General features: G+C 39.5%; 97 protein-coding genes, 3 tRNA genes and 1 riboswitch (1 of these 101 running past the window's edge). Of the genes, 51 read left to right on the forward strand and 49 right to left on the reverse strand.

Features of this window, described 5'->3' with window-relative positions:
- Window positions 1-133: 133 nt before the first annotated feature.
- Window positions 134-334, reverse strand: coding sequence for a hypothetical protein (locus NLF99_RS08200; RefSeq protein WP_254527675.1), 201 nt, complete (start codon window positions 332-334; stop codon window positions 134-136).
- A 123-nt stretch (window positions 335-457) separates the two neighbouring features.
- Entirely contained in the window at window positions 458-2,347 is a 1,890-nt protein-coding gene (htpG, locus tag NLF99_RS08205; RefSeq protein WP_254527676.1) for a molecular chaperone HtpG, read from the reverse strand.
- A gap of 146 nt (window positions 2,348-2,493) precedes the next feature.
- Between htpG and NLF99_RS08210 the strand changes: the two genes are divergently transcribed.
- The 4 genes from NLF99_RS08210 to smc all read left to right on the forward strand — a co-directional run bounded on the left by NLF99_RS08210 (window position 2,494) and on the right by smc (window position 8,122).
- On the forward strand, window positions 2,494-3,057 hold the full coding sequence (locus NLF99_RS08210) for a suppressor of fused domain protein (RefSeq protein ID WP_254527677.1): 564 nt from the start codon (window positions 2,494-2,496) through the stop codon (window positions 3,055-3,057).
- Between the two features lie 145 nt (window positions 3,058-3,202).
- The gene (locus tag NLF99_RS08215; protein ID WP_185212606.1) at window positions 3,203-3,904 is read left to right on the forward strand and encodes a DUF4397 domain-containing protein; all 702 of its coding nucleotides are present in this window, start codon (window positions 3,203-3,205) and stop codon (window positions 3,902-3,904) included.
- A gap of 100 nt (window positions 3,905-4,004) precedes the next feature.
- The gene (locus NLF99_RS08220) at window positions 4,005-4,478 is read left to right on the forward strand and encodes a DUF6882 domain-containing protein (RefSeq protein ID WP_185216848.1); all 474 of its coding nucleotides are present in this window, start codon (window positions 4,005-4,007) and stop codon (window positions 4,476-4,478) included.
- Between the two features lie 98 nt (window positions 4,479-4,576).
- Window positions 4,577-8,122 carry a chromosome segregation protein SMC gene (gene smc / locus NLF99_RS08225; RefSeq protein ID WP_254527678.1) on the forward strand — a complete coding sequence of 1,182 codons (3,546 nt, stop codon included), beginning with the start codon at window positions 4,577-4,579 and terminating at the stop codon, window positions 8,120-8,122.
- Between the two features lie 221 nt (window positions 8,123-8,343).
- Here smc and NLF99_RS08230 read toward each other — a convergent pair whose 3' ends face one another.
- From NLF99_RS08230 to NLF99_RS08245, 4 genes are all read right to left on the reverse strand, one after another.
- Window positions 8,344-8,529: a hypothetical protein gene (locus NLF99_RS08230; RefSeq protein WP_185216852.1), complete on the reverse strand. Its 186-nt coding sequence runs from the start codon at window positions 8,527-8,529 to the stop codon at window positions 8,344-8,346.
- A 998-nt stretch (window positions 8,530-9,527) separates the two neighbouring features.
- Window positions 9,528-11,858, reverse strand: coding sequence for a prolyl oligopeptidase family serine peptidase (locus tag NLF99_RS08235; RefSeq protein WP_254527679.1), 2,331 nt, complete (start codon window positions 11,856-11,858; stop codon window positions 9,528-9,530).
- 152 nt (window positions 11,859-12,010) lie between these two features.
- Complete coding sequence (locus tag NLF99_RS08240) at window positions 12,011-15,409, reverse strand: DUF1080 domain-containing protein (protein ID WP_254527680.1); 3,399 nt, start codon at window positions 15,407-15,409, stop codon at window positions 12,011-12,013.
- Between the two features lie 11 nt (window positions 15,410-15,420).
- Window positions 15,421-16,689: a Gfo/Idh/MocA family oxidoreductase gene (locus NLF99_RS08245; RefSeq protein ID WP_254527681.1), complete on the reverse strand. Its 1,269-nt coding sequence runs from the start codon at window positions 16,687-16,689 to the stop codon at window positions 15,421-15,423.
- A gap of 512 nt (window positions 16,690-17,201) precedes the next feature.
- Here NLF99_RS08245 and NLF99_RS08250 point away from each other — a divergent pair.
- From NLF99_RS08250 to NLF99_RS08260, 3 genes are read left to right on the forward strand one after another with little or no spacing between them, the layout of a single operon-like run.
- Entirely contained in the window at window positions 17,202-18,770 is a 1,569-nt protein-coding gene (locus NLF99_RS08250; RefSeq protein ID WP_254527682.1) for a glycerol-3-phosphate dehydrogenase/oxidase, read from the forward strand.
- A 25-nt stretch (window positions 18,771-18,795) separates the two neighbouring features.
- A complete protein-coding gene (gene glpK, locus NLF99_RS08255) occupies window positions 18,796-20,289 on the forward strand; it encodes a glycerol kinase GlpK (protein WP_254527683.1) in 1,494 nt (497 codons plus the stop codon).
- 45 nt (window positions 20,290-20,334) lie between these two features.
- Complete coding sequence (locus tag NLF99_RS08260; RefSeq protein ID WP_254527684.1) at window positions 20,335-21,060, forward strand: MIP/aquaporin family protein; 726 nt, start codon at window positions 20,335-20,337, stop codon at window positions 21,058-21,060.
- 150 nt (window positions 21,061-21,210) lie between these two features.
- Here the strand turns inward: NLF99_RS08260 and NLF99_RS08265 are convergent, their stop codons facing one another.
- A complete protein-coding gene (locus tag NLF99_RS08265; protein WP_254527685.1) occupies window positions 21,211-22,065 on the reverse strand; it encodes a mechanosensitive ion channel family protein in 855 nt (284 codons plus the stop codon).
- Window positions 22,066-22,150: 85 nt separating this feature from the next.
- On the opposite strand from NLF99_RS08265, the gene NLF99_RS08270 reads away from it, so the two are divergent.
- The gene (locus tag NLF99_RS08270) at window positions 22,151-23,323 is read left to right on the forward strand and encodes a cysteine desulfurase family protein (protein WP_254527686.1); all 1,173 of its coding nucleotides are present in this window, start codon (window positions 22,151-22,153) and stop codon (window positions 23,321-23,323) included.
- Between the two features lie 74 nt (window positions 23,324-23,397).
- Window positions 23,398-23,724: an iron-sulfur cluster assembly accessory protein gene (locus NLF99_RS08275; RefSeq protein ID WP_185212618.1), complete on the forward strand. Its 327-nt coding sequence runs from the start codon at window positions 23,398-23,400 to the stop codon at window positions 23,722-23,724.
- 41 nt (window positions 23,725-23,765) lie between these two features.
- On the opposite strand, the gene NLF99_RS08280 is transcribed toward NLF99_RS08275, so the two are convergent.
- Genes NLF99_RS08280 through NLF99_RS08290 form a run of 3 tightly spaced genes read right to left on the reverse strand, consistent with a single transcriptional unit; the run spans window position 23,766 to window position 26,803 of the window.
- Window positions 23,766-24,827 (reverse strand): DUF3810 domain-containing protein, encoded by a 1,062-nt coding sequence (locus NLF99_RS08280; protein ID WP_254527687.1) that lies wholly within the window; start codon window positions 24,825-24,827, stop codon window positions 23,766-23,768.
- Window positions 24,828-24,829: 2 nt separating this feature from the next.
- Window positions 24,830-25,885 (reverse strand): nucleoid-associated protein, encoded by a 1,056-nt coding sequence (locus tag NLF99_RS08285; protein WP_254527688.1) that lies wholly within the window; start codon window positions 25,883-25,885, stop codon window positions 24,830-24,832.
- Window positions 25,886-25,891: 6 nt separating this feature from the next.
- A complete protein-coding gene (locus tag NLF99_RS08290; RefSeq protein WP_308214529.1) occupies window positions 25,892-26,803 on the reverse strand; it encodes a histone deacetylase in 912 nt (303 codons plus the stop codon).
- Between the two features lie 411 nt (window positions 26,804-27,214).
- Between NLF99_RS08290 and NLF99_RS08295 the strand changes: the two genes are divergently transcribed.
- Genes NLF99_RS08295 through NLF99_RS08305 form a run of 3 tightly spaced genes read left to right on the forward strand, consistent with a single transcriptional unit; the run spans window position 27,215 to window position 28,955 of the window.
- Window positions 27,215-27,541: a hypothetical protein gene (locus NLF99_RS08295; RefSeq protein ID WP_185212621.1), complete on the forward strand. Its 327-nt coding sequence runs from the start codon at window positions 27,215-27,217 to the stop codon at window positions 27,539-27,541.
- A gap of 40 nt (window positions 27,542-27,581) precedes the next feature.
- Complete coding sequence (locus NLF99_RS08300; RefSeq protein WP_254527689.1) at window positions 27,582-28,232, forward strand: TatD family hydrolase; 651 nt, start codon at window positions 27,582-27,584, stop codon at window positions 28,230-28,232.
- Between the two features lie 3 nt (window positions 28,233-28,235).
- Window positions 28,236-28,955, forward strand: a complete 720-nt coding sequence (locus tag NLF99_RS08305; protein ID WP_185212623.1) for a ThiF family adenylyltransferase — start codon at window positions 28,236-28,238, stop codon at window positions 28,953-28,955.
- A gap of 125 nt (window positions 28,956-29,080) precedes the next feature.
- Here the strand turns inward: NLF99_RS08305 and NLF99_RS08310 are convergent, their stop codons facing one another.
- The 7 genes from NLF99_RS08310 to NLF99_RS08340 all read right to left on the reverse strand — a co-directional run bounded on the left by NLF99_RS08310 (window position 29,081) and on the right by NLF99_RS08340 (window position 35,717).
- Window positions 29,081-30,352 (reverse strand): pitrilysin family protein, encoded by a 1,272-nt coding sequence (locus tag NLF99_RS08310; RefSeq protein ID WP_254527690.1) that lies wholly within the window; start codon window positions 30,350-30,352, stop codon window positions 29,081-29,083.
- A complete protein-coding gene (locus NLF99_RS08315; protein ID WP_254527691.1) occupies window positions 30,342-31,601 on the reverse strand; it encodes a pitrilysin family protein in 1,260 nt (419 codons plus the stop codon). The genes NLF99_RS08310 and NLF99_RS08315 overlap by 11 nt, the downstream gene beginning before the upstream one ends.
- Window positions 31,602-31,623: 22 nt before the next feature.
- Window positions 31,624-32,520 (reverse strand): oxygen-dependent coproporphyrinogen oxidase, encoded by an 897-nt coding sequence (hemF, locus tag NLF99_RS08320; RefSeq protein WP_185212626.1) that lies wholly within the window; start codon window positions 32,518-32,520, stop codon window positions 31,624-31,626.
- On the reverse strand, window positions 32,520-33,515 hold the full coding sequence (locus tag NLF99_RS08325) for an NAD(P)H-dependent glycerol-3-phosphate dehydrogenase (protein WP_262890807.1): 996 nt from the start codon (window positions 33,513-33,515) through the stop codon (window positions 32,520-32,522). Before NLF99_RS08325 ends, hemF begins: the two co-directional genes overlap by 1 nt.
- A gap of 191 nt (window positions 33,516-33,706) precedes the next feature.
- Window positions 33,707-34,168, reverse strand: a complete 462-nt coding sequence (locus NLF99_RS08330) for a GyrI-like domain-containing protein (protein WP_254527692.1) — start codon at window positions 34,166-34,168, stop codon at window positions 33,707-33,709.
- A gap of 68 nt (window positions 34,169-34,236) precedes the next feature.
- The gene (locus NLF99_RS08335) at window positions 34,237-35,175 is read right to left on the reverse strand and encodes an alpha/beta fold hydrolase (protein ID WP_254527693.1); all 939 of its coding nucleotides are present in this window, start codon (window positions 35,173-35,175) and stop codon (window positions 34,237-34,239) included.
- Window positions 35,176-35,264: 89 nt separating this feature from the next.
- The gene (locus NLF99_RS08340) at window positions 35,265-35,717 is read right to left on the reverse strand and encodes a GNAT family N-acetyltransferase (protein ID WP_254527694.1); all 453 of its coding nucleotides are present in this window, start codon (window positions 35,715-35,717) and stop codon (window positions 35,265-35,267) included.
- A gap of 480 nt (window positions 35,718-36,197) precedes the next feature.
- Here NLF99_RS08340 and NLF99_RS08345 point away from each other — a divergent pair, with 480 nt between their 5' ends.
- Complete coding sequence (locus NLF99_RS08345; RefSeq protein WP_254527695.1) at window positions 36,198-36,608, forward strand: hypothetical protein; 411 nt, start codon at window positions 36,198-36,200, stop codon at window positions 36,606-36,608.
- Window positions 36,609-36,668: 60 nt separating this feature from the next.
- Here NLF99_RS08345 and NLF99_RS08350 read toward each other — a convergent pair whose 3' ends face one another.
- Window positions 36,669-37,478, reverse strand: coding sequence for a hypothetical protein (locus tag NLF99_RS08350; RefSeq protein WP_254527696.1), 810 nt, complete (start codon window positions 37,476-37,478; stop codon window positions 36,669-36,671).
- Window positions 37,479-37,990: 512 nt separating this feature from the next.
- Between NLF99_RS08350 and NLF99_RS08355 the strand changes: the two genes are divergently transcribed.
- Together NLF99_RS08355 and NLF99_RS08360 are read left to right on the forward strand one after the other, a co-directional pair.
- Entirely contained in the window at window positions 37,991-38,269 is a 279-nt protein-coding gene (locus tag NLF99_RS08355) for a hypothetical protein (protein WP_254527697.1), read from the forward strand.
- Window positions 38,270-39,171: 902 nt separating this feature from the next.
- On the forward strand, window positions 39,172-39,984 hold the full coding sequence (locus tag NLF99_RS08360; RefSeq protein WP_254527699.1) for a hypothetical protein: 813 nt from the start codon (window positions 39,172-39,174) through the stop codon (window positions 39,982-39,984).
- An 887-nt stretch (window positions 39,985-40,871) separates the two neighbouring features.
- On the opposite strand, the gene NLF99_RS08365 is transcribed toward NLF99_RS08360, so the two are convergent.
- A tRNA-Ser gene (locus tag NLF99_RS08365) sits at window positions 40,872-40,956 on the reverse strand.
- A gap of 286 nt (window positions 40,957-41,242) precedes the next feature.
- Between NLF99_RS08365 and NLF99_RS08370 the strand changes: the two genes are divergently transcribed.
- The 10 genes from NLF99_RS08370 to NLF99_RS08415 all read left to right on the forward strand — a co-directional run bounded on the left by NLF99_RS08370 (window position 41,243) and on the right by NLF99_RS08415 (window position 49,583).
- A tRNA-Arg gene (locus NLF99_RS08370) sits at window positions 41,243-41,316 on the forward strand.
- 1,584 nt (window positions 41,317-42,900) lie between these two features.
- Window positions 42,901-43,608: a hypothetical protein gene (locus NLF99_RS08375; RefSeq protein ID WP_254527701.1), complete on the forward strand. Its 708-nt coding sequence runs from the start codon at window positions 42,901-42,903 to the stop codon at window positions 43,606-43,608.
- A gap of 12 nt (window positions 43,609-43,620) precedes the next feature.
- Entirely contained in the window at window positions 43,621-44,496 is an 876-nt protein-coding gene (locus NLF99_RS08380) for a nucleotidyltransferase domain-containing protein (protein ID WP_254527703.1), read from the forward strand.
- 69 nt (window positions 44,497-44,565) lie between these two features.
- The gene (locus NLF99_RS08385; protein WP_185218300.1) at window positions 44,566-45,267 is read left to right on the forward strand and encodes a VIT family protein; all 702 of its coding nucleotides are present in this window, start codon (window positions 44,566-44,568) and stop codon (window positions 45,265-45,267) included.
- 299 nt (window positions 45,268-45,566) lie between these two features.
- Complete coding sequence (locus NLF99_RS08390) at window positions 45,567-46,193, forward strand: Crp/Fnr family transcriptional regulator (protein WP_185213861.1); 627 nt, start codon at window positions 45,567-45,569, stop codon at window positions 46,191-46,193.
- Window positions 46,194-46,262: 69 nt separating this feature from the next.
- Window positions 46,263-46,478, forward strand: a complete 216-nt coding sequence (locus tag NLF99_RS08395; protein ID WP_185213860.1) for a DUF2892 domain-containing protein — start codon at window positions 46,263-46,265, stop codon at window positions 46,476-46,478.
- A 159-nt stretch (window positions 46,479-46,637) separates the two neighbouring features.
- Window positions 46,638-46,997, forward strand: coding sequence for a DUF4180 domain-containing protein (locus tag NLF99_RS08400; protein ID WP_185213859.1), 360 nt, complete (start codon window positions 46,638-46,640; stop codon window positions 46,995-46,997).
- Window positions 46,998-47,074: 77 nt separating this feature from the next.
- Window positions 47,075-47,485, forward strand: a complete 411-nt coding sequence (locus NLF99_RS08405) for a hypothetical protein (RefSeq protein WP_254527705.1) — start codon at window positions 47,075-47,077, stop codon at window positions 47,483-47,485.
- Window positions 47,486-47,817: 332 nt separating this feature from the next.
- Window positions 47,818-48,171, forward strand: a complete 354-nt coding sequence (locus NLF99_RS08410; RefSeq protein ID WP_185213857.1) for a hypothetical protein — start codon at window positions 47,818-47,820, stop codon at window positions 48,169-48,171.
- A gap of 968 nt (window positions 48,172-49,139) precedes the next feature.
- Window positions 49,140-49,583 (forward strand): nuclear transport factor 2 family protein, encoded by a 444-nt coding sequence (locus tag NLF99_RS08415; RefSeq protein WP_254527707.1) that lies wholly within the window; start codon window positions 49,140-49,142, stop codon window positions 49,581-49,583.
- A 57-nt stretch (window positions 49,584-49,640) separates the two neighbouring features.
- Here the strand turns inward: NLF99_RS08415 and NLF99_RS08420 are convergent, their stop codons facing one another.
- The 4 genes from NLF99_RS08420 to rpe all read right to left on the reverse strand — a co-directional run bounded on the left by NLF99_RS08420 (window position 49,641) and on the right by rpe (window position 55,237).
- A complete protein-coding gene (locus NLF99_RS08420; RefSeq protein ID WP_254527709.1) occupies window positions 49,641-50,111 on the reverse strand; it encodes a DinB family protein in 471 nt (156 codons plus the stop codon).
- Between the two features lie 140 nt (window positions 50,112-50,251).
- Window positions 50,252-51,988 carry a M14 family zinc carboxypeptidase gene (locus NLF99_RS08425; RefSeq protein ID WP_254527711.1) on the reverse strand — a complete coding sequence of 579 codons (1,737 nt, stop codon included), beginning with the start codon at window positions 51,986-51,988 and terminating at the stop codon, window positions 50,252-50,254.
- A gap of 163 nt (window positions 51,989-52,151) precedes the next feature.
- Window positions 52,152-54,413 (reverse strand): aconitate hydratase, encoded by a 2,262-nt coding sequence (locus NLF99_RS08430; protein ID WP_254527713.1) that lies wholly within the window; start codon window positions 54,411-54,413, stop codon window positions 52,152-52,154.
- A gap of 143 nt (window positions 54,414-54,556) precedes the next feature.
- On the reverse strand, window positions 54,557-55,237 hold the full coding sequence (rpe, locus tag NLF99_RS08435; RefSeq protein WP_185213852.1) for a ribulose-phosphate 3-epimerase: 681 nt from the start codon (window positions 55,235-55,237) through the stop codon (window positions 54,557-54,559).
- 215 nt (window positions 55,238-55,452) lie between these two features.
- Between rpe and NLF99_RS08440 the strand changes: the two genes are divergently transcribed.
- From NLF99_RS08440 to NLF99_RS08450, 3 genes are all read left to right on the forward strand, one after another.
- On the forward strand, window positions 55,453-57,585 hold the full coding sequence (locus NLF99_RS08440) for an HD family phosphohydrolase (RefSeq protein ID WP_185213851.1): 2,133 nt from the start codon (window positions 55,453-55,455) through the stop codon (window positions 57,583-57,585).
- 114 nt (window positions 57,586-57,699) lie between these two features.
- Window positions 57,700-57,786 (forward strand) — tRNA-Ser (locus NLF99_RS08445).
- A gap of 375 nt (window positions 57,787-58,161) precedes the next feature.
- Window positions 58,162-58,713, forward strand: coding sequence for a dihydrofolate reductase family protein (locus NLF99_RS08450; RefSeq protein ID WP_254527716.1), 552 nt, complete (start codon window positions 58,162-58,164; stop codon window positions 58,711-58,713).
- A 15-nt stretch (window positions 58,714-58,728) separates the two neighbouring features.
- Here NLF99_RS08450 and NLF99_RS08455 read toward each other — a convergent pair whose 3' ends face one another.
- From NLF99_RS08455 to NLF99_RS08500, 10 genes are all read right to left on the reverse strand, one after another.
- Window positions 58,729-59,121 carry a DUF5763 domain-containing protein gene (locus NLF99_RS08455; RefSeq protein ID WP_254527718.1) on the reverse strand — a complete coding sequence of 131 codons (393 nt, stop codon included), beginning with the start codon at window positions 59,119-59,121 and terminating at the stop codon, window positions 58,729-58,731.
- Between the two features lie 117 nt (window positions 59,122-59,238).
- Window positions 59,239-60,144 carry a fimbrillin family protein gene (locus tag NLF99_RS08460; RefSeq protein ID WP_254527720.1) on the reverse strand — a complete coding sequence of 302 codons (906 nt, stop codon included), beginning with the start codon at window positions 60,142-60,144 and terminating at the stop codon, window positions 59,239-59,241.
- A gap of 193 nt (window positions 60,145-60,337) precedes the next feature.
- Complete coding sequence (locus tag NLF99_RS08465; RefSeq protein WP_254527723.1) at window positions 60,338-61,246, reverse strand: fimbrillin family protein; 909 nt, start codon at window positions 61,244-61,246, stop codon at window positions 60,338-60,340.
- A 67-nt stretch (window positions 61,247-61,313) separates the two neighbouring features.
- Window positions 61,314-62,213 (reverse strand): fimbrillin family protein, encoded by a 900-nt coding sequence (locus tag NLF99_RS08470; RefSeq protein WP_254527725.1) that lies wholly within the window; start codon window positions 62,211-62,213, stop codon window positions 61,314-61,316.
- Between the two features lie 69 nt (window positions 62,214-62,282).
- Window positions 62,283-63,140 (reverse strand): FimB/Mfa2 family fimbrial subunit, encoded by an 858-nt coding sequence (locus tag NLF99_RS08475; RefSeq protein WP_254527726.1) that lies wholly within the window; start codon window positions 63,138-63,140, stop codon window positions 62,283-62,285.
- Between the two features lie 12 nt (window positions 63,141-63,152).
- The gene (locus NLF99_RS08480; protein ID WP_254527727.1) at window positions 63,153-63,770 is read right to left on the reverse strand and encodes a DUF3575 domain-containing protein; all 618 of its coding nucleotides are present in this window, start codon (window positions 63,768-63,770) and stop codon (window positions 63,153-63,155) included.
- Window positions 63,771-64,228: 458 nt separating this feature from the next.
- Window positions 64,229-65,326, reverse strand: a complete 1,098-nt coding sequence (locus tag NLF99_RS08485; RefSeq protein WP_254527728.1) for a hypothetical protein — start codon at window positions 65,324-65,326, stop codon at window positions 64,229-64,231.
- 211 nt (window positions 65,327-65,537) lie between these two features.
- On the reverse strand, window positions 65,538-66,491 hold the full coding sequence (locus NLF99_RS08490) for a DUF4407 domain-containing protein (protein ID WP_185213841.1): 954 nt from the start codon (window positions 66,489-66,491) through the stop codon (window positions 65,538-65,540).
- Window position 66,492: 1 nt separating this feature from the next.
- Window positions 66,493-67,047 (reverse strand): hypothetical protein, encoded by a 555-nt coding sequence (locus tag NLF99_RS08495; RefSeq protein WP_185213840.1) that lies wholly within the window; start codon window positions 67,045-67,047, stop codon window positions 66,493-66,495.
- Window positions 67,048-67,051: 4 nt separating this feature from the next.
- A complete protein-coding gene (locus NLF99_RS08500; RefSeq protein WP_185213839.1) occupies window positions 67,052-67,330 on the reverse strand; it encodes an HNH endonuclease in 279 nt (92 codons plus the stop codon).
- Between the two features lie 405 nt (window positions 67,331-67,735).
- Between NLF99_RS08500 and NLF99_RS08505 the strand changes: the two genes are divergently transcribed.
- From NLF99_RS08505 to NLF99_RS08515, 3 genes are all read left to right on the forward strand, one after another.
- Entirely contained in the window at window positions 67,736-68,548 is an 813-nt protein-coding gene (locus NLF99_RS08505; RefSeq protein WP_185213838.1) for a sterol desaturase family protein, read from the forward strand.
- A gap of 277 nt (window positions 68,549-68,825) precedes the next feature.
- Window positions 68,826-70,064, forward strand: coding sequence for an MFS transporter (locus NLF99_RS08510; RefSeq protein ID WP_254527729.1), 1,239 nt, complete (start codon window positions 68,826-68,828; stop codon window positions 70,062-70,064).
- Between the two features lie 64 nt (window positions 70,065-70,128).
- Window positions 70,129-70,629, forward strand: coding sequence for a YdeI/OmpD-associated family protein (locus NLF99_RS08515; RefSeq protein WP_254527730.1), 501 nt, complete (start codon window positions 70,129-70,131; stop codon window positions 70,627-70,629).
- Window positions 70,630-70,645: 16 nt separating this feature from the next.
- Here NLF99_RS08515 and NLF99_RS08520 read toward each other — a convergent pair whose 3' ends face one another.
- Window positions 70,646-70,864, reverse strand: coding sequence for a hypothetical protein (locus NLF99_RS08520; RefSeq protein ID WP_254527732.1), 219 nt, complete (start codon window positions 70,862-70,864; stop codon window positions 70,646-70,648).
- Between the two features lie 127 nt (window positions 70,865-70,991).
- On the opposite strand from NLF99_RS08520, the gene NLF99_RS08525 reads away from it, so the two are divergent.
- The 7 genes from NLF99_RS08525 to NLF99_RS08555 all read left to right on the forward strand — a co-directional run bounded on the left by NLF99_RS08525 (window position 70,992) and on the right by NLF99_RS08555 (window position 75,719).
- Entirely contained in the window at window positions 70,992-72,824 is a 1,833-nt protein-coding gene (locus tag NLF99_RS08525; protein WP_254527733.1) for an acyltransferase family protein, read from the forward strand.
- Between the two features lie 43 nt (window positions 72,825-72,867).
- Window positions 72,868-73,266, forward strand: coding sequence for an NUDIX domain-containing protein (locus NLF99_RS08530; protein ID WP_254527734.1), 399 nt, complete (start codon window positions 72,868-72,870; stop codon window positions 73,264-73,266).
- A 79-nt stretch (window positions 73,267-73,345) separates the two neighbouring features.
- Window positions 73,346-73,684, forward strand: a complete 339-nt coding sequence (locus tag NLF99_RS08535; protein ID WP_185213833.1) for a hypothetical protein — start codon at window positions 73,346-73,348, stop codon at window positions 73,682-73,684.
- A complete protein-coding gene (locus NLF99_RS08540) occupies window positions 73,677-74,237 on the forward strand; it encodes an RNA polymerase sigma factor (RefSeq protein WP_185213832.1) in 561 nt (186 codons plus the stop codon). The genes NLF99_RS08535 and NLF99_RS08540 overlap by 8 nt, the downstream gene beginning before the upstream one ends.
- On the forward strand, window positions 74,218-74,565 hold the full coding sequence (locus tag NLF99_RS08545) for a hypothetical protein (protein WP_254527736.1): 348 nt from the start codon (window positions 74,218-74,220) through the stop codon (window positions 74,563-74,565). The genes NLF99_RS08540 and NLF99_RS08545 overlap by 20 nt, the downstream gene beginning before the upstream one ends.
- 96 nt (window positions 74,566-74,661) lie before the next feature.
- Entirely contained in the window at window positions 74,662-75,165 is a 504-nt protein-coding gene (locus tag NLF99_RS08550; protein WP_214648504.1) for a GNAT family N-acetyltransferase, read from the forward strand.
- An 8-nt stretch (window positions 75,166-75,173) separates the two neighbouring features.
- Window positions 75,174-75,719, forward strand: coding sequence for an AAA family ATPase (locus NLF99_RS08555; RefSeq protein ID WP_185218319.1), 546 nt, complete (start codon window positions 75,174-75,176; stop codon window positions 75,717-75,719).
- 49 nt (window positions 75,720-75,768) lie between these two features.
- Here the strand turns inward: NLF99_RS08555 and NLF99_RS08560 are convergent, their stop codons facing one another.
- The 3 genes from NLF99_RS08560 to NLF99_RS08570 all read right to left on the reverse strand — a co-directional run bounded on the left by NLF99_RS08560 (window position 75,769) and on the right by NLF99_RS08570 (window position 81,608).
- The gene (locus NLF99_RS08560) at window positions 75,769-77,349 is read right to left on the reverse strand and encodes a RagB/SusD family nutrient uptake outer membrane protein (RefSeq protein ID WP_185213829.1); all 1,581 of its coding nucleotides are present in this window, start codon (window positions 77,347-77,349) and stop codon (window positions 75,769-75,771) included.
- A 17-nt stretch (window positions 77,350-77,366) separates the two neighbouring features.
- Window positions 77,367-80,495, reverse strand: coding sequence for a TonB-dependent receptor (locus NLF99_RS08565; RefSeq protein ID WP_185213828.1), 3,129 nt, complete (start codon window positions 80,493-80,495; stop codon window positions 77,367-77,369).
- A gap of 444 nt (window positions 80,496-80,939) precedes the next feature.
- Window positions 80,940-81,608: an NAD-dependent epimerase/dehydratase family protein gene (locus NLF99_RS08570; RefSeq protein ID WP_185218320.1), complete on the reverse strand. Its 669-nt coding sequence runs from the start codon at window positions 81,606-81,608 to the stop codon at window positions 80,940-80,942.
- A gap of 643 nt (window positions 81,609-82,251) precedes the next feature.
- Here NLF99_RS08570 and NLF99_RS08575 point away from each other — a divergent pair.
- Together NLF99_RS08575 and NLF99_RS08580 are read left to right on the forward strand one after the other, a co-directional pair.
- The gene (locus tag NLF99_RS08575; RefSeq protein WP_185218321.1) at window positions 82,252-83,187 is read left to right on the forward strand and encodes a hypothetical protein; all 936 of its coding nucleotides are present in this window, start codon (window positions 82,252-82,254) and stop codon (window positions 83,185-83,187) included.
- A 156-nt stretch (window positions 83,188-83,343) separates the two neighbouring features.
- A complete protein-coding gene (locus NLF99_RS08580; protein WP_185213824.1) occupies window positions 83,344-84,372 on the forward strand; it encodes a LacI family DNA-binding transcriptional regulator in 1,029 nt (342 codons plus the stop codon).
- Between the two features lie 46 nt (window positions 84,373-84,418).
- On the opposite strand, the gene NLF99_RS08585 is transcribed toward NLF99_RS08580, so the two are convergent.
- The 5 genes from NLF99_RS08585 to NLF99_RS08605 form a co-directional block, all read right to left on the reverse strand.
- A complete protein-coding gene (locus tag NLF99_RS08585) occupies window positions 84,419-84,889 on the reverse strand; it encodes a hypothetical protein (protein ID WP_254527738.1) in 471 nt (156 codons plus the stop codon).
- A gap of 131 nt (window positions 84,890-85,020) precedes the next feature.
- The gene (locus tag NLF99_RS08590) at window positions 85,021-86,469 is read right to left on the reverse strand and encodes a TolC family protein (protein WP_254527740.1); all 1,449 of its coding nucleotides are present in this window, start codon (window positions 86,467-86,469) and stop codon (window positions 85,021-85,023) included.
- Window positions 86,459-89,620 (reverse strand): efflux RND transporter permease subunit, encoded by a 3,162-nt coding sequence (locus NLF99_RS08595; RefSeq protein ID WP_254527741.1) that lies wholly within the window; start codon window positions 89,618-89,620, stop codon window positions 86,459-86,461. The genes NLF99_RS08590 and NLF99_RS08595 overlap by 11 nt, the downstream gene beginning before the upstream one ends.
- Before the next feature lie 25 nt (window positions 89,621-89,645).
- On the reverse strand, window positions 89,646-90,728 hold the full coding sequence (locus NLF99_RS08600) for an efflux RND transporter periplasmic adaptor subunit (RefSeq protein WP_254527742.1): 1,083 nt from the start codon (window positions 90,726-90,728) through the stop codon (window positions 89,646-89,648).
- A 172-nt stretch (window positions 90,729-90,900) separates the two neighbouring features.
- Window positions 90,901-91,305 carry a hypothetical protein gene (locus tag NLF99_RS08605; protein WP_185218326.1) on the reverse strand — a complete coding sequence of 135 codons (405 nt, stop codon included), beginning with the start codon at window positions 91,303-91,305 and terminating at the stop codon, window positions 90,901-90,903.
- Window positions 91,306-91,656: 351 nt separating this feature from the next.
- Here NLF99_RS08605 and NLF99_RS08610 point away from each other — a divergent pair, with 351 nt between their 5' ends.
- Window positions 91,657-92,184 carry a YceI family protein gene (locus NLF99_RS08610; protein ID WP_185218327.1) on the forward strand — a complete coding sequence of 176 codons (528 nt, stop codon included), beginning with the start codon at window positions 91,657-91,659 and terminating at the stop codon, window positions 92,182-92,184.
- A 164-nt stretch (window positions 92,185-92,348) separates the two neighbouring features.
- Here the strand turns inward: NLF99_RS08610 and NLF99_RS08615 are convergent, their stop codons facing one another.
- Window positions 92,349-96,212 carry a TIM-barrel domain-containing protein gene (locus NLF99_RS08615; protein ID WP_254527743.1) on the reverse strand — a complete coding sequence of 1,288 codons (3,864 nt, stop codon included), beginning with the start codon at window positions 96,210-96,212 and terminating at the stop codon, window positions 92,349-92,351.
- 308 nt (window positions 96,213-96,520) lie between these two features.
- Here NLF99_RS08615 and NLF99_RS08620 point away from each other — a divergent pair, with 308 nt between their 5' ends.
- The 8 genes from NLF99_RS08620 to NLF99_RS08655 all read left to right on the forward strand — a co-directional run bounded on the left by NLF99_RS08620 (window position 96,521) and on the right by NLF99_RS08655 (window position 105,830).
- Complete coding sequence (locus NLF99_RS08620; RefSeq protein WP_254527745.1) at window positions 96,521-99,856, forward strand: toll/interleukin-1 receptor domain-containing protein; 3,336 nt, start codon at window positions 96,521-96,523, stop codon at window positions 99,854-99,856.
- A gap of 3 nt (window positions 99,857-99,859) precedes the next feature.
- Complete coding sequence (locus NLF99_RS08625) at window positions 99,860-101,548, forward strand: NAD-binding protein (RefSeq protein WP_185218330.1); 1,689 nt, start codon at window positions 99,860-99,862, stop codon at window positions 101,546-101,548.
- A 47-nt stretch (window positions 101,549-101,595) separates the two neighbouring features.
- Window positions 101,596-101,688: riboswitch (TPP riboswitch) on the forward strand.
- Window positions 101,689-101,745: 57 nt separating this feature from the next.
- Window positions 101,746-102,555: a hydroxyethylthiazole kinase gene (thiM, locus tag NLF99_RS08630; RefSeq protein ID WP_254527746.1), complete on the forward strand. Its 810-nt coding sequence runs from the start codon at window positions 101,746-101,748 to the stop codon at window positions 102,553-102,555.
- Entirely contained in the window at window positions 102,539-103,171 is a 633-nt protein-coding gene (thiE, locus tag NLF99_RS08635) for a thiamine phosphate synthase (protein WP_302328324.1), read from the forward strand. The genes thiM and thiE overlap by 17 nt, the downstream gene beginning before the upstream one ends.
- Window positions 103,168-104,007 carry a bifunctional hydroxymethylpyrimidine kinase/phosphomethylpyrimidine kinase gene (gene thiD / locus NLF99_RS08640; RefSeq protein ID WP_254527749.1) on the forward strand — a complete coding sequence of 280 codons (840 nt, stop codon included), beginning with the start codon at window positions 103,168-103,170 and terminating at the stop codon, window positions 104,005-104,007. Before thiE ends, thiD begins: the two co-directional genes overlap by 4 nt.
- Complete coding sequence (tenA, locus tag NLF99_RS08645; protein ID WP_254527754.1) at window positions 103,994-104,647, forward strand: thiaminase II; 654 nt, start codon at window positions 103,994-103,996, stop codon at window positions 104,645-104,647. Before thiD ends, tenA begins: the two co-directional genes overlap by 14 nt.
- Window positions 104,648-104,804: 157 nt before the next feature.
- Window positions 104,805-105,218 carry a CBS domain-containing protein gene (locus NLF99_RS08650; protein ID WP_093097648.1) on the forward strand — a complete coding sequence of 138 codons (414 nt, stop codon included), beginning with the start codon at window positions 104,805-104,807 and terminating at the stop codon, window positions 105,216-105,218.
- 147 nt (window positions 105,219-105,365) lie between these two features.
- Complete coding sequence (locus tag NLF99_RS08655; RefSeq protein WP_254527755.1) at window positions 105,366-105,830, forward strand: copper resistance protein NlpE; 465 nt, start codon at window positions 105,366-105,368, stop codon at window positions 105,828-105,830.
- Between the two features lie 974 nt (window positions 105,831-106,804).
- Here the strand turns inward: NLF99_RS08655 and NLF99_RS08660 are convergent.
- Window positions 106,805-107,842, reverse strand: a complete 1,038-nt coding sequence (locus NLF99_RS08660; protein WP_185218335.1) for a quinone-dependent dihydroorotate dehydrogenase — start codon at window positions 107,840-107,842, stop codon at window positions 106,805-106,807.
- Window positions 107,843-107,894: 52 nt separating this feature from the next.
- On the opposite strand from NLF99_RS08660, the gene NLF99_RS08665 reads away from it, so the two are divergent.
- The gene (locus tag NLF99_RS08665) at window positions 107,895-109,805 is read left to right on the forward strand and encodes an ABC-F family ATP-binding cassette domain-containing protein (protein ID WP_185213872.1); all 1,911 of its coding nucleotides are present in this window, start codon (window positions 107,895-107,897) and stop codon (window positions 109,803-109,805) included.
- A 637-nt stretch (window positions 109,806-110,442) separates the two neighbouring features.
- Here NLF99_RS08665 and NLF99_RS08670 read toward each other — a convergent pair.
- Window positions 110,443-110,580, reverse strand: coding sequence for a hypothetical protein (locus NLF99_RS08670; protein WP_254527756.1), 138 nt, complete (start codon window positions 110,578-110,580; stop codon window positions 110,443-110,445).
- 128 nt (window positions 110,581-110,708) lie between these two features.
- Here NLF99_RS08670 and NLF99_RS08675 point away from each other — a divergent pair, with 128 nt between their 5' ends.
- Window positions 110,709-111,320, forward strand: a complete 612-nt coding sequence (locus NLF99_RS08675; protein WP_254527757.1) for a DUF4126 domain-containing protein — start codon at window positions 110,709-110,711, stop codon at window positions 111,318-111,320.
- On the opposite strand, the gene NLF99_RS08680 is transcribed toward NLF99_RS08675, so the two are convergent.
- The 4 genes from NLF99_RS08680 to NLF99_RS08695 form a co-directional block, all read right to left on the reverse strand.
- Window positions 111,301-112,275, reverse strand: coding sequence for a 1-acyl-sn-glycerol-3-phosphate acyltransferase (locus tag NLF99_RS08680; RefSeq protein ID WP_254527759.1), 975 nt, complete (start codon window positions 112,273-112,275; stop codon window positions 111,301-111,303). The two genes, NLF99_RS08675 and NLF99_RS08680, sit on opposite strands and share 20 nt — an antisense overlap.
- A 70-nt stretch (window positions 112,276-112,345) precedes the next feature.
- Window positions 112,346-114,130, reverse strand: coding sequence for an ABC transporter ATP-binding protein (locus tag NLF99_RS08685; RefSeq protein WP_254527761.1), 1,785 nt, complete (start codon window positions 114,128-114,130; stop codon window positions 112,346-112,348).
- A gap of 51 nt (window positions 114,131-114,181) precedes the next feature.
- Complete coding sequence (locus tag NLF99_RS08690; RefSeq protein WP_237219554.1) at window positions 114,182-115,141, reverse strand: polysaccharide deacetylase family protein; 960 nt, start codon at window positions 115,139-115,141, stop codon at window positions 114,182-114,184.
- 105 nt (window positions 115,142-115,246) lie between these two features.
- Window positions 115,247-115,343, reverse strand: partial view of a hypothetical protein gene (locus tag NLF99_RS08695; RefSeq protein ID WP_185213805.1) — the 3' portion only. Its footprint extends 392 nt past the window's final position; the window shows 97 of its 489 coding nt (coding positions 393-489); its start codon lies beyond the right edge, outside the window; it ends in the stop codon at window positions 115,247-115,249.

Consider the following 115,343-nt stretch of genomic DNA (forward strand, 5'->3'; position numbering starts at 1 on the left):
TCCGTATTTTGTCGTAGCATAAGATTAGGATTTATGTTGTTATTTTGGTTATATAAAAATATAAACAAATAATCTTATGCTATCTCTTTGTATTAGCACGTCCTAGATACAAACATAAGGCCTACAACACCTGCTACCTTTTTAGCGAAAAGATAGTTCTTTCCCATGATCTTGGTCCATCCTCGCATCCCTTCCATCCTGGTTCTATCCCATGATCTTGGTCCATCCTCCTATCCTTTTCATCCTGGTTCATCCCCTGATCTAGCTCCATCCTCTCATCCCTTCCATCCTGGTTCTTTCCCATGATCTTGGTCCATCCTCGCATCCCTTCCATCCTGGTTCAAAAAAAGCAACCCCTTCTGGGGTTGCTTTTTTATCTACATAAATATTTCCTGAAACATGAAATCATCCTCTTGAAACATCAGCAAAGTCTCAAATCTCACATCTCATATCTATTCTAAATCAAATCCACGCTTCTTTTTACAAAAGCTGTCAATTCAGCGCCAGTCAACAGACCTCTTGACAATAGAGCAAGATCAAATGCCTGTTTGGCTAGCTTTTCACCTTCTTCTTCGGAAGATTCAACAATGCGTTTCACTAATGGATGGTTTCCATTAACCGTTACCTTATAGTTATCAGGCAAAGTACCATAGAATCCCATACCACCACCAGTTTTCGCCATATCTTTCATACGACGCATAAACTCATCGATAGTTACGGCAACTGGGAGATCATTGGCATTCAAGGCATCCACCTCAACCTTCATATCCGGACGAGAGATCGCTTTCTCAAAAATTCCAGTTGCTTTCTTGCTCTCATCTTCAGTCAGAGTCTGTTCGATTTTCTCGTCTTTAGGAATCAATTTATCGATTACATCTGAGTCAACACGTTTCAACTGCACCTTCTCGCCGCCATGTTGCTCCACATAGCCTGCAAAATGCGTATCCAAAGGACCATTGAAATTCAGGACATCATATCCTTTTGCCAAGGCTGCTGCAATGTAGCCATCTTGCTGCGCTTTATCTTGGGTATACAGGTAAATAATGTTGCCATCTTTGTCTACTTGGATATCCTTAACCTTTTCGTAGTACTCCTTGAAGGTATAATATTCATTGTTCACATTCTGAAGCAAGCAGAAATCATTTGCTTTTTCAGCAAATTTCTCATCGCTCAACATACCGTATTTAATGAACAAACTGATATCAGACCATTTTTCCTCAAAACCTTTACGGTCTGATTTAAAGATCTCGTTCAATTTGTCCGCTACCTTTTTGGTGATATAGTTGTTGATCTTCTTCACATTGCTATCCGCCTGTAAGAATGATCTTGAAACGTTCAGAGGAATATCTGGAGAATCAATGACCCCTTGCAATAACATCAGGAATTCTGGAACGATATCTTTTACCTCATCGGTAATGAATACCTGTCTAGAATACAATTGGATCTTATTGCATTGGATTTCCAATTCGTTCTTGATTTTCGGAAAATATAGGATTCCGGTCAAATTAAATGGATAATCCACGTTTAGGTGAATCCAGAACAAAGGTTCATCCATAGAATGTGGATAAAGTTCATGGTAGAACTTCAAATAATCTTCATCAGTCAATTCTGATGGCGATTTTGTCCAAGCGGGATGCGTATTGTTGATAATATTGGGAACCTCTACGGTCTTGTATTTTGGTTTACCTTCTTCATCTTCACCATCAGGTTCAGATTCTGATTTCATTCCAAATTGGATTGGAACCGGCAAGAACTTACAATATTTATTAAGGATTTGTTGAATTCTTTGCTTTTGAAGGAATTCCAAAGACTCTTCATTGATATGTAAGATAACATCGGTTCCACGGGTTGTTCTGCTACCTGCAGAGATCTCATAGGAAGTAGATCCATCACAAACCCAATGTGCAGCCTCTGCTCCTTCTTGGTAAGACAAAGAGTCAATTTCAACCTGATCAGCAACCATGAATGCCGAGTAGAAACCAAGACCAAATCGACCAATGATTTCATTGGCATCGTTAGCTTCTTTAAATTTCTCCATGAATTCTGTAGCCCCTGAAAAGGCAATCTGGTTGATGTATTTCTTGATCTCCTCGGCAGTCATACCAATTCCGTTATCCGAAATGGTAATGGTCTTTGCTTCTTCATCAACTTTCACTTGTACCGTAAGGTCGCCCACTTCTCCATTATATTGACCTAATGAAGCTAATCTTTTGATCTTTTGGGAAGCATCGACCGCATTGGATACAAGCTCGCGTAAAAATATTTCGTTATCTGAGTATAAGAACTTCTTAATCACCGGAAATATATTCTCGGTATGAATTGAAATAGTACCCTTCTCTTCTTGCATATGTTTGTTAATTTATTTTTTTAAGATTTATATATTTCTGTAATCAACTTATATTCCAATGTTATTTTTAAGTCAAATTGACAGCTTGTGCTGAAATTTTTACACAATTGGCTATTTTTGACTGAAAAAACAGGTTAATTCTTCAGATGATATTTAAAAAACCAGATTTCCTTAAGTCTCCTTTGGAACATTTCCGCAGCCAATTGGAAGATACCCTACAAGCAAAAGCAGCTGTTTTTCGGGAGAAAAGCGTAAAGAAAAAACTTCCATTCGTCTATTCATTGGTTTTTCACAAAACTGAAGACAGCCCAATGACAACCTTCTCCTATGGTCTTTCATTCGCCAATCATCCAGATCAACACAATAAGGTTGAATTATGCCTGCAGATGGATTCTGAAGATATGACCTGGGCACATGTTGTTGGATATTTAACCAATCAGCTCCGTGGGGATTGCCCTTTCAATAGTGGCGAAATAATCCGACTGGGGCAAAAGGTCAGCCAAGAGTCTGACCTAAACGCTTTTGTGGTGATTCCTGTTCAAGATGGTATTCCCCAAAAAGTGAAGGATGGGAGGAAATCAACTGTACAACTGTTAGAATTGCTTCCTATTTATGAACAGGAAGTCTATAATATCCAAAAATTAGGATTGGATAATTTCATCAAGCAACTCGGAAAGTCCAAAACAGACCCTAAACGGAAACCATTATAAGGTCTTCCTTCTTTTAAATCCACTTTAACAAGCTTGAATCCAACAAAAAAAAGATTTTTCCCTAACACTGTAGCATATCTGTAAACATTACCGTTTTTTTATTGAACGTTCAAAAATTGAAATCAAAAAAGAATTTACTGAACAAATGAAAAAACATAGTCTTCTATTAGTCATTGCACTAAGTATATTAACATTAAGTAGTTGTCTAAAGGATAATGATGATTATCCAGATTTAAACTACCCTGCTGTTTCCCTTTTTAACTTCTATCCAAAAAGTTCGGGAATACTATACGCAGTCAATGGAAACCTTTTAAATCAGATAGATCCGCGTTACAAAGGTATCTCTATGTTCTTCGCTATCCCGGGAAACAAAAAGATACAGGTTGTAGATCGCTTAAATAATCAACCCATCATTGATACGACTTTCACATTTGCCGATTCAGTGGTATATAGTTGTATGGTCTATGGAACGGAAGAAAAACCTGAATTTATCAGGGTTCCAGATGTAGAATTGAAAAATGCAGGGACTAAAACCGGGGTTAGGTTCTTCCATTTGGCCAACCAAGTAGGCAAAGTAAATTTCAAGGTAGGCAGTCAGGAAATTGTCGGATCGACCAACCGTGTAAAGGAAAACCCTAACACTGTCGCCCAGACACAAATCTTTAGGGAGTCCACTACGGGAAAAACTGCTGTTACCGTTACTGATGAACAAGGAAAGGTAATTGCCAAAATTGATGAAATTAATTTGGAGAACAATAAACATTACAACTTCATGTTAATCGGAACGAAGGACAACAGTGAATTTCCTTTAGAGCTTGTATACAGCTTCTATAACATTACAGATTAACGACTTACAACAAGGCAGCTTTACAATACATCCATAAAAACGGAAAGGCCCAATGATTTGGGCTTTTCTTATTTTTAAGGTTTTGCTATATTTATGGCCTATGAGCCTTGAGAAACCCAAAATAGACGAATCTTTTCGTGTACTTCACGCTAAAGCGCATGAATATATTACGGATCAACAAGAAATTCTTGAAGAACAGCATGCCTTTGGCCAATTCTCCAGCTATACCGTAGATTGGGAAAATAATATCATCAGCTTTTCAAATGAGGACAATTCAAACTTAAATCTAGCGTTTCAGATTGTGGGTAGTATTGATCCTGAGAAATCGATTTGGACCTGGAGATGGGATAATCCAGAAATCTCTGAAGCTGAAAAGGAAGAATTGGATATCATCAAAAATTATGGTGAATTCTATGATTTTGGATACCTCAGCAACCCAAAACTGGAAATCGACACCCCTATCGCTTGGGCTTTGACCGCAATTTCCGGTTACCTCCGCATTTCCAAAGGAATCTTCAGGATTCAAAAAGACACTGAAGCCCATTTTGTATACTTTAAGGAAGTGTTAGCTTAACACCTTAAATTATAAGGAGTACCCTGACCATCATTAGGGTATTTCATTCATTGTTGAAATTCCTTAATTTCGCACACATTTTTTACTTATAAGAGCTAATGCAATTAACAAAATTAGAGATTAGAGGGTTTAAAAGTTTTGGTGACAAAGTAACAATCAACTTCAATGAAGGGGTAACAGCCATCGTTGGACCAAATGGTTGTGGCAAGTCTAATGTTGTTGATGCAATGCGCTGGGTACTAGGTGAACAGAGCACCAAGAACCTGCGTTCAGACAAAATGGAAAATATCATCTTTAACGGCACCAAAAACCGTAAAGCTGCTAATCTGGCTGAAGTTTCATTGACCTTTGACAATACCAAAAACATATTACCTACCGAGTTTGCAACTGTTACAATCACTAGAAAACTGTTCCGAACCGGTGAAAGTGAATATAGACTTAACGATGTAAAATGTAGATTAAAGGATATTACGGATCTTTTCCTGGATACGGGAATTGGTTCTGATACCTATTCGATCATTGAATTAAAGATGATCGATGAAATCATCGCCAATAAGGACAATTCCAGAAGAAACCTCTTTGAGGAAGCATCAGGGATCTCGAAATATAAAGTCCGCAAAAAACAGACCCTATCGAAACTAAAAGATACCGAATCCGATCTTTCCAGGGTTGACGACCTTTTGTTTGAAATCAACAAGAACTTAAAATCGCTCGAAAACCAAGCAAAAAAGGCGGAGAAATACTTCAAACTCAAGGATGAATATAAGGAAGCAAGCATTGGTTTAGCTTATTATAAACTTGAGGGTTTTCAAACAGATCTTGAAAGGATTACCGATCAGGAAGCCGAGCAACAGGAAAAACTGAGAAATGTGCTTTCCAAAATGGAGAGCAAGGAGAAAACCTTGCAAGAATCCAAAACGGATATCCTTGCCAAAGAACAGAACCTGTCTACCCAACAAAAGGCTACCCAGGAATATATCAATAAGATCAGGTCTTATGAATCTGAGAAAAAGATCAAAAATGCGCAATTGCAACATCTGCAGGAAAAGGAAACTCGTCTTAATAATGACCTGCAGATCGACAAACAGCAATTGAACCATGTGCAATATCAAATAAAGCGACTGAACGAGGAACTTTTTGAAGAACAGAACAGCTTAGATATCTTAAAGCAGGACCTAGATACTAATAAAATCGAGGTTGAAGAACTGCGAGCACAACAGTCCTCGGCGAAAACGAAGCTGGACGAATTCTCCAAAAATAGTCAGGCCCTACAAAGCCAAATCTATGCTTTGGAAAAGGAATTGGCAGTTTTAGGCATACAAAAGGAAGCTTTGGAACAAGAATCCTTGCGAACCAGTCATGATTCTGAATCAAAAGAACTGGAACTTCAACAGTTCAATCATGCAGTTGCCGAATTAGAAGAACGTGTAGGGATCCAACAAGATCAATTTGATGAGGCCTTACGGACGGAAGAGGAAATCCAAAGGCAGATTGCCCAATGTGAAACCAAGCTTAAAGAATCAGCAGATGACCTGAGTAGAAAAGCGCGGTCCGTAGATTCCAAACAGAACGAATATAACCTTACAAAATCTTTGGTAGATAATCTGGAAGGTTTCCCAGAGTCCATTAAGTTCCTAAGAAAACATGCTGGCTGGAAGAAAAACCCACCCTTGTTTTCTGATATCCTATTCTGTAAGGAAGATTACCGTGTGGCTGTTGAGAACTTCTTGGAGCCTATCATGAACCATTATGTGGTAGAGACCAAAGAGGATGCTGTACAGGCCATAAAACTGTTAAGTGATTCTTCAAGAGGAAGAGCCAACTTCTTTGTTTTAGAAGCAATTAACGAACAAAAACCCAATAACAGCGCTAAGGAAAACAATAAGGCCCTTATACCGGCCATGGACATTATTAAGGTTGACGAAAAATACCGAAACCTTTGTAATATCCTTTTACAAGATGTGTATTTAATTGACTCGGAAGCTGAAATTGACATCGATGCCAACCTACCAGCTGATAACATAGTCCTTCTTCAAAAAGAGGGAAAATACGCTAAAAACAAATTGGGAATCTCTGGTGGCTCGGTAGGTTTATTTGAAGGCAAACGTATCGGAAGAGCCAAGAATTTAGAAATCCTGGAAAAGGAAATCAAAGATCTGAACGAACAGATTGATATCATACAAGAAACCCAAGAGGCATTGAATAGTCAATTGGTCGGATTGAAAGGCAGTTCCCAAAAGGAATTCATCGACGAACAGCGAATACAATTGAACCGTCTGAACAATGAGCTGACTACCGTAAAGACAAAACAGGAGCAATATCAAACTTTCATCAATAGCAGCCAGAACAGAAAACAGGATATTGAGACCAAGGTTGCCAATATCATCGCTCAATTAGAGAAATCTGAACCTGAATTGGCTACATTCAAAGAAACGGCAACCGAAAACCAAACGGTATTAAGCCGTCTGGAGGATTCCTACCATGAACTGACCGAGATCCTGAACGAGAAATCAACTGTCTATAACCAGGAAAACATTAAGTTCCACCAACAGCAGAACAAAGTGAATACCCTGCAAAGGGATGTAGAATACAGGGAAACACAACGTGAGAACCTAGAAGATAGAATCGAGAAGTTCAGCATAGAATTTGAAACAGTCAAAAACGACCTGAAAGAAGCCTTGAGTTTTGTAGACAACAACGATACAGACCTGGGCTCAATGTACGAACAAAAGGAATTGCTTGAAAAAGGTTTGCAAGAAGTTGAAGAAAATTTCTTTAAATCCAGAAAGGTAATCAACGATCTAGAAGATGAAATCAATCAACTTCGCAAATCCAAGGATATATCTGACGCTTTGATATCTGAGTTGAAGGATAAGAAAACAACATTACAGATTGACTTGAATGCGCTTAAGGAAAGGCTTTCAGTTGAATTCAATATCGAGTTACAAGATTTATTGGAAGCGGAAATCCCAGAGGAAAGATTGGCTATGGCCGATCTAGAGACTTCCTGCAGAAAGCTTAAAAAGCAATTGGATGACTATGGAAGCATCAATCCAATGGCCAAGGAAGCATACGATGAAATGGATGAACGCCATGGTTTTATACAAAAGGAAAAAACAGATCTAATGGAAGCCAAAGCTTCCTTATTGAGCACGATCCAAGAGATTGATCAGTCTGCCAATGATAAATTCATGTACGCCTTTACCACCGTTCGTGAGAACTTCATCAAGGTATTCCGATCCCTGTTCAACGAGGAAGACTCCTGTGATATCGTATTAAGTGACCCAAACAATCCTTTGGAATCCGATATCGATATTGTAGCACGTCCTAAAGGGAAACGTCCTTTGTCGATCAACCAGCTTTCAGGTGGTGAGAAAACATTGACTTCCACTGCCCTATTGTTCTCTTTATATTTATTGAAACCGGCACCGTTCTGTATATTCGATGAGGTCGATGCTCCATTGGATGACACCAATATTGATAAGTTCAATAACATCATCCGCGAGTTCTCCAACCAATCCCAATTTATTGTGGTTTCCCATAATAAACGTACGATTGCCAGCACCGATATTATCTACGGTGTAACTATGGTGGAACAAGGTGTATCAAGAGTTGTAGCGGTAGATTTAAGAGACGTCGCCTAAAAGATTAATACCAAAATAAATATGGAATCCCCCTAAGAAAAGAAACTTAGGGGGATTTTTTTATCCTTTATTTTTTTAATCAAGTTCCAGAGCAGGCATTTTTAATTAGCCCTTTCCTTTTACCCATGTTCGAGGCATCTTCGGGAATGCTTCGGGAATACCTTTCTTAAAATATTGAACATTTGGCCAAAATTCGGAATATGTCTCGAATAAGGTAGGAATTACCTAGGTTTACGATTGATCCAATCCTTGGAAAACAAGAAGTAGATAGCATTGGTGCCTATCAATATGACCAAAGCAAAATAGCCAAGTGATTTATTGTCCTTGTTCGGCCCAAATAAGAAGTAGAACATGGTCGCCGCTGCCGTTAATGATATAATCAGCAACAGAAGTCGATTATAATTCATAACAAATTGGTTAATTGGTTAGTAACTCCCTGAAGATAAGAAGAAAATTTGAAGAAATGGTAAACAGCTGAATAACCCCCAACAGGAAATGTCATTAAATTAAGAAAAAAACAAAATTTAGATTCTTCGTTACTTTTGGAGCCCAACAGTAACCAAACCGACGAAGGAGCTCACGGACCCCAATTCTATTGTTACTTTTGGAGCCCAAAAGTAACCAAAAACCTTCGGTCCATTTAAGATGGCTTTTCGCACAATCATCCGCACATGAAAAGAATGCCTGGATGTCGAGGGTGGCGTTCTTCTAAATTCTCCCCTTCAATGGGAGAATTTCTTGATAGCATCCAAGGCCATTCCCATCGCACAGTGCATCGGCATTCTTTCCATTTTTCCGCCATTGGAAATGAGCCGGGGCTAAAGGGCTTCCTTCGGAAGGATAATGTATATTTATATGTTTTGAGAAACCCCTAAAGGGGGTGGCATCTTTGTAGAAATTAGATTCTTGGAAATGGCCAACCCACAGCGTGGGTGAAATATCTTTCTATACCTTTTCTGTGTCACCCTGAGGGCACCACCGAAGGGTCTCGGAACTATCCATACTTCACTTGAAATAGGTTTCTCATCTTACGATTTCGAAATGAAAAACCCTTCACAATAAAATTAAAAATAGATTCTTCGCTGCACTCTGAATCTCCCTCCAGAACATTTTGATTCTGAACGATGAGTGAAGAATCTGTACGGTTCTCCCCCATCATCCCCTTGTCATTCTCAATCGAAGATTGAGGACCTGTACGCCAATGCAATTATGGTTTGTATGGTACCGAGATCCTTTCTGCGTCAGGATGAAAGGTTGGCGGAAACCGAAGGTTAAGTTACTGGACACCAATACCCCACCCTTTGTATGGTTCCGAAAACCTTCGTTCCTCAGCCTGACACCGGTAAAAAACCAAGGAGGGGGCAAATTACTCTTGCCCCCTCCTTGGTTTTTATCAAACTGCTTTTTATTTCTTCAAGGTATTTTCAAACAACTTGAATATCCTTTTGTATTCATCGGTCCAACTGCTTGGTTGTACGAATCCATGGTCTTCGACTGGATAAACCGCTAAATCCCAATTTTCTTTTCCTAATTCTATCAAACGCTGGTTAAGCCTTACGATATCCTGGAATTGTACATTGACATCCACCATACCATGCAACATCAACAGATTGCCTTTTAATTTATCGGCAAAATAGATTGGTGAACTTCTCTTGAAAGCGATCGGATCCTCTACCGGTGTATTCAATATATTGGCGGTATAACCATGGTTATAATGTGCCCAATCTGTAACAGACCTTAGAGCCGCACCAGACTTGAATACCTCCGGTTCGGTAAATAGGCCCATCAAGGTAATGAAACCTCCGTATGAGCCTCCATATAGGCCTACATTAGCAGGGTTAACTCCGTAATGGTCTACCAAATACTTTACACCATCAACCTGATCGGTAAGATCCTTCCCTCCCATATGTCTGTAAATGCCTGTTCGGTGATTACGTCCATAACCGGAGCTCGCTGTATAATCAATATCAATTACAGTATAGCCATTGTCGGCTAACATGTTATTGAACATATATTCCCTGAAATACTGGCTCCACCAATAGTGTACATTCTGCAGATAACCTGCTCCATGTACAAATACTACCGCCGGTTTATTGGGGTGCGGATTCTTGGCTGGATAAACACGAGCATATACATCATCGCCATAGCGGTTTTGGAACTTAACCATATCAGGCTCGCGCCAAGCATAGCTATCAAATTCTGTGCTGGTCGATTTGGTAATCTGACTGGCATTCGCTTGGGCTTTGTTAATCTGTAAGTACAGTTCCCAAGGTTTGTTCATGGTAGAATGGCTAATCGCCAAATATTTTTCATCCGGTGAAAGCGTGACTTCATTACCACCCTTCATCGAGGTGATCTGTGATAAATTGCCTCCTTGAACAGGTAAGCTATAAAAATGGGTAATGCCGGGATGCTCTTTATTTCCCGAGATATAGAAGTTCTTTCCATCTTTTGACAATTGAACCGATTGCACCTCCCAGTTTCCTTCGGTCAATTGCTTTTTACTGTTGCTATTTAGATCGTAGCTGTACAGATGCGAGTATCCAGAGGCTTCACTATTGAAATAAAAGGTATGGTCATTCAACCATTTGACATCTCTTCCTATTCCAGGTCCAGATATCCAGGCATCATCATGCTGTCTATCCAATTGGGCCACACTTGCATCTTCCGGGTTTACCTTCAAGATCCAAAAATCCTTGTTGTCCTGAGCTTTTGCCGTGATTACCGCATATTTAGCATTAGGCGACCAAGAAGCTACACCCCAAGTGATTTGACGATCTTTATTTGCTTTTTGGAGCTCTGCTAGACGTTCTGGATAGTCAGATAAATAAGCTGGCAGATCTTTGATCCCCGGAATTTTGGTTGCCTTAACCTCCAAAGCGGTATCTTGTTTCACTTTATATACGTAGGCCTTAAACTGTGTAAGTTCATTTCCCACTTTAGTACGCATATTGAGGTCTTCCACATAACCAGAACGGGTGATGAAATCGGGAACAATGGTATTTCTATTTCCTTTGGCAGGATAGATCAAACGGTAAGTGATATATTGCCCATCGGGACTAATCGACAAACCGCCCAATAAAGCGTCACCAAGATATAATGCTTTTTTGTTCTCCTTCTTTTTCCGTTTATCCTTTAATCGATCCTCTTCCTTAAAGACCTCAAACAGCTGTTCTTGGTCTTTTTTCAGCCATTCCTCCTGATCGGACAGCTTTCGGTCGGATTTTGGAGCAGCACCGCGTTGAAAGTTTGTCAATTGACGAACTGTAGTATTGTTCAGGTCTAGGGAATATACATTTTCATTTCTCTGGAATACCAGTTCATCGTTCAACAAAAAGGATAACGGGTTTTCCCTTTCTACAGTTTCGGTAAGACGCTTGACCTGATCCTTGTTCTTAACATAAAGATCTCCTTCCCTTTCGAATACGGCAATGCTCTTGTCCTTATTAAAAATATATTGTGGAGCTTCATCCAGATTGGCAATGCTATCCGAACTTAACACATATTTCTTGGAGGCAATATCCAAGCGATAAACTTGGGCTTTATCCTTGCCTTCTGGATTCCAATCAAAATAGAGGAATCTACTGTTGTCAGACCAACGATAATTTGAGGGTGAAGTACCCATCCATTTAGGATCTCGCATGATCTTTTCGACCGTTAAAGGTGATAGCTGGGCAAAGCTGCTAGAAACAGCTCCAAGGACCAAACAAGAGATGATGAGGTTAATCTTATGCATGAATAATTGATTGTTGTTTTTACTATGGCAAGTATACGAGATTCGGGAGGAATATGCGGAACTGTCAGCTTTATTTTACGATAAAAAACTCGGGATAAAAAAAGGGACTATCCTAAATGGACAGTCCCTCTTTCATTCTATTAAAAATCTATTTACAATTTTTTCACTCTGATATTACGAAGGAAAACTTCGGTACCATGACCTAAGAAACCGATATGGCCAGTGCTATTGCTTAGACCTGGGTGACTCTTACCATCAGCTGGACCATTTTTGGTCGCCTGTTTCAGATCTCCATCTACAATAACTTTTCCATTAACGGTAATCTTGATCTTATCGCCTTGGATACGGATCTCTTCCGTATTCCATTCACCAACTGGGTTTAAGGCACCACGTTTAGCAGCAATAATTCCATAGACCGAACCATGGTATTGATAAGGTTTAAGATCTTTGTACACGTCAGCCCCATCATCTAAGATTTGGATTTCCATACCTTGATAGGCAGCATCGCCTTCTAATGGTGTACGGATTCCTACACCGTTGTTTGCTCCTGGCGTCAATTTAAACTCAAATCTATATACGAAATCGCCGTATTGATCTTTGGTATAAAGGTTCTTTCCAAATTTTGCATCTGGATTTGAACGGATATAGCCTTCCGGAGTGATCTCATAAGCTGAAGTACTCGTCCATTTATCAAGGTTAGTACCATCAAACAGCAATTCAAAACCTTCTTGTTTCTCTTGGTTGCTCAAAGTAGAGACTTCCTTACGAGGAATTTCCTTGATAAAGATATCACGGTACCATACTCTGGATCCATGAGCTTGCAGTTCGATCTGTTCCGTTGGGAAGATAGATTGATTACGGTCCCAATAGTTTTCCAATGGAACATTATCAACAACCAATTCGCCATTTAACCAAACGGATACATCTTCACCTACCATTTTGATCTTGAAGGTATTCCATTCGCCTAAAGCATTATCTGCAACTTTTATAGGGTCTTTGGCATTTTTAGCATTGTTATAAAGACCACCAGAACCTACTTGAGCACCTACCTCGGTACGAGAGATATCCCAAATCTGAACCTGTGGAGTTCCTCTCAGGTAAATACCAGCATCTGGTTCTTTACCATTAGGATCTAATTTCCAATCCACCAACATTTCAAAATCGCCATATTTCTTGATTGTAGCGATATTGTCACCATGTCCGCTGAATACAAGATCACCATCTTGCGCAGTCCAGCTTTCACGCATCTTTTTGTCAGCTTCCGCTTGTTTCTTCGCTAATTCAGCTTTCGACATGTTGGCACGTTTGATTGGATTTTCCACCAATCCTTGCCATCCAGTCAAATCTTTACCATTGAACATGGAAACAAAGCCTTCACCACTTGGCATTTCTGCTAGATGACGGACGATAGCTTCTTTCAGATAAGAACTTTCGCTTCCTGAAATTCTAGTTGCAGCATCATTTAAGATCTTGCGAACATCAGCTCCAATATAGTCCTTATGGTCCATAGCGATATTCATGGCTACGTTGGTTGCTGATCCCCCTAAATCTTTGTCAGACATGTACTGTGCAGCAAACATCAAGGCTTGGTAAGTACCAGTAGACTGAAGGTTTGACAACGCAGCTCTCTTTTGCTTTACGTCTTGCGCCAGTTCAAAAGCATCTTTTAACAATAAGGTTTTCTGTTCTGGATTGACGGTACTTGCATTCAATTGCTTGATCAAGCCATTGAAAATGGTATTGAATAGCGCTGGATCCTTTTCCGTTTTGGAAAGACGGATCAAAACAGGAAGAGATTCCGACTTTGACCAGTTTGCCAAGGCTTGGATAGATTCAGCTTTTAACGGTCCATTGCTCCCTACATAGTTTTCAACTGCTTTTAAGGCATCTGCACCACCTACACCTGCGAATATTGGGAAATATTTAGCTGCGGAAGGAGCCGCTGAACGCGATATATTAGCTGCCAGACGTTGGATTTTAGCATCCTTATCTGGGCTGGCATTGATTGCATCGATGGCTGCTTGCTGTGCGTATTTTAATTCTTCTCCAGAAGCATTGTCCATTAATTGGATGACTGCCTCTAGGTTATCGGGATTTACGGTATTGGACAAAGCTTTAAAAGCGGCCAATTTCACTGCAGCATCTGTTGAAGCTGTTAAGGGCAATACCGCAGCAGATGATGAAGGATTCGTTCTATGTGATAGGACATCCAATAAAGCCACTTGGGTTTTTGCATCAGCATTGGCTAAAGCTCCATTCACAACATCCATTGTTCCTTTATCTTTTGAGGATAAAAGTAATGTTTTGATAACGGCCAATTCCTTTTCAGAGGCATTTGGTATCTGTTTGATCAAGAAGTCTGAATTTGCTCCTTTGGTCAATACAGAAAGCGCATTTAAAGCTGCGATTTTTGCTTCTTCATCCTTCAATGCAGGAAAGCTTTTTTCAATAGCCTTAACTGAACCCGTTGCATCTTCGGTGGCCAAGAAGTTCAATAAGCTCTCTTGGGCATCGCCATCAAACTTTCTCAATGAACCAGCTAGTTTCACCAAGTCGCTCGCTTTCGCTTCATCAGCCAATAGGCCTAAAGCTACATTGCGAAGTAATTTATCTTCATTAGAGGCCAATTTGATCAATTGTTTCTTCTGCTTGGCTGGGTTGATTGCAGTCAATACCGAAATAGCTCCGGCTTGGATTGTTGGCGCTTTGAATGCCGTAGCATTTTTGTATAAGGTTGTAGCAAATCTGGTTGCTTCCGCATCCTTGTCTTTTTTAGCTAACCCTTCTGCATAGTCTACCGCTAGACTTGCCGCATTGGTCTTATCGTACTGATAGCTTTTTTCTTCTGCTTTTTTTAAGAAAAGCTCTGCGGAATTAGGACCAGCAATTTTACTCAATGCCGTTAAACCTGCAACTTGAAAATTATCTGAGGTATATTTTCCGATCAGTTCGATGATTTTCGCTTCCGCTTCGGTAGATTCCAGCTCACCAAGAGCCGTTACAATAGCAGTAGCTGTTTTTTCAGTCGCTGAGCTGTTTAAAGCAGCATTTAATGCGTTAGCAGCTTCAGGAGTATGGATAGCATTCAAAACGCGAGCGGCTTTTTCCGCTAAGTCTTCATCTGCCAAGTACGGAGCTACCTTTTCAATAGCATCGTTTTTAGCAAAGAATTTAAGCAGTTCAAATACGTATCCCTTGTTGTTTTTGTCGGTTAGTTTATCCAATGCCTCTAATAAGCCCTTTACATAGGTTGCACGTTGGCCTTCCATGTTGGGTTGCATCACAAAAAACGCATATGAATTAGTTGCATATTCTATTGGCGCATTATTTCCTCCTTGAGGTTTCAATCCTAGCAATAGCGCTGAAACATCCTCGGAAGTAAATCCTTCCAGTTCTTTCATTGCCATCAGGAACTTTGCTTGTTCTTCTGCAGGCTGTTGGGCTAATACATCGGCAATCTTGGTGGCAGTGGTGCGTCCAGTTGGTTGCTGTGCATAAGCGGCAACTTGTAAAAATAATAATGCGGCTATGGTGTTAAATACTTTTTTCATGTTTCGTAGGTTTAGAAAGACCAAGGGCCTCTCATCGGCTGGTGAATTAATCTGTTAGCTGCTTCATCATTGACAAATTCCTGTTTCGCGGAATCATAATGTAAAGTCCTGTTCAATCTAAGCGCTGCAAGCCCTAAGTTGATCAAGGTACAGGAGTAATAACCATTCTCTTCATTCAGTGCAAATTTCTGACGCGTACGAACTGCCTCTACGAAGTCGGTAACTTGAGGGGCTGGATCTGGATATTGGGCCAGCTTGCGTTCCAAGTCTGGAATATCCGAAACAAATCCTCTATATAGTTTTCCATTAGGCCCTTCTATGTACGCTTTTCCTTCTTCCGTGCCTTCACCGTCCAAGATAATTTGACAACCATCTGCGTAGGTATAGGTAATCTTTCTCCAAGTTCCTACCGCATCTGAATGTTGTTGTGGTGCATCAACTTCAATCTTAACTGGTGATTCATTGTCCTTTCCTAAGAAATATTGAACTGGGTCCATGTAATGTTGACCCATATCACCAAGGCCACCCCCATCATAATCCCAATAACCTCTAAAGGTCAAATGGGTACGGTGGGTGTTGTATGGTTTGTATGGTGCTGGACCTAACCACATATCATAGTCTAATTCTTTTGGAACCTGCTCCACCGGTAGGTTGGTTTTTCCTACCCAGTAGAATTTCCAGTCAAATCCTGTATGCTTGCTGATGGTCACTTTCAATGGCCATCCCAGCATACCTGTATCAACCAATTTCTTGATTTTCTTAACCGGTACATTCATGCCATAGAAATTGGCATCGAAACGGAACCATGTATTTAAACGGAAAATATTACCATGCTGTTTGACAGCTTCTTTCACTCTTTTACCTTCACCTATGGTTCTGGTCATTGGTTTTTCACACCAGATATCTTTTCCGGAGCGGGCAGCCTCGACCGCCATCAATCCGTGCCAGTGTGGTGGCGTAGCGATGTGGACAATATCTACTTCAGGATTTGAGATCAAATCACGGAAGTCATGGTGTTCTTTGACACCTCCACCCAGTGCTTTTTGTGCTAATGCTAAGTGGCGGGTATCCACATCACAGATAGCGACTGTCTTGGTACCGGCGTATTCAAAGTGTCCACGGCCCATGGAGCCGACACCGATTACCCCTTTTGTCAAGTGATCGCTGGGTGCTAGATAGCCTTTTCCAAGTACAAAACGAGGCACAATAGTAAATGCTGCTGCCCCAATCAACGATTTCTTGATAAAATCGCGCCTAGAAGTATTATTGTTTTCTTTCATAAAATTTATGATTCAACTGGATATAACAAACTCTTTCCTTGCTACGAACAGCTCCCACCCTCGGAAATTGATTCAGCAAAAAAGAAGATTATTGTATCATAAAAATTGTATAAATAGATTTAGTTTCACAAGTGTAGGAAAACTTTTCAGTTTTCGGTTATCACATTCAGTCATAACTTTATTAATTTAAGTCATATACTTTTATTTTTGGTCTGTAAGATTTAGTCAAACGTTTGCGTAAATGAATTATTACTAAGTGTCGTAGCGGTAGATGCGGCTCTTACTTTAAAACATTATTAAAGGTAATTTAAGATAATTAAATCATTGTTTTTATAAAATTCAAGATTTATTTATATTGGCTCAACATCAAAAATAAGAATAAAATTCTTTTAAAAAAGAAGGAGATATGCCTTTTTTTATGGATTATTAAAGGCGTTAATTTTATGTAAAGTCCTCAGCATGGATTTAATTTCTTCTTAAAAATTCTTACATTTAGCATAAAACACAATTACATGCTCGCTGGAATCAACAGATCAGATCAACTCAATAAACTAAAAGAATCAACCATTTGGGACTTGGTAGTCATCGGAGGCGGTGCTACCGGCTTAGGGACAGCAGTAGATGCTGCCAGTAGAGGTTTTAAAGTCCTATTGATCGAAAAATATGACTTCGCAAAAGGAACCTCCAGTAAGAGTACCAAATTGGTACATGGTGGTGTCCGTTACTTGGCAAATGGTGATATCAAATTAGTGATGGGTGCCTTGAGAGAAAGAGGCCTGATATTTAAGAATGCACCACACGTTTCATCCGTACAATCTTTTGTTATCCCTGTCTATTCGACTTTTAGCAAATTAAAATACTTAATTGGCCTGAAGCTCTATGATTGGCTTGCAGGCAGCCTACGCATCGGAAATTCGGAAGGCCTCTCCAAAGATGAGGTGGTTCAGAAACTCCCTCACATCAAGACAAAAAGCTTGAAAGGTGGGATTTTGTACTATGATGGTCAATTCGACGATGCCAGACTTGCCGTGAACTTGGGTCAGACAGCATTTGAACATGGCGCGACCGTTCTGAACTATATGGAAGCAATGGAGATCCACAAGAATGAGCAAGGAAAAGTCAATGGAATTACCGTAAGGGACACTGAAACAAACGAAACATATCGCATTCAAGCTAAGACGGTTATCAATGCTACCGGTGTATTTGTGGACGATATCCTGAAGATGGACTCCCCTAAGCATAAAAACTTGGTTCGTCCAAGTCAAGGTTCGCATATCGTGATTGACCAGAAGTTCCTCGATGGGATCGATGCATTGATGATTCCGGAGACTAGTGATGGACGTGTCCTCTTTGGTGTGCCTTGGCATGGGAAAGTCCTGCTCGGCACAACCGATATCCCTATCAAGGATCATATGATCGAACCAAGACCAATGGAAGATGAAATCAATTTTATTTTGGAAACCGCAGACAGCTATTTGAATCCTGCGCCAAAGCGTGAAGATATCCTAGCTATTTATGCCGGATTAAGGCCTTTGGCCGCTCCAAAAGACGATGATGAAAGCACAAAGGAAATTTCAAGGGACCATAAGCTTATCCACTCGGAATCTGACTTGATCACGATTACGGGAGGTAAATGGACAACCTACCGTAAAATGGCAGAAGACACCGTCAATATGGCCATTGAGATCGGGAAATTGAAAGATGTACCATGTAGGACCAAAAACCTAGCAATCCATGGTTCAACCCCAGATGTCTATCATGCGCATTGGAACCTTTATGGTAAAGATTATCAAGCGATACAGCAACTGATCCAAGAGGATGAATCCTTACGCGACCTGCTGGTGGATGGCTATGAATACAACGCCGCTGAAGTGGTTTGGGCTTGCCGTTACGAGATGGTCCGTAAGGTTGAAGATTTCCTTGCCAGACGTTGTCGCCTCCTACTGTTAGATGCCGAGGCGTCGATGAAAGCCGCTCCTAAAGTGGCCGAGATCATGGCCAAGGAACTGGGCAAACCTGAAGGTTGGGCACAAGATGAAGTTAAGCAATACATTAAACTAGCGAAACGCTACACACTATAATTCAAGACTATATAAACCGTAGAGAATGAAAGAATATATTGTTGCATTAGATCAAGGAACGACAAGCTCGAGAGCAATTTTATTTAACAAAAAGGGTGATATCGTCAACATAGCCCAAAAGGAATTTCAACAGATCTATCCCAAATCGGGATGGGTGGAGCATGATCCGCAGGAAATCTGGTCTAGCCAGATGGCTGTATTCACGGAAGCCTTGGCGAAATCCAAGACCAAGTTGGAATCCATCAAAGGTATCGGTATTACCAACCAAAGGGAGACCACCGTGGTATGGAACCGTAGAACTGGCGAACCTATCTATAATGCAATCGTATGGCAAGACCGCAGAACTGCTGACTATTGTGCCAAGCTGATCAAAGACGGTCACTTGGACATGGTTCAGGAGAAAACTGGTCTCCTGATCGATTCTTACTTTTCTGCAACAAAGATCAAATGGATCCTGGACAATGTGAAAGGTGCAAGAAAACTGGCTGAACGCAAGGAACTTGCTTTTGGAACCATTGACTCGTGGTTGATCTGGAACTTAACGAATGGAGAAAAACATGTTACGGATGTGACCAACGCATCACGAACCATGCTTTATAATATCAATGATCTAGAATGGGATAAGGGACTATTGGAATTGTTTGACATTCCGGAGTCCCTGTTGCCTGAAGTAAAGAGCTCTTCTGAGGTATATGGTGAAACATCCACCGAATTGGGCAGCCGACCTATTCCGATTGCTGGTATCGCCGGTGATCAACAAGCGGCTCTTTTTGGGCAGATGTGCCTGAAAAAGGGAATGGCCAAGAATACCTATGGGACCGGATGTTTCTTGTTGATGAATATTGGCAACAAACCTGTCAAATCGGAAAATAAATTGGTAACTACCATTGGCTGGAAAATCGGAAAAGAGGTAGTCTACGCTTTGGAAGGAAGTATTTTTATTGGCGGAGCTGTTGTACAATGGCTACGGGATGAGTTAAAGATCATCAAAAAATCAAGCGATATAGAAGCCTTGGCAACCAGTGTTGATACCACTGATGGGGTTTATTTAGTCCCTGCTTTTGCGGGATTGGGTGCTCCACATTGGAACCCGAACGCCAGAGGAACAATCTTTGGAATCTCAAGAGGAACAACCGATGCCCATATTGCTAGGGCAGCCATCGAAAGTATCGCTTACCAAACCCATGATATCCTGAAAGCCATGGAAGCGGATTCTAAGACCAAGATCAAAGAATTGCGCGTGGATGGCGGTGCGACTCAAAACCAATTCCTTTTACAGTTCCAGGCTGATATATTAAAATCTACGGTTGTAAAACCTAAGATCACAGAAACTACTGCTATGGGAGCCGCATTTCTAGCGGGTCTTGCTGTTGGATTCTGGAAGGATCTATCGGAACTCCAAGAGCTTTGGCAAGAAGATAAACGCATTGAAAACAATAAGTCCGTAAAGCTGGACAAGAATCTTGAACAATGGAAACGTGCGGTAAACGCTGTGATCTATTGGTCGGATAACGCATAATACCACTAACACCTAATTGAAAACATATTACTATAAAACCTAAAAATGACACCATTTATAGCTGAACTTGTTGGCACCGCCGTAATGATTCTCCTGGGAGGCGGGGTTGTTGCCAATGTCGTATTGAACAAAACTAAAGGAAATGATTCGGGATGGATCGTGATCACAACCGCCTGGGCATTGGCTGTATTTGTAGGGGTCAGCATTGCCGCTCCCTTTTCAGGAGCCCACTTGAACTGCGCTGTAACCATTGCGAACTTGGCATTGGGCAAATTGGACCTTGCTACTTCCCTATCTTACATTGCTGCTCAGTTTTTGGGTGCTATGATCGGGGCAACTGTGGTATGGTTGGTCTATAAGAGTCATTTTGATGCTACGGAAGACCCTGCTGCAAAGCAAGCTGTATTCTGTACAGAACCTGCCATCAGGAACCTGCCCATCAACCTGATCTCTGAGGTTGTGGGAACCTTTGTTCTGATCTTCACTATCCTCCATTTTACGGATGCCAAGCTTTCGGATGATTCTGTGGTAGGTTTGGGTTCTATTGGGGCAATTCCTGTTGCTTTTTTGGTGTGGGTGATCGGACTCTCTCTAGGTGGAACAACGGGTTATGCGATCAACCCTGCCAGGGATTTAGGTCCAAGGATCGTACATGCCATCCTTCCGATAAGAAATAAAGCTGGATTTGATGCTGGTTATGCTTGGGTGCCTGTTCTTGGTCCAATTATTGGAGCATTATTAGCTGTAGGTTTGAATTTATTGATTCACTAAAAAAAATATGAAAAAGGGATTCTTTAGGATTTTGAACAAAATCAACCAGAAAGTACTTCCAAAGTATAGTAAGGAGGACCCTTCTAAACTAAGTAAGCTACAACAGGCTGTTGTAGCTTACCGATATTATGTTTTGATTAACTCAATGGATTAGGAAACGGCCTTGTCCTTTTCTTCGTCGCCTGGAGTTTCATCTATGACCTTCACTATATTGGAAGGGAATATTACATTCTTTCCATCTAAAACATTCTTGATTTCCTCGCTTATCTGGTTTTTCGTTGCCCAGAATACTTCGCGGTTCGCCCAAGCCCTTACCACCAAACTGATTCCTGATTCCTTTAAGTCACCCACGATGACCTCTTTCTTCGGTGCATCCAAAATACGTTCATCAGTATTTAATACCGAAAGGATTGCTTCACGAGCCACTTTGATGTTCGTATCATAGGAAACAACGAAAGTGAACTGCATTCTTCGCGCGGTGATCTTTGTATAATTCTTAATGACCGAATTCGCTAAGGTTCCGTTAGGACTAAATACGCGGATTCCGTCATCATCAATAATGGTGGTATACAATAGATCAATCCTTTCCACAGAGCCAGAAGAACCATTGGCACTGGATATATAATCGCCCACATCAAATTGTCTGAACACCAAGATCAGCACCCCACCTGCAAAGTTTGACAAGCTTCCCTGCAAGGCCATACCAACCGCTAGACCGAAGGCTGATAATGCAGCGATAAAGGAGGTGGTTTCAATCCCCATGGTATTAGCTACCGTCAGGATCAACAAGGCATACATCGCAAATTTTAAAAGGCTCTTGATAAAGGAGCGGATTGAAATATCAACATCTTTTTTGACAAAGCGCTTATCGATAAATTTCAGGACGAACTTTATGATGTAACGGCCTACAATTAAGATGAAAAAACCAACGGCTATACTCGGGATTTTAAGAAGGATTACGTCGAACAACTTCTCTAAGCTTGATTCTAAATTTGCAAAGTTCATTTTCTTGCTGTGATAATTTAGCCCAAAAATAAAAAAATAGTCTTTTATTCAGCTGATGGCTTAATATTTTAAATAACTTTAACATATGGACTACTGCTATTTTGATAATAATGCCACAACGAAGATAGACAATCAGGTCTTTGAAGCCATGCTCCCCTATTTAAAGGACTCCTACGGAAATGCTTCCAGCATACAGCATAAATTAGGGAGACAAGCCAATCATGCTGTAGAAAAGGCTCGTTTACAGGTCGCAGAATTATTGAATGTAAACCCTAAGGAAATTTATTTCAGCTCGGGATCTACAGAATCCATTAACACCGTAATCAAGGGAATCAGCAAAGCCTATCAATCCAAAGGCAACCATATCATCACTTCCAGTGCGGAGCATAAAGCTGTATTGAGCAGTTGTCACGCTGTGGAGAAAGAAGGTATGCAGGTTAGCTACCTCAAGGTGAACAAATTTGGAGTTATCGATTTGGAAGAATTAAAGAACGCGATCACAGACAAAACAGTTTTGATAAGCATTATGGCAGCCAATAATGAAACCGGAGTTCTTCAACCTATTGAAGAGATTGCCAAGATCTGTTTAGAAAACGATGTTCTTTTTTTCTGTGATGCCACCCAATGGATTGGAAAGCTGCCATTGGACCTCAGTAAGATACCTATCGATATTATCTGTTTGAGTGCCCACAAGATCCATGGACCGAAGGGAATTGGCGCATTATATATCCGCAGGAAGACGAAACCTACCCAGATCCCAGCCTTGATTGTAGGAGGAAAACAGGAATCAGGCTTTCGTGGCGGAACCTATGCTGTCCATCAAATTGTAGGCTTGGGAGAGGCAGCGAAACAGGTAGATTTCGACCATGATAAAGTGGAAGAGGTAAGAAATTACTTTGAAAAAAGGCTTCTAGAAGAGATTGAGGAGAGCGAAATCAAAACACTGGGAAGCAACAGATTACCCAACAGCAGCAATATACATATCAAACATGTAAAGGCAACAGAATTAATGACCAAACTTCCAACCATAGCTATTTCCTCTGGGTCGGCATGTGTCTCTGGAGATCGAGATCCTTCTCATGTTTTAAAGGCCATGGGCTATACCGATGACGAAGCCTATTGCAGCCTTCGCTTCAGCTTTAGCAAATACAATAGCAAGGCACAAATAGATTATGCGATTCCTCTCATTAAGGCCGCCTGTGAAAGCATTAGGAAGGATTCACCAATTTGGGAGATGTACAAGGAAGGATTAATTTGACAGAAGAAAGATGATTGAAATCATATTTCATATTTGTTTTATGTATTTTTGTAGAATTATTTAAAGGAGAAAGCATGGTTACCGTTACTGATAAAGCAAAAGAACGTATAAGCGCAATTATTAAGGAAGAGAACTACGATAACACTTATTTCGTACGTGTTGCTGTGGAAAGTGGTGGTTGCTCAGGACTATCTTACAAATTGAACTTCGACAATGAAGAGAAAAAAGGAGATCAGTTCTTCGAGGACAATGGAGTAAAGATTTGTTTAGATATCAAATCTTACCTTTATTTAGCCGGAACAGAATTGGATTACTCTGATGGTCTGACAGGTAAAGGATTTGAATTCCATAATCCAAACGCTTCAAGAACTTGTGCATGCGGAGAAAGTTTCTCTGTATAGGAAAAGATAAAATCGATAATAGGCTAGCTGGTTCAGCTAGCCTATTTTATTTCCCAGGCAATGATCAACCTACTGACCATTCCATATCTTGCCATCCCTTCGATCTGATTGTTATGTTTCAAATATTGGTTGTAAAACAAGCCTGATATATCCGATATCCAACCGGTATAGCGCAGCCAATAATCTTGGTCTTCCTTGATATCAGCTTTTACTAGTGGGGAAAGCTGCTCCTTATAGGTCTCGAACTTTACTTTATCGACCAGATATAAGGTCCTAAGCAGGTAGGTAACACTTTCATAATAGGCCGCATATTGATACCAAGGATCTGCATGGTCCTTCAGCTTAACAAAAGCGATAAAATTACATTCGTCTTCAAATCCAATCCCCATCTGATGGGATAGTTCATGGGCAACCGTGAAAGGATAGCTCGTTTTTGGCATCTCAGCATTGACATGAGCCTCATTGCTGAATGGATTGAAATAACCCGACACTCCAAAATACGAAGCCATAGGACCAATCAATGGGGTCTTAATCTCGACCTGCGACTTACTGAGCATAGGAAATGTTTGATCAGTTAACATCAATTCCTGAATCTGCCCAGCTGCCTTATCCCTATCCTGATCTGTAATATTTATCTGTTCCCGAAGCCCATTTGCCTTGGCAATATGGGCCTCCAGTACCGATAGATGGTCTTCTAGCTTTATGGTATCAACTTTTATATCCAATTGCTTACTGATGGGTATCCTATAATAGTTCAATGCCCAAGCAGCATAAAAGAAGATATAGAAAGTCAAGAGTTGGCCAATAAACCTTAAAAATCGTTTTCCTGACTGAGCATATTGCTTTTTGAAGAGCAAAACAATGGCTTTTATGAGTGTCCATGCAAGAAGGATAAAGATAAAAGCATAGATCAGGTCTCCGATACTAAAGGGTAACCAGCCAAAAAGAAATTTGGGGATATAAGCGTAAATGGGGTAGAAACCACGGCTATAAGCAGTTTCTACCCAACTCGAGTTTGATTGAAAGATCTGCAAGGCCAATATCAGCAAAATACAGATGCCTATCCATTTGTAATACTGCTTATTTGACTTAGGTCTTGCCATGACTAATCTTCGTTTTCGAAATACAGTTTATAATAATTCATTCCCTTATCCTCATCATAACCCTTTTCAAGGAGCTCACGCTTGCCATGCACGTAGATATGGAAGTTTTTATCCAGTTTAAGGACGGATTTATAGCTGCTTGCCATTTTCTTCACTGCTGGAGCAGCAATATCGAAGTTCGATTGGAAAGGAGTTTCAAACTCATCCTCAAAATTGCTCTTATAATCCTTGAATAGAGAAATAGCATCAGGGTTACCGATTACCTCTTCGTTGAACTCATCCTCCACAAAGGTTTCCTTTGTCTTGAAATAGTTCATGGAACGGTTCATCAGGTCAATTTTATCTGCTTTGTCCATATCAAAAACCTCATCTATCTTATCGTTGACAAAGTTCTTGTAGACTTTCATCAGGTTCCCGGTCTGTTGGTAGTTATCATTTCTGGTCTTCAGTTTTAAGAAATCATCCTTCCAGTACACCGCTTCAGAACCATTGGTCTGGTCCACACAGAGCACTTTATAGCCTTCCTCCTCTTCAACATTCACGATGACCACCCCTTTATCAAGTTTATTGATATTGATTGCTTTTTCTTCGTAATTCACCCCTAAGCCTGAAGCTTCGGTATAAACTTTCAGATAAGCCTCCTTATTTTCCGATTTAAAGATCCCTATAGCCTTATGCTCCTCTCCTTCCAATTGCACATTATCCAGAGCTACAACATACAGCTCTCCAGATTTGATCTTGGGATGTTCGGTTACTTCATACAGGAACTTAGCAATGGATTTTGAATACTCCACGAATCCCAATTCTCCTTTGAAATACTGTCTTGAAAAGTAAAAAACCTCATTTAGATCCAAGGTATCGTTAGGATGGTAGAATCGATAGACCTCATTCGCCTTAGCAAATGGTTTCATAAAATATTGCATCAACAGGTCTGCTAATATCTCATCAGATTTAACATCAACTTCTTCCTCAGATAAGGTAAAATACTCGTCTTGGCTTTTATTTCCTACATGATGGATTATCAGGTTCAGGAAACTAGCATCTTGGTGAAAAAACATAATTTTTTATAAATCGTAAATATCTATGGCAGTCCTATAGGTGTTGACATGAGCATTGACGATATCCTTGATGTGAACAGAATATCCGCCGCCCATACTCACTTCAACTGGGACTTTAAACTTCTTGCAATTTTGAAAGACAATCGCATCTCTCTGGCGGCAACCTTCCATGCTCAGGTTAAATTTTCCGAGCTTGTCAGTCGCCAATACATCGACACCTGACTGAAAATACACAAAATCAGGTTCAACTTTATTAAATAATTCGGGAATACTATCTGCTAATATGGAAAGGTATTCTTCATCTTCGACAGCATCGTGCAATGCGATGTCATAATGAGATTTCTCTTTTTTGAAAGGAAAATTCTTCTCACCGTGGATTGAAAAGGTAATGATATCGGGATGGTCTTCAAAGATATGGGCAGTTCCATTGCCTTGATGAACATCCAGGTCGATAATCAATATCTTCTTTGCCAGCCCTTCATGATACAGATAGGCGGCAGCTACTGCCTGGTCATTGAGCAGGCAGAATCCTTCGCCGAAGTCCCTTCCGGCATGATGGGTACCTCCGGCGGTATTGAATGACACAGCATTTTTCAGGGCTTCCAGGGAAGCCTTAATGGTTCCATCAATCAGATACCTTTCTCGCGCAACCAGCGATTCCGTCATAGGAAAACCAATCCGACGGACCATCTTCGGATCTAAGGTCAGGTTCAATAAAGCGTCAGTATATTGCTTGTCATGGGCTAGGTAGATGATTTCCTTATCAACCAATTCAGGTTCAAAGAAGGAATCTCTACCCACCAAACCTTCATAAATCAATTGCTCGGGAATCAGCTCATATTTCATCATCGGAAAGCGATGTCCTTCCGGCAAAGGTTGTATATAAGCAGTATGATGGGCGATTTTTAGCAATTTCAAGATTTTGAAACGAAGATATGCAATCCTTAAGCAAAATTAAATCCCTGCTTAAAATTCTTCCCATCTATTGTTATTATCAACACATTACCTTAACTTTAATACAACACTTAGTTAGCTGAATCTCATTTAGTTACTAAAATGTTTGACCATTATAAACAATTTATCATCAGGAGGTAATATGTTCAACAAGAAAAACAACTCCTCAAAAAATGAGTCCCAGTCGTCTGGGAAGCATCCTTTTATCAAAAATCTGAAGGCTAAACTGATAGCTGAAAGAAAGAAGGATATCATGAAGTTGATTATGGAGGACCTTAGGCACAATAATTTTGTTTTTAGTAATAATTAACCCATTATAAAAACGAAATAACGCGATTTCTGTTATACAGGTAGATACCTAGACAATGTAGCATTATGGTAATAGACATTAATTCTCTATTAGGAGCAGAAATCATAAAAACAGAAGAAGACTCCAAGTCGCAGACACTATTCGTAACCTTACTGCTGGATGATGATGCCGGCCATCATGGTCATGAGCGGAAAATGAAATTTGATCAGGTCACCCACTACTCACGCTCTGAAATTGCCCACGAAGGCTATCCAGTAATCCTCGAGATTTCAGAAACAGTCCCTGAAATCGAAAAGAATTTCGACAATGACCACAATCGCAAACGTTTTAAAATAGATACAACATCGGGAATTATCATCCTTGAATTTGAACGGGTAGAAATAATGGAGTAGTTTTTGCCAAAAATATCATTAGTTTAGAATCAAAATCTATATGTTGCTGATCGATATCCATACCCATAAACATGCAGAACCTGATCCGGGAGTCCTCACGCTGCCCAATGTCATTGTTTCCAAAGAGTCTATCTACAGAAAACCCTGCAGCGCAGGGATCCATCCATGGTATATAGATGAGAATTTTAATCTGCAGTTTGAAACCTTGCTGCGCTATCAGGCTCAAGAAGGAGTGATCGCCGTTGGTGAATGTGGTTTAGATAAATTGGCCTCTACTCCTTGGGAGAAGCAGGTCATGGCTTTCGAAAAACAGATCGAATTAGCCAATGAAATCAACAAGCCCCTTATTATCCATTGTGTCCGAGCCTATTCGGAAGTATTCAGTGCCTTGACCGCAAAACACAATCATGTTCCCGTCATGATGCATGGCTATGCAAAAAACTGGGCATTGGCAGAAACCCTCCTGAAAAATGGCTATTACCTATCATTGGGCCCACACATCTTACAGGGCGGAATGCTGGAGGTAATCCGCAATATCCCTCTCGATCGTGTTTTCTTAGAATGTGACGATAAGAATGCAAAAATCTCTGAAATTTATGCTTATTTTTGCCGCGCCAGAAAACTGCCTTTGCAGGAACTGGAGCAGCAGATCTTGCTGAATTTCAAGAAGGTTTTTAATTATAGTATATAAAGAATGATGGATATATCATGGCTTTCTCGTACCGAAGCACTTGTCGGTAGAGAAGCTCTGGAGAAATTGGCTAACTCCCATGTCATGGTACTTGGTCTTGGCGGTGTAGGTTCCTTTGCCGCTGAATTTATTGCACGGTCTGGTGTTGGAAAGATGACCATTATCGATGGAGATACGGTCGATCCCAGCAATAGAAACAGGCAGTTACCAGCCTTGGCAACCAATCATGGCCAAGCAAAGGCTGAGATCATGAAAGAAAGGCTATTGGCTATCAATCCTGAATTGGAACTTAATGTGGTGCAAGAGTTTATTCTGCCACAGAGCATCCCCGGTCTATTGGACTTAAAACCCGATTACTGCGTAGAAGCTATTGACAGCATCACGCCTAAATTGTTTTTCATTCGCTTGGCATTGGATGCCCAGGTACCATTTGTAAGTTCCATGGGTGCTGGTGGCAAGGTCGACCCAACTAAAATCCGAGTAGCCGATATTGGCAGTACCTTCAACTGTAAGCTTGCACAGCATATCCGCAAAAAACTCAAAAAACACGGCATAAAAAAAGGAGTCAAAGTTGTTTTCTCAACCGAACTCCCAGATAAAGAATCTTTACTGTACACCGATGGCAGCAATTTCAAAAAATCTGCCTACGGAACCATGTCCTACCTACCAGCAGCATTTGGTGGCACTTTAGCCTCCGTAGCAATCAGGGATTTAATGGCTTAAAATAGTATTTAGTATCAAGTATTTAGTATTTAGACCCTTTCAACCGTCTAAATACTAAATGCAACAAAAACCAAATAGCATTAAGACTCTTGTCTAACTACTAAATACTAACTACTAAATACTTCTTAACCAACAACCACCTTCACCATATCATCAACTCCCAAATAATTCTGGGCAATATCTTGAACTTGGTCGGCGTTGATATTACGCACGATATTGCTGTAATAGGTGTAATAATCAAGGTCTAATCCTGAAAAATAGACAGACTTGAATTTATCGACATGCGAAAATATAGATTCCAAGCTTCCTAGCATTGCCCCTAGCATATAGTTCCGCACCAATTCCAATTCTTCTTTGCTCACCTTTTCATCCTGCAATCTCCTGGACTCCAACTCGATCTGTTTCAAGGTATCTTCTGTGTATGCAGAACCAACATCAGTGACGATGGAAATAAAACCAGCATGGCTTAGGTTGGCCACCAACGAACCAACACTGTAGGTATAGCCTTTATCCTCACGGATATTGCTCATCAATCTGGAACCAAAGAAACCACCAAACAACGTGTTTACAAACTGCAACGCCGGATAATCCGCATGCGAACGCTTGATTCCAATCTTTCCTAGGCGGATGGACGATTGCAATGCTCCAGGTTTATCGACCTTAAGCAACTCCATATTATGTTCTGCCTTTTGGATAAATGGCGAATGATTGATCTGAACATCCCCTTGCCATTGATCTTCAAAGTAATTCCGAAAACTGAACAAGACCTCCGGAGTAATATTTCCCGAAAGGAACAATGTCGCGTTTTTAGGTTGAATCTGCTGTCTGTACAATCTTGCAATATCCTCCCTATCCAATCCCTTTAACAATTCATCCGTTACCGATTGTCCATAACGGGTGGAACCGAACAAGCTATCATAAAAGCGACGACGAGCGATAAAATCAGTTTTCTCCAATGAAATCTGCAGACTTTGACTGTTGTTCCTCACATAGGTTTGCAATTCCTGTTCTGGGATGATGGAGTTATTCAGGATATCATTGACTATGGGCAGGACCGCATCAATATGCTTACCCAATGAATAAAGCGTCAGGGCATTATAGTCAAAACTGAATTCAGGAACCAGATAAGCCCCGTAAAAATCAATCTTCTCTGCAATTTGGGCACTGTTCAATGAACTCGTCCCTTCCTTCAACATAGAGCTCAGAGCGGTGTTCCTAACCGGATTTTCAAAACCTTCAAAGAGATTATTGAAAACGAACTCGGCCTTTACCAGCTCCTGTTCCGGCGCATGGAACACAAAAACCTTCAGCCCATTGGAAAAATTGATTTCCTCTGGTCGCTCAAGGTTGATATCGCCAATTCCATTAATCGATGGTGCATGTATTCTATTCAGCATGTTCAGCCTCCTTACTTCTTGCATTGTACATTAATGTAGATGAGTTATCTCGTTGAAAGGTCTCCTGAGATACTCGCATGATATCTTCGGCAGTTATGTTCAAATATTTTTCTACTTCTTGATTATATAGTTCAGCATCCCCAAGCAATTCATAATATGCCAGGTTCATCGCCTTATCTAAGATCGATAGTTCAGCAAAGACCATGGTTGATTCAATCTTGTTCTTTACTTTGGTCAGTTCCTCCACAGAAACCAATTCCGATTTCAATTTATCCAGCTCCTCCCAGATTGCTTTCTCAGCATCCTGAAGGGAGACTTTTTCAACCGGCTTGCCCTCCACAACGATAAGGTTGCTATCCAAGCTACCCAGCACATATGCATTGATCTCGCTGAATAATTTGCGGTCCTTTACCAATCTCCTGTAGAGTCTAGAGGAGCTTCCTCTTGCCAGCACATCCGTGATCAGATCAACCACCTGATAGTTGGGATCTAGCCGATCTACCGAATGGAAAGCGATGTAAATACTGCTCACCGGAACATCCGCGGTTACTTCTTCCAGGCGGGCCGCTGTTTGCTTAGGCTCTTGTGGAAGGTTTCTATCATTGGCTTCCCCAACCGGAATATCAGCGAACCATTTTTTTGCCAATGCCTTGATGTCCTCTAACTTTACGTTACCGGTAATGGCTACAATGGCATTATTAGGGGTGTAGAACTTCTTAAAGAAAGCCTTTACATCCTCCATTTTGGCATCCTCGATATGCTTGACTTCCTTCCCTATGGTAGCCCATTTATAAGGGTGCACCTTATAAGCCAAATCCCTCAGCTTCAGCCAAACATCACCATAAGGTTGATTCAGATAACGCTGCTTGAATTCTTCGATCACTACATTGCGCTGAACCTCCAAGCCCTGCTCATTAAATGCCAAGCCCATCATACGATCCGATTCCAACCAAAAGGCAGTTTCAATATTGTTTGCGGGTAAGGTGATATAGTAATTGGTGATATCGTTTGAGGTAAACGCATTATTTTCACCGCCAACTCTCTGTAAAGGTTGATCGTAGTTCGGAATATTTACTGAACCACTGAACATAAGGTGCTCAAACAGATGGGCGAAGCCAGTTTTGTCTTCCTGCTCATCCCGTGCCCCTACATTATACAAAATGTTCATGCAAGCCATAGGACTATGAGGGTCCTCATGGACAAGCACTTTCAATCCATTCTCAAGAATGAATCTTTCAAATTTTATCATTGAATCTGAATTTCAATAAACACTAAACCCAGTTAATCCCCTTTTTCAATAGGGACAAAGTTTTTTCTTCTTTAGAATCTTGTTCGGTTTGGAAATTATAGAACCAATTCGCTTGTTCTGGCAAGCTCATCAATATGGATTCAATCCTTCCATTGGTCTCTAAGCCAAATTTAGTACCTGCATCATATACCAAGTTAAATTCCACATAACGGCCTCTCCTCAGTAACTGCCAGTTCTTTTCAGCTTCTGTAAATTGTTTATTTCGGCTTCTGTTTACTAATTCACTATATACTTTCGGGAAAAGATGGCCAAGATCACATGAAAAGTCAAAGATTTCCTGATCAGAGATACCTGCCTTTTCAGGAGTCAATTTATCGTAAAATATACCACCGATCCCTCTGGTTTCATCCCTATGCTTGATAAAGAAATACTGGTCAGCCCAATCCTTGAACTTAGGATAGAATTCCGATGAATACTGATCACAGACTTTCTTCAGTTCCTGATGGAAATAAGTAGCATCGGTTTCATCCACATAATGCGGAGTCAGGTCAATACCACCACCAAACCAACGTATATTTTCATTCAATTCGAAATACCGGATGTTCATATGGATAATCGGCACCCATGGATTATTGGGGTGGATCACAATGGAAACACCTGTAGCAAAGAATTCATCTTCATCTACGCCAAATGCTTTCTTGATCTGCTCAGGAAGCTTTCCATGTACAGCAGAGAAATTTACCCCACCTTTTTCCAATATATTTCCATGTTGGATGATACGGGTCCTTCCTCCACCTCCACCTTCACGTTCCCACAGTTCTTCCTCAAAACGAGCCTTTCCATCCAATGCCTCTAGCGCTTGGGTGATCTCGTCTTGAATCTCTTTATATTTTTCAGCGATTTGATCTTTATTAATCATTACGTCAGTTTATCCGATAATGCTTTCACAGCTAATGTAGCTGATTGATTTTTGTATAAAATATTGTAAACGGTGTTGCAGATTGGCATATCCAATTGATGGTTCAAGATAATATCTTGGATACAATCAGAAGCAAAATATCCCTCTGCCACCATATTCATTTCCATCTGTGCAGATTTCACACTGTAGCCCTTGCCGATCATGGTACCGAAGGTCCTATTGCGGCTGAATTGCGAATAGGCTGTCACCAATAGATCCCCTAAATAGGCCGATTGATTGATTTCCCTTTTCTGCGGATCGATAGCATTGACGAAATACTCCATTTCACGGATAGCATTGGATATCAATACCGCCTGAAAGTTATCGCCATAACCTAGACCATGGCAGATACCACAAGCCAATGCATATATATTTTTAAGGACAGCGCCATATTCTACGCCCAACATATCATTGGACACCACTGTTTTTATATAATGGTTTTGAAAAAATTGAGCAACAACAGCAGCATTTGCAGTGTTTTTCGAAGCAAAGGTCAGGTACGAAAGTTTTTCAAGCGATACCTCCTCCGCATGGCAAGGACCACCTACAACAACCGTATCCTCCAATGGCACCTCGAATTTCTTGTTCAAAAACTCGCCGACGATCATTTTTATGGATGGCACAATTCCTTTGATGGCGGATACCAGAAGTTTATCCTTGAAATCATCAGGTTGAAGATCCTGCAAGGCGTCTTCAAGATAAGCTGCTGGAGTATTCAGAATAATGATATCCGAATTTTGGAATACTTCCTTTGGATCAGAGAACAAACTGATATGGTCCAATTTAACTTCAACAGCACTTAAGTAAGATGGATTATGATGGTATTGCTCTATATAATCAATATCTTCCTGCTTGCGAACCCACCAATTGATATGTTTAGTCTGTTGGTTATCTGTCAACATTTTGATCATTGCAGTAGCCCAACTTCCACTACCTATAACTCCAATTTTTGCCAAAAGTTCCCTCCTTTATTTGTATGAAAAACAAAGATACCAATAAAAGCCCGTTGCTAATGTAAAATAAAGCTTGATTTTACCGCTTATACCTTAAAGGCTGGCCCATCAATCCAAAAATAAAACGATGCAGAAATCAAAAAAAGCCACCAATGGCAGCTTTCCTATTAAGAATTTCTTTAACTAATCTACAATTAACGCACGGAAACAAAGATTTCAAGGGATGGTACCTCGGCTTGGCAAGTTTCAGCAGAGTAGACTTCAAAATCCGCTCTATATGCTCTGTCCAGATCAGAAGCCCAGATTTTTTCCCAAGCTCCATAAATGGCAGGACCTGAAATATCACCTTCCACAATGGTCTTTTCATAATTCGAGGCCGGAATCTCTTTCCCGACCATATCCACAGGAACCTCATCCAAGGAACTCACCCTGCACCCCAATAAGGTTAGATAAGGATGTTGATAGTCACTTTCATAATCTGTGTAGATACAATAAACAGTGTCATCGATTCGATTAGGAATTTTAGAATCCAATCGTTCCCCTGCAAATTTTGCCCAAAGTGCAGGAATATCCTGTGCCGCTGACCCATCGGTGTTACAGGTTGTGACAGCAATGCCAATCACATAAAACCTTTCAATATGTTCTCTACTCATCATTTTTCGCATTTATTTAGGACAAAGAAAAACAAAGCTATGACAACAGCCTGTCAGCATCATCCCCAAACTCAAATCTTGATTAATAACCAGTCCAATATTTTCTGATAAACATCCTTCTTTACATCCTCATTCAATAGTTCATGCCTCATTTTTGGATAAAGCTGATACTTGACATCCTTGCTCCCATGTTCGACCAACTCCTCAGCAGATTTTTTCACCCCTTTCCCAAAATCACCAATCGGATCGTCCTCACCACTCAAAAACAGAACCGATAGCTCTTTTGGAATCTTTTTGACCCATCCGTTCCCACTGCCCCACAATGTCACCTGCGCCGCTCCATAAAAAGCATTGTCCGTAAAGTCTATCCCACAGTATTCATCAGTAAGGTAATTATCACGATTCTCCAAGTTTAGGCTCAACCAATTTAGATCCTCATGGTTGGGCTCATCCTTAAACTTCCTGTTATTGATCTGGGCAAACTTATCGTTCATAAAACTGGACCTGGAATTTGGAGCTACTCGATTAAGAACTCCCAAAAACTTCGTGCCCAGGGAGCTTCCCTTCATTGCATGTCCCGAACCGATCAGGACGGCTCCCCTAAATTCTTCCCCTATCTCCTGAATGACATTCCTCGAGATAAAGGAACCTAAAGAATGTCCTATAATGAAATGAGGCTGATCTTTGTACTGCGAATTCAAGAACTTCGACATGCCTATAGCTACCTGAATCAAAAACTCCCCAGGTTTGCTTTCATGGAAGAAACCTAATTCTTCTTTATCCTTGGCAGTTTGTCCATGACCAGGATGGTCATAGGTTAGGACTGCAAATCCGTTTTTCGAAAGAAAGGTAGCAAATTCATCGTATCGACCGCTGTGCTCCTGCATACCGTGCAGGACAATGATGCTGCCGAATATTTTGTCGGAGCTAGGAAGATATGAGTTGTAAAAGACGTCGAGGGTTGTGCCTTCAAAGGAAATGGAATGAGTTCCGGATTTTTTAATAGCCATGTTTAAAGTTAAAGATTTGGAGAGAGGAAAGGAAATGGGTAGGTTATAATTTAAACAGATTGACAGATAATTTTATAGATACTGTATTGTTAATCAGCTAATTTCATCCTTAACAGAGGGTAGTTTCTTCCTTGGTCGTCCTTATCAGTTCTTTCAAATATTTCAAACCCAAACCTATGATAAAACTTCACTGCTTTTGAGTTCTGCTCATTTACATCTACTTTGTCTGCATTTAGTTTTTTGACTGCGAAATGTAATAATTTCTGTCCCAGCCCTTGTCCGAAATATTTAGGGTCTAAAAAGAGCATTTCAATTTTCATATCCGCAACACCAATAAAACCTAATATTACTTTTCCATTTACTAAACAAAAAACCTGAAAATCATTGAAATTAATTGTACTGACTAATTCCTTAATTTCTTTAAAATCATTTGGGGTCAAGAAATCGTGTGTCGCAAGAACTGATTTTTCCCAAACAGTCAAAACTTGTTGCTTATATGCATCGGAATATTTAATAATTTCAAAGCTCTCAGAAGGCATCATGCTAATATATTTATTGATTGCTGTTGCAAAATTAAATAAAATATCAACTGTATCTAATGATGTGATCGCTTTAGGGAAAGGATTAAAAAACGTTGTGACAACTGAAAGCCAAATGCATTCTCTAATTGCAAAATTGAACGCCTAAACAGCCTTTACATGATATTTTCAAAATGAAGCTGAAAATTAGATAGCCTCTAGGCAAACCCCGCCCGGCAAAAGGTTCGATCCCTTGAACCTTTGACAGTTAACTACACAGTACCACGTGTAAATGTAGGAGCTAAAAGGAAATCAAAAGCCAAAAATTAATTATTCATATTTAATTATTCGTTTAGACAGACCACATGTTGTCTTTTTTAGTTATTTTAAAAACTATACTTTTTATTAACCAAACTTTTTATTTATGAGAACGATATTTTTCTATTCGGTATTCTACTTTCAAAAATAAATGTATTTGCTCAAAGGGTTAGTTTAAATCAATTGTTGGAAATACAAGATGAATCCGTTGTAATTGCTGAAGATTTACTATACAAAATGGGATTTCAATTTTCTCCATCTTCTAAGTTAGGTGAATATGATAGTTTTGATTTTATAAAGAATTCAAAAAATGATGTTTCTTATATGGGAATATCCAAAAAGGTTTTTGAAGATTATAATATTTCAACTACATTTTTCACGCTATATAGAACTGATTATAATCTTATCAAACAAGAGTTAACATCTTTAGGTTTTAAACATACCGAAACAGAAAGTGTAGATAGTACCACAACTCATTATTATAAAAAAGGTGATACTATCATTGAATTAAGTTATAATTATTATGAGCAAGCTGAAATCTTTCAGTATTTCATCAATATAACTAGCGAAAGTGGTTTTAGATATTATATGTTATGAAATAGGAAATGATTTATTATTAATATAGATTATATAAGATAGAATGCTACCCATAATAAATTAGGCTTTTTTATTACTTATTTTTAACCAATCCTCAAGCCTGATTTCTTTTACATTGTCTTCAGCTTTATAATTATTTATTATATTAACTATTTCTTCTTCATTTAGATGTTTAGAATTATTCAATGGTTTTATTAAATAATGTTTAACGTTCTGAATGGTAACAATCAATTCTACTTCATCTTCTACCGATTTATAATTATTCCTATTAGAAACAAAATAGTTCAAATTATTTAAGAATGAGAAAAAATCTCTACCTAAACTATTAAAAACTATTAACCTTAATAAGTTCATATCAATAACATCAAAGCCATCTTGGTATATAAGCTTATTTATTACATTGAAATGTAAATCAATTTTGGATAAAAGAGTCTCAATTTGAGTCAAGTGAATTTTAAGAAATTCAAGAGATATTTCCCTTTCTCCTAACTGATTATTTATAGATAAAATATCTAGGTAATTATTATCTTGTTTCAATTCTGTGACTAATGCGATCAATAAATCAGTTCCCCTTTGTAATTTATTGGAAATAATATTATTATTAACTTCATCTTGTTGGTTCTGTAAAGCATCTTTTTGGAATAATAAAGTTTTATAAAGTAATAAAACACTTATCAGACCGATAAACGAACCAACAACACCACCAAAAAAATCACCCACATTTCCGGTAGCTTGAATATTAAGTTCCCCCTTCAGCAAGAAATAATTTCCACATAAGGAGGTTAAGAATATTATTGATATTAATCCTGCAATAATAGATACTATAATTATTACCGTATCAATAGTCTGATATTTATTTTTAGCTTTCATTAGCTTTATTTTTTGTTAAATAATAGGGTTGAAATATCTAATATAAAAAATAAACCTATTGATTATTGTATGTCCTAGAGAATTGGATTCTAATTGTGTTTGTTCATTGTATCGTACTTTTCCCCAATATGGACTTTTTACTTATCATTGGTATTTTCATCGGAATAGTCGTTATAACTGCCTTAATGAGAGCTAAAAAAACAATATACCAATCAGGTCTAAACAATTACCTGACACCTTTGGTTAAGGTGCTGATGATATGCTTGCGTTAATGGTCAGTCATATGTTTCAACTGCATTTTATGCCAATAGTACCATTACTTTAGATAGTTGCAGTTTTACCACAGCAGAATTGAAATCAATTATGGAAAATCTTGGTGATTTGACTGGACTGGATTTTTGGACATTCATAAAGGAGCGTTTGAGCGGAAATAACAAAAATTATTCAAAGCATGATGATAAGATAGGTGAAAAATTAATTATGTTTAAGGTCTAATCAAACTAATTAAAGATATGAATCCAAAAAACAACGAACTTAACCGGGAAAATTTAAAAATAGTTTTAGGGAAACTTAAATCTGTCAAGACCCTAGATGAATTAAATGAATATTGTGATTTTAGTGTTGAAAATTTGTTCAACGGTTTAAGTAACCATACAGTTCAAAGTACTACACTAAGCGTTTTACCTGATAACATAACCTTTGAAGATGCTAAAAAGCAGAGAATAAATGAACTAACAAAACTAATTGATGAACTTGAAAAAAATAAAGAGTTTAAAACAGAAGAAGAATAAAAACAAAAAAAGGGATAACTGACTAAACTATCCCTTTTTTTATTTTGTTTTTTAAGCGTTCGTTCTCTAATTCCAACTGCTTTACATCATTTTCCATTCCTGAATTATCTGAACTTGGTATTTAATTCTTCTATCCATATTTAATTTCATTGCTATTCTTGTTTTTTTATTTCATAATGGTATCCCCCATGTTGGGGGATACCATTATTTTATGATAATTTTTTGTTGTTTAAGACGGTTTTAGACACTTTGTATCGTTCAGCTTTATGCCATTCTCAAAAGATAATCGATTCTAGGCTACCTTCTGAAGGTCTACATTAATATTTTGGTTGGCTATCAACTGCTGAAATCATGACATTCACAACCTTAATATTATTCTTTACCAGATAATCAAACATATATCAAAAATGAAAAAAACAAGTTTTATAAAAAATATAACCACAGGTATAGGTTATTTTTATAAAAAACAATGAAGTGGATACTTTATAACTTTTCCAAAAGATAACCGATTTTAGATCCTAATGGGAGTTTAATTTTCAAAGGTTTAACTCCTTGGTGGGTGGTTGGAGGCGCAACCCCTTCTATATTGACTATCCCAGTAACAGATCACTGTGAGGTTATTGAGATATTAGGAATATTGTTTATCTACGTAACAACCTCAACCAATTGAGATATTTCTATTTTATTTTAAAAGCCTAACCTTAGTTTCAATCCTGTTGAGATTTCAAGATTGAAATTAAGATTAAACATACTTGTGTTTATTACCTTATTGAGATAGTTTAAAACAATTGAGTTAAACATAATTGTTTCAAGTTTGAATACTTTAACTAATTAAGATAAAAATATCCGCACAGATTCCATATATCGATATATTTGCAACACAACAAACCAAACATTGAACTATGAACAAATACCTGAAATTCTCACTAATCACTATCACAGCCTTTATTGCATTCTTTTACGGCTATTACGAACTGTTCAACCAATATCTTGAATCCCCAACAAACAGCTTAGAAGCAAGCAACACCACCATACAGTTCATATTATTGATAACAGGCATAATCACAATCGTATTCCTGTATATCAACTATCAACAACAAAGAAATCAAATCAAGGTTCAGCAAAACGAACTGGAAAGCAACAGAAAGGATGTAGAATTCAACAGGGCAATAGATTTGATATACAAACAACTGGAAAGGACAAAACAACAACTCAATATTGGGTTTTCAGATTTAATGGACATAAGAAGCACAATCAAAGAAAACAATTTCTGCCTAGTAGAACATCACAGCCTTGTTGGAATCACCAAAAAATTCAAAGCAGAGCAAAATATCTATGAGACCATTTTAAAAAAATCAAGGCTAGATCCTGAAGACCGTAAATTCCTAATAAGGCTGATATATGAAAACCTTTTCAATGAAACCAAAACCTTCATAAGTATGTTCAATCAAGATTTCAAGAAAGAACTGGAAAGAGAAGGTAAATATGAAGAAATAAAGGAAATATTTATTGGAAGAAGGATTGAAGCATTAAGGAAAACACCCGACTTTGCAAACGCCTCAACAAAAAACATCTTAAAGTATATCGACAATGAAGAAATCAAAACCCTTGAATCTACCTATACACAGCACCAACAAGACTGCAAGTCTATGGTTAATATCTATGAGCTGTTAAGAAAGAACAATGTACCAATACCTGATTCCATATTTCAATAAAATCAAACTGAACATTGTTCTGTTTTGTCATATATTTATTAAATAATATTCTGTTTAATATTCCTTAAGGTATGGGTTTATATACGGTTTATTGATGCGGTTTGATAAAAATAGGTGTTTTTTGACCTTTGATGTGTTGTAAAAACAATATGTTAGCAAAACACAACAGGTTGGTATATAGAGAATTAATCAAGTATTAAGCAAAATTTTAGTAAATGTCGCTGTCTATGCCCCGACAAAGTGAACTAACCAATCAACCTTACCAATCACCGCGACAGAATCATTCACAGAAGTCTTGTAAAAAACTATCTCAACCGCATCCAAATCATTTAATAAAAAATAAAATAGTCTCAACAGTAATCTATAACAACCACCTTATTACAATCCAAATAAACAGTGCCAAAACTGTGTCTAAAGTTTAAACTAATTAGTTTAAAATATCTAATCTTCAAAGCTATCAATAATCAATTTCGAATTTCATAATTTGAATGGGGCATAATAATAAATCTAATAACTGTACTTTCAAAGGGAATGGTGATATGAATTTGAAAATTTGAATGGGGAATAATTATGAATATGATAATTTGAAAACTAAAATAAAAATGTGCTCTGTTGAAGCAAATAGTATTAGGAAATGATATTGAAAATCAGTAATTCTATTGCTTTAACGTTCATTAAAAAAGGGATTCGAGTACTGGATCACCTGAACCCCATGTGATGATTTAATCATCATTCTAATGACTACACGGAGAGTGAGGGATTGGTTCAGCCCCACATGCCCCCAGCGCAAACCCTGAACCCCCTGCGGGTCGAACCCAGGCCAACACAAGGTTCGATCCCTCACCTACGCAAAAAAGCCTTCATCTATTCGATGAAGGCTTTTTGTGCGGAGAGTGAGGGATTCGAACCCCCGAACCTGTGACAGTTAACGGTTTTCAAGACCGCCGCATTCGACCACTCTGCCAACTCTCCGCGACAAAAGTACAAATTCTGACTTGATCTCCAAATAAAAAATGAAAATAATATGGTTTAAAATCCCCTTTATAGCCTAATTAAGCTGATTTTTAACCCATTAGAGCAGGAAATTATTTTATCCAATGCAGTATTTTTTATTGCACATTAATAATATAGAGGAAAGGCCGGCGAAATATTAAAAATATGTACTTGGAAGGCAATTAGTTAATGATTATTCAAGTAAAAAAAGCGATTTTATTTTGCTTTTATCAAGCAAATACCTACTTTTGCTTCACAAAATCAGGCGCCAATAGCTCAGCTGGATAGAGCAACGGTTTTCTAAACCGTAGGTCTTAGGTTCGAACCCTAATTGGCGTACTTAAAAGCTCTCTTCTTAGAGAGCTTTTCTGTTTTCTAATAGTCCAGAATATTTTCACCCAACATTATATCTCATTTTATTACCAGCATCCCTCCTACCATAACCCAATCTTCAATTGAAATAGTTTACTCATCTTACGATTCGTAATGACAAACCCAGCTATTTATAATAAAAATAGATTCTTCGTTAACACTCTGAATCCCTCTCAAGTACATGTTAGATTATGAACGATCAGTGAGGAATCTGCTCGGTTCTCCTTCCCAACCCTGTCATCCTTTACCGAAGGTAAAGGAACTGTACGCCAATGCAATTATTGTTTGCATGGTCCCGAAAATCATCGTGCCTCAGGTGGTCACTGGCAAAGAAAGGCAAAACCTCCCTCCTCGTTAAAAAATGTTAATCCGAATTGCCAAATATAAGATAGGCACAGGCTTTGTGTTTTTATAGTACAAACAGAGTAAAAGAGTAATGAGTAAATAATTTCATAATTTAGGTTAATAATTGGTTAGTAAAAAAAATCCTAAGCTTCCCCAGCTTAGGATTTTTGTTTTGGGGATAATCTTAACCTCATTCGAGACACATTCGGAATTTTCGCAAAATGTTTAAAATAATATTCAATGTATCCTCGGGCAATCTTCAATGAATTTCAAAGGATTTCTCGAATATGTCTCGAATGAGACCCGAAGGAAAGTAAGCTATGTTCAACTATACATTGAATAGAATTTTGGAAAAGAATGTCAGGAAAACTGACCAAATCTAACCCATCCAACAGCTTGTTTCTTGAATAGTAGATTTACTCCTAATCCCGCTTGAAAGGCTTTCAAACTAAATTTCCGTTAAAAAATGTTAATCCACATTACCAAATATAAGATAGGCATAGGCTTTGCGTTTAATATAGTACAAACAGAGTAAAAGAGTAAAGAGTAAATAATTTCATAATTTAGGTTAATAATTGGTTAGTTATAAAAATCCTAAGCTTCCCCGGCTTAGGATTTTTTTATGTGCTGTATTTTCTTTCAACCAAAACACAGTATTAACTGTTTAATAAGCATGTTAGAGGATAAAAATTTTAGAAACACATGGATTTGGATCATTGTCTTGATTATTTCATTGATCGTTATATATTTCATTTGGCAATTCCTATTCTCCTCTGTTGCAGAGGTTTCAGAAGAATTTCCCAAATAATATTGGTGCATTTGAAGGATGCTTGTATTTCTTAAACCATTCCCCGTCAGGAAATGAAAACTGTAGGTAGCCGTTAAACAATTCCATGGTACATTTATTTGCTTGGTCAAATTATCTTATTTACCTTGAATATAAAATATAAACCTATGCAGATTCCAATTAAAAATCCTTCCCAATATCTTGGAATACTAATAGCTGCGCTATATGGTTTATTAATTAGATTTTTAGTTGAGGAAGATTCTATTATTTTTTCGAATAATGTCTATAATATTTCCTTCATTTTCATAACCCCTGCTATTATTGGAATTATCCCAATACTATTCCTGCAGAACAACGTTTATAAAAATGATTTCAAAACATTTTTATATCCGATAATTTCGGTTTTCCTTTTTTTATTATTGGCAATCGTTACAAAATTAGAAGACCTCTTTTGCGTATTCATTATTGGCCTACCCTATTTTTTGATCACGGGCACGGTGGGATTTATTTCTGGGATCTTGTTGAAAAGAAAGGAGAAAAAGAAGAAGTTATTTACTTTGGTCTTTCTTCCTTTGTTCTTTCTCCCAATTGAAAAGTCATTTCCTGACAGAACCCAGGATTACAAAGTTTCATATAGTACAATTATCAATAAGAGTCAGGAATACATTTTCCCAAACCTTGTGGAGGTCCCTCATTTGACAGACAAAGAGTATAAGGAAGGTTTTTTTCAGTTTATCGGAATCCCTCGACCTATTGAATCTAATTTATTTCAGGAAAACGGAACCCAATATAGAATAGGACAGTTTACAGACGGCTTAGCGCTCTACGAAACCATAGAAAAACAGGTTGAAAATCAGTTTGTCAGTTATAAAATTGATATTGAAAAATCTCAATTACGAGATAGACCTACCGATAAACATATTCTTCAGGGAAATAACTTTGAGTTTGTAAATATATATTACAACCTATCGCCTATTTCATCAGATCAAACCAAGGTTACCTTATCCTGTGACTATAAGATTACCTCTAAAATGAATTTCTATGCTAATTTTTGGGCCAAACTGGTCATCAAAGATTTTGAAACAAGATTGCTGGAAGCTATTAAGGTCAAGTTGGAAATGCAATAAAATGCTTAATTTATGGGTATGAATCTACCTCCTGAAAAACAAAAAATATTTGATGCAATCTGCGAGGATCTGGAAAAAGTGGAACATGTATCGGCTGTGGTTTTAGGCGGTTCCTATGCCACAGGAAGGGAAAATGCAGATTCTGACATCGATATTGGGATTTATTACCATGAGAACAATCCGTTTGACATCAAAGAAATTGAATCGATTGCAAAGAAATATGCCAAGGACAATATTCCTACAGTTACCGACTTTTATGAATGGGGGCCTTGGGTGAATGGTGGTGCTTGGATACAGACTGAAGCAGGGAAGATCGATTTCCTTTACCGCAATATCAACCAGGTAAGGAGAACGATTCAGGATGCAATGGAAGGTATTTGGGAAAATCACTATGAACAGCAACCTCCATATGGGTTTACTTCTTTGTTTTATCTGGCGGAGATTGAAGCCTGCAAGGCCGTATTCGACCCTCAAAATGTAATACAATATCTGAAATCATTGGTCAAGATATATCCTGAACCGCTAAAGAACAAAATCATCCAAGAATCCCTTTGGGCTGCAGAATTCAGCATCATCAATACTAATGGGTTCGCGAAGAGCAATGATTACTACAATACCTTTGGTTGCTTTACCCGAACATTGAAAGCTATTGTCCAAGCCCTCTTTGCCATCAATGAAATTTATCCAATCTCAGATAAAAAAGCCTTAGAGATCTTAGAAAAAGCAGATCAGAAACCTAAGGATTTGACCAAGAAGGTAGAGTCGATCTTGAAAGCAAAAGGCTCCTTAACGGATAGCCTCATGCAATTGAACAGCTTATTTCAGGAAGTTGTTCAACTTTCGGGAAATCAATATACTCCCCTATTTAGTTTTAAGAATGGATTATAACCTAGATAAAGGCGAATAATCTTTTAGGATTAATTTCCTTACATTACAGTATCTAAATAACTGATAACCATGACAACAATCGACAAATATTTAGAGACCCATTATATACATCGAAGCAATTGGTTAAGGGCTGCTGTCTTGGGTGCCAATGATGGAATTATTTCTGTCGCCAGCTTAGCCATCGGGGTCGCAACAGCAAGTAGCAGCAGGGATCCTATTTTGCTGGCAACCGTTGCCAGTATGGTCGCTGGAGCATTGTCCATGGCAGCGGGGGAATATGTTTCGGTTTCATCGCAAACCGATATCGAAAGGGCTGATATTAAGAGAGAAGCGAAGGAACTTGCTGAAATGCCTGAGCTGGAACTTCAGATGTTGGCAAAGATCTATGAAGAACGCGGATTGAAAAAGGAAACTGCCATGCTGGTGGCCAGGGAAATGACGGAGCACGATGCTTTGGCTGCGCACATCCGCGATGAACTTGGGATAACCGATATCAATCAGGCTAATCCAATCCAAGCTGCTTTGGCTTCTGGTGCCGCTTTTACCGCAGGTGGTTTACTTCCCCTACTGGTAGTAATCTTTGCTCCCGTTGACTATATGGTATATTCCCTATATGGATTCACCATTATTTCATTGGTCATCCTCGGAGCCGTTTCTGCAAAGACCGGCGGTGCAAAACCTTTGAAACCTATGATCAGGATCGTTATTTGGGGAACTATCGCGATGGCTCTATCTGCATTGGTGGGATACATTTTTGGCGTGAATGTATAATGAAAAAACATGATTCCAAATCACGCTATTACTTAGTATGCATATTACTTAACAGATAATCGACCATGGTAATTAAATACACGGCGCTATTAAAATTAATTTTATTATCAGGATAAAGAAATGACCTAATTGAATATAAAAAATATTAATTTCTAATTTCCTGCCAGCATTTGTAGCCGAATGCCTAATAATTTTTATTTTTTGGAAAATTTAGCATTTTATGATTTCCCCATTATCTATATTTATTGTTTAAACATTAATATTGTTTAAATATTTATATTCACACAACTATATTTCAGATGAATAACATTGAGTTTGATTTCCTCTTGGAACAGGGTTTAAGAGCAGAGTTTGAACAAGTAGGCAGCAAACTTGAATTTAATACCGGGGATATTATCGTAGAACCACATAAATATATCAAAGTCATCCCTATCCTGCTTAAAGGGACCGTCAAGGTCGTACGAGAGACAAATGAAGGGAATGAATTGATCCTTTATTATATAAAAGCAGGCCAGAGCTGTGCGGTATCCCTATCTACCTCGCTCATGAACAAACTGAGTAATATCAAGGCCATTGCAGAAGAGCAGGTGGAACTGATCGCCATTCCTTCATCAACTTCGGCGAAATGGTATGATTCGTATGCGAGCTGGCGCATGTTTGTATTGAGAACCATGGACAATCGATACGATGAAATCATCAATGCGCTGGATAGTGTAGCCTTCAAGAAAATCGATGAGCGATTGATGGATTACCTGAAAACCAAAGCTGAGGCTGTACAAAGTAATATCCTAAATATCACCCACCAGGAGATCGCCAATGACCTTTCTACCTCAAGGGAGGTAATTTCAAGACTGTTAAAACAGTTGGAACAAAAGGGAATTTTGAAACTTTTTAGAAATAAAGTAGAAATTTTCTCCCCAATGTGATAAAAGTCACTGACAAACTATAGGATATAAGCCATTTTTGTTTTAGTGTTCACCCTAAATCATTTACTTATGAAAACAAACATGGGCCCACAAGACAAAACGATCAGGATAATCATTGCAGTCATTATTGCAGTTTTGTTCTTTACAAAAGTTATTTCCGGAACATTGGCAATTGTTCTATTGGTTGTTGCAGGGATTTTTGTACTCACCAGCTTAATTGGATTCTGTCCATTATATAGCCTACTGGGGGTTAATACCTGCAGAAAGAAAGCAACCAACCATTAAAAAGAAAATCACAATAACTATTATCTTTATACCTTACCCCGCTTAAATCCCTTAAGTGGGGTTTCTTTTTTCCTGATATCGACAAAAGTATTTCTTTAAGAAAAGGCCAAGCTTTCTCCAAGAGAATTATTATTTTTATAAAATATTCCACTATACCCCATGATATTAATAAAACATAGCCTCAACAATCAACAAATTGCAGAAGTTCAAGCAGACGATTATATCTGGAAAACAGTTGAAGACGGCACCGATGTAATGGGTGATGTATATTATCAGGGATTCGACAGGATGATCATTCACGAAAAGAACATACACCCGAATTTCTTTGATCTAAAAACAAAAATGGCTGGGGAAATCCTGCAGAAATTCTCTACCTATCGTGTGAGATTGATGATCGTAGGAGATTTCTCAAAATATAACAGTCAAAGTCTAAAGGAATTTATTGCTGAAAGCAACAAAGGCCGATTGGTAAATTTTGTGGAATCCGTTGACCAAGCAAGGATTAAACTTGCAGAATAATTTTGCCTTGATTTAATTTTCCGATCTGCTACAACCTATTTCATTTTGAATTACATTTGTGCATATTATTAATCCAAATGAATCCGATTTTTCGTAAGATCCTTGCCGTTGTTTTGGGCATTGTAATTGGCTCCATGGTCAATATGGCCTTGGTTTCTATAAGTGGTACCGTGATCCCTCCGCCTGATGGCGTTGACGTCACTACCGCTGAAGGTTTGAAGGCAGGAATGCATCTATTCAAACCCATAAATTTCCTGTTCCCTTTCCTTGCCCACGCGCTAGGTACCTTCGTTGGTGCTTTGGTAGCAGCATGGATTGCCCCTACCAATAAATTAACTTTTGCAATGGTTATTGCAGTATTCTTTTTCCTAGGTGGACTGGCCTCTATATTTATGTTGCCTTCTCCACTTTGGTTTACTTTCGTGGACCTAGTATTTGCATACTTCCCAATGGCTTACTTTGCAAAGAATATCATATCAAAAGATTAAAATATAGGCAGACCTTCCCATAATTATTGAATTACGCTAATACTTTGTTAAAAGATGTTAATCTAAAACTAAAAAGACACGAAAGTATAGTTCGTCTCGTTATAATAACAAAGAAAAGCAAAAGAGTAATAAAGAGTAATTTCATAATTTAGGTTAATAATTGGTTTGGTAAAATCCTGAGCTTCCCCAGCTCAGGATTTTTTCTTTTAACCCCATTCTTAACCTGTTAAAAAACCTTAAATCCTCTCCTTTGGCATGGTAAATGCAATAATCCTATTTGTAACATCGTTATTACAATAGATTAATTAAACATATAACAAAAAATTGAACATATGAATGAACTATTTTTTTCAGCACTGTTTATAGGAAGTTTACTTTTCGGAAACCCTGAAACCAAAGAAATTCCTTCAGAATTAAATATGAATCAAACGGAATTTGTAGAGCCTGCAGCTAAGGGCAAAATTGAACTACAAGCGGATGATTCCAATACGTATCAATATAAAGTTATTGGCGACCAAGTCAATGCTCCATTGACCATATTTGTCAATGACAAAGCTCAAGGTGAAGTCAATGTGGGTGATGTATTTGAAATCAAAAAACCTGAAAACACAAAATCTGGCGAAAATCTAGAAGTATCCTTAAAGAATAGGGATGCTGAATATGCCAGTCATATCATAAGTTTTTAATCTCAATTAAATTATAACATAAACAACCTAAGGAATCCTTAGGTTGTTTTATTATGGACTATTCATAATTGAATTGAATCATTTCTTAACTTATGATTAGGTCCTTGTGACGGAATGGCCCCTCTGAGCACTGTCAATAAGTTAAGTTTTTTTGTATCGAGGTTCATTCGAAGCTCCTCGAAAAAAGCAAACCTTCAAAAAGAAAAACATCCATTGCTGTTTTGGCGAACAGTTCTTCAATCGAAGATTGAATATGACAAAGCCTCTAGAAGGAGAACCGTACAGATTCTTCACTTATCGTTCAGAATTGGAAATGAATTAAGAAGGGATTTCCAGAAAAATATTTCACCCACGCCGTGGGTTATATGTCAAGCGATTTGATCTTCTACAAAGATTTCACCCCTTCCAGGGGTTCCCAATTTATTCAAACAACCATTCTTCCGCAGGAAGCTCTTTAGCCTCCGGCTCATTTCCAGTGGCGGAAAAATGGATAGAATGCCGATGCCCTGTGCGATGGGATTGGCCTTGGAATGCTTTCAGTAGATCATCCCATCAATAGGGATGATTTACTGAAAGATATTCCCGACAACAAGGCATTCTATCCATGTGCGAAGGATGGTGCGAAAAGCCACCTTAAATGAGCCAAAGGTTTTTGGTTACTTTTGGGCTCCAAAAGTAACGAGACATCTTCATGTTCATGAGTGGCAGAACGATTCGCTTCTGTGCTGAAGAGGTTTTCGTCGAGGAGATTGAATCAACCGAGCAATAAATACCCCTAAATCCATCGGTGAATTCTCCAGCAAAACCCTGAGGGTTTTTCACCGAAATAACTCCAGCACTCACCGAGAAAGCTTCAGAATTGACCTATTTTGCCTGTTATGGCCTGTATTTCTGCTATACCTTTGAAGTATCAAATAAGAAATAACAAGAAAAAATAAAACAGGTATTAATCATTAAAAAAATAAGTCATGAAAAATTTAGTAAAAACATTCGCAATCGCAGGTCTATTATTCGCTTCATCGTTCACAGCATTTGCAATCGATAAAGACAAAGACAAATTAAACAGCGCAGTGGTAGAAAATGTTGTTGACGCCTATATCAACACTTCAGTAAGAGGTAATGTAGACCATCTAGACAACCTATTAGGTAAGGACTTCAGTTTGAAGTACAATACTGAATACAATCAGGCACCCCTATCAAGAGCTAACTACATCAAACAGATCAAAAGCCAAAAGGGAAACACCTACAACTGTGATAGCGACTATCAAATCGTGGAGAAAACTGGCAAATACAGCCTTGCTAAAGTAACGCTTAACTTCTCCAACTTCAAACGCATTGATTACCTAACCATGGTGCAGGACAGTGAAGGCTGGAAAATCACTGAAGTAAATTCAGTTTTTGAAGAGAAATAATTGGATGCGACATATATACAAAAGGCTGCTCGGTAAAATGAGCAGCCTTTCCTATTTCTATCTGTCCCAGAACATGGGAGGTTCAATTCCTAAACTCCTGAGGTAAACATAGCCTTGACCTCTATGGTGGATTTCGTTATCCACAAAATACAGAAGGTTGTCAATGATAGGCTGATTAAATTGACCAAATAGATTGTAATCTTCTGGAAATCTTTCTACTGGAATCTTATTGTAATATTCAGTAATCAATGGGGTCTGTCTATCCCACTCTGCCAATAAGGCTTCTTTGGTATTAAATGGAACATCATGGTTGAAACCCTCTGTGGTATTGCTATCGATCCCTTCTAGACCCGGCAACCCAATAGTCAATAATTCTTTCACCAAATCACTGAAAGGGCGCATCCCTCCTATGCTATATTCGAATAATTCCTTTTCTGGAAATTTCTCAATTGTTTTTCTCGTTAAGCCTCTATGTCCTTGCCAATGGTTCAAAAAGTTCTCTTTCGTAATAATTCCTGTAGTGCTCATAATATTTTCTTTTTAAATGATTGAATAATCAAATTTAAGTGCGATGAATGACAGCCTTTTGTCAACAGAAAATTAAAAGTCCTAGCATAAAAAAAGCTTCCAAGGAATATCTTGGAAGCTTGATATGGTTTCGTACCATCTTACAGTATCCTTCCTACCGGATACAGCATATAGTTATGCTCATAATGATGCGTACGTTTATAGATCCATTCCAATTGTGCCCTTCCACTTTCTGCCAGCTTCGGATCTTGTTTTTTCGCTTCCTCAAAACTTTCCTTTAATTCAACATCATTCTTCAATAGTTCGGCCGCCGTGTCCTCAAATATATAGGCCGAGAAGTATTCTTTTTGCGAAAGGATGGCATCAAAGAAATTCCAGTTGAAAAAAGAATCCATCGCCTGGGGTTCCAATGTTTCTACTATATAACGATTAATGTCCTGATTGGTTTCGATTATCCAATCGCCTTTATAAAATGGCACCTGCATCATCTTCGGACTCAGCTCCACCGAATGATGGGGATAATGCCCTTCATAGGGAGCTCCCTGTGTTTTGTAGGAAGTGATATAATACATCTCCACTTCCTTTACCTCGTCTGCTGCCAACTGATGCATCTTGACACCATTGGTTTGCATCAGTTCTATCAACCTATCATAAGCTTGGGGTACGATATATGCTTTTGGTTTTTTGATACTGATGGACGGCTTGTAATTCGAGAAATAGGGAACCTGCTTGCTGAAGGGTTTGCTTCTGTCATAATATAACCTATCCTGCCCCGATACTTCACTGGTCTTTTTCCCGGACTCAAAACCCCTGAACTCAATTTGATCAACTTTTTCAGTATCCAAGGTCCAGCTGACTGGAAAATCGGTTTGGGCAGCGACTTGCTGTTTTATGTTTTTGCGTAGGGCAACCAGATCTTTGGACTCCTTTACGGAAACTTCAAATAAATTCTTCATCAAGGCATAGGTGGATTCTACACGTTGCTGATAAGGCTTCCACATATGCGTTTCTGGCATGTAGCCAATACTGTTGTGCAGGGCGGCATATCCTGTCGAATACCTAGGGCTTTCAAGAAAGGAAACGAGTCCCGATTCTGGCGTCTCGCCTTTAGAATTCACATAAGGAACCATCGGAAAACCTTCCTTTTCCATTCTTCTGTATAGCTCATCCGTGAATTTTGATCTCATATAGGGTGCCAAGTCCTTATGCAGTTTATCCTTATGGGTTTCGATTAGGGTCATTACATATTGATAATCTGCTCCATTGCTGGTATGGGTATCAAAGAAAACATCGGGATCCCAAGTGCTATATATCTTTTGGAAGAGCCTAGAATTTCGGGTATCACCTTTAATAAAATCCCTGTTGAGATCATAATGCTGCCTAGAGCCCCTAAAACCGTATTCATTTGGACCATTTTGGTTCACCCTGGATTCTCCACGGTTTAGCATCCCCGCAATATTATAGACAGGGATCACGCAGAGTACCAAGTTATCAGGTAATTTATTTGCTTGAAGGAGATCCCTGATAAACATCATGGAAGCATCAATCCCTTCTGGCTCCCCTGGATGTATCCCATTGTTGATCAACATCACTGCCTTTCCCTTTGCCTTAATGCTATTGGGATCAAAGTCATCATCCTTAGATAGGACGATCAATTGCAATGGCTTCCCAACATCCGTTAATCCATAATCAATCATTTTCACATCCTTCCTGCCTTTGAGCAAGGCAGAATAATAATCCTGCAATTCTTGATAGGTTACCGTCGTATTCTTTTTGGCATCCAGTTCATAAGGTATTTTCTGAGCTTTTATTTCCATTGTTCCAGTAGATAACAACACAGCGGCCAAGGCCATGCTTTTTAATAAACTTGTATTCATGCTTAGTTTGGCTTATTAGGTGAATAAAGATAGAGATTATTTTTGTTTGGAAGGTTCGGAATGCGACATCCCTAAACATAAAAAAGGTGCCGTCCCAATGGAACGGCACCTTCTGAAGTCAGCAGCTCTAGTCTAAATACTAGATACTAACTACTAAATACTATTACTGATTTGAACGGATGATATTCAATGCACCACCAGCTTTGAACCAACCGATCTGTTGTTCGTTGTACGTGTGGTTTGCAAGGATCTCTTCAGACGTACCGTCAGCATGGTGCAATACCAATGTAAGCGGTTTGTTTGGAGCAAATTCAGTTAATCCGATGATATCGATAGTATCGTCTTCGTTGATTTTATCGTAATCATCTTTATTTGCGAAGGTAAGACCAAGCATACCTTGTTTTTTCAAGTTAGTTTCGTGGATACGGGCAAATGATTTTACCAATACTGCACGAACACCTAAGTGACGAGGCTCCATAGCTGCGTGTTCACGAGATGAACCTTCACCATAGTTTTCATCACCTACGACGATTGAACCAATACCGTGCGCTTTGTAATCACGTTGTGTTGCAGGAACCGGACCGTATTCACCAGTCAATTGGTTCTTCACATTATCAGTCTTATCGTTGAAGAAGTTAACCGCACCGATCAACATGTTGTTAGAAATGTTGTCTAGGTGACCACGGTATTTCAACCAAGGACCAGCCATAGAGATGTGGTCAGTAGTACATTTACCTTTAGCTTTGATCAATAATTTCAAGCCTTTAAGGTCAGTACCTTCCCATGCTGCAAATGGCTCTAATAATTGCAGACGATCTGAATCAGGGTTCACATCCACTACAACGCTTGATCCATCAGCTGCAGGAGCTTGGTATCCTGGATCATCCACAGCAAATCCTTTTTCTGGTAATTCATCACCTGTAGGAGGATCTAATTTTACTTGCTCACCGTTTTTATTGGTCAACGTATCTGTAAGCGGGTTAAAACCTAAATCACCTGAGATAGCGATCGCAGCAACCATTTCTGGAGATGTTACGAATGCAAAAGTGTTCGGGTTACCATCAGCACGTTTCGCAAAGTTACGGTTGAAGGAGTGAACGATAGTGTTTTTCTCTTGTTTCTCAGATCCAGCACGATCCCACATACCGATACATGGTCCACATGCATTGGTAAAGATAGTTGCATTAAGGTCTTCGAAAGTTTTCAATAATCCATCACGGTCAGCAGTGAAACGAACTTGCTCTGATCCTGGGTTGATACCAAATTCAGCTTTGGTTACAAGTCCTTTTTCAACAGCTTGGCGAGCGATAGAAGCAGCACGTGATAAATCTTCGTATGAAGAGTTAGTACATGAACCGATCAATCCCCACTCTACTTTAGTAGGCCAGCCGTTTTTACCAGCTTCTTCACGCATACGTGAAATTGGAGTATACAAATCTGGAGTAAAAGGTCCGTTCAATGAAGGCTCCAACTCCGATAAGTTGATTTCGATCAATTGATCGAAGTATTGCTCAGGGTTTGCATAAACTTCAGGGTCAGCAGTCAAATGTTCTTTGATTGCATTCGCCGCATCAGCAACTTCTGCACGGTCTGTAGCACGCAAGTAACGCTCCATAGAAGCATCATAACCGAAGGTTGATGTCGTTGCACCGATTTCAGCACCCATGTTACAGATTGTACCTTTACCTGTACAAGATAGAGATTCAGCACCTTCGCCAAAGTATTCTACGATAGCACCAGTACCACCTTTTACAGTTAAGATACCAGCCACTTTCAAGATTACATCTTTTGGAGCCGCCCAACCAGAAAGTTTACCTGTTAATTTTACACCGATCAATTTAGGGAATTTCAGCTCCCATGGTAATCCTGCCATCACATCACATGCATCTGCACCACCAACACCGATCGCAACCATACCTAAACCACCCGCATTTACTGTGTGGGAGTCAGTACCGATCATCATACCACCTGGGAAAGCATAGTTCTCCAATACTACCTGGTGGATAATACCAGCACCTGGTTTCCAGAAACCAATACCGTATTTGTTCGATACAGAACTCAAGAAGTTGAATACTTCTGAGCTTTCATTTTTAGCACGATTTAAATCCTCTGCTGCTCCATCACGCGCTTGAATCAAGTGGTCACAGTGAACAGTTGAAGGAACTGCTGCTTGCGGACGGCCTGCTTGCATAAATTGCAATAAAGCCATCTGAGCAGTTGCATCCTGCATCGCTACACGGTCCGGTGCGAAATCAACGTATGATTTGCCACGCTCGTAAGCCTCTGAGGCATTACCATCCCAAAGATGCGTATATAAAATTTTCTCAGCTAGAGTCAATGGTTTATTTACAACTTGGCGAGCAGCTTTTACACGCTCATCATATTGAGAATAAACCTTTTTGATCATGTCTATATCAAAAGCCATTATTTGTAGTTTAATATGATTTATTAAATTTTACACTATTAAGCTCATACTATGAGCTGTTTACGCAAAAATACAAAAAAAACTGCGTTTTATTCGCATTTCTGCCACTTCTCGCTAATTTGGAAGTATTCTAAACAAAAGGGTTAAACCAATTGAACTGAAGGGTCTACAGCCTTCAATTCCTGTATTGTTTGAACTGGATTTTCGGAAGAGAACACAAAGCTACCGGCCACCAAAACGTCAGCTCCAGCTGCCAATAACTTGCCTGCATTTGAAGTCCCAACACCACCGTCAATCTCGATCAAAACATCCGTATTCTGCTCTGCCGCTAAAGCGCGTAATTCTTTAATTTTACTGTACGTTCGCTCAATGAATTTCTGTCCTCCGAAACCGGGATTTACAGACATCAGACAAACTAGGTCAATATCCTGGATCACATCCTTCAACAAGGAAACCGGTGTATGCGGATTCAATGCAACCCCTGCTTTACATCCCAACTCCTTAATCGCTGCTAATGTGCGATGTAAATGTGTGCAAGCTTCATAATGAACTGTTATAACCTCTGCCCCATTATCCTTGCAAACCTTCAAGTAACGGTCTGGATCCACGATCATCAAATGTACATCCAAAGGCTTTTTTGCATGCTTTGCAATGGCACTCATTACCGGGAATCCAAAGGAGATGTTAGGGACAAATACCCCATCCATGATGTCAATATGAAACCAATCAGCTTCGCTCGCATTGACCATCTCTACGTCACGCTGTAAGTTTGCAAAATCTGCAGCCAATACCGAAGGTGCTATTAAGTGTTGTTGTGTGGACATGTCTTAAATTTTTTGCAAAGATAACAAGTATTATCCTCTAATTGAAAAATAGACAGGTTTTCCCTAGAATTGCTACATTCAACTTACAATCCAAAGCAAAAAGGAAAGAAACTCCTCGACAATAAGGACAATGTTTTCAGATTGTCTTAGCCTAAAATCAAACTGTTTGCCGTAAAATAATTACATTTGTTAGTTAGGATTACTAAAATTAGATTGTGGCGAAATTAAAGATAAATTACCCTAAGGATAAATTACAGCAAAACTCCAGTTTGTGGAAATATGGAATGGTGGTCTTAACCATTGTCCTGATCTGTATATTCCTACCCAAACAACCCAGATTTAGGTACGAATACCAGAAAGGAAAACCTTGGAACCATGAAAACCTGACCTCCCCCTACAACTTCGCAGTCCTCAAAACTGCCGAAGAAATGGAGCGCGATAAACAGTACATCCTGAATACGGTCCAACCTATCTATAACCTGAACGATGTGGCCAGTAAGGAACAGATCGATCAGTTCAATACCGACCTCAACGAAAAATGGCAATCCAGCCAATTAGATTCCGCCGAGACAGGGAACCTCAATGACTATCGAGAAGTAGGAACCGCCCTCTTGAATTACATCTACGAAAGAGGTGTCCTTTCCCTCAATAATCGATATCAAAATAAAGGCAATGACTCCTCCAGAAATGACCCTACTTCGTTGGAGTATAACTTTGTCCTTATCCACGACAATATCGCCCAGCAGAAGAATACGGTAGATTGTTATACGATCGAATCTGCAAATCAATATATCGTTGGAGCACTTGAAAAGAACAAACTGATCGAACATAAGAAATGGCTGTCTGAAGTCCTGAAAAACTACATTACCATCAACTACGTCTTTAATGAGTCCCAGACCAACAAAGTTGAGCAAACGGCCTTGGCCAATATCTCAACCACCCGAGGGATGGTGCAAAAGGACGAACTGATTGCTGAACAGGGGAAAATAATCAATAACGACACTTATCAGAAATTAGAGTCCCTACGAAAGGTATTCGAGGACGAATCTAGGATCAGTGGCGAACAGAACCTTGTCACTTTTGGACACTTTATCCTGATTTCGCTAGCCATGGCCCTATTGATGGTATTCCTTTATTTCTTCAGAAGGGATATCTTCAACAATAACCGTCTGCTGTTCATTATCTTCATCGTCATTTTGGTGATGTTAGGGGTATTGAGTTGGGCTATCAAGATCAAGATCCCAAGTCTTTATTACATTCCATATTGTAGTGTACCGATCATCTTCAGATTATTGTTCGATACACGGATAGCTCTCAACATCCATATCCTGATGGTACTGATTGCCGGACTGTTCGTACCTAACAGTTTTGATTTTGTTTTCTTGCAGTTCACGGCCGGTATGGTTGCGATTTACAGCATCCGTACACTGGTTAAGAGAGAGCAATTCCTGGTATCCAGTGTGCTGATCTTAGGAACCTACATCCTAGCTTATATGGGATTGGTTCTGACCCGTAACGGATCTTTTTCTTCGATTTACTGGCAGGACATCCTTCCATTTACAGTGAGTGTAGGATTGACCCTTCTCGCCTATCCTTTAATCTATGCTTTCGAGAAGTTATTTGGAATCGTTTCTGACTTAACCTTAATGGAATTGACCAATAGTAACTCTAGGTTACTGCGTGAGCTTTCCTTAAAGGCACCAGGTACCTTCCAGCATTCGCTACAGGTTGCTAACCTTGCTGAAGCCGCAATTTATAAGATTGGTGGAAACCCATTACTGGTCCGTGCAGGAGCTTTATACCATGACATTGGTAAAATGATCAATCCACTGTACTTTATCGAAAACCAGAAAACCAATGACAACCCCCACGAGGAGTTGACTCCTGAACAAAGTGCACAGATCATTATCTCGCACGTGTTGAAGGGCATTGAAATGGCTAGGAAGAACCAGATGCCTGAGGTGGTAATCGACTTTATCAGAACGCACCATGGAACGACTAAGGTTGATTACTTCTACAACATGGCGGTAAAGGCGAATCCAGACAAGGTCATTGACGAGTCAATCTTTAAATACCCTGGTCCAGTACCATTTTCAAAGGAGACCGCTGTCTTAATGATGGCAGACTCTGTTGAGGCTGCTTCAAGGGCATTAAAGGAGCCAACCGAAGAGTCAATCAATAATTTGGTGGACAAGATCATAGACCATAAATTATTGCAGAGACAGTTCCAGAATGCGGATATTACGATGCGTGAGATCACAGAATCGGCCAAGATCTTCAAGGCCATGCTGAAGAGCATTTACCATGTTCGCATTGATTACGATCTAAGTAAGAAGAAAGATAATTAAAAAAACAAATTGATATTCAAAAGGTTGCTGTAGGCAGCTCATAAAATGCGTATTTTTCGCTAAATCGACTTTGAAGAGTGAAAATTTTGCGTTATGTTTGCACTGTCGAAACCCGGAGAGGTGCCTGAGTGGCCGAAAGGAACAGTTTGCTAAACTGTCGTACTGGAAACGGTACCGCGGGTTCGAATCCCGCCCTCTCCGCAAAGATATCTCAAAACCCTTCAATGTTAATTGAAGGGTTTTATTTTTCACATCAAATTGCCAAGCTTGCTTGAAGCAATTTGATGTGAAAAATAAAACCAGCGAGTGTAACGAGCGAAGGTTTTGATACTATCTTTTAGCCTCCCCCTCCAGGGATCGCCGAAGGCAATCCCACACTCCCTCGAATAACCGTTTGATGTTTCATGTTAGAATGCTATTGAGGATACTATGTATGCTAAAGGTGAACCTGTTGGTACCAAATAAAAACCCAATGCATGCTAAAGAAAAGCCCCTCTTCCCCCCACATTTCTTGCCCTATGACAAGCCAATTCCCTCCTCCCAACCTTATCTTTGATTTATCAAACTCCCACAACCATGAGAAAAATAACAGCCGCCTTCAACATGACCCTCGATGGTAATTGCGATCATACCGTTCCAAATCCCGATGCTGATATCCATGATCATTACAGTCAGCTCATATCAAGTGCCGATGCTCTCCTTTACGGTAGAATTACCTTCGAACTGATGAAATTTTGGCAAACCCTCCTTAGCAACCCTTCCGACCAACAATCTCACAATGATTTTGCAATAGCCATAGACAAGGTTCCAAAAATCGTATTCTCCAACAGCATACTATCAACCGGCTGGGATACTGCGCAATTGTCCGAAAAACCATTGCCTGAAAAGATAAAAGAATTAAAAAACGGAGAAGGGAAAGACATCTTAATCTGCAGCAGGAGTTTAATCATTCAATTGCTGAATCAAAACCTTATCGACGAGTTTCAGCTATGCATTCACCCCATTATTGCAGGCCCAGGACTAATGTTATTTGATAAAATTGAAAAACGAATTGACATGAACCTTCGCGAAACAAAATCCTTCAAATCCGGTGCTGTAATCCATTATTACATCCCAATCCGGAACTAAGATTACACAAAAAACCTACCTCGGCTCATGTTGATGGCAATATCCATTGACATTTCTTGTCATATGCTTACAACGTGTGCCTTTTTTGGTCTTACCTTTACATTGTACAGACCTAGAAACTGCCCCTTGCGCTTCTCCTGGTTTTATCCCTAACCCACTTTGAGCTGTCCCCACTAAACCACTTGGTTTTGTTTGCACAGGATTACATTGCGAACAGGCACTAAGACCCATTTTTTGGGCATCAGCAATACTCAACGCATTTGAAACATTCTTGACATAACGGCACGTTGCAGTATGGTATTTACTGCCTGATGGAGTTTTATAAACTGTCTGCGCAGATAGGCAGAAAGTAGACAGCACAAAAAATATACAGATAAGATACCTCAGGGTTACAATTAGTTTACACAAAGATAAAACAAGAATCTACATTCCCTCAAATAAATGCATTTTAACATGAAGTAAGTCTAGAAATTTGGAGCATAAAAAAACACCCCTGCAAACTGCAGAGGTGTCAATATCTTTATTTTAGTTGGCTGTTCCTGTCAAGGATTCAGGCTGCCAATCTCTAATCGTCACATTTCCGAGTACCATTCCAATTTTTGCAATATCAAGGTCTATGGTATACTCCTTACCAGCTTCAAATTCTAAACCAGCATTGGCTTTCCAAACAAACACATCAGGCCCAATACTGAAACTTACCGAAAAGTCTCCGGCAGCTGCAAATGTTTTTGGAAGAACGATCGCCTCATAACGGCTACCCAAGGTTTTTCCAAAAGGCTCAATAGTGGCAGGGGTATTTTGATTGCTGACCACTCCAGTGGCCAAACTAAAGTCAGCCAAAGTATTCATGCCAGACATCGACACCTCCATTTCTTCCCATTCCTGGCTGCTATCATCCATTCCGCTACCTGCCGATGTCAGGATGACCAGCTTTGCCAGTTTATGTTCAAATTCAAGTGGAACCATCGTTGCAGAAGCTTTATCATAACCAATACCTGCATTATCAACTTTTGTCCATAATAAATCATTAGGCGCAAGATCAGTCTGGGAAGTAAGGTCTATAGCGAAATTACCAAGATTGGTTATCCCTGTTCGATAAGGATAATAGGCAATAAAGTCAACTTTACTTCCAGATACTGGAAAATAAATCTCCTGTCCTGTTGCGGCGTTGAAGTTGCTCCCGTCTGCAGTTTGGTATAATCGGTTGCTCATGGCATTATAGATATCCGTAGTACCATTGTTGACCATAAATATCCCTATTTGATCATTGGTGCTCCAAGTCGTTGTGATCCCATTGTTGGCGGTTGCCTTTTTCATTCCGGCGTTGAAGTTGACCACCTGCGAGGTTTCTTCCTTCAGGTTGTCTACCTTGCTACAAGAACTGATCAGGATCCCCACATGTGCGATAGAGGTTATTAATTGGATTTTCATCTACTATAGAATTATATTTTTTCCTTAATTGAATGTTCTGTTTATATCATATGTAATTGCCACAGGCTTACATCTCGGCAAGCTATCACAAGCCCCAATGTTGGGGCTTGCGAAAAACTGATGTTCAGATCAATTTATGCAAGAAAGAACATCATATTGTTCAGGACAGGTTAATTTCCCCTGTACCTATACATTAATTTGCTATACCTGTTCTACTTTCTGTTGCCCAATCTGTGATGGTTATACCACTCAGGTTCACACCCGTTTTTTCAATATCAAGGCTAATGGTATACTGTTTTCCAGCCTCAAATTGCTCACCAGCTGCCGCTTTCCATACAAATACATCTGTACCAACCGTGAAACTGATTTGCAGATCACCTGCTGCAGCAAAGGTTGCTGGAAGCACGATGGCTTCATATAGCGCTCCTGCTGTCTTTGCAAAAGGCGCCACCGCAAGTGCTGCGCTTGGATTGCTTAGTGTACCGGTCGACAGGTCAAAATCGGCCGCTGTGTTCATACCAGTAACCTGTACTGTCATATTAGCCCAATCCAAACTGGCATCGTCCATACCCGTTGAAGCATTTGGAACAATAGCTATCTTGGACAGCTTATGTTCAAATTCCAGAGGAACCTGTCCGGCTGTACTTTTATTGTAACCATTGTTGCCATTGTTCACTTTTACCCAAAGCAAATCATTTTGAGCAAGATCAGTCTGTGTGGAAAGATCAATTTCATAATTATCTCCTAATGCTGTTATACTTGGTCTGTACGGATAATAAGCAATAAAATCCACCTTGCTATCAGATACCGGGTAGTAGATTTCATGGCCTGGTTGAGGAGCAAAAGCAATTCCGTCACTTGTCACATATAACTTATTTGTCATACCACCATAAACATCTGCAGTACCTGTATTTAGCATAAATATCCCTATCTGATCTCCCGTCTGCCAGGAACTGGTTATTCCATTGTTTATAGTCGCTTTCTTCATTCCTGCAGTAAATCTTACTTGGTCAGAGGTTTCTTCCTTAAGGTTATCGACCTTACTACACGAGCTGAACATTAATGCCACAAGAGCCATGCTGGTTAATAATTGGGTTTTCATTTTTTATTGTTTTGATTTTTTCAGTTCTGTTAATAATTATCTTTTTCTATTGTGTTTGTATTATTCATTACTCAATCAAAAAATCGAGTTTTATTATCTTTGCTTCCCCAGCCATGAGTTGAACAACCTTTGGAAGTAAATATTTTTTTGTACCGACGGTACTCGTTAATGTTATTATTTCTTTTGAATTTGGCAGGTTATGAACTGGCAAATAAGCACGATAGGTAAATTTGGTTAAATAATCTGGGGACGAAGGTTGCTCTACCCTATATAGGTAATAGGAAATATTTCCATTGATATTCAATAAACTATGATTATATAAATTCAACATTGCCATTCCTATATTAGAGGTCACTGAAACCTCCAAACTTTGATCTGGTCCCGTTCCTGCCCCCGCTCCCTTAGATACTTCTATCTGCAGCATAGCCAACCTATGGGTAAGAACTAATTCAACATCCCCCCCTTTTACCACACTCCCTACTGCACCTGACATCAAGTCTGATTTTGCAAACCCATTCAATCCTTCATTCATGGAGCTTGGATAAAAATGTATTTGCAATGGATCTATAGGATTTTCTACTGATGGATCAGGTTGATATGGGTAATATGCATAAAAATCATAATTAGCGGCTCCATTTGGCCACTCTATGTCTCCATCCCACCCCGTACCATTGTAGGTGAGTTTCGCGTTGTGGATCGGATTGCCTGAAGCAACCAAATTTGTTCCTTGAGCAGCACCAAACACCCCAATCTCATCACCTACTTTAAAGGTAGTTGTGAAATCAGCACTGGATGTTGGGTGTACCGTGGCTTTCTTTTCCTTTCCGTTATTGATTTTAACCTTAAAATTGATCTTCTCTCCCTGTGCTGTTGGTCCATCCTTTACCTTGCTACAACCAAAAATTAGCAGAACCATGGAAAACATGATGATTTTCATAGGTTGGAAGTATATTGTTCTTCTTTTCATTACTTTCATTTGTTTTATTAGGAATACCTACTTAAAATCGTGGCTTTAACACGATTTGATTTTATACGGCTACCAAGCCTGACCCGAAGCGTTTTGCTTGACCCAGTCCTTGATACTAACTTTAAATCCTGCAGCTGTTTGGGTTTCTACCTTTGCCTTGAGCTCCATTGGGATATGTTTGTCCGTGTTTGCATCTGCGAGAAGCTCAGTCATGTCCGACTCCATGGCTACGACTTCAGGTACCCCTTGGTCAAAACTCAAGGATCCAGAAATCATCTGTTCCCCACCTTGCACGCCAAGAATGCGGATTACAGCCTTCCATGTGCCGTCTGCCTGCTTCTTGAAGTCTAATGGTACGCTACTCGGACTCCCTAAGGGCACATTGCCCTGTAGGTCCCAAGCAGAAGCGATCCCCGATAATTGAGCTTGGATCGAATTGATGTTGGAAGCTCTCCCTCCCTCTGGTTCGAGGATAATGGTCAATTGACGGACTTGTTGTTGCATTACTGCAGTGGCTTCCACGTTGCTTTCATTTGCATATTGAAGTTCGCCAGTCGCAGAAAAAAGCCATTCAGGCATTGGGATCAATTGTCCGTTTTCAATATGCTGTTTGGCAATGCCAGATTCAATGTCAAATCCGGAAGCAAGGTTATAAGCTAGATAGGGATAGTTACCAGGAAACAGTTCCGGCAAATCAGCCTGACCTTGGCCAAAGGAATGTACTTTTCCATCAAGAATGACTTGGTAACTGTTAGGGATTGAAATTCCCTCTGTTCGTTTTTCCCAGTCCGTCTGCAACAGGTAATGCCCCTGTTCGGTCAGTTCTAGCCTACTACAGGAAGGAAACAGAAAGCTGACTAGGATAGTGATATATAGGCAACAAACTACGCCAGGTCTTTTTCGTGTTTTTTGATAATTTTTCTCCATTTCATTTAAGGTTTAATTGGTCCGTCTAGAAAAGCTAATGCTGATTCCCGTTGGTCCCCAGTAAGTCCTGTCAGGAATGGTTGCTGTACGGTAGTGCTCTCCATTTACATGGCGCATCTTTTCCACTTTGCTAAATTGAAGGAAACCAAGGGTAAGCCCGATATCGATCATAAGCTTTTTCCCAGCAGAATACTGCTTTCCGAAAGTAAATCCCCCGCCCATAAAGCGGCCTTGTTCATTGGAGATGTTATAGTCGCCGACGGTACCTTTCAGGCCTATGTAGGCATCCCGCGAATCATTTGTGTAATAGCGCAGTTGAGGAGCGGCATACCAGTTACGCCAGTAATGGTCATTGCCATTCCGCTTGAAGTTCCAATGCGACAGTCCCCCATCGGCCAAAAGGCCAATTCGATCAGCAGCACGATATTCCACCCCCAGATTGGGAACAAGAAATAGCCAGCCCAGCATGTTACTGCGGACATTAAAACTTCCAGGCTTTGAACCTTCAAGAATTTTGACTTCCTGGCCCTTCAGCGGATTTAGCAAAAGGCAAAACATAAGCATACAGAGTGATCCTCGGATCATTTTAGTTTTATTGGTCATTGGTTTGGTAGGGTATAGTATCAACATTATCAACACATAACAATGCTGGAACTGTATTTTATTATGAAACTAATATATTAATTATAAATAAACTTACAAGTGTTTTATTGAAATTTTTAATAAAATCATAGCAAAACCTTTTGATCCCTATTTCATATAGCACACATTTAATAACTTTTTTAATTAATACGGACGTTTATGGTATCGAACGAGGAATATTGGGATATGACTTTGACTATTCACAATCTCCATACACTTAAGACTGAAAGGATAATTTGCATTGATGGTTTTCAATTTTTACTGGTTGATTATTGAATAAACCGTTCACCTGTACAGCTGATATTTGAAAACAAAAAAGTTCACCTAAGCGAACTTTATAAACTTTTTATTTTTAATAAGAAAATATTGGCATTCAGAAAATTCTAGCAAAACTTCATTTTTACCAGAAATGAATACAGCGCATTAAAACATCTTTTGAGATTGATTTAATTAGTTGCTTCTACCACAATCTTCGTTACACTAATTTCATTATTCCAACCGCCATCGATGGGCAATTCCTTCCCATCCATCCAGTACGTATCAAAATGATTCCCTGATTCTGGGGAATAGGCTCCTATAAACACTCGGTCATTCTTCACATATAAATCATCGATAATTTTATTCTGTTTGATTTCTTGATGGATTTTCCCATTTTTCCAAACCACTATCTCACCTTGATCATCTAACCTAAAACTTGCAGCGATATAGGTGTTCGCTCCTTCGACAAAGAACTTGACACCGCTGATGCTTCCTATCTCCCTATCTGATTTTAATTTGATGGACTGAAAGACCTTATTGTTTTTATAAATTAATAAGGATGGCAAATCGGTCCCTCTGTTAGATATTATAGTGGTAAACAAATATATATCCTGCTGATTAAAACCGATATCTGAAATCATTTCAGGAGATTTCCGTTCTGTATAGATCTTACCATTTTTCCAAACGAGGGATATACTACTTCTTTGAATGACATATACATCATTATTTATACCAGTAACCTTTTCAATAATTGGTTTTTTACCATCTTTCTTTTCCAGATCATAAAGCTTTCCATTTTTCAGGATATCGATGGAATGTACCTTCCCATTTTGGTACCAAGTCCTTTTGACATAAACATCCTTGGCATCCGATACAAATATTTGGTTGCCTGCAGAAAAGGTATTTTGCTCAATGACATTCTTCTTCCCATTCAACCAATACATCGGTATCCGAGAGCTAACATCATCTCCAACCCTCCCTTCATACCCAACAGCATATAAATCCGTTCCTTTTAGATAGGCACTCAGCACAACTCCGCCATTCTCAGCTCCTTCTAAATAACTGATTTTTCCGTTATACCAATATGCCGGTCTTGAACCTAATGCATCCCCTTCTTTTGTGGTATGGCCAAACATATAAATCTTCATGCCATCATAAACAGGATCATAACTCTCAGGAGAATCACCCCCGTCCTCTTTTTTGTCCTTTTTACATGAACTTAAAGTGAACAGGACCGTTCCGATCAGAATAAACAGGGAATAAAATGTAAAATTGTGTCTTTTCATAGTGTGAGCTTCAAATAATGGAAGCTGCTATCCTGAGATAGGAACCCTTCCATAAATCATTCAAATGAACACAAATATGCCCAGGATTTATCACAAACAATAAAACCTGGGTGGCGAAATTATATAAATTGACCAGTTAACGGATGAAAAGCGCCGCTTAAAAAACTTGTTTCACCATTTTATGGCTATACAAAAACAATAAGCTACCCTTCTACCCATTTAGCCGCTCCAGCATCTTTAAGCGTACTTCAGTCTGATGATGGATCAATTTATCATAATCTGAGGCCTTATCTGTAAGCTTAATGGTAACTACGAAAAGCTCGATTGAAAGAAAAAAGAAAAAGAACAGTAGATAGACAATCAATCCAATTTTTGAACTGGTAATAACCTCGTGCAGAATATTCAGTTCATCAATAAACCCTGAGGATTTCCTCAGGTCTTTTTCCTTATTGGCCTTGATGGAATCCAAGGAGCCAAGGGTCTTGAATTTCTGACCATTCAACAGGTTGATCTGTTCATTGATCTGCTCCAACTCCCTTTTCTTAGGGTTTTCATTGACCATTTTATTGGTTGAATTCGTACTGTTGATCCGGTTTCCTTGATTGTCCCGAGTGACAGAGGTATTGGTATAGGAAGTTACGATCACTGGATTTTTCTGCAAGTCATCAGAAACTACCTTTTGCCTAGCTTCCAATTGTTCAATGCTCGCATCTATGCTTTTTACCTGCTCATCAATGTCTTTCTCCGAATTATTAATGGCGATTTTTACGCGGTCTTCCATGACCTGGGTTTTCTTCAGCTCAATATCATCCTTAAAGATAATTTGGTCCAAGATAAATGAACCCAGTATGGCCATGACCAAAGCAAGACCAACACGAAAGGTCACGGACCATTTATTGACTTTTGTAGAAAGTATAATGATCCTTTCAATCTGTATCACAACAAATGCAGCAATGACGGATGCAAGAATTCCACCCACTACACCGACATGCAAGTAACGAACGGCAAATGAGTAGGCAATGAACATCCATACCAGGACGATCAACAATACTGCAGAGGTGAATTTCTTTACCGCCTTTGAGCTCTGCTCACTGGAATGTTGGACTAGGTAATAGTTATAACCCGTCAAAAAACATCCAAACTTAAGCCAGGGATTCTTTTTCATGTTAAAACTCTTTAGCTAGTAAGGTTCTTTGGGTTATGGAAGCCAATCCTTTGGTAAAACCTCTTTTATAGGCCAAGATCGCTCTTTCAAATAAGCCAGAGTCGGTCTTAAGCGACTCTTCAATATCGCCCACCTTTCGCATATGGTTTTCGAGGTCCTCCTTTTTGGAATTCAGCTCCTCTACTAAATCCACTAAACCGGATCTTTTTCGGGAATTGATATGGAATTCCAGTTCTTTCAGGAAGGAATCATGATAAGTCTTGACCTTTGAAATGATGATTTCTAGATCAAACTTGATCAGCCTTAGATTATCTTCTTTATATTTTTCATCTGGACTTGTCAATGCATCATTGAAACCTTTGGACTCAAAATCGGACTGTAGGTAGGCATAAATGGTGTTGATACCTGTGAATGAACTTACTGGAGAAGTCCAATCTTGATTAATGTCCTTTTCCACGAAGATATCCTCCGGAATTGGTGGCAGATGACCATTGAGCAAAGCATCTTCAGGTGAACTTTCGGATTGTTTTTTCTTAAAAAAATTAAATAGACCCATTAGATTAAATGTATTTGGTTGGTATTTTATATTTACGGTGCCCACGTTTATGGCACAGCGCACAAAGTGTGATCAGTAGATTGCTTGGATAGTCCCAAGGCTCCTTGAATTGGTTGAGCCGATTGATGAAATGATATTGGCGGTGATGGACCTGCAATTGATGAACATCCTGACAGATGACACACTTATTATTGTCCCTTTCCAGAATTGCCTTCCGCTTCTGTTTCCACCTGATATCAAACAATGAGGCGCCATAAGTACCGTGTGTATCTGGAGTATTCATCGAGAAATAAATTAATAATTGACTGTGTTACTAATTAGTTGGGACTAAAGTAAGAAGACTTCTCTAATATTTTTTTGCCATGGATTAAAATTCAACCTTTTGAATGGAATAAATAAATATTTGTAGTCAATCCATTATTTTTTCAGAAAATACTGAATTTCAATTCATTTTCTTTGTAACTTAATCTATTCTTAATAGATATTACTTAAAATTGATAAGAAAAATTATCAATCCTTACTTGCATTTCACCACTAACTTTGCGTTTCACCCTCTTTTGACGAAACCTTCTGTAGATTATTAGGATCTATCAGGAACTGTAAATGCCCATCCCAATAAATTCTCGTGTTACCATTGAACCTTTAGAGAAGAACAATCCCTTATTCTATTTACTTAAATAATATAGTCATGGAATTATTAGAAAAAATTCTAAGTCTCGATCCGAATTATTTAATAATCGGATTACTTGTCCTTTTTTTTACGTTAGAACAGATCAGTTCTAACCCATTTGCTTTCAAAAAAAGAGGCGAACACCTTGTCCAGAACATTCTATTCCAACTCCTATTGACCTTGATGAATATCTTTTTCGTAGTCATTCAGGTCTATTGCATAGAATGGCTAAACGAAAACAAAATAGGACTTCTCTACCTTGCAGAGCTTCCTTTCTGGACAAAGCTGATCCTGAGCGTCATGCTTTATGATTTTTCAACCTATTGGATCCACCGAGCTGCACATAAAGTCCCTCTACTGTGGCGCTTGCACCGGGTACACCATAGCGACACCAGCATGGATTCATCCAGTAGTTTCCGCTTTCACCCGCTCGAAATGATCCTCGTCTATGAAACTGGAAACATCCTTTCAGCTGCAGTATTCGGCACCGATGTCATCGCTTTGGGTCTTTATTACTTTATTCTCTATATCTTCCTGTTCATGGAACATTCCAACCTACGCTTCCCAAATTGGCTCAACAGATCTTTCGGATTGATATTCGTCATGCCCGATCATCATCGCGTACATCATGACCAAAACCAATTTTATACCGACAGCAATTTTGCCGATATATTCATTCTTTGGGACCGAATATTCGGCACATTCAAGACTCTTCCACTCAACAAGATGAAATATGGCCTAATTGAATTTGACAGCGAAGAAAAACAAAGCTTTCTTTACCTCATGAAGAGTCCCTTTATCAATATCAAGAGAGTCAAAGGAGATCGATGACGTTGCTAAATTTTCCAAACACTATCCGAATAAGATCACAACAAAAGATTAAAGATAGACCTAATATTAATTGGGTCTATTCTTTTTTGTTTCAATTTTTCCCTGTCTTAAATCGCAGGTATAAAAGGCTATACTATTCAACTTCCTTCCCTTTCTTGAATTATTTTCATTTACCATCAGACATCAAGAAAATAACCGGACTCCATTTTTCTGTAACTAGAGTAACTAACTTTTACTTTTTATTTCAGCATTTTTGATTTGACAACGATAAAGATCAATGGGAAATATAAAGTTAGGGTTAAAAGAAAACTGGCAACAATTCAGCTTATTGATTTTGGTGAATATGATGGTTGGTGGAATGGTTGGTCTAGAGCGAACTGTTGTTCCCTTGGTAGGGACATCGGTTTTTAAGATTCAATCGGATGTTGTGGTGTTCTCCTTTATTATTGCCTTTGCTGTTGTCAAAGCGTTTACCAACCTAATTTCTGGCGTTTTAGCGGATAGATTTACCCGTAAGCAGGTATTGATCTGGGGCTGGATAATTGGATTACCTGTTCCTTTTTTGCTTGCTTTTGGACCTTCCTGGAACTGGATCTTGTTTGCCAATGTTTTATTGGGCATGAGCCAAGGTTTGGCTTGGTCCATGACGGTCAACATGAAAATCGATCTTGTGGGCAAGAAAAGTCGAGGTCTGGCCATGGGCTTGAATGAGGCTGCTGGATATGGAGCTGTAGGATTGACCGCACTATTGACAGGTTACATAGCATCAGAATATGGACTTAGACCTCAACCATTCTATATCGGAATTGCTTACACCATAATCGGAATGCTACTTTCCATATTCGTCATACGCGACACGAGGAAATTTACTCAATTAGAAGCGCAAGCCATCCCCACTCGGTTTTCTAGTGAAAAGACTCCTAAACCAACTCTTGGATGGGTATTTAAGGAGACCTCATTTCGGAACAAGAATTTATTCTCTGTTTCGCAAGCGGGATTGATCAACAACTTGAATGATGGGATGTCCTGGGGAGTTTTCCCCTTACTCTTCATGTCTATGGGCGTTGGGCTAGAGGGTGTAGGTTGGATCAAGGCTATCTACCCAGTAGTATGGGGTCTTGGCCAAATCATCACCGGTCCTTTAGCAGATAAATGGGGCCGCAAACCACTGATCGTCTGGGGGATGTTTGTTCAAGTCCTTGGCCATATCGTAATCGGCATGGAGTTCCTAGAACCACTGACCTCTGGAATCGTAGGCTCCGTATTTTTAGGGATTGGTACAGCCATGGTCTATCCGGCCCTACTAGCAGCAGTGAGCGATGCTGCGCATCCAAATTGGAGAGCATCATCTTTAGGGGTATATCGCTTTTGGAGAGATATGGGCTATGCCATCGGAGCATTAATGGCCGGTATTGTAGGCAATATTTTTGGATTAATGTGGGCAGTGCATATAGCTGGTCTAGTTACGCTGCTTTCTGGCATATGGGTTTGGTTAAGAATGAAAGAAACGAAATAAATAAAATAAAAAAATGCCATTTTTATATTATAAATTGATTCATGCAATCAGGCAAAAAGCTAAAATGAGTAAGGCAAGTTCATATTCCTTTAAAGCACCTCTTGATATCATTGGTATCAATCCTTTTGTATTTGTTCCTGAGCCCATTCTCCATGAACTATTCAGGACCCTGAACAGAGAAAAAGGGAATATAGCACTGAAAGTATCCGTAAACCGATCAAAATACCATCCGCAAACACTTTTAAGATACAAGGGAGATTGGAGACTGTACATCAATACCAGCATGCTGAAAGATTCTCCAAAAAGGATTGCAGAAGAACTGACAATCAAGATCAAGTTGGATTTTTCAGACCGAAATGTTGCTATACATCCTAAGCTACAACATGCACTTGAAGAAAATAAAGATGCCAAAGCCGTCTTTGAAGCCATAAGCCCTAGCTTAAGGAAAGAAATTGTGCGATATATCGCTACCCTCAAAACTGAAAACAGCATTATTCGAAATACAGACAAAGCTATTGCCTTTTTATTGGGAAAGGGCAGTTTTATTGGTCGGAATAAAATATAAAATCGAAGGGATAGTATTAACCTTTCGAAATCTTATCCTTGAATTTTCCCAACTCCGCATCGATTAGCTGTGGCCATGTCTGTAAACCTTCGCGGATAATCTGTTCGCCAAATGTAGCATCTTCATCCTTCGTCGCTGCGAGAGCTTGTTCTTGCAATTGTTGAAGATATTCTTGAGTAGGTGGCTCTACATTAGTATTCACGTTGCCATTAACATTTTTATCTTGATTTTCCATATTTAACAGGCTGCAAGAATTAAGCCATGACAGAATTAACTGATATCGATACTAAAATATCCAATTTGTAGAATTTCAATTACATGGAGTTAATCATCAAAATTCTACCTTCATAAAATTTTATTTTATGGGTTATAGGAATGATATTCAAGGGTTAAGGGCCATTGCATTTCTTTTGGTCTTTATATTTCATTTAAACTCAAGTTGGCTTCCCGCAGGATTTCTAGGTGTAGATATTTTCTTTGTGATCAGCGGTTATTTGATCACTTCCATTATCCTTCACAAGAAAGAGAAAAACAAGTTCAGCATCATGGAATTTTATGAAGGTCGATTAAAAAGAATCGCCCCAGCCTATTATTTCCTGCTCATGGTGATTTCTATACTAGGTTTCTTTATCTATTTACCCATGGACCTTGGGCTTTTACGACGTTCATTGATCACGGCAGGTCTATTTGTTTCGAATTTCTTTTTTGCCACGGGGGACTCCTACTTTGGAGCAAAACAGGCTGAAAACCCACTGTTGCACACCTGGTCCCTAGGTATAGAAATGCAGTTTTATTTCCTCCTGCCGTTTATCTTAATTTTCTTTAAAAAGAAATACCTACCGTATATCCTTGCCGGAATAATTAGCATCATCTTAGCATATTACCAGTATCGATTCATGGCTTTCGGTCAAGAAAGTGGAACCTACTATAGCCTTTTAGCTAGGATTCCAGAGTTTTTGATTGGTGCCTTCATGAGCGTTGTTCTAAGTAACGGTCAGGTAAAGAACAAAAAGTACAGCCTCCCGCTAGCCCTTTCTGGAGTTTCATTATTGATCTATGGCTTAATGAGTTTAGATGAGAATTCAGCTTTTCCAGGAATCAATTCATTTCCGCCATGCTTAGGGATTGGCTTGATCCTTATATCAAATGACAATTTTATCACCCGGCTTTTAGCCTCAAAACCCCTGGTCTATATAGGTACGCTATCTTACTCCTTATATCTTTGGCATTGGCCTTTGATGGCATTCCAACGTTATAGAGAAGGTGTTTTTGAAGGTCACCAATTTGACTGGAAAGAAATTTTAACCATCAGCATATTAACTTTTGTGTTGAGTTGGTTATCCTATACCTTTATCGAAAATTCTATACGCCAAGGAAGCACAAAGAAATTCCTGATTAAATTTGCCTGTATTGTTGTCCCATTTGGAATTGCTACCTATAGTTTACATTGGCTTTCCAAAAAGTTTGAAACACCCTATGAGTTTACCCAGGCATCCTTTGCAACCGGATCGCATAATGTGGACCATGTCGATACCTTAGGCGATCGAAAAGACAAGAGGCCCCATGTGCTTTTGCTGGGCAACAGCCATGCTAATTCCATCAAACCTTTATTCAATATCCTTGGCGAGAAATTTCATTTTTCCATCAATACTTTGACTTCCGATAGCTTTCCTGCTTTGGAAGGAATCGACAAGAGGGAAATTCCAGAGCGAGAAATGTTGTTTTACAATCTTTCTAGGGCTCTTGTTCCGCATACTAAAGAGCTCATTGCCTCCAGCGAGGTCATCATCATTTCTGCAGATTCATTTGATGAATACCATAGTGTGACGAAAGCTGTAGACTCCCTGGCAAAGGCCTTGAAACCCAATCAAAAGTTAGTTTTAATCAACTCCTATCCTATTGTAGACCGAAATCCAGTAAGGATAAACCATGGCTTTGTGAAAAATAGCGACTATAAATTTAAAGTAACTCCGAATACCCATAGCTTGCATACCATAGACTCCATCGCACGAGTTAACAAAAACGTACTCATCTGGGATATTTCAAAAGCATCCATATATAATGATGCTCCTTATTACAAAGACACCTTGATATATTATGATGATAGGCATATCAATCGTCGTGGTGCTATATTATTAGAAAAGGAAGTTGAGGATAATTTCAAAAAGAAAATTTTACCGGTCATCCAAAACTAGTTATCTGATATTTCATTAATTTAGGACAATAACCTGAAAATTTATGAAGATGATCGATAAGCTAGCTTGGATCGAAATAAAGAATGGCAAAATCCTTTCGACAAAATCATACGGCAAGGAAAAATATTACATTCCGGGAGGGAAAAGAGAGGATGGTGAATCGGATATTGAAGCGTTGACAAGAGAGATTTCGGAAGAATTACAAGTCCAATTAATTCCAGAAAGCATCCGATACATGGGTACATTTGAGGCACATGCCGACAGCCATCCTGAAGGGATCCTTGTCAAAATGACTTGCTATAGAGCTGAATATACTGGGGAGTTGAAAGCAAGTGCAGAAATAGAACGAATGGAATGGTTGAGTTATTCTGATCTAGATTGTGTCTCTGCCGTGGATAAGATCATCTTTAAACAGTTAAAAGAGCAAGGAGAACTACTATAATTTTATCTCCAAAAAAATAAATCCAATTTTTTGTAACCTTTTCGCCGTAGCCTTCCACTAATGTATAAAATCAAATATTATGGAAGCATTCGAAGTATTAATTCCAATTTCATTTTTTGCTTGTATTGTACTGTGTACATATTTTATCAGCAAATATAGGTCAGAAACGATTACCAAATTAGGCGGACCGATTCCGAGAACACCGGGTAAACCAAATTCTTGGAAGAAAATTGGGGTTGTGGTCATTGGATTTGCCCTTGGATCTCTATTGTCAGGTCTATTATTTGCCTTGCACATTCTGAATGATTCTGATTGGGATGGTTTTATCATTATTGGGCTCATTGCCTTGACAGTAGGAGTATCATTAATTATTGCGGATAAACAGGACAAAAAAGAAGAGAACAGCATTGATGGATAGTCTTTACATAGACAAAGTTCTTTCTGGAGATCGCCATGCCTTTAGCTACTTTATCAGTACCTATAAAGACATGGCCTTTTCCATTGCTATCTCTATTGTAAAAAATGAACTTCTCGCAGAAGAAGTTGCACAAGAGTCCTTTGTTCAAACCTATCTTTCACTCAAAAATTTTAAGGGCAATTCCAAGTTCAGTACTTGGTTTTACAAGATCGTGGTTCATTGCTCTTACAAAATGATCCAAAAAAAAACCATTCAATTTGTGGAACTAGACCTAGGTCAGCATGATCTTCAATTTGATGACCATGCCTTGAAAAACTTGATGATAGAGGAACAGAAACAAATGATAAACGAGGTACTGAGAAGGCTACCCAGCAATGAAGCCCTCGCCTTGAGGTTGTTTTATCTTGAGGAATTGCCAGCGGCGGAGCTATGTGAAATCACTGGCTGGACCACTGCCAACTGTAAAATCATTCTTTTTCGTGCTCGGAAAAGAATGGCATTTGAACTAAACAAAGAAATAAACAGCATGTATTATGGAAGAGAACAAGGATGACTTCAAGGAGATCATGAAGATGGCAAAATTGGAGATGCCTTTTGATGATTTTGATGCTAAGGTAATGTCTAAGATTGAAAAAATTGAAGCAGAGAAAGAATCAATCAGTAAGTCCAGGAAATATGCATTGATATTTTTTGCAGCAGGTACGCTTTTTGGAATCTGCTTAAACTATCTGGTCACTGAACTGATATTTCCAAAAATCACAGATCTTCAGCTCCGAAATTATCTAGGATTATTCTCCCAGATGCTTTATGTCCTGCTGATCGTATTGTTCAGCGACAAGATCTTGAAGCTGAGAAGACATATTAAAAACCCTGAACTATAAATTTGCGGTTACCATTGTCTTAAGTTTTTATAAATCCTTCAAAAGCAAAGCCTAATTACATTAATAATTTTTACTTTTATTAAAATTTATTGATTTATGATGGATTTAGATCAGTATAAACTGCTGAAGTTTGTAAACACCAGCATGGACTTTGACAACTACTTCAAGTTGGTAAACGACAGTAAGGTGATGGAAATGATTACAGAAAGGCCCTTTGAATATGCAGAAGCCAGAGAGGACTTCAAAAAACTCTTAAAATTAAACTCCATCTCCCCTAACTTTGGTACCTTTAAAATAGTAGAAAAGAAAAAAGGTTCATTTATTGGATTAGCCAAACTTGAAATTACGGAGTCCAATGCTGACATTGCTGAATTAGGCTACATTATCATTCCTGAATTCTGGGGAAAAGGCATTGCCAGCCAAATAGCCGAACATTTAGTCCAATACTCAAAATCTATTAAAAACCTAAAGGGACTATTTGCCATAATTGACCCCAAAAATTATGCATCCAAAAAGATCTTAACTAAAAATGGCTTTCAATCTAGGGAATTCCGTGACTTTAACGGCCTTCCAGGGGAAATATTGGAGCTTATATTTTAAAAATATTAATGAAGAAAAGTATTAGAAACTACTATGTGCTCACTGGTGGACCGGGAACTGGCAAGACCAGCTTATTGACACTGCTTGCAGAAAAGGGGTTTCCATGTATTCCAGAAGTTGCCCGAGAAATCATCAAAGAACAAGTGTTGAACAGAGGCTCTGCTCTACCCTGGGCCGACAAAGAAGCCTATGCCAATCGGATGTGGTCTGAATCTCTGTGTTCCTATAAGTTGACCCTACAGCGATTTGAAAATGAGGTAGTCTTCTTTGACCGAGGCTTGTTGGACAGCATTTGCTATATGGAAATGGAAGACATAAAGATCAGTCAGGAAATTCAAGATGACCTGAGTTCAGCTTTGTACAAAAAGGTATTTATCCTTCCACCATGGGAGGAAATTTACGTAACTGATTCTGAAAGGAAACAATCTTGGGCCGAGGCATTGGAAACCTTTGAATCCATGAAAAAAGTATATGAGAAATATGGTTATGAGACCATTGAGGTCCCCAAACTGTCCATAGCGGAGCGGGTTCAATTTATCGAAAGGAATTTATAAAAAAGGCTACCTAAAATATTAGGTAGCCTCTCCATTTTAAATTATCGCCTTAATTTTTAGATTGGTAATCTTTATTTTGAGTCAATTTAGGATTACGTTGAAGTTCATCCAGAGAGATTGGCCATAAAAGGTCAGAATCTTTGAATGTAGCTCCTGAAGCATTTTTGCCTCCAACTAAGTTTATGTAAGTAACTTTTCCTTTTTCAGTATCTGAAATAACAGGGAATTTACCGGTACGCAAACAGTCGTCCCACATCTTAAACTCAAGTGGCAATTCACGAAGACGTTCAGTCCATACTTCTTCAACAAAGGCAGTTGGAGAAAGAGCCTGAAGTTCTGTTGTGTACTGAGCCACTGTCTTATTGGTTGTGCTCGCACGAGCTTTGATCCTTGCCAAGTATCCTGCAGCCTCTGCGGTAACCGCATTGGCAGCTTTTGCTGTACTTTCAGCAGCGATCAATAACGCCTCTGCATAACGGTAGATATTGAAATCCTTGGTACCACGACCAGAAGTCAATATCGCAGCCTCATCTACATAGTACCAAACACCTGCATCATCAGATTTCCATATCTTTCCAGTGTTTGGGTTTTTATATTCCCAATGGAAAAATTGGTTAGGCTGGATCCTTAAGTCGTCTGCTTTGTACACGTTCAAGAACTTTTTGGTCGGTCCATAAACGCGTTCGAAGATGGCATATTTGTCAAATACAGCCGTAGCAGAAGAGTTGAATCCATAAGTTGGCCACCAACCACTTGAAGAGATCGTTCCGTCAAATTCATACGCATAGATTGACTCTGCTAAGTTATCTGTAGTACGCAACTTGTTGTAAGCACTCTTCAATTTTAAGTCCTCATTTGCTGTCAAGCTGTGCGGAGAGTTTACCACCATTTTAGAATAGGTAGCAGCCTCTGCAAATTTACCTTGTTGTAAATAAACATTCGCAAGCGTCATTGCCGCAACATATTTAGTAATACGGTTCTTGTTCTCTGTGAAAGTCACTGCTGGCAATCCATCGACCGCATCTTTAAGATCTTTCTCGATAGCTTGATAAACCGTAGCTACAGGAGAACGCTCAAGGTAAAGGTTGTCAAGATTTTCAGTAGGTTCCAAGTGCAAAGGCACATCTCCGAATGTTTTCACCAAATAGAAGTAGTTGAAAGCTCTGAAGAACTTAGCAGTAGCGATCAAGGTCTTCTGCTGATTGGCATCCGTAAATGGAATCTCAGGGATATGTTTCACGGCACCATTAGCGATATTGATGGAATTGTAACTATCATTCCAAATCGTGTTCATGGTGTTGGATACGATACGGGTGTTTTCCTGTCTGTTCAATAATCTTGAATATTGACAGATCAACTCTTGGTTTTCATAAGAGTTGGTAAAGTACCCCGTTAAAAAGGTAGGGATGGAAGCCGTTGGACCGAGGTATGCACTTCCTGCATTTCCGTATCTTACGGTAGCTCCCCTACGGTATAATGCATTGACATTTCCTATTGCTTGGGCCTCTGTTTTATAGAAGAAATTTAAAGTCTCATTGGACTTAGGCTGTTCCTCTAAAAACTTCTCACAGGAACTCAGACCAAGCACACCTGTCAATAGTATAGCGATTGCAAAATTTCTAGTTTTCATAATAATAATTCTATAGATTATAAGGTCAGGTTAACTCCGAAAGTGAAAGTCTTGGCTCTTGGGTAAGAGAAGAAAGTCATGTTCTGACCGAATTTATTTCCTTCACCCAATGAAGTACTTTCTGGATCGTATCCTTGGAAGTCTTTGTTAGTAAACAACCATGGGTTATTCGCACTTGCATAGATACGCAATGCCGAGAAGCCCATTCTGCTAGCTAGGTCTGACTTGAATGAATAACCCAATTGTAGCACGTTAACACGTAGGTATGAACCATCAACCACCCATTGTGAATCCACATTGGTATCCTGTCCAGCGTGACCATTGTTTGTCAAATATATCGCTTGCTGCATAGTACCTGGATTAGTTCCATTGTATGCATCGGTCAAGATAGTTTTCAAACCATTGGTAATACCGAAACGGTCATAGGTCGAGTGGAAGAACTGTTGCATGGTCTCTACTCCGTAAACAAACTGAAGGTCAACGGTTAAGTCGAAATTCTTGTAGTTTACGGTGTTGATAAAGCTACCCATCCAATCAGGAACACCTTGTCCTAAGATTCTTTGGGTCGTAGAACGTTTTGGTCTACCGATCTTGTTCTGATCGATCTCTCCGTTTTCGAAATCCTGAACGGTATAGATCTTTTCTCTTTCGTAACCATAGAAACTGTTCAAGTTCTCGCCTACACGGATGATACTGTTAGGTCCACCAACCCATCCGTTCAATAGAATGTCTTCGTTGTTTTCACCTAGTTTCAACACCTTGTTCTTGTTGTAGCTACCGTTCAAGCTGATATTCCAGGTTAGGTCATCTCTGCGGATCGGATTAGCAGTAACCAATACCTCTACCCCACTGTTTCTAACTGAACCGATGTTTTTCCAAACATCATTGAATCCTGTTGAGTAAGGAACCGGTGCTCTCAACAATAGGTCTGTTGTTGTTCTATTGTAGTATGAGATATCAAAGTTCAATTTGTTTTCGAACAAACCTAATTCAAAACCAGCATCATAAGTTTTGGTCTTTTCCCATTGTAATCCAGGGTTACCAAGGTTTCCTACAACATATGATGGCTCACGGTTACTGTTGATCAAAGTAGTACCCGCACCGATCATGAACAATGATGAATATGGATCGATCTCCGAGTTACCGGTAATACCGTAAGAAGTGTGAAGTTTTAAGTTGCTAACTGTATTTTGGTCTCTCATGAACTGTTCGTTGGAAACATTCCATGCTAAACCTGCAGACGGGAAGAAACCATATTTCTTATCCTGTCCAAATTTAGAGGAACCATCCGCACGAGCAGTTAAAGTAACTGAATAACGGTCATCGTAGCTATAGTTACCACGAACGAAATACGAGTTCATCGCCCATTTGTTTGTTCCTGAACCTGGAGAACCTGGGATAGAACCAACACCTAAGTTGTTGTATTCATAAGCATCGGTAGTAAATCCTTCCGTACGGGTATTGAAACCGAAATAGGTACGTTCCTGCCAAGAAAGACCCGCCATAGCATTTACCCTATGTTTGTCGAAAGTCTTGTTGTAGGTTAGGTACGTTTCTTCTTGCCAATACAGGTCATTCCAGCTGCTCACTTCAGCCCAACCGTTAGGTCTTGAGATGTTATTCAATAAAATAGAAGAATATCCTCTGTATTCTTTTCTGTGGTTATCAATACCGAATTGAGTTTTCAGGTCTAAACCATCAGCAATGTGGAAAGTCAATGCCGCATTACCGAAGATTTGGGTATTGTAGCGCATTCTCTTCTGCAAATCCAAGATAGAAACTGGGTTTGCCATACCTTCGAATGCCAACACGTTAGAAACCGTTGAAGATGAAGAGTTAGTGTATTTACCATCCGGTTGGTAGATAGGTAACCAAGGAAGCATTTCGATCATGGTACGACGCGCATCCTGACCACCACCATCCTCTGGTGTATGTTGGCCCCAAGTATGGTTTGCCAATAAGTTCACACTGGTCGATAACCATTCCTTAACTTTAGAATCATAGGCTAATTTACCGTTGATACGTTTGCTGTAGGTATTGTTCACCACCCCTTGGTTTTCAGAGTAGTTCAAGAACGCACCAACCGATGAATTCTCGTCACCTTGTTGGATATCGATCTGGTGGTTATGGGACAGGGAATTCCTTGTCGCCTCTCTCTGCCAGTCCGTATTGTACAATGGGTTACCGCTTGCATCGAAGTAGTTCGGGTCATTGAACCAGGAAGTCTTGTTCAGGTTCCAGTTCTTGCCCTGCCATTTGTTTTCGTTCTCAAGACCGATCATAAAGGCATCCACCCATTCCTGACCGCTCAGAACATCCATATAGCGCTGTACAGAGTTACTGCTCACAGAACCTTGGTAGCTGATTGTCCTTCTGCCATCCTTGTTACCCCTTTTGGTCGTAACCAAGATAACACCGTTGGCACCACGCGCACCATAGATCGCTGCTGATGAAGCGTCTTTCAATACTTCGATACTCTGGATATCGTTCGGGTTCAACAAATGGAAATCTTGCATCACCACTCCATCCACCACGTAAAGTGGGTTTGAAGAAGAGTTGATGGTGTTTGTACCACGGATAATCACCCTATTGGCATAGGCACCTGGCTGGCTCGAGTTGGAATAGATGTTGACACCTGGCGCTTTACCCCTTAAGTTTTCTAGGGGACTAAAGCTCTGTGCCTTGATCATGTCCTCTCCTTTTACGTTGGAGATCGAACCCGTCACATCAGACTTTCTCATGGTACCATAACCTACAACCACCAATTCCTCGATCTGTTGATCGGAACTTTCTAGAGAGAAGTTCATGGTGCTGGAACTTACCGTTTTCTCTTGGGACTTGAACCCTAAGAAATTGGCAACGATTACCTGACCGGTATTTGCTGCAATGGAGAAGTTACCATTGTCGTCGGTCTGCGTGGCGGTATTGGTACCTTTGACAGAGATGGTCACCCCTCCCATAGGCTGGTTAGTACCTGCATCACGGACAACGCCTGAAACGGTCTGTTGCTGCAAATTAGTGGTTAGGACTGCGTTCGGTCCAAAGCTAACATTGGCATTAGCCGGACTGTAACTAGTTGCGAGGAGCACTAAGGGAATAATCCATAGCCTCTTGCCTCTACGAGTAAAATTGTCAGAATTCCACATAAAAATATAGTTAATAATAAATAATGCTAAAACGATTTATAATTTTGGCTCTAAAAATCTCAAATACAGGTTTCCTAATTAAATAACTGTGTTAGGTGTTCTCTTCAATAGTTAAAGTTCATCACGAATTAACGCAATAAATTTGATTTCAGCTATACTTTTTAAAAATTTTATAAACTCTTTCGTGTTTTGTAATAATGGTTAAGGAATGTAAATAGTTATAACTAGCTATTAAATTATATTCTAATAGCAAAGACAGCAATTCACAATAGTTAATTTTACCCAATAAATTTACAGGAAAATAATGGAAAACCTAAACGGAATTGTAGATATATTTCTATATAATCAGTAATTATGAGAAAATGTAATCCTGAAAAAATCAATAAATATTTTATTTCAAGACAATAAATGAAGTTTTTTGGAGGACATGGGAACAAGAAAGACTCAAGATTTTGACGCTAGGAATGAAATATCCTCAACTTCAAGCACATGCTTATTGTATCCATGTATGGATACGACGATCATGGCTTTTGCGACTTCTTCTAAGGTTAGGAAATAGGTTTTGTTGAACGGTCTCAGGATTGGATAGAGGGCAGTAATCAGTTTAAAGATACCCTTGACATTTTTTGCACCGGGGGTAGGACGCATAAATGCGGGACGAAAATTGTACACAGCTTTAAAAGGAAGTTTCATCAGGTCATTTTCAGTTTTACCCTTTACTCTAGCCCACATGGTCCTTCCTTGTTCGGAACTGTCGGTTCCTGAACCCGAAACATAACAGAAAGTCATGTCTTTATTAATGGCCAACAGTTTTTTGGCAAAGCCTAAAGTTAGGTCATAAGTTAACATGCTGTATTTTTGTTCATCCATGCCTACGGAAGAAACCCCAGCACAGAAATAACAGGCATTGTACGAAGACAGATCCTCTCCTATGCTTTCAATATCCTGAATATCAGATAGAATCGCTTGTGATAATTTGGGGTGTTGTAGCGGATATTCCTTTCTGTTGACAATCAACACCCTTTCTACTTCAGGATTGACTAAACATTCCTGAAGCACTCCTTCCCCAACCATTCCAGTTGCACCCGTAATAATCACTTTTAATTTTTGCATACCTATTCTAGATTCCAATATCTTGAACGAAAAATTCTACATAAATTATTCCAAAAATTGAATGTATAACCACATAAGTTTTAAACCCACATTAATTCACAAATTGACTTCTTGCTATTGTTTCGTAAAAATTAACACAAATACATATTGCCGAAATATTATTCACCCAAATAACTAAACTACAAGCCCAACTATTGGATAAATACGGGTATTAATATTAAATTAATATTATTAGCATGATTACTACTTCCTACCACAATCTTGATCCAGTGATCCGATCCAGTTAGCCTAGCTATCTGCCATAGAATTCTATAAGGTCTTGGTTTCCATACCTCCAAACAGACCTCAAGAATAATGATTGATTTATACCCTTTTTTGATTTAGGATATCGATTTCGTCAAATTAATAGAAGCTTTACATTCCCTTTGACCAATAATCCTTTTTTTAATACAGTTGTATGCTTTAAACTATGCTGATTTGGCCTTCCCTTTCGCTATGCTTGGTAGTTATTGAAAAAAATCAAGAATATTCTTAACCTAGAATAAACTTTTACTCATTTCCATTGTCTATCTTTAAACAATTAGCGCTAGAAGAAATTAAAATAAAGCGCATTTAATGCCAACACACTAACTGATAACAGATTATGAAAAATTTCACTTTCCTATTCTTATTCCTATGCTTAAGCTTGTTTTTTACTAGCTGTGACAAGACCGAAGAAAAAATTGATTCTGAAGACCCATCCTTTCAACTCATTGAGAACCACAAGGAAATTAAAGGAAAAGTATCTTTCAATGGGGGGAATGAAAATTGCGGAAAAATTTATGTTTCGGCCCAAATTGAAGCTGCGGAAGGTAAATATGCTGAAATTACCTTTACCATACTCTCCAATGGTGAATTGGTATCCGTAAAGTACAACACAAACACTCCTACTGGACCTGGCGTTTTCTATTCCCAAACTATAGAGCCTAAAAAATCCTTTTCTATTGAAGACTTTAAATATGACCCCCAGAATCAAACGGTGTCATTTAAATTTAAGGGAAAGATTTTTGAATTCCCTAATGCTAAATCTGAAAGGGAAATCGAGGGATCCATCCAGGCCAAAGAGATTGGATCTGTGGGATGTGAAGCCCTCATTTTTGACATTAGAACCACTAATCCAAAATTTCAGTTCTTTTCGACAACAAGCTCTTCTGGTAAATCGCTCTCCAACGTTACGAATGAATATTATGATTACAGGTATAATACCTTTTCCAATTCAGGCCAACATTTGGTATTAAAATTAGAAAATGGCATATCCAGCTATTTGGGTCAAGAAATTGATCTTGATGTAGAAAACCAAAAAAACTGGGCTGAATATATGGAATACATAGGACCTTTTACTGCAAATTACAACTATAGTATAAATCCAGGAGAGTGGAAAAAATTTAAGGTCAAGGGAAAAATCCAATCCCTAAAAAAGCATTCAAATCCTCCAGAGAGTTTTGGAACTTATTACGAGGGTTTCATGGTTTTAGATATCTATGATAACGAGAAGCTGATCGTTGAAAATGCTGTCTTACCTTTCGAGCTAAGTAAATAAAAATCTTTAAGTAAAGGCTAAAAAAGACATCCAATTTAACTTAAATTGGATGTCTTTTTATTAAAAAGGAAGAATAAATTGCCAAAACCATTTAAAATTTGTTTATTTAAATTTTTAGAAATCTCCCTATCAGGATCATTTCAGGATGAACTAATTATGACAGAACGTAAGACTTTAAAGGATATTGCCAGAGACTTAAAACTATCTATTTCTACCGTTTCCAAGTCTCTATCAGATAGTTATGAAATCAGCGAGTCTACTAAAAAAATGGTAAAAGACTATGCTGAAAAACATAACTATGTCCCTAACAAGGTCGCTCGGACATTGAAAACAGGCAAGACCAACACGATTGGTGTCATCGTTTTTAATATCAGCAATACGTTTATCTCCCAAGTCCTTGATGGGATCCATAAGGGATCCCAAATTGATAAATATGATATCATCATCATGCAGAGCCGTGATGATGTCAATTTGGAAAAGCATGCCATTGAGGTGCTAAAGATGCGTGGAATTGATGGCCTTTTGATATCCCCTGTTTCTTTCAATTCAAACTATGAACAACTAAAGAGCCTACAGGATTCGGGGATCCCAGTGGTTCTATTTGACCGGGTAAACCATGACCTGCAAACCCATAAGGTTGGAATAGACAACCAACTGAGTGCCTATGATGCCACCGAACACCTCCTGAACTCTGGAAGGAAGAATATTTTACATATCACGGGTAAAAACATAGGAGTTTCGGAAGCCAGATTAGTAGGGTTCCAGAAATGCCTGAAAGACCATAAGATAGAATTTGATAATAATTTTTACCTAGAATGTGACTATAGCAAACATGATGAAATCGAAGATTCAATCATAAAAAAGCTGAACTATCTAAAATCTACAGGAAACATGGTCAATGCCATCTTTGGTGCAACCGATGACATCACCACCCTGACCTTGGGCATATTAGCTGAAATGAACATCAAGGTTCCCGAAGAGGTTTCAGTCATAGGTTTCTCCAATATTAGGATTCCAAACTCCCTTAACCCATCCCTTTCCACAGTGGTTCAACCTACAGAAGAGATTGGAATGATTGCCTTCCAAAAGTTAGTCGAGCTGATCAATGCCAAATACCCAATTGAAGAATATGAAACCATTGAACTAAAGACTAAATTGATCCCTAGGAAATCTTCAGTACTCTAAAAGCAAAAACACCTATAACAAAGTACAGGTGCTTTTAAATAATATCTTAAATTCTATAACGTAATCCTATAAAAATCGTAGATGGATCAATTCCTTCTGCTTCAAAATAAAACTTAGGTTTGTATCCCACAAAAGGAGAAAACTTCTTGATGTCGAACTGGAATCCAGCCAGCGCATTTATGATAATATCATTAGCATCCGTTCCGCGAATCCCTTCAAAACCTAATCCTGCCCCAACAAACACACTCGGCATCTTTTTCAAGAGCAATACGGTATATAGATAATCGGCACCTATATAGCAAACATCATAATCACCTAATCCTACCTGAGCTTGAATAGCTTGTCTTTCTCTGAAATCATATTTAGCATTGACCGAATATAGCTTGGCATAGGTGGGCGACTCCATGTTCCATTCTAAATGTGCTCCGATAGAAAATGGATTAGACTGGGCATTGGAATGCAAATGAATAATAGTAATTAGAGTTAACAAGAAAAGACTCTTTGTAATTTTAAGCATAATGATTTGTTAGTGGGTTAATAAATAATCGTCAAATATATAAAAATAACTACATCAACAATGCTAAAAATAAAAAGGGAGCAGAATTACCGCTCCCTTGAAAACTAACCCTAATAATATTAGAAGGAAGTTTATTTCCACCCCCCTCCTAATGCTTTATATACATTAACAACTGCATTGAGTTGTTGTTTTTTTGTTTCGATTAATTCGAGCTTTGCATCCAATACGTCCCTTTGTGTCATCAAAACTTCTAAATAATCTGCCCTTGCAGACTTGAAGAGTTCATTGGATACATCAATGGATTTATTCAATGCATCCACTTCTTGGTTCTTATAGACATATCCTTTCTCCAAATTGTCAATATTGGACAGCTGGGTAGATACTTCGGTGAAAGCATTCAACAGGGTCCGTTCATAATTATAGATGGCTTGGATCTGCCTTGCATTTGCGGAATTGAATTCCGCCTTGATGGCGTTCTTATTCAAAAGTGGTGCAGTAAGGTCCCCCGCTAAATTATATAACAAGGATTCCGGCAACCTGAAAAGATAAGATGGTTTAAATGCCTGAAGACCAAAAGCAGCTGAGATATCCAGTGAAGGATAGAATTCCTTTTTGGCCACCTGTACATCCAATTTTGACGCAGCAAGTTCATGCTCTGCCTGTAGGATATCAGGGCGGTTATTCAGCAATTGACTTGGAATCCCCGTTCTCACCGTTGCAGGAACTAGATCAATGAAATTAGCTTGGTTTCTTGCAATTTCCTGCGGATACCTACCTAAGAGAAAATTGATCCTGTTTTCCGTTTCCTTGATCTGTTGCAAGGTAGAAAATTCCATTCCCTTGGTTTTTGCAACCTCTGCCTCAAACTTTTTAACAGCCAATTCCGTTACCCGGGTTGCTTCCTTTTGGATCTTCACGACCTCCAAGGCTTTTTCCTGCAGCTGAATGTTCTGACGAATGATGGACAGTTGATTATCCAAGGCCAATAACTCATAATAGGAATTGGCCACTTCAGCAATCAGGCTGCTCAGCACAAAGTTCTTACCTTCCACGGTTGCCAAATAACGGTTTACCGCTGCCTGTTCAGAATCTTTTAACTTTCGCCAGATATCAACCTCCCAATGGGCAAAAACAGAAACATTTAGATCACCTAAGGGATCGGGCATCTCATGTCCAGGAGTAATTTCTGTGGAAGCATCACCTGCTCCTTGCGAGGTATAGCGACCCACTTTTTCGACTCCACCCCCAGCTCCAATGTCCACGATAGGTTTCAATGCTCCTTTTCGGAGCATGATATCATTCTTGGCAATCTCCAGTTCCTGAAGGGTAATGTTCAGTTCCTGATTATTCTTTAAAGCAGTATCGATCAAGGAAATCAGGTTTGGATCTGTAAAGAACTCCCTCCATTTCACGTTGCCTGAGTTTGTGGTATCTTGGCTGGCCAATGAATCCACAAAACTGGTCGGCATTACTTTATTTTCTTTCTTCTGCGTTGCCTGAGGCACTTTACAGCTTGATACAGAAAGTGCCAATATTCCGACGGCAACCCAATTGAAGTAGTTATATTTTTTATTTTCCATCGATTTCTTCAGATAAAGGGTTTTCGTCTTCTTGTTTAATCAATTTACGTTTGGAGGCGATTGTCCCGAAAATAAAGTACAATCCCGGGATCACAAGGACCCCGAAGATGGTACCGAACAGCATCCCTCCTGCCGCCGCGGTACCAATCGTTCGGTTCCCAATAGCACCTGGACCCGTAGCCAGGACTAATGGAATTAATCCTGCAATAAATGCAAATGAGGTCATCAAGATCGGTCTGAAACGGACTTTTGCACCTTCCATGGCTGCTTCAAAAATGCTCAGGCCTTCTTGATGTTTCTGAACAGCGAACTCCACGATCAACACGGCATTCTTACCCAGCAGACCGATCAGCATGACCAGTGCAACCTGCGCATAGATGTTATTCTCAAGATGCAGCAGTTTCAATAGGAAAAAGGCACCGAAGATTCCGACAGGTAGGGAAAGTATCACAGCAAATGGGAGGATAAAACTCTCATATTGCGCTGCCAAAATCAAATAGACAAAGCCTAAACAGATCATGAATATATAAATGGCCTGGTTACCACGGGCTACCTCATCCTTCGAAATACCGGCCCAATCAATGGCATAGCCACGTTGCAAGCTTTTCAGAGCAACTTCATTTACTACATTGATCGCTTCGCCAGAACTAAAGCCCTGTTTCGCTGACCCAGAAATCTCTGATGCCAAATACATATTATGTCGGGTAATCTCTGAAAGTCCATATACCTTTTCCATATGCATAAACTCAGAAAATGGCACCATTTCGCCTTTATCATTTTTGGCATATAGCTTTAAGATATCCTCAGGCAAGGCTCTATATTGAGGTAAAGCCTGAACCATGACCTTATATTGTCTATCGAACTTGATGAAGTTGGTTTCATAGTTCGATCCCACCAAGGTAGACAGGGTGGTCATCGCATTATCTATGGAAATACCCTTTTGTTGAGCTATTTCATTATCGATTTTTAAAAGGTATTGCGGAAAACTTGCACTAAAGAATGTAAATACAGATGCCAGTCCAGGCCTATTGTTCAACTCCTTTACAAAATCCTTGCTCACTTGTTCCATTTTCTGGAAATCATTGTTACCGGTTTTATCCAACAACCTTAATTCAAATCCTCCGGCTGCTCCATAACCAGGTACTGCTGGTGGTTGGAAGAACTCAATGGATGCTCCAGGAATGTTTTCAGCACTTTTCTCCAATTGCTCAATGATCTCTAAAGCTGATTCCTTCCTTTCTTCCCAACCTTTCAAATTGATCAATAGTGTCCCGGTATTTGCTGCCGTTCCTTCATTCAGGATTTCATAACCTGCAAGTGAAGAAACGGATGCTACACCATCGATATCCTCTGCTTCTTTCTGCAAATCCAATGCAGCCTTATTTGTCCGTTCCAAGGTTGATCCTGGTGGGGTCTGTATAATGGCATAAATCATCCCTTGGTCTTCATTGGGGATAAAGCCTGAAGGCACACTATTATTTAGGAAATAGGCTCCAATACAAAAACCGATCAATATCAGGAAGGTTAATATGCGTTTGTTTACAATCTTACTCAGCAACTTGACATAGCGGTTCTGCATATTGTCAAATCCTCTATTGAAGGAATCCAGGAATTTATCAACGATGGATTTCTTACGAGGCTTTCCATGGTTGTTCTTTAGGAGAATGGCACATAATGCCGGAGTCAAGGTCAATGCCACAATACCAGAAAGGATAATGGAGGTCGCCATGGTAATCGAGAACTGACGGTAAAAGATGCCGACAGGTCCCGACATAAAGGCTACAGGAATAAACACCGCAGCCATCAAAAAGGTAATCGCAATAATTGCACCTGCAATTTCATGCATAGCCTTTTTGGTTGCTTTATAGGCCGATACATGGTGTTCCTCCATCTTCTTGTGCACTGCCTCGATGACGACGATTGCATCATCAACGACCACCCCAATAGCCAGCACCAAGGCAAAAAGGGTGATCAAGTTGATGCTGATCCCAAAAAATTGCATAAACAAGAATGCTCCGATCAAAGACACAGGAACGGCAATCGTCGGGATCAAGGTCGATCGTAAATCCCCTAAAAACAGAAACACCACAAAAGCCACCAAAATAAAGGCTTCGACCAAGGTATGTACTACCTTTTCCATAGAAGCATCCAAGAATTTGGATACATCGTAACTTATCTCATAGTGCAGCCCTTTGGGAAAAGATTGCTGCAGCTCTTCCATTTTCGCCTTGACATCCTTGATTACCTGAGAGGCATTACTTCCATAGGATTGTTTCAGGACAATCGCTGCAGAAGGTCTCCCGTTCAAGGTGGAGTAGATATCGTACATGGCAGAACCGAAATGTATATCGGCTACATCTTTCAATCTCAAGATCTCCCCATTTGGATTTACCTTAAGGATGATATTGCCATATTCCTCCTCCGTCGTAAAACGCCCGGAATACTTTAGGATATACTCAAAGGATTGGGATTTTATACCCGAAGACTCACCGGCTCGACCTGGAGAAGCTTCTAGGCTCTGTTCCTCAAGGGCTTTCATCACTTCTTCTGAAGAAACCTTATAGGCTGTCATCCGATCGGGTTTCAACCAAATACGCATGGCATATTCCCTGTTTCCCAAGATATCGGCGACACCCACACCTGGAACACGCCTCAACTCTGACACCACATTGATATCGGCAAAGTTGTACATGAAATTCCCATCCAAATCCTTTTCGTCACTGTACATATTGATGTACATCAACATATTGGATTCCTCACGGGTTATTTTTACCCCTTCACGGACCACAATCGGTGGAAGCTTATTGACTACCGAAGCTACCCTGTTCTGTACATTGACGGAGGCTTGGTTAGGGTCGGTCCCTAAATCAAAAACGATCTGAATACTGGCTTCCCCATCATTTCCGGCATCGGAAGCCATATATTTCATGCCGGGCACCCCATTGATTGCCCTTTCTAATGGGATGATGACGGCTTTGATCATCAACTCTCCATTCGCACCTGGATATTCTGCTTTCACATTTACCTTCGGTGGAGAGATTGACGGAAATTGTGTTACTGGCAATTGTGTCATGGCCAATACCCCTAAGAATACGATAATAAGGGATATGACAATAGAAAGTACCGGTCTATTTATAAATCTGTTAAACATGTTATTCTATTTTTTTCCTTACAACTTATTCTGTTCTGATCTTTAAATTTGAGATGGCATCTTTCGGCTCCACATACTCATATTTGATCTTTTCGCCATCCTTAACTTTCTGCAATCCTTCTAGAAGGATCTTATCGTTCGGCGCAATTCCTCCCGCAACGACATATAGATCGGGTAGCGAAGCACTGATCTTGATCGGTTGCGAAACGACTTTTCCATCCTTGCCGATCATGAATACATACTTTTTATCTTGAACTTCGTAAGTTGCCTTTTGTGGAATCAATAGGGCACGCTTCATTGGAACTTTCATCAAGACCTTTCCAGTCTCTCCGTTCCGCAGTAATTTATTCGGGTTAGGGAATCGAGCACGGAAAGCGATATTACCGGTTTCGATATCGAACTCTCCTTCAATGGTTTCCACCATGCCCTTATGTTCTAACTCTTCATTGTTCGCCAACAATAGGGAAACGTGATTATCGGCACGGTTGGCCACATTGCGTTGATAATCTAGATACTCGGGTTCGGAGACATTGAAATAGGCAAACATCTGCGAGTTGTCCGACAAGCTCGTCAATAGCTCCCCTTCATCAACCAAACTTCCCAATTTCAATGGAATCCTATCAATCGTACCATCAAATGGTGCTCTAACCTCTGTAAAGTTTAAGTGTATTTTTGCTATAGCTGCCTCAGCCTTTGCCCGTTCCAGTTTCGCTTTTGCCATTGCCAGTTCATTCGGCGATACGATATTCTTATCAGACAGGTTTTGGGTATTCTGAACTTCGATCTGCGCGACTTCAACCTCAGCCATTTGTTTGTTCAGTTCGGCTTGGTACATGGTAGGCTTGATACGGAACAGCAATTGACCCTTTCTGACCGTTTGGCCTTCATCGACATAGATTTGCTCGAGATATCCTTTCTCCAGCGCACGCAATTCAATATTTCTTACAGATTTAATCTGGGACACATACTCTTTGTTAAAGCTCGTGTCAATTTCTGCCGGAGAGGTTACAGTGTATCTGAAAGCCTCTTCCTTTTCTTCTTTTTTTTCATTGCAAGACACTAGGCACAGTGCAGCCAGTGAACTCATGAGCATGACAACTCTCTTCATTTTGTTTTAAAGATTTTTTTAAAGTTTTTGAATGTAAAATGGGCTTGAACCCAAATGAGGGATAAGGACATTCAATAGTCAATGAAGATTGTTAGTGCTTAAGAAAATAATAATTAAGATACCATCAAATCAACAGCATAAAATGCCAATGACCATTGAAGTATCAAGGGTATTAAATTCTCAACGAGCGTAGAGAAATGAAAATAGGATTGGGATTATTATCGAGGATAAAATCCGTAGATTTCTGATGTGCTTTTTTTGGAAAAAACAACAAAAAAGAAAACGCAATCAGACAAGAATAGAAAGCCATCTGAAGATGATAGTCCTTCCACAGTTGGAAATCCTCAGATTCTTGTTCTAAAAGGATATGCTCTGCATGCCCTCCTAATCCATTAGAATTTGTTTGCGTGTATTTTAACTTTTGAAACTCATGTTGCTGAGCTGGGCTAATACTGCCAGCAAAGTTCTCCATAAAACTGATAGCGGGTCTATCAGAATGATTGATTACCTCATGACTGTTCCCACTCCTTATTAACAGGAAGAAGAAAAAAAGTACAAATGTGACAATCGTTTTCATTTGAAGGCAAATATACCATGTGGAATAATAATTCAAATGGCTTTAACAGATTTTAACCGTCATAATTCCGTCAGTAATTCATTATCAATTATTTAATTTTTATTATCAATCATTCCATTAGTGATAATTATGCCTTTTGTCGTAAATTTAACCTAGAGTAAAGACCAAGTTCAATATCCCTGTAAAGAGGAAATTTGAATAGCAGAGGAAATCGCAAATATATTCTTGCCTACTATTCTAAATATTTTAATTAACATTCCATTTCTTAACATACATCAATGTGCAAGAATAAATTTCCCCTCATCTTTGTTGAACAAAAACAAATAGAGAATAAATAAAGAGAATAATATTATGGCAAATTGGAACTTAGATACCGCACACAGCGAAATCGAATTTAAAGTAAAACACATGATGATCTCCACAGTAAAAGGTCATTTTGAAAACTTCAATGTTAGTGTAGAAAATAGCGAAGATGTACTAGATGCTGCAAAACATGTATCAGTAGAAATCAAAGCTGATTCCATCAACACTAAAAACAGCCAACGTGATCAACACTTAAAAAGTGAAGATTTCTTCGCTGTATCTCAATTCCCAGATATCAAATTTGTTTCCACTGGAATCGAAAAAGTAGATGACGATGAATTCAAATTAACTGGTGACTTAACTATAAAAGATGTGACCAAACCTGTTACTTTCGATGTAGAATTCGGTGGAATTGGTAAAGATCCTTGGGGCAACCAAAAAGCTGGCTATACCGTTACCGGTAAAATCAACCGTAATGACTTCGGATTAACTTGGAATGCTGCCCTTGAAACTGGTGGTGTAATGGTGAGTGAAGACGTGAAATTCCAAGCTGACTTACAATTCGTACTTGCATAATTGAATAATAAAAAAAACAGGAAAGGCCAGAGTGATCTGGCCTTTCCTGTTTTTTAGACTTAAGACATAAGATACAAGACAGTAGAATTTTCAGCCGTCCTAAAACAGCAGACTAAATTCAAACTTCCCCCCTTAGAAAGGCTCTTGTGTCTGATGTCTAGTGTCTATTGCCTTGAGCCTAGTGTCTTCATGCTCTTACTAACGATCATGACATCCTTGGCTTTCAAATTAAACTGACCAGCACGTTTTGCCTTCAATTTAATGGTTAGGATCAAACCATCTTTAGAGTTGATTACCTCCTTATCACCTAGGTTCACAAATGTTGGATATAGTGCCTTCTGACCATTGCTATGCAATCTGTCATTGGTCATATTGTTCATCTGTTTTGCGAGATGATTGTCAATTCCTACGAATTCAAAATCTTGAGGATTATATGGCAAGGCAAATGAGAATGCATTGACATCCTTCAAGTTATCTGCTTTCACGTGAACTTCCAAGATATCATCCTTGCTGAAATTAGATCTAGATGCAGAAACCTTCAGTGATCCTGAAAGCTCTTCCTTCGGATCTAACTCAACGCCCCCTTCTAACTTCGTAGCAACAGCTGAAATATCATACGCGTCAATCAACCCATTTTTGTTGATGTCTCCATTGCTTACGTAGCCCTCAAAGTCGGCATCTCCCATTCTCAAACCTGTATAGTTGGTATAGGAAGTCAGGTCATTGATATCGATCAATCGGTCATTATTGATATCACCAGGACGGTAACTATCCGTTCCAGGAACCTTAAACACATATAACTCCCTTCCAGAACCAAAATCTCCAACAGCTTTAGAAACTTTCAACTTCACAAACCTTGCTTTCGGCTGGTCCCTAAAGCTGAATTCCTTCATACTATCATTGTTCTCCCATTTGAAATCACCGGCTTCAGTCCACACCTCCTTATCATTGCTGAATTCCACCTTACCTTCCAACAAGATTCCATTTCCTCTTCCCGATCTTGGTAAATATTGAAACTTATCCAACTGGTTAAAACTGTTCAGGTCCACTATCAAATCAAATGGAACTGCCTTCTGTCCCCACTTCGTATGCCACATATTACCTTCATCAAAATCCACCAAATTATCAACTCCCTCTGATCCTTGATTAGGCACAGATGTTTCAGCAGATAATCCTGTTATGGCAAATTGCAATGGATTCGATTTGGTAGTCTGTTCAAATTCCTTCCAATCTGAAACACCGTCCTTGTTTACCGACCTGATCTTGAAATTATAATTGGTTTCAGGTTTCAATCCTTCAAACAGGAGATGATTGTCTTGGATATAACTATACTGCTGTCCATCAAATTCTATTTCATAATAGTCTGCATGCTCTACCCGATCCCATGTTGGCTCTAAAGTATAAGCCTTTGTCTTCTCCTCTGAAATGCTAACGGTACTCGGTGCGCTGAGTACCCCTGTCGATTTTTTAAAGCGATCGACTGGCGCATATTCAAAGCCTTGAATTGTTAAACTGATCGGATTTATGGTAACATCTGTTTCCTCAACTTTCACCAATAACTGTGGATTTTTAATGATCTCTGTTTGCTCAAATAGGGAGCCTTTGGTAGAGAAAGCATTCAAATTCGGCCTTCCCTCATAATAGTACACATTATTTGAACGCTCAAATTCTACCTTAGAATTCACCTCCTTCAGTTTTAAGTTTTTCTTTCCAACTTTCACCGCAATCTTCTTCGGCTTTTTGGTCATATTGACCCAAAATTCAGTGCTCTTTTCCTTATCAAAACCTTTAAAATCACCTTCGGCATTATGAACCAGAATCTTCACCTCTGCCTTCTTTTCAGCATCCGATTCAATACAGGTATAAACCCCCTCTTTATTTAGATAAGCTTGGGTAAAACCATCATCATCATATTCGTAGAAATGCGATTTCCCAGCAGGATAGATTTCATATATCCTGTGTTTTTTATTGATTTCCTGGACATTATTGTTAGGGTTTGTTCTTGGAATAATTGCTCCGGCCTTAATAAAGACCGGTGTTTTCCAGATTGGAGCATCAAAATTATTCACGATAGTATTCCCAGCATAGAGATCGCCAGAGAAATAATCTATCCAATTTCCTTCCGGAAGGTAAATACCATTACGGATATCATTCCCTAAGGAATCAACTTTGGTTTCCTGATAGATTGGAGCAACCAAAATAAAAGGTCCATACAGGAATTGATATTGCGTGGCAGAACCTTGGGTATAAGGGTTAGGATAATCCAGCATCATCGCGCGGATCATGGGTTTTCCATCAATGGCCTCCTTTGCTATACTGTATGCATAGGGCATAAGCTCAGATTTCAACTTCAGATAGTTTCTGTTGATCGATGTAAAAGGTTCACCTAGAGCATGTGGGTATTTTTCATTCGAACCCCAGCCGTCCATATTCAATTCCATCGGTGTAAAGGTCTTCCATTGGAAATCTCTTGTATTCACCTTTGTGTTCTTTCCGCCGAAAATACCATCCATATCGGAAGTGATATTAGGTTGCCCCGACAAACCAGAACCAATATAGGTCGGAATATGGAATCGTATATACTCCCATTGCCCTCCGGTCTGATCTCCAGACCAGATACCAGCATATCGTTGCGTACCTGCCCAGCCATCCAATGATATAATAAATGGACGTGCATCATTGCCATAATATGGCATGATATGTCCCACATCGGCAACACCGTTCAACCCGAAGGAATATCCCGCACCGACCCAGGCCACATCTGTTTTTAAAACACGAACCCCAGCATCACGAACCTCTTTCACGATATCCCTTTGCAGCAAGGCATCTATACTATCCTTTGGATGCAGATCTGATTGCGTCCAAAGCCCTATCTCCACGCCTTTTGAACGAGCGTATTCACCTAATGATTTAAGGTTTTGGATATTTCCATCTAATGTTTTCTCTTGCCCATATCCGGCTCCATATCCATCATTCGGCAATATCCAACCCAATGGCATGTCATGCTGTTGATACCGATCAATAACCGCTCTTGCTGAAAATTGATAATTGTTCTTTTCGCCGTTCAATGATTCCTTGGTACCGCCTTCATCCTTTTGGCTTTCCTTATACCGTTTCCCATCTTCGAATAAAACGCCTTTTTCATCTTCCTTCCAAAAGTCGCGGTTGTAGGCATTCAGGTGCCCTTCATAAAAACCAAACTTTGGCAACAATATGGGGTTTCCGGTTAACTGATAGAAATCGTTCAATACTCCGACCGGATTATCGCTGACCATAAAAAACAAGTCCAGATAATCGGTATCATGGCTAAGCTTTACCTTTCCTTTTTCAGTATTGCCAAAATCATACTTCCCTTTCTTAAAGGTGTACCACATCATACCGTAGCCTTTAGTTGACCAATAAAAGGGAGTTGGCGAGGCTACACCCCCATCTGTCCAATTATTGGTATTCTCGATAGCGATGGATTTTCCTTTATGGGAAAAACGACCGTTTTGCACACCACCACCATAAAAATATTCCGTGGGGTCTTCAGCTAATTGAAGACTAACTTTCTTCTTGTTGAATGCTATTGGGGCAATTGATTGGGTTACCAACTGCTTATTCTTGATGTTGTAGATCTTAAATAGGCCATTTGCTTTGCTGATTTCCATCGCGGCTTCCTTACTGGAAATAAACCATGAACCATCTTTCTCATTGACTTCAAAATTGTGCAGCTTCTTCCGAGGATTATTTACCAAGATCTGGGCAGCTGGCTCTGCCTGCGGGTCCCTCAGCACAGCAGATTTATTGTCCTGAAATAACCTGAAAATATTGTCAGCATAAAAATCAACCAATAATAATTGATCGTTACTGAATTTGATTTGGACTGTAGTGGGATTAATCTTCTGCACCGATTGAACCCGGACAGAATCTTCTTGAGTTTGTTGTTTTAATGTTCCTGCAGCAACAAAACTTGTCGCAGGAGATGCCGTGCTAAATAATAGCGATAAGCCCAAAGCCCAAAAGAGCTTTTGTTTGTTTCTATACATGCTATACGATCAAATAAAATACTTCTATCTGTTTATAATCGTATGTTTTAAAAAAGGTTTTTAAAGGTATAAAAGTTTAACAGTACTCTATATTTATTCCACAAATATTTTACAGAAATAAGGAGCCATCCCCCTGTTCATTAAAATCTACATATTAAGAATGATAATTAGCAGCAGCTCAAAACATGGAGTTAATTCAATAATTAAATTAAGTTAAAAGCCAGTTTTTATTCAATTTTTTTAAAAACTCTTGAAAAGGGATTGGTTTTTGTCATTTGAAATTCAAGATACTACCAAATAGCTATTACATGGAAAATCAAGAGCAAGACCTAAGTAAGAAGTATAAAGCTTTTATAAGTTATAGTCATAGTGATAATCAGGGTGAAGGTAGGAAATGGGCGGATTGGCTACACCATGCATTAGAAACCTATGAAATCCCTGAAGACCTTATCGGTAAGAAAAATGCTGCCGGCCAGGAAATCCCAAGACAGATTTACCCCGTTTTTCAGGATGAAAAGGAACTTTCGGCCAGTTCTAGCTTGAGCAGTTCCCTGACCTCAGCACTCGACCGTTCTGAATTCCTGATCTATTTAAGCTCTCCAAGATCAGCCAGATCAACTTATGTACGGGACGAAATCAGGTATTTCAAACAGACGGGCAAATCCAAACAGATCATGGCTTTGATCCTAAAAGGTGAGCCTGAATATGGCGATACACATACCGAAGCACAATGTTTCCCTGATGAACTGCGATATAACATTGATCAAAATGGACAGGTAATCAAAGATCAACCAGAGGAAGTACTTGCTGCTGATGTCCGTATTCCACATACACAGGACGAAGGATTCACCACTGCCGAAGGCTATCGCCGGTATTTGCACGAACAAGGAATAGCTAACCACCTCATCAAAAACCAGGTCGAGGAATACAAGAAAAGATTGGACCTCGCCTTGTTGAAAATAATATCCGGAATATTGGGCGTACCATTGGGGGAATTGACCAAGAGGGACCAAGCCTACCAATTGGAGAAAATAAAACAGAAGAACAAAAATATCAAACGCATTGCAACGGCGATTGCTGCCTTGGGTATCCTAGCCATCATTGCCGGTATTTTTGCCTGGAACCAAAGAAACTCCGCATTGCGCAATCTTGCAAAATCATTGTATGCTTCAGGAATCAATAAATTGACCGAAAGCGAATATGGTGATGGCGCCGCATATATTGCGGAAGCAACCCGAAGAGGTGATGAAAGTGCAGAACTTTTTGCACACTCCATGTTGTCGGTCCAAGATGATCTTACCAGAATGCCAAATGTCAATTACGGTGTAACGCGCTTCTCCCCTGATGGCAAATGGTTGGTTGGGTTCGCCAGTGCCGGAAACAATTTGAATGTACTCCAAGTTTGGGATGCCGTTGACCGGAAACTTATTAAACAACGGGATGATATCACCGCAATCCAAACCCGCTACCCGCTGTTCGATGGACAGAACAGGGCATATGTTACCACAACGAACAGCAATATCGTCAGATACGATATTGAAAAGGACCAAAAAGAGGAACTTCGATTAAATCCGGACAGCTCCTTTATTGCCATAATAGCTGTTTCTCCAGACGCTAGATATATCGTATTCAATAAAAGGTCACGGGAAGTCGTACTTTTCAATACGGAAACAAAACAAGAACAGGTCATTTCGGCAACAGAGCAGATTGCTCCATCTTCTGCATATATTGACAATAGCTCCAAAACTCTATTTGTGGAGCGTCTATTTCCAGAAGATTCTGAAGTTAGCATCTATGACCTAGCTGTAGTCGACCCTAAACCAGTCTTTAAAAAACACTTCAAATCTGGAATCAAGACACCGACCTTCAGTAATGATGGAAACCAAATTGCCTTTCACAATGCTGATGGAACGAATTATTTCAACAAATCCAATGGCGTTCAATGGTCTGCCCCATCAGCCATGTTGGTCAGGTTTACCGGCTTCACCGGTAATGGTAATCTATACCAAGGAAATGATTCCCAGATCAACCAGATCAATACGTCGAACGGATCCATTACCAAAACCAGTAAATTACCAGAAAACATCTTCTTTTTCAGCAACATGATGAAGATTATGGAACAAGATGCTACAAATGCAGAAACCAACTCACCAGATTGGACCCAATCTTTGGTAAGTGGAAATTCACAGACCTTTATTGAAAACAAAAAGGGCGACCCCTTAAGAGTGGCACAGTTCTATGAAACCAAAGATCTTGCCCATATTGAGCCAGGTATTACCGATGATTCTGCATTCTTACGATACAGAGCTGGAAAGTCAGTGGAAAAGATGGATCTTAAGACTGGCGAAAAAACCAAAAACTTTATTCAAGTACCCGAAGAGGTAACGGTTCACCTAGTACTCCACAAAACTAAACGGATACTTGTTAAGGGCAAAAGTGGTAAAACCTACTTCTTTGATGCCAGCACGGGAAAACCAGTTGGAAAGCCATTTGATTCTCAAGCGAAACTTTACATCTTCAATAAGGAGGAAACCCAAGTCCTCGCAAGGACCGGTAAGAACAGCTTTGCATCTTGGGATATTGAAACCGGAAAACAGAACATCAATTATACGCAGGAACAGGATATCGCTGGTTTTACGGTTAGCCCAGATTACAGATCAGTGATTTTAGTAAATCCTGATGGCTGGAAAGTGGTGGATATTGCTTCTAAAAAAGTCCTAATCGAAGGAAAGGACGCTTTGAGCAGTGGCGCTTTCAGTCCTAATTCTCAATACTTGATCAAGGTCAGTTCTACCGGCGATGCACAGGTATTAGAAACCAAAACCTATAAACCTATTTTGGAAATGAAAACCATCGCTACGCCGTTTATGGTCTTCAATAACCAAGGAAATATATTGGCCCTTTCTGAAGACGCCACCCATATGCGCTTATGGGATTTGGAGGACAAAAAATCATTTGGCCAAACTATCCGCATCAGCAAAAACACACAATATTTCCATTTCTCGGATGATGACAAGCAGATCTTTGTACAGGATGACGGTGAAGGAATGCGTTATGCAGCAAAGGTGGTTGATGCAAAAACCGGAAACATCCTGACTATGCCCTTTATCAACCAGCGATTTGATCAGATCAATGTAATGCCAGGCGACAAAAGGTTAATGACCATTGAATCACTCATGAATGGCATCGCCATCAATATCTGGGAAGTTCCAGGACAGGTCAGCATGTCCAAAGACCAATTGGCTAGAGATTTGGAGAAATTCTATGGTAAAAAATATGACAATGAAACCGGAGCAATCCTGAACTATATTGATACGACCGGCACCTATGACACCTGGTATTTTGAAGATCCATTCGTCAGGTCAGTATCCCCTAGCTCCAACGTCAAGATTACCGATATCTTGAAGAAAAACTACCCTATCCAAAATGAGGCGAACCTTCAATTGTTGGCAGTGACCTATGACTACCATCCGTTGGCCAGGGCTATGGTTGCCAATTATTTCAGCAGTAAGCCTGAAACGAAATTGATAGGTCAGCGTATGGTTGACATTACAGAAAAACAATTGATCAAGATCAAGAACAAAGAACTGAAATCTGAAGTTGAAACGCTCCTAAAAGAAGCAAAACAGAACTTAAGCAAATAAAGAATGAATTTGACAAGAAGACAAAAAGGTCTATTGGGAATAGCATTTGTATGCTTTTTGATAATATTATCTTGGATCGGTTTATCCAAGTTCTTTCCTGAGAGCAACTCCTTGAGGTACCTACCTGATCGGATTTACCGCATCATCAAAATCGTATTCGGTGGCGACCCTTCAGGTTCAGGCCTAGAAGCTGAAAATGTACCCTGGGAATTGATCCTAGCTAAGATATGTGCCATTGGCATTCTGCTTTTCGGTGCCTACAAGATTATTCAAAAGGTATTCTCCGAACAGTTCAATCTCTTAAAGGCTTCTTTCAAACAGAACCATGTCATCTCTGTGGGTATCTCAAAAAAAGGTAGGCAACTTTTTCAAAGCCTAAAGGAAGACTATAAGCAAAAAGGAATTGCCATTGAAAAGGAAACAGAGCATGCCGACATCAATTCTGTAAAAAAACAGGGCCACTTAGTGATTATCGGAAATGCCGAAGAAGAAAGTACCCTACTGGAAGCAGGGATCAAACGCGCCTCTTCCCTGATCGTCTTCCTAGAAAATGAGCAAACCGTAATTGAAATCATTGAATCTGTTCAAGATATCTACGATAGATCAAAATGTCAGAACGACTTGCATTGCTTTTTACATATCAGCAACCCAAGGTTGATCGACTTGGTCAAGAACACCGGAATCCATTTAGATAACAACCAAATCCAACTTCGATTCTTCAACATCCACAAGATGTTGGCAAGGCAGTTTTTTTCGCAATTTCCAATAGATCTACAGCGATCCGGTAAGGAACTTTCCGATATCAATAAAATCGTATTTTTAGGCTATGGGGATTTCGCAAAAGCCATGTTGGTCCAAGCCATGAGGATTTTCCATATTTCTGTCGAAAATGACCTGAAAATTGCTGTTTATTCCGAGCAAGCTGAAAAAGACAGGAATTACTTCAACGAGCAATATCCTAAAGCCAATAAGATTTTTCCTATTGAATTCCATAATTTTCAAGGAACCTACAATGAGCTGGTATCTAGGGAGGAATTATTGGATAAAGGCAATGAAACTTTGTTCATTACTGCTTTCGACCAGGACCAAACTAATCTCAATACCGCTTTGGAACTCTTGGACAAAACCCAGAATAGTAAATTCCCGATCTATGTGCTCAATGCTGAAGGAAAAGGTTTGCGGAAGTTGATCCGCTATTCGGAAGAAAGCGATAGGATAAAATTCTTTGGTCAGATGGAAGATATCTGTAACCTTGAATTTATCACGGGCAATAAATTGGACAAATTAGCCCAGGCCATCCATGATGATTATAGAAAATTACTTTCCGGTACCAGTTCAGAAAGTGCCCGATACACTTCTGATTGGTTAACCCTGAGCGAAGATGCAAAAGATGCCAGCCGAGCGCAGGCAGACCATATTCCCTATAAGTTTTTATTGACCCATAAAGAATGGCCAGTAAACCAGCCGGATGCAATAGCTTTCAGTGAGGATGAAGTGGAAACCTTGGCCATTATCGAGCATAACCGCTGGATGGCACACCGATATATCAATGGTTGGGACTATGGAGAAGTACGAAATGATGAGCTTAAATTCCACCCTTCCCTGATTCCTTGGGAAATCTTGAGCGAAAGTGAAAAACAGAAAGATCGAGACACCATCCTTAGAATTAAGATTCTTTTGAACGAAAAATAAAGCTATAGCCCAAGAATTTGTCTTTGCAGATTGTTTGGGCTATATTTGATTGGCTTTAGGGGTATTCTAATAGGAATTGAGACAGACCCTTTGAACCTGATACGGTTAAAACCGTCGTAGGGAAAAGCAAAATTGCTTGGCAAACCTAATTGCCTATTCCCTCCCTTCAGCCATTATTGTTTTTAATTTTTCAAATAATGGAAAACGACATTTATCATTTATTGACTCAAGTCCGAGAAAAATCTCCACTCGTTCAAAACATTACAAATTTTGTGGTCATGAACAATACCGCAAATGCCCTTCTGGCACTTGGTGCATCTCCAATTATGGTCCATGCCGAAGAGGAATTAGAGGAAGTCCTCAGTTTCTGCAATGCCCTTGTCATCAACATCGGTACCCTAAGCAAACCATGGGCAGAAAATATGATCCTGGCCACAAAGCTGGCCAACAAATTAGCTAAACCTTGGGTATTGGATCCGGTTGGTGCAGGTATCTCTACCCTACGCAATGAAACGCTAAAATCTCTATTGGAATTAAAACCAACGGTCATTCGTGGGAATGCTTCGGAAATTATCGCCCTTCAGAACTTTAACAATAAAAGTGCTAAAGGTGTGGACAGCACCCAATCAAGCAGCTCGGCCCTAGATGCCGGAAAGTTACTGCAAGAGGAAACGGGATCCATAGTTTGTATTTCCGGTGCCACTGATTATGTCATTTCAAAGAATGAAATCACCGAAATCAAAAACGGCACCTCCGTGATGACCAAGGTAACTGGAATGGGCTGTACGGCTTCCGCAATTACCGCAGCATTCATTGGCTTAGCAAAAGACCCCTACCAAGAAGCTGTCGCTGGTATTGCCATCACTAGTCTTGCAGGCGAATTGGCTGCCAAAATATCGAAAGGCCCAGGTAGCCTTCAGCTCAATTTTTATGACATCCTTTACAATCTTGCCAAAGAACAGATTTTAGGTAACCTAAAACTAAAAAAATATGCCAATCCATCCTGATTTCCCCTATCCCCTTTATTTGGTGATTTCAGAAAAAGATTGTGTTAAAATGAATTGGCTGCAAGTTGCGGAAGAAGCCATATTTGGCGGGGTGGATATCATTCAATTGCGTGAAAAAGAACTCAGCCATACGGAATATTTGAACAAGGCAAAGGCACTGAAAAAAATTACAGACCAATACCAGATTCCTCTGATCATCAACGATGCTCCTGAAATTGCAGTTGAAATCCAAGCTTGGGGCGTTCATGTTGGCCTTTCGGATACACAGCCCCTGGACATAGCTGAAAAATATGGAGATATCCTGAAAATTGGCTGGTCATTGGAATACCAAGATCAACTGGAAAGTCCTCAAATGGACCCAACCCATCATCTGGGGCTCAGCCCTATTTTTAAAACAGCGACAAAGACCAATACTGTGACCACTTGGGGTATTCACGGTATACAAGAAATAAAACTAAAAACCGATAAACCGCTGATCGCTATCGGTGGTATGAAGCAGGACAATGCTGGACAGGCATTTCAAGCTGGCGCAAATTCCATTGCTGTCGTTTCTGCAATTTGCGGCAGTTCAGACCCAAGAAAAGCAGCCGAACTGTTGAAAGGATTATTAAAATGAAAGAAAACAAAAAATATAAAGTACCAACTGTTCTCAGTATAGCGGGCTTTGATGGCAGCGGTGGTGCCGGCATCCAAGCTGACACCAAAACCATTTCATCCCTAGGCTGCTATGCCATGAATGTTTTGACGGCATTGCCGGTACAAAATACCCAAGGGGTGAAGAACATTTTCGACATCCCTGTTGAGGCTGTAAAGGAGCAATTAGATTGTCTCTTTGAAGATATCTATCCCGACAGCATCAAAATAGGGATGGTACATAATAGCAAATTGGTCGAAACCATTGCTAATTCCCTGAAAGATTATAAAGGCAGTATCGTCTTTGACCCGGTTATGGTTTCCACTAGCGGACATCGGCTGATCCATGAAGAAACCATAGCGGCCATTAAAGAACTATTGTTTCCGATAGCCCAAATCATTACCCCTAATCTTGATGAAGTTTCCGTATTGGTGGGTAGAGAAATCAGCAGCGTACATGCGATGGAAGAAGTCGCTGATGAAATCTTAAGTTTAGGCTGTAATGCTGCACTATTAAAAGGTGGACATCTTCAAAGCGATATACTCACCAGTATATTGATCCAGAAAAACCATGCAGCGCAATATTTCGATTCTAAACGTGTGAATACCAAGAACACACACGGCTCAGGCTGTTCGCTTTCCTCTGCCATTGCATCATTCCTTGCCCGTGGCTATCACTTGGAACAATCCACCGAAAATGCTCTCATGTATATCAACAGTGCCATAAAAGGAAGCAAAGATCTGCTGATAGGAAAAGGAAATGGACCACTGAATCACTTTTTTAACCCTCAAAGACTCATTAAATATGAAATGGACTGATCAAGCTTGGGAAGCTATCCAACCCATCTATCATGAAATATTGAAAATGCCCTTTATCGAAGAATTGAAAAACGGAACCCTCCCATTGGAAAAGTTTCAGTTCTATATGCTTCAGGATGCCAAATACCTCGAACATTATGGACGAGCACTTGCGGCACTCGGTTCAAAGGCAGAGGACAATGAAATGGCCTTGGACTTCTTTGAATTTGGCAAGAATGCCTTGATCGTGGAAAGAGCTTTACATGAGGCTTATTTCAAGCAATTCAAGCTTGAACCCAATCAAGAGATTACGATAGAGCCCGTTTGTCACCATTATATTCACTTCTTGAAAAGTACGGTGGCCTATGATCCCATAGAGGTAGCTACGGCAGCCATCTTACCTTGCTTTTGGATTTACAAAGAAGTGGGAGACCATATCTATCAAAACCAGAATACAGATAATAACCCTTACAAGAATTGGATTGAGACCTATAGTGGCGATGAATTTGCCGAAGGTGTGAAAAAAGCCCTACAGTATAGTAATTACATGGCAGAAAACAGCACAGATAAAGGTAGAAAAGCCATGCTTGAAGCCTTTATTGCCGCAAGTAGATTGGAATTTAATTTCTGGGATGCTGCTTATCGGAATATAAAATGGTAAGCAATTCTTGAATTTTGGGCCAACTATTAAGTTACAAAAAAAGTACAATATTAGCGCGGTAAAGATCATTTATTAACGTAATTAATCTCCTGTTTTTGGCGCAATGCAAACATGATATTTGAGTAAAGGATTAAGCAAACCATTAAAATCAAATATCATGAAACAAAGAGTTCCAGTATCGCAGATTATGACAACCGAGTTGATCACATTGACTCCGAAAGATAGCTTATATGAGGCGGAGAAACTATTCAAGAAACATAATATCCGTCACTTGCCTATTGTGGAGGGCAAAAAATTAGTTGGGGTAGTCAGTTATTCTGATTTATTGAAAATTAGCTATGCGGATGTAAACGAAGAGGATGATATCGAAACTATCGTTTATGATATGTACAGCATTCCGCAGTTAATGGCTAAATCACCATTGACGGTAGATCCTGAAGCGACTATAAAGGAAGTGACAGAAACCCTTTCTCAAGTTTCTTTCCACTCCATTCCAGTCGTGGACGGTGAAGACCTTGTAGGGATAGTAACTACTACAGATCTCTTAAAATATTTTATCGATCAATATTAGTATTTTGTTAATAATTAATTTTCAGCTGTAGACCAAATGGGTTTACAGCTGAAATTTTTTATAAGGAAATTTATTATTACAAAAACTCTTGATAACGTAGCTTTTGGCGCAGTTTTTGGGTATTTTTGATTATAAAATTTATGTTATATGAAACAACTATGCTTACTTGCTGGAACCGCAGCGTTATTGACATTCGGTTCTTGTACTTCAAACGCTAATAAACAATTGGAATCTAAAGATTCAAGTGAAACGGTATTGACAGATTCTAACCCCGTTGACAGCACCCATACATCCCAAAATTCGGTTGATTGGGCGGGTACCTATTCTGGCGTATTTCCTTGCGCTGACTGTCCAGGAATCAAAACTACGGTGACCTTAAACTCCGATGAAACCTTTACCTATGAAGGTCAATATCAAGAAAGAGACACTAAAATTGAGGATACCGGTAAATTTATGTGGCATGACAACGGCAGTGTCGTTCATTTAGTAGGTAAAGAAGTAAACATGAAACTAAAAGTTGGCGAAAACCAATTGTTCTCCCTAGACCAAGATGGAAAACCTATCGACGGCCCTTTGAAAGACAATTATATCTTGAAAAAAGTAACTCAATAGTATTGAGTTTATAGATATTGTACAGAGCTGGTTTGAAAAAATCAGCTCTTTTTATTTTTGCCCTAACGGGCAATGTCATTATGTTAAGTTTTTTTAGTCATCCTGAGGTTCACCCGAAGGATCTCGGAACATTGCAAACCTAATTTTGTGAATAATTGCATTGGCGTACAGTTTTTCTATCTTCAATAGTTTGTACTGGCGAACAGTTCCTAAATCTTAGGCTAACACCCCATTGTCGTCCTGACGCAGGAAGGATCTCGGAACATTGCAAACCTAATTTTGTGAATAATTGCATTGGCATACTTTCCTTTACCTGCGGTTATCCTCCGTTTCGTCATCCTGAGGTTCATCCGAAGGATCTCAGAACATTGCAAACCTAATTTTGTGAATAATTGCATTGGCATACAGTTTTTCTATCTGCAATAGTTTGTACTGGCGAACAGTTCCTAAATCAAAGATTTAGGATGACAGGGTCTTTATATTGAGAACCGTACAGATTCCTCACTATTCGTTCAGAATCAAAATGCGTTAAAGAGGGATTCAGAGTGAAGCGAAGAATCTATTTTTTTATTTTTTGAGGTGTTTGTCATCCCGAAATCGTAAGATGAGGGAACTATTTTTCAAATGAAGAGTGGATACTTCCGAGGCCCATTCGGTAAACTCAGGCTGACACAAAAGGTATGGATAAATATTTCACCCAGGCTGTGGGTTCGCCATTACAAACATCAAATTTCTACAAGGATTCCACCCCCTCTGGGGGTAATTATCTGTCCTAAAAGGATGAAGGAGTTAATCACCCTAAAGGGAGATTTTGATGTTAGGATTGCAGGAGGCGGGCTTATGCAATAAGCCCCAACAAATTCGGCTACCTTTCCAGCGACATAATGGACACGATCTTGGTCCATCCTCTCAACCCTTCCATCCTGGTTCATTCCTAGATCTTGGCCCATCCTCTCATCCCTTCCATCCTGTTTCTACCTACTTCTCTCTTTCAAGATCCCCTTACAGATATCTGCCACCAAAGATGGCCCTTCATAGATAAAACCGGTATAGACTTGGACCAAACTTGCTCCAGCATTTAATTTCTCAATGGCATCCGCAGCAGAATGTATACCACCTACCCCAATGATCGGGAAGGCTTTATTGGATTTATCTGCCAAGTATTGGATTACTTCTGTAGAACGACGGGTCAATGGTTTTCCACTGACGCCACCTGGTTCCTGTACCAACATTCGGTGGCTCTGTAATCCCTCTCTGGCGATGGTAGTATTGGTAGCGATTACCCCTGCGATTTTGGTTTCCATCACGATCTCAACGATATCATCCAATTGGGTAAAGGTCAAATCCGGAGCAATCTTTAGAAGGATAGGCTTTGGGTTTGCCTTTTCCAGGTTCAATTGCTGCAATGTATTCAGGATATGCATAAGCGGTTCTTTTTCCTGAAGATCACGCAATCCCGGTGTATTGGGTGAGCTTACGTTTACCACGAAATAATCCACATAGTCAAATAAAGCCTTGAAGCAATAGATATAGTCATTTACAGCTTCTTCATTTGGTGTAACCTTATTTTTACCGATATTTCCACCGATTAAAACACCGTTTCTCTCCTTTAGAAATTTAAGTTTTCCGGCAGCTACATCAGCACCCTTATTATTGAATCCCATACGGTTGATCAAGGCATGGTCATCGACCAACCTGAACATCCTAGGTTTATCATTTCCAGGTTGCGGCTTTGGTGTAACGGTACCGATTTCAATAAAGCCAAATCCTAGTCTAGCCATATCCTCGATGTATTCTGCATTCTTGTCGAAACCTGCAGCCAACCCTACTGGATTCTTGAAGGTCAAGCCAAAGACCTTGGTTTCTAACCTCGGATCTTCTACACAATACAAGGATTTCAACAATGCTTTTGAACCCCATACTTTATTAAAAAATTTCAAGCCTGAAGTCACATTATGATGCGCTTGTTCAGGGTTCATCGAGAAGAAAAATGGTTTAACTAGCTTATACATGAGTGCAAAGGTAGCCAAAGATGCAGAAATATTCATTACTTTTGCACCCGAAATGATATCTATAAATAACTTAACATTTGAAATTGGCTCTAGGGCATTGTACGATGAGGCAAACTGGCATATCAAACCAGGGGATAAAGCAGGTCTTATCGGTGCTAACGGTACCGGAAAGTCCACTTTATTGAAACTTATCGTAGGGGAATACGCACCTACCAGCGGGACCATATCCATGGCCAAAGACCTAAAATTAGGTTATTTAAACCAGGACCTCCTATCCTATCACTCGGAAAAAAGCATCCTCCATGTTGCAATGGAAGCTTTTGAAAGACAAAATCAGCTGCATACCGAAATTGAAAACCTACTCAAAAAATTAGAAACAGACTATTCGGATGAAATCCTGAATAAATTGAGCGATAAGCAGACTGAATTTGAGGCATTGGATGGTTACAGTATCGAATTTCGTGCTCATGAAATCCTTGCAGGTTTAGGTTTCTCAGAAGAGGAACAAAAAAGACCTTTGGCGACCTTCTCTGGAGGATGGCGGATGCGTGTGATGCTGGCCAGGATCCTCCTGCAAGCTCCTGACATCTTATTGCTGGATGAGCCTACCAACCACTTGGACTTACCCTCCATCAAATGGTTGGAAACCTACCTACAAAGTTTTGAAGGTGCAATCGTGATTGTTTCCCATGACCGCTATTTCTTGGATAGGATCATCAATAAAACGGTTGAATCCAGAAAGGGAAAATTGACCCTTTATGCTGGAAACTACAGCTTCTATCTGGAAGAAAAATCATTGCGTGAAGAAATCCAAGGCAATCAATATAAAAACCAACAGGCCAAGATCAAACAAGAGGAAAGGTTGATCGAAAGGTTCCGTTCGAAAGCAAGTAAGGCTAAAATGGTACAATCTCGTATAAAAGCCCTTGACCGAATGGAAAAGGTGGATGAGGTGGATGATGACAACCCTGAAGTGAACTTCAGCTTTAAATTCTCCAAACCATCAGGTCGACATGTGGTAACTATGGAAAACATTTCCAAATCTTACCCGAACGTAGAAATCCTGGAAAACACGAATGGCCTGATTGAAAAAGGTGATAAAATTGCGTTGATCGGTGCCAATGGTAAAGGTAAATCAACCCTATTGCGGATCGTAGCAGATGCAGATTCTGAATTTGAAGGCAAGAGCACTAAGGGACATAATGTTTCCCAGACCTTCTTTGCCCAGCATCAATTAGAAGCCTTGCACTTAGAAAATTCCATTTTACAGGAACTGGTGGCCTTTGCGCCTAAGCATACCGAAACAGAACTACGTTCCATTTTGGGAAGTTTCCTTTTCACTGGAGATGATGTTTTCAAAAAAATCAAAGTCCTTTCCGGAGGTGAAAAATCAAGGGTGGCTTTAGCTAAGGCATTGACTGCAGATGCTAACTTCCTAGTACTCGATGAGCCGACCAACCACTTGGATATGGCTTCCGTTAATATCTTGATCCAAGCCATGCAACAATATGAGGGTACATTGATCGTGGTTTCCCACGACCGTTATTTCCTAGAGCATGTGGCCAACAAGATTTGGTTTATCGAAGACAAAGAAATCAAGGAGTATCCAGGTACCTATCAGGAATATGAGGAGTGGAACTCGAAACGTGTGATCAAACCCGAAGCAAAACAGGAAAAGAAACCGAAAGAGGAACCTAAAAAGGAGAAAGTTGCTCCTACTGAAGATACCAAAAGAATTATCCAGAAGAAAAACAAGGAACTTGCAGCCTTGGAGGAAAATATTGGAAACCAAGAAACCTTGGTTAAGCAATTGGAAACCGAGCTTGCTCAAGAGGAAATCTATTCCGATGCAGTAAAATTGCAGGAACATACCAGAAATTACAACTCTGAAAAAGCCAAATTGGAAACCCTGCAACAAGATTGGGAGACATTGGCAGAAGAGATCATGGACTTAGAAAATTAAAGTCATTTTCTTATCCTAATTCTGACCTTATTCGAGAATCATTCGAGCCATATTCGAGAAATATTCTATCCACTTTGCGAATTTTCCGAATATGTCTCGAATAAGGTCAAACCAAAATCCAGGAAATCTCCTATTTCCCCCATCCTAACTTCACAGCTAGCACCGATGGCAATGCGATTAAGTTCAGTTTTTTTATGCTGAGAGACCAGGGAATATATGGTTTTATTTGCATACTGTTCCTGCACCTTCGTTCATTTCAAATCTAAGATGAGAAAACTATTTTCTATCCATAGAAAGATTTTTTGAAAAATATTTCACCCCCGCTGTGGCTTGGCCGTTTCAAACATCCAAGTTCTACAAAGATTTCACCCCTTCCAAGGGTTTCCCAGATGATAATAAATTAAGTTTGTATGCTGCGGGCATATGCAATATGCCCCTACAGTTTCGGGGACTATCCAGCGACAAATTGACCATGATCTTGGCCTATCCTCCCATCCATTTAATCCTGGTTCATTCCTTTGATCTTGGCCTATCCTCTCATCCATTTAATCCTGGTTCATTCCCTTGATCTTGGCCAATCTTCCCATCCACATAATCCTGGTTCTTTTCCCTAATCTTGGCCTATCCTCCCATCAATTTAATCCTGGTTCTTTTCCATGATCTTGGCCAATCTTCCCATCCACATAATCCTGGTTCTTTTCCATGATCTTGGCCAATCTTCCCATCCACATAATCCTGGTTCATACCTTTGATCTTGGCCTATCCTCCCATCCATTTAATCCTGGTTCAAACCCGAACTCCAAATTAACGAAGAGAACTTAACGCTCATTATATTATACTCCCCTTCCATTTTGAATATCAGATTTGGCTGGAAATTTGTGCAGGATTTAATAAAACCAGATCATGACCGACATTCTACCTTTTATCATATCGTTATTTGTGGGAATTGGGCTTGCTGCTGCCACGGGTTTTAGGGTATTTCTACCGATATTCTTTTTAAGTCTGGGCTCTTACTTGGGTTGGATCCCTTTGGACGAGAGCTATGCCTGGGTAGGCGGACTACCAGCAGTCATTGCAACAGGCTTGGCTACCCTATTTGAAATATTGGCCTATTACATTCCATTTATTGATAATATCTTGGATAGCATTACGGTTCCATTGGCAACTGTTGCTGGATCTTTATTATTTGCAACGCAGTTTACCGAAGTGAGCAGTTGGATTCAATGGTCGCTGGCATTGATTGCCGGTGGAGGTACCGCCGCTACTATCAGTTCGGTGTTTGCCGGAACTAGGGCAGCATCCTCTGGTACAACCGCTGGGATCGGCAATCCCATCATCTCCACGGTAGAAACCGTTGGATCTACCATTATGAGCATCTTGGCGATATTCTTACCGATATTAGCCGGAATCCTAGTTTTCCTTATCCTATATTTCGCCATTAAATATGGTAAAAAACTATTGGACAAAGTCAGAAAAAAGCCAAAGGTGAATAAATTTAAGGATTCAACCTATTAACTCTTCCTTCCAAGTTTTCCTCGGCTACCTGGACAGGTTGATATTGTACCCAACAGTAAGATAGAAAAGGAAGTAGGATAAATACCAGAAAACCCCACCAAAAACTGAAGATATTCCCTATAATAATACTTAACAGCAACACGATTACCGGATAGGAAAACAACAGTACGCCAAACAAGAGTGAATCATAGAATATACTGTTCTCTGTTTTCTGTTTTATTTTCTTTTTGACCAATTGATAGTACCAATTATGGGAATAATGGCCCAATAAAGCAGGGAACTTCATCCATGCACGTTCCTGTTGGATGCCATCATTTGCAGCTACGTAACGGTTTAACATTTTGGCATCCATTTCCTCCCTTAGGCTCCTGATCAATTCACTCGTCAACACTTCAGAATTGTTCAGGTAGTCTGTCGAATCAATGGGATTTAATGCTTCCAAATAAATTGCTTTCGGCGTATCATCAAAGGAATTATAGCTGAGGATATAAGGTTGGACTTGGATAGGCACATCCATTTGCACCGCACGTTTGATTATGGAAGTTAAACCTGAGGTCATGAAAGGCTTCAAGTCTATTTGGTTTCTCGACACGCCTTCCGGAAATATCAGGAGTTTGCGGCCCATTTTCAATTGGCGCACGCATTCATCATAGGTAAATCCATTGCTAATATCAGCATCCTGACTATCATTCTTCTTATAGATAGGCAACATAAAGAAACTACGTAACGCCCAGTTCGCCAAGGGTTTTTCAAAGATATCTCCCCTAGTCAGGAAACATATTTCCGAGGGTTGATGCACCGAGAGAACCAAGGCATCAAAAAAGGAATTGGGATGATTTGAAACGATTACAGCAGGTTCATCCTTTGCTGCTAGTTCCAAGTTTTTTAATTGCCAATCTGCCACATACCAGTTCATGCCCAGTTTGACAAATGATCTTAGGATTGGATAAAGCATAGATTAATATTCTCAATAATTAGAATCCAAATTTTCCTATAACAAAAAACACGCCTAATTTTAACAAATACTAATCTTCTTTCATGGATTCGGTAATCTTATGGATATTGAGGCTATTGGCCATTGCGCTAAAAATCTTATAATAAGCGCCATGCAGGTCAAATAGCTCTTCATGGCTACCATCCTCTACCACCCTACCTTTTTCCATCACAATGATATGTTCGGCATCAATGATCTGAGAAATACTATGCGAAACGATGATCACTGTCCTACCCACTTTGATGGCGTCCAAGCTATTTTTGATCTGTTCGGTTGCGATTGCGTCCAAATTGGCTGTTGGTTCATCCAGGAAGATAATCGGAGGATTCTTAAGGAACATCCTTGCAATGGCAATTCTTTGCTGCTGTCCACCAGAGAGCAGATGGGCTTCGGCATCATAGCCATTCGGTAGATCGAGGACCTGCTCATGAATAGAAGCTTTCTTAGCGGCTTCGATGATCTCTTCCATACTGGCTTCAGTCTTTCCGTAACGGATATTGTCGGCAATACTTCCTTTAAAAATATGGTTCCTTTGTAAAACCAAGCCGATATTCTCCCTCAAAAATTCCGTATCATATTCCCTAAGGTCCACCCCATCCAGATATATTGCTCCAGAGCTTGGTTCGTAGAATTTATCCAATAGATTGATGATAGTACTCTTTCCGGCACCGGACAATCCTACCAAGGCGGTGTTGACGTTTGGACAGATCTCCATGCTGACATTGTGCAAGGCCTGATGTCCATTTGGATAGCTGAAATCCACATTCCTGATCTCGATCAGCCCTTTAATTCTTTCGGGTCTATAGGTACCTGAAGGTTCCTTCTGCCCTTCATCCTCCAGGATGCCAAAGAAGCTTTCACAATAGATCAGGGCATCGTTGACCTCATCGTAGATCCGGTGAAGCTGCCTGATCGGTGCAGAAACGTTATTGAAAAGCATAATATGGAACATGATGGCACCGATGGACATCTGTTCGTTCAATACAAAATAAGCGGTCAGGATGATGACGATAACCACGCCGATCTGTTCGATAAATCCCTTGATGCTTTCAAAGATAAAGGAGGTTTTACGAGTAGCCATTTGGTTCTCGGTCATCTCGTACTGAATCTTTTTATGCTTTTCAGCTTCAGTGTCCTCACGAACGAAGGACTTGATCACGGTAATGGAATCTATCAGGTTGATCAATTGGTTACTCTTATTTTCCCTGTACTGACGCATGTTCCTTCGAAAGCCAGATAATCTCTTGGCCTGCAACTGAGAAACATAAAAATAAATCGGTATGATAAACAGGCCCACCAAGCCAACATAGAAATTCGCAAGGAACATACAGACCAAGGCGACGATGGCATTTGCAAAGAGCGGAAGGATATCGATAAAGAAGTTTTGGACCAGTCGGGTCAGCGAGCTTATACCGGCATCAATCCGGGTTTGAAGTTTTCCGGACTCATTGATACTGGAAGTATAGAAGGCCATTTTATAGGTGAGGATACGATCGACAATGGCTTGCGAAAAATCGCGGGCGATCATGATCCGCAATTTCTCACCGTAGTATTTTTGTCCAAACTGAACGATGGAATAGATAATTTCCTTACCCAGTAATATGGCGGAAATAACGCCTAATAGATAAAGTCCAGTTCGGAGGGGTGTCTTGTTGACGAGGAGGTCACTGATGGTATCAACGGTGTACTTTAGGATAAAGGCATTGACCTGTGCAGCAAAGGACCCAACAACCGTTAGGATAAGGGTATAAAAAATGAGATTCTTATACGGCTTGGTGAAGGGTAATACTTTTTTAAAGAGTTGGGATATGGTCATAAAATTTAAACTTTAAAGTACTCAAAAAGTTTAAGCCTCCGCACTCTGTAACTAATATTTTATAGGATAATTCTCTATGAAATCAAACTTATAATCTTTGTGTTGCTTCAAGCTATCAATTAGATTGCTCAATAATTGTTGTCCTTTTTTATTTTGGAACATATCGTCATGCATCAGTAAAACGATATTATTTGGCTTCAATGTTGATTTATTTCCTAACATGTTACGGATACGGCCATAGATCTCTTCAACAGACTGAACAGGTTTACCGGTCAAGCCATTGATTTTCCATTCTACGTCCCATCCATAGATCTTATAGCCATTGACACCCAGTAGGTCAGCAGTTTGGCTTCCTGAGGTTAAATCTACACGGCGAACATCATCAAATAACCAGATGTTTCTTCCTGGCATCCGAACGATCTTATGTTTCAGGCCTAAATCTGTTTCGCATTTTTCGAAATCAGCGACCGCTAGGTCAGGATTGCTGTAAAATACATGGAATTTATTGGCAGCATGCGAATAGCTATGGTTGTAACATTCAACAAGTGGATTGTTCATATAACGATCAAAATCTCGTTTCAATCTTTTGCTCATGCCAGCATGCTTACCTACTAGGAAAGCAGAGATCTTGGTGTTTTTAGCGGTGATAATGGAGTCGATAGCGGAACTACCAATCAATGGGCCGTCATCAAAAGTAAGGTAGATGTGCTTATCCTTTTTATTCAATTCACGGTAGATGGAATCTCTAAGCATCTTTTTAGCTTGCTTAGGTTCGATTTTATTTAAGGAATCTACAGCTGGAAAATGGATTTTCCCTTTGTTCAGGGAGTCCAGGATATCCATCAGTTTTACCGTATCCTGTTGCAACTTGGATTCAGCATCAACCAGTGAGTTTCCTGTCGAATCCGAAGGATTCGAGCTGTTAGGTGAGCCTACAATAGAATTACAGGAGTAAACTGAGATTAGTGTGGAAATAGCGGCAATACCAGCGACGATAGTCTTCTTCAACATAGCCTTTGAGGGTCTCTTAAAATTTGTACAAAGCTAAAAATATTTGTCGACATAAGAAAGGGACTTCAAGCTGAAGTCCCATCCCATTTATCCCTATATTATATGCTAATCATCGTAATGTCTTCCTTTTTTCCAACGCTTATCCATTTTTTTATGGTACTTGTAATGTTCTTTTTCCATTTTGCGATAGCGTTTATCGGCG

The sequence above is a fragment of the Sphingobacterium sp. LZ11T8 genome (genome assembly GCF_024261425.1).
Lineage (GTDB): Bacteria > Bacteroidota > Bacteroidia > Sphingobacteriales > Sphingobacteriaceae > Sphingobacterium.

Excerpts from the sequence above, each read along its gene's own strand:
- NLF99_RS08260 (WP_254527684.1), top strand. The coding sequence starts at position 20,335 with ATGACACCATTTATAGCTGAACTTGTTGGCACCGCCGTAATGATTCTC.
- NLF99_RS08555 (WP_185218319.1), top strand. The coding sequence starts at position 75,174 with ATGAAGAAAAGTATTAGAAACTACTATGTGCTCACTGGTGGACCGGGA.
- tenA (WP_254527754.1), top strand. The coding sequence starts at position 103,994 with ATGAAATGGACTGATCAAGCTTGGGAAGCTATCCAACCCATCTATCAT.
- NLF99_RS08465 (WP_254527723.1), bottom strand. The coding sequence starts at position 61,246 with ATGAAAACCCAATTATTAACCAGCATGGCTCTTGTGGCATTAATGTTC.
- NLF99_RS08590 (WP_254527740.1), bottom strand. The coding sequence starts at position 86,469 with ATGGAAAATAAAAAATATAACTACTTCAATTGGGTTGCCGTCGGAATA.
- NLF99_RS08545 (WP_254527736.1), top strand. The coding sequence starts at position 74,218 with ATGGAAGAGAACAAGGATGACTTCAAGGAGATCATGAAGATGGCAAAA.
- NLF99_RS08480 (WP_254527727.1), bottom strand. The coding sequence starts at position 63,770 with ATGTTGATACTATACCCTACCAAACCAATGACCAATAAAACTAAAATG.
- NLF99_RS08300 (WP_254527689.1), top strand. The coding sequence starts at position 27,582 with ATGTTGCTGATCGATATCCATACCCATAAACATGCAGAACCTGATCCG.
- NLF99_RS08285 (WP_254527688.1), bottom strand. The coding sequence starts at position 25,885 with ATGTTTTTTCACCAAGATGCTAGTTTCCTGAACCTGATAATCCATCAT.
- hemF (WP_185212626.1), bottom strand. The coding sequence starts at position 32,520 with ATGATTAATAAAGATCAAATCGCTGAAAAATATAAAGAGATTCAAGAC.
- NLF99_RS08525 (WP_254527733.1), top strand. The coding sequence starts at position 70,992 with ATGGGTTATAGGAATGATATTCAAGGGTTAAGGGCCATTGCATTTCTT.
- NLF99_RS08270 (WP_254527686.1), top strand. The coding sequence starts at position 22,151 with ATGGACTACTGCTATTTTGATAATAATGCCACAACGAAGATAGACAAT.
- NLF99_RS08235 (WP_254527679.1), bottom strand. The coding sequence starts at position 11,858 with ATGCATAAGATTAACCTCATCATCTCTTGTTTGGTCCTTGGAGCTGTT.
- NLF99_RS08315 (WP_254527691.1), bottom strand. The coding sequence starts at position 31,601 with ATGATAAAATTTGAAAGATTCATTCTTGAGAATGGATTGAAAGTGCTT.
- NLF99_RS08515 (WP_254527730.1), top strand. The coding sequence starts at position 70,129 with ATGAGTAAGGCAAGTTCATATTCCTTTAAAGCACCTCTTGATATCATT.
- NLF99_RS08250 (WP_254527682.1), top strand. The coding sequence starts at position 17,202 with ATGCTCGCTGGAATCAACAGATCAGATCAACTCAATAAACTAAAAGAA.
- NLF99_RS08670 (WP_254527756.1), bottom strand. The coding sequence starts at position 110,580 with ATGGATGGGAGGATAGGCCAAGATCAAAGGTATGAACCAGGATTATGT.
- NLF99_RS08490 (WP_185213841.1), bottom strand. The coding sequence starts at position 66,491 with ATGAAAAAGAATCCCTGGCTTAAGTTTGGATGTTTTTTGACGGGTTAT.
- NLF99_RS08360 (WP_254527699.1), top strand. The coding sequence starts at position 39,172 with ATGAACAAATACCTGAAATTCTCACTAATCACTATCACAGCCTTTATT.
- NLF99_RS08615 (WP_254527743.1), bottom strand. The coding sequence starts at position 96,212 with ATGTATAGAAACAAACAAAAGCTCTTTTGGGCTTTGGGCTTATCGCTA.
- NLF99_RS08240 (WP_254527680.1), bottom strand. The coding sequence starts at position 15,409 with ATGAAAAAAGTATTTAACACCATAGCCGCATTATTATTTTTACAAGTT.
- NLF99_RS08200 (WP_254527675.1), bottom strand. The coding sequence starts at position 334 with ATGGAAGGGATGCGAGGATGGACCAAGATCATGGGAAAGAACCAGGAT.
- NLF99_RS08460 (WP_254527720.1), bottom strand. The coding sequence starts at position 60,144 with ATGAAAATCCAATTAATAACCTCTATCGCACATGTGGGGATCCTGATC.
- NLF99_RS08415 (WP_254527707.1), top strand. The coding sequence starts at position 49,140 with ATGAAAAATTTAGTAAAAACATTCGCAATCGCAGGTCTATTATTCGCT.
- NLF99_RS08230 (WP_185216852.1), bottom strand. The coding sequence starts at position 8,529 with ATGAATTATAATCGACTTCTGTTGCTGATTATATCATTAACGGCAGCG.
- NLF99_RS08310 (WP_254527690.1), bottom strand. The coding sequence starts at position 30,352 with ATGCTGAATAGAATACATGCACCATCGATTAATGGAATTGGCGATATC.
- NLF99_RS08505 (WP_185213838.1), top strand. The coding sequence starts at position 67,736 with ATGGAATTATTAGAAAAAATTCTAAGTCTCGATCCGAATTATTTAATA.
- glpK (WP_254527683.1), top strand. The coding sequence starts at position 18,796 with ATGAAAGAATATATTGTTGCATTAGATCAAGGAACGACAAGCTCGAGA.
- NLF99_RS08410 (WP_185213857.1), top strand. The coding sequence starts at position 47,818 with ATGAATGAACTATTTTTTTCAGCACTGTTTATAGGAAGTTTACTTTTC.
- NLF99_RS08560 (WP_185213829.1), bottom strand. The coding sequence starts at position 77,349 with ATGAAAACTAGAAATTTTGCAATCGCTATACTATTGACAGGTGTGCTT.
- NLF99_RS08550 (WP_214648504.1), top strand. The coding sequence starts at position 74,662 with ATGATGGATTTAGATCAGTATAAACTGCTGAAGTTTGTAAACACCAGC.
- NLF99_RS08600 (WP_254527742.1), bottom strand. The coding sequence starts at position 90,728 with ATGAAGAGAGTTGTCATGCTCATGAGTTCACTGGCTGCACTGTGCCTA.
- NLF99_RS08380 (WP_254527703.1), top strand. The coding sequence starts at position 43,621 with ATGGGTATGAATCTACCTCCTGAAAAACAAAAAATATTTGATGCAATC.
- NLF99_RS08660 (WP_185218335.1), bottom strand. The coding sequence starts at position 107,842 with ATGTATAAGCTAGTTAAACCATTTTTCTTCTCGATGAACCCTGAACAA.
- NLF99_RS08430 (WP_254527713.1), bottom strand. The coding sequence starts at position 54,413 with ATGGCTTTTGATATAGACATGATCAAAAAGGTTTATTCTCAATATGAT.
- NLF99_RS08400 (WP_185213859.1), top strand. The coding sequence starts at position 46,638 with ATGATATTAATAAAACATAGCCTCAACAATCAACAAATTGCAGAAGTT.
- NLF99_RS08405 (WP_254527705.1), top strand. The coding sequence starts at position 47,075 with ATGAATCCGATTTTTCGTAAGATCCTTGCCGTTGTTTTGGGCATTGTA.
- NLF99_RS08495 (WP_185213840.1), bottom strand. The coding sequence starts at position 67,047 with ATGGGTCTATTTAATTTTTTTAAGAAAAAACAATCCGAAAGTTCACCT.
- NLF99_RS08510 (WP_254527729.1), top strand. The coding sequence starts at position 68,826 with ATGGGAAATATAAAGTTAGGGTTAAAAGAAAACTGGCAACAATTCAGC.
- NLF99_RS08625 (WP_185218330.1), top strand. The coding sequence starts at position 99,860 with ATGAATTTGACAAGAAGACAAAAAGGTCTATTGGGAATAGCATTTGTA.
- NLF99_RS08330 (WP_254527692.1), bottom strand. The coding sequence starts at position 34,168 with ATGATGAGTAGAGAACATATTGAAAGGTTTTATGTGATTGGCATTGCT.
- NLF99_RS08475 (WP_254527726.1), bottom strand. The coding sequence starts at position 63,140 with ATGGAGAAAAATTATCAAAAAACACGAAAAAGACCTGGCGTAGTTTGT.
- NLF99_RS08570 (WP_185218320.1), bottom strand. The coding sequence starts at position 81,608 with ATGCAAAAATTAAAAGTGATTATTACGGGTGCAACTGGAATGGTTGGG.
- NLF99_RS08535 (WP_185213833.1), top strand. The coding sequence starts at position 73,346 with ATGGAAGCATTCGAAGTATTAATTCCAATTTCATTTTTTGCTTGTATT.
- NLF99_RS08580 (WP_185213824.1), top strand. The coding sequence starts at position 83,344 with ATGACAGAACGTAAGACTTTAAAGGATATTGCCAGAGACTTAAAACTA.
- NLF99_RS08650 (WP_093097648.1), top strand. The coding sequence starts at position 104,805 with ATGAAACAAAGAGTTCCAGTATCGCAGATTATGACAACCGAGTTGATC.
- thiM (WP_254527746.1), top strand. The coding sequence starts at position 101,746 with ATGGAAAACGACATTTATCATTTATTGACTCAAGTCCGAGAAAAATCT.
- thiD (WP_254527749.1), top strand. The coding sequence starts at position 103,168 with ATGAAAGAAAACAAAAAATATAAAGTACCAACTGTTCTCAGTATAGCG.
- NLF99_RS08305 (WP_185212623.1), top strand. The coding sequence starts at position 28,236 with ATGATGGATATATCATGGCTTTCTCGTACCGAAGCACTTGTCGGTAGA.
- NLF99_RS08680 (WP_254527759.1), bottom strand. The coding sequence starts at position 112,275 with ATGCTTTATCCAATCCTAAGATCATTTGTCAAACTGGGCATGAACTGG.
- NLF99_RS08575 (WP_185218321.1), top strand. The coding sequence starts at position 82,252 with ATGAAAAATTTCACTTTCCTATTCTTATTCCTATGCTTAAGCTTGTTT.
- NLF99_RS08420 (WP_254527709.1), bottom strand. The coding sequence starts at position 50,111 with ATGAGCACTACAGGAATTATTACGAAAGAGAACTTTTTGAACCATTGG.
- NLF99_RS08610 (WP_185218327.1), top strand. The coding sequence starts at position 91,657 with ATGGCAAATTGGAACTTAGATACCGCACACAGCGAAATCGAATTTAAA.
- NLF99_RS08245 (WP_254527681.1), bottom strand. The coding sequence starts at position 16,689 with ATGAAAGAAAACAATAATACTTCTAGGCGCGATTTTATCAAGAAATCG.
- NLF99_RS08295 (WP_185212621.1), top strand. The coding sequence starts at position 27,215 with ATGGTAATAGACATTAATTCTCTATTAGGAGCAGAAATCATAAAAACA.
- NLF99_RS08605 (WP_185218326.1), bottom strand. The coding sequence starts at position 91,305 with ATGAAAACGATTGTCACATTTGTACTTTTTTTCTTCTTCCTGTTAATA.
- rpe (WP_185213852.1), bottom strand. The coding sequence starts at position 55,237 with ATGTCCACACAACAACACTTAATAGCACCTTCGGTATTGGCTGCAGAT.
- NLF99_RS08470 (WP_254527725.1), bottom strand. The coding sequence starts at position 62,213 with ATGAAAAGAAGAACAATATACTTCCAACCTATGAAAATCATCATGTTT.
- NLF99_RS08215 (WP_185212606.1), top strand. The coding sequence starts at position 3,203 with ATGAAAAAACATAGTCTTCTATTAGTCATTGCACTAAGTATATTAACA.
- NLF99_RS08685 (WP_254527761.1), bottom strand. The coding sequence starts at position 114,130 with ATGACCATATCCCAACTCTTTAAAAAAGTATTACCCTTCACCAAGCCG.
- NLF99_RS08595 (WP_254527741.1), bottom strand. The coding sequence starts at position 89,620 with ATGTTTAACAGATTTATAAATAGACCGGTACTTTCTATTGTCATATCC.
- NLF99_RS08585 (WP_254527738.1), bottom strand. The coding sequence starts at position 84,889 with ATGCTTAAAATTACAAAGAGTCTTTTCTTGTTAACTCTAATTACTATT.
- NLF99_RS08520 (WP_254527732.1), bottom strand. The coding sequence starts at position 70,864 with ATGGAAAATCAAGATAAAAATGTTAATGGCAACGTGAATACTAATGTA.
- smc (WP_254527678.1), top strand. The coding sequence starts at position 4,577 with ATGCAATTAACAAAATTAGAGATTAGAGGGTTTAAAAGTTTTGGTGAC.
- NLF99_RS08425 (WP_254527711.1), bottom strand. The coding sequence starts at position 51,988 with ATGAATACAAGTTTATTAAAAAGCATGGCCTTGGCCGCTGTGTTGTTA.
- NLF99_RS08335 (WP_254527693.1), bottom strand. The coding sequence starts at position 35,175 with ATGGCTATTAAAAAATCCGGAACTCATTCCATTTCCTTTGAAGGCACA.
- NLF99_RS08500 (WP_185213839.1), bottom strand. The coding sequence starts at position 67,330 with ATGAATACTCCAGATACACACGGTACTTATGGCGCCTCATTGTTTGAT.
- NLF99_RS08350 (WP_254527696.1), bottom strand. The coding sequence starts at position 37,478 with ATGAAAGCTAAAAATAAATATCAGACTATTGATACGGTAATAATTATA.
- NLF99_RS08530 (WP_254527734.1), top strand. The coding sequence starts at position 72,868 with ATGAAGATGATCGATAAGCTAGCTTGGATCGAAATAAAGAATGGCAAA.
- NLF99_RS08565 (WP_185213828.1), bottom strand. The coding sequence starts at position 80,495 with ATGTGGAATTCTGACAATTTTACTCGTAGAGGCAAGAGGCTATGGATT.
- thiE (WP_302328324.1), top strand. The coding sequence starts at position 102,539 with ATGCCAATCCATCCTGATTTCCCCTATCCCCTTTATTTGGTGATTTCA.
- NLF99_RS08665 (WP_185213872.1), top strand. The coding sequence starts at position 107,895 with ATGATATCTATAAATAACTTAACATTTGAAATTGGCTCTAGGGCATTG.
- htpG (WP_254527676.1), bottom strand. The coding sequence starts at position 2,347 with ATGCAAGAAGAGAAGGGTACTATTTCAATTCATACCGAGAATATATTT.
- NLF99_RS08265 (WP_254527685.1), bottom strand. The coding sequence starts at position 22,065 with ATGAACTTTGCAAATTTAGAATCAAGCTTAGAGAAGTTGTTCGACGTA.
- NLF99_RS08675 (WP_254527757.1), top strand. The coding sequence starts at position 110,709 with ATGACCGACATTCTACCTTTTATCATATCGTTATTTGTGGGAATTGGG.
- NLF99_RS08355 (WP_254527697.1), top strand. The coding sequence starts at position 37,991 with ATGAATCCAAAAAACAACGAACTTAACCGGGAAAATTTAAAAATAGTT.
- NLF99_RS08220 (WP_185216848.1), top strand. The coding sequence starts at position 4,005 with ATGAGCCTTGAGAAACCCAAAATAGACGAATCTTTTCGTGTACTTCAC.
- NLF99_RS08280 (WP_254527687.1), bottom strand. The coding sequence starts at position 24,827 with ATGGCAAGACCTAAGTCAAATAAGCAGTATTACAAATGGATAGGCATC.
- NLF99_RS08620 (WP_254527745.1), top strand. The coding sequence starts at position 96,521 with ATGGAAAATCAAGAGCAAGACCTAAGTAAGAAGTATAAAGCTTTTATA.
- NLF99_RS08450 (WP_254527716.1), top strand. The coding sequence starts at position 58,162 with ATGAGAAAAATAACAGCCGCCTTCAACATGACCCTCGATGGTAATTGC.
- NLF99_RS08275 (WP_185212618.1), top strand. The coding sequence starts at position 23,398 with ATGGTTACCGTTACTGATAAAGCAAAAGAACGTATAAGCGCAATTATT.
- NLF99_RS08210 (WP_254527677.1), top strand. The coding sequence starts at position 2,494 with ATGATATTTAAAAAACCAGATTTCCTTAAGTCTCCTTTGGAACATTTC.
- NLF99_RS08690 (WP_237219554.1), bottom strand. The coding sequence starts at position 115,141 with ATGTTGAAGAAGACTATCGTCGCTGGTATTGCCGCTATTTCCACACTA.
- NLF99_RS08540 (WP_185213832.1), top strand. The coding sequence starts at position 73,677 with ATGGATAGTCTTTACATAGACAAAGTTCTTTCTGGAGATCGCCATGCC.
- NLF99_RS08655 (WP_254527755.1), top strand. The coding sequence starts at position 105,366 with ATGAAACAACTATGCTTACTTGCTGGAACCGCAGCGTTATTGACATTC.
- NLF99_RS08385 (WP_185218300.1), top strand. The coding sequence starts at position 44,566 with ATGACAACAATCGACAAATATTTAGAGACCCATTATATACATCGAAGC.
- NLF99_RS08395 (WP_185213860.1), top strand. The coding sequence starts at position 46,263 with ATGAAAACAAACATGGGCCCACAAGACAAAACGATCAGGATAATCATT.
- NLF99_RS08390 (WP_185213861.1), top strand. The coding sequence starts at position 45,567 with ATGAATAACATTGAGTTTGATTTCCTCTTGGAACAGGGTTTAAGAGCA.
- NLF99_RS08340 (WP_254527694.1), bottom strand. The coding sequence starts at position 35,717 with ATGATGCCTTCTGAGAGCTTTGAAATTATTAAATATTCCGATGCATAT.
- NLF99_RS08485 (WP_254527728.1), bottom strand. The coding sequence starts at position 65,326 with ATGAAAAGACACAATTTTACATTTTATTCCCTGTTTATTCTGATCGGA.